Below are 115,343 nucleotides of genomic sequence, written 5' to 3'. Positions count from 1 at the left end.
GCCGAGGCGATGCTGCGCGCGCACCCGGTCTGGGTCGACGCCTGCGGACGTCTCGATCGCCTGGTGCCACTGCAGGCGGCACGCGACGCCCGCGCGCATGGCAGCTGGGCGGACAGCATCGTCCTGCCGGCCACGACGCTCGAGGTCCGGCTGTACTGGCTGGGGGCCGAAGCGGGCCGCTTTCTTCTGCTCCTGCGCAGCGACGCGCAGCCAGGCAACGGCGATGACGGCGAGCTCCAGCAGCGCCACGAGGAACTCAACGTCCGCTTCAATGCCGCGCAGGAACAACTGCTGCAGTCCGAGAAGCTCGCCTCGATCGGCCAGCTGGCCGCTGGCGTGGCGCACGAGATCAACAATCCGATCGGCTATGTCCACTCCAACCTGGGAAGCCTCCAGGAATACGTGGGCAATCTGTTCGCGCTGATCGACGTCTACGAACGCGCGATGCGCGCGCACGACCCGCTTTCGATGCGGGCCGAGATCGACGACACGCGCGAGCGTCTGGACGTCGATTTCATCAGCCGCGACCTGCCGCAGCTGCTGACCGAGTCGCGCCAGGGCATCGAGCGCGTGACCGCGATCGTCCGCGACCTGCGCGACTTCTCGCGCTCGGACCGCGAACACGCCTGGCGGCTGGCCGATCTGCATGCAGGGCTGGATTCGACGATCAACATCGTCTGGAACGAGTTGCGCTACAAGGCCAGGCTCGAGAAGGACTACGGCACGCTGCCGATGATCGAATGCCTGCAGTCGGAGTTGAACCAGGTCTTCATGAACCTGCTGCTCAATGCCGGCCAGGCCATCGATGGCGAGGGCGTGATCAGCGTGCGGACCGGGCACGAACCGGGGCAGGTGTGGGTGGAGATCGGCGACACCGGCAACGGCATTCCGCCCGAAGTCCTGCAGCGCATCTTCGACCCGTTCTTCACCACCAAACCGGTGGGCAAGGGCACCGGACTGGGCCTGTCGATCTCCTACGGGATCGTGGCCAAGCATCACGGGCGCATCGAGGTCGAGAGCACGCCGCAGGCCGGCAGCCGGTTCCGGGTGATCCTGCCGGTGCGCCAGCCGCAGCCGGTGGAGGGCTGACTTACTCCGGCTCGCGGACGCGCTGGGCTTCGTACGTGCGGAAGGCCTGGCGGATGTGTTCGCGCAGCTTGTTGTCGTCCCAGGGCTTGGTCAGGAACCGGTAGATGGCGCCGCGGTTGATGGCGTCGGTCACGGTGGCCAGGTCCGTATACCCCGACAGGACGAGGCGGATCGTGTCTGGATAGAGCATCTTGACCCGACCGAGGAACTCGGTGCCGTCCATCTCCTGCATCCGCTGGTCCGACAGGATGACCTGGACCTGGTTGGTGGCCAGCAGGCCGAAGGCATCGCGCACGTTGCCGGCTGCGAGAATGCGGTAGCCGTCGCGGCGGAACAGCCGCACCAGCGAACGCAGCACGTTCTGCTCGTCGTCGACCAGCAACAGCGTGCGGTCGGACTGGGTGGCGGTGAAGAGTTCGGGCCTCAGGTACCGGCGACGAAGTGCCTGGCCCGCGGCGTCGGCGCTCATCGGCTCGCCGAACAGGTAGCCCTGGAAGTAGTCGCAGTCCGCGCGGCGCAGGAATCCCAGCTGTGCCTCGCTCTCCACGCCATTGGCGATGACCTTCATGCCGAGCTGGTGGCCCATTGCGATGAGCGCGCGCACGATGGCCGTCTCGCGGCTGCCGGCGGGTGCGGCGCTGATGAAGCTGCGGTCGATCTTGAGGATGTCGGCGGGGTAGCGCACGAGCGCGCCGAGACTGGCGTCACCGGTCCCGAAGTTGTCGAGGGTGACGGCGATGCCCTCGTGGCGCAGCGCCGACACGGTGCGATAGACCACGTCGGTGCTGTTCTGGGTGAGCACGCGTTCGTTGAGTTCCAGCACGATCGACGACATCGGCAGGCCGGCATGCTGCATGCGCGCAAGCAAGCGGTCGACGAAATCCGGCTGCAGCAGCTGCTGGGTCGTCACGTTGACGCCGACGAAGAAGTCGTCGAAGCCCTGTTCGCGCCAGGCGCGCACCTGCACGATGACCCGCTCGAGCATCCAGTCGCCGATCTTCAGGATCAGCCCGATACGTTCGGCGGTGGGCAGGAAGCGTTCGGGCAGCAGCGGGCCCAGCACCGGCGACTGCCAGCGGACCAGTGCCTCCATGCCGATCACGCGTCCGTCGCGGGCGCTGATCTTGGGCTGGTAGCGCAGCCGGAACTCGCCGTTGGGCAGGGCGTCGACGATCTGCCTGGCGATCGTGCTTTCGCTCTGCGTGCGTTCGTGGACGCCGGTGGCGTGCAGTTGCACCGGCTCGTCGACGGTTTCCGATGCCCGGCGCACGGCCGTTTCCGCCAGTTGCAGCAACATCGAGGGGTCGTCGCCATGGTGCGGGCAGAGACTGATGCCGATCCTGGCCTCGAGGAACAGCGTGTAGGGCAGCACTTCCAGCGGGCGCTCGATCTCGGCGATCAGTTCGAGGGCCAGCGTCTGTGCCGCCTGGGCATCGGCGCCGGCCTGGGAGACAGCCACGATGAACTCGTCGCTGCCATGCCGCCACGCCTGGCCGCGGCCCGCCACCCGGTCCTGCAGCCGCTGGCCCACCGCGTCGAGTGCCGCGTCGCCCACGTCCACGCCCATGTTCTGGTTGACCGAAGCGAAGTGTTCGATGTCGACGTGCAGCAGGACCAGCGGGACGCCGGAATCCAGGGCGTCCCGGATCATCCCCACCAGTACGGGATGCGCTGCGCCGAGCCGGGGTGTCGGAGGGGTGGGAACGGCATCGGGCATGTGCATCGATCGATTCTAGCCGCCGGCATGCGGATCGGGCGGCGTTGTCGATGCCCCGGCATAGGGGAGCCAGGCTTCGATCCGCGTGCCGTTGCCCGGCCGCGACTCCACGTCGAACCGGCCCCCGATCATGTGCGCACGCTCGCGCATGATCACCAGGCCGAGGCCACGCGCCGCGCCGGGGAGGAATCCCGCGCCGTCGTCCTCCACGCACAGGTGCAGGCCTTCGCCGTCGTCACGCAGCGACAGGGCGACCCGGCTGGCGCCGGCATGGCGCATGATGTTCGTCAGGGCCTCCTGGGCGATGCGGAAGCAGGCCTGTTCGACCGCAGCGTCGGGTCGGCGGGGCAGGGGCTCGATCTGCAGCGCGGGTACCAGGCCCGCGCCGCGCAGCAGGCGCTCGGCATGCCAGCGAAGCGCGGCCTCCAGGCCCAGCGCATCGAGTTGCGGCGGGCGCAGCAGGATCGAGATATCGCGCAGCCGCTCTAGGGTCGCGTCGGCCAGCACGAGAATGTCGCCAAGGTCGTCGCGCCGACGATGCTCGTCGGATTCGTCGAGCGCGCTGAGCGCCGCCATCTTCATCGCCGTGACGGACTGTCCGATGTCGTCATGCAGCTCGCGCGAGATCGCACGGCGCTCGTCCTCCTGCACCGTGAACACGCGCGCGGCCAGTGCCTGCAGCTCGCGGTTGCCACGGGCCAGTTCGTCGCGCATGCGCTCCACCTCTGTCAGGTCGCGCACGACGAGCAGCGTGCACGGGCGACCGTCCAGGCCGACCTGCGCACACGTGAGTGCGGCCTCGAACCGCGAGCCGTCGCGGCGACACATGCGCAGCGATGGTGGCGGTGCGTCCCCCGCGCCGGCCGGGGTCGTCAGCCAGCCCAGGAATGCTTCGCGTGTGCCGTCGCTCACCAGGCAACCGGCATGCATGCCGCACAGCCCGCCGGGGGGATGGCCGAAGATCGCCTCTGCGGCCGGATTGGCGTGGACGATCCGGTCCTCTACCAGCAGCAAGATCCCATCGGGAAGCAGGCGCATGAGTTCGCGAAATTCGCCTGCTGCCGTGTGCACGGCGGTCAGGGGGTCGGCCATGCGCTCGACAGCGCGGCCACGATGGATCGGATCGGGGGCAGTGGGTCCGGACGCCATTTCCGGCGCATCTCCTTCCATGCATGTGGCCCCGGAGTCTAACGCCCGCGCGCGCAGTGGCGGCTCAACTTCAGTGCGCCGGCGCCGCTAACACTCGGGACGCCCCGCCGCTTCCGCGGACGAGGCCACAGACGGAGCGACCGCAGCGCGATGGAACCCGGCCTCATTTCCAGCCTCCTCGACCATCCGGTCTCGGATGGCGTGCTGCTGCTCGACCGGGGCGGGCGCTGCATTGCGGCCAACCCCGCGGCTCGCCGGCGCGGCCTGGACCGGCTGGTCGAGCGGCATGCGGCGTCGCTGGCGGGGCTGTACGCACGCCTGCTCGACGGTGTGGACGAGCTGCCCTGCGAGCTGCCCGATACCGGCATGCCGCTGCGCGGCCTGCTGCGGGCGGTGCAGGTCGACGACAGCGGGCCGCTGGCGTTCTCGCTGAGCGTGCGCCTGTCGGAGGATCTGGATGACTGGCTGGAAGCCGCCGAGTCGGGCGGGCACGCGTTGTGGGTGTGGGAGCTGCGGCATGACCAGATGCGCGGGTCGGCGGCCTGGATCCAATGGGTGGGTCGCGCGGGACACGATGCGCCTCTGCCGTTCGACGCGGTGGAGCAGCGCATCCATCCCGACGACCGCGGCCCCAGGCGTACTGCCCTGGGCGCCTATCTCGAAGGCGCCGTCGCGCAGTATCTGTGCGAGTACCGCTGCGTCCGCGAGGACGGTGACTGGCGCTGGGTGCGCGACAGCGGACAGGTCACCGCACGCGATGCGCAGGGCCGTCCATCGAAGGTCGCCGGAACGCTGACCTGCATCGATCACCAGAAGCGTCTCGAGCACACGCTGCGCGAGCAACGCGGCCTGGTCGAGGACACCCAGCGCCTGGCGGGCATGGGCAGCTGGCAATGGGCCATCGATGACGATCGCGTCTCCTGCGCGCCGCAACTGCGCGCCCTGCTCGACATCGAGGAGGGCGCCGGGCTGCGCAACTGGCTGCGGCGCTGTCGACGGGCGGAGTTCCCCGTGCTGCGCCGCGCGTGGCGCGAACTGCGCGACCGCACCGAGCCCGCGCACTTCGAGCTCACCCTGTCCGGCAAGGGCGCGGCCAACGTCCTGCAGATATGGGCTTCGCCGCAATGCGACGGGAATGGCCGGCCGCTTACGGTACTGGCCCAGGTGCAGGATGTGACCCGCCAGCGCCAGAGTGATGCCGAAGCCCGTCGGCGCGGCGCGCTGCTGCGCCGAGTTGCCGAGCTCGGCCGGATCGGCGGCTGCGAGATCGACGCAGAGACACGCACGCTGCACTGGACCGGAGAGTGTGCCGGGCTGCACGGGCGGGAAGGGCAGTCGCTTCCGCTCGACGATCTGCTGAGGCACTACACCACCGAATCCCGCGAGGCCCTGCAGGCGGCGATGAGCCGGGTCGCATCGGGCGCGCCCGCGGCATCGATCGAACTATGTTTCTACCGCCCGGACGGGGCGCAGGTCTGGACCCAGGCGGTGGTCGATTTCGTCCGCGAGCCGGGTCTACCGCCGCGTTACCTGGTGCTGTTCCGGGATATCTCGGGCGAACGTGCGGCCAGCGAGCGCATCGAGCAGCTGGCCCACTACGATGCGCTCACCGGACTGCCCAACCGCACCCGTCTGCGTCAGGACGTGGATTCGGCACTGAGCCAGGGCGGATCGCTGTGCCAGGCGCTGCTGCTCCTCGATATCTCCGGCTTCGGCGGAATCAACGAGGCCCATGGCCATGCCGCCGGTGATCTCGTGCTCAAGGCGGTCGCGGCCCGGCTGCACATGCTGGTGGACGCCGGCGACGTGTTCGGGCGCATCGGCGCCGACGAGTTCGTGGTGCTGCTGCAGCAGGGCGCCAGTCGTCAGGAGGTGACGCTTGCCGCCCAACGCATCGTCAACGGCCTGTCCGACCCCGTGCCCGCTGCCGGCGAGCTGCTGCGCTTCGGGATCAGCGCCGGGATCGCGGTGCGTCCGCCGGGCGTGGGCTTCGATGAGCTGCTGCGCGCCGCCGGCGTGGCCCTGCACGGTGCCCGCCGCGAAGGGCGCAACCACATCGAGTTCTACAGCCCCACGGCGTGGCTGCAGGCCCGGCGCCGCCTGGAGATCGAGCATGCGCTGCGCGGCGCGCTCGAGCAGGAGGAGTTCTCGCTGGCTTACCAGCCGCTGATCGATCTGGCCGACGGCGGCGTCTGCGGCATGGAGGCGCTTCTGCGCTGGCACCATCCGGAGCTTGGACCCTGCGCGCCGGGCGAGTTCATCGAAATCGCCGAGGCGACGGGCGACATCGTCGCGATCGGCGAATGGGTCCTGCGCGAGGCCTGCCGGCAGGCCGCCGCATGGGATGCGTCGGGCCTGCGCTTTGGCCGCATGTCGGTCAATGTCTCGGCCGTGCAACTGCGCGATCCCGGGTTCACCCAGCGCGTCCTGCTGGCGTGCGCCGACACGGGATGGTCGACCGCCCGGCTCGAACTGGAGATCACCGAGTCCGCCTTGCTGCTCGATACCGACGCCTTGTGGGAGTGCTTCGGCGCATTGCAGAGCGCTGGCGTTGCCCTGGCCGTGGACGATTTCGGCACCGGATTCTCGAGCCTCAGCTACCTGAGCCGTTTTCCGGTAGGGCGGCTGAAGATCGACCGGAGCTTCATTGCCGGCCTGGCGGCATCCGACGGGACGGGGCGGGCGGTGGAAGTGACGCGCGCGATCATCCAGCTCGGCAAGGCGCTGCGCATGCAGGTGCTGGCCGAAGGGGTCGAGTCGAACGAGGACGAACGGCTGCTGCGCGAATACGGGTGCGACGAGGTGCAGGGCTATCTGCATTCCAGGCCGCTGGCTCCGCGGGAGATGGTGCGCTGGCTGCAGGCTCGCGCGCTGAGCGCCGATCATGTCGAGCCGGTCCACGCGTCCATGGGCTGAACCGCGGCGGCTGGTGCTCGGGCTGCTGCATCGATGAAGCTGCAGCGCCGGACATGCGCGCTGCAGGACACGACCGTTCCGTAGCGGCCTCGCCGCCCAGACCGCGCGCCACGCGTGGTGAGTCCGGCTCCTGCCAGCTGCGATCGCACGCCCGCATTCCCGGCGCCGCGATGGGGCACATCTTGGACAATCAAACGGACTTGAACGCTCGCGTGGTCGCCCCCGCTGCACGGATCCGCCGCGCGCTGCCCAGCGCGGCGCGGCGGGCGTAAGGCTGCGTCTCAGCCCCGCAGAACCCGCCGGCATCGGCATGCGCGTCGTGGACAGGGGGGCGTGTTGCACAGCGCGCCGCGCCTGTATGGCGAGCGTCGGCGTCGTTGCGTAACCGACGCAGGCCGTCGGAAACGGCGAGCGGGGTCCCGCCCAGAAAGCGCGGCCGGGTCGGCAAGCGCCCTGCTGCGACGGACAAGTCCCGATCCTCCGTGGGCGATGCACCGTCATCGAGGCAGGAACTGGGCACGAGCGGCGACGAGGCGGCCGCGCCTTCCTGGCCCGTTGGCTGAGTCCTGCCCGGTTCTCCCGGATGTGCGGCGGTCATGTGGCGCGCGCACCCCACGACCCGATCGGTCGAGCGCAGGCGCATCAATGCACTGCGGAGGTCTGCCAGAACGTATATGCGCGCAACTGCTGTCGCGGTGCAGGGACCTGATCGACCATCGCCCGCGTGCATCCCCGCGTGCGACTACGTACTCCGCCGCTCAGAACCCGGCGGCGAGATCCCAGGCAATCACCGACTCGACCGGGTCGAGTGCGGACGCGTGATGCCCGTCCGGCGCTGCCGGGCCGAGCAGCGTCTGCAGTTCCTGGCGGCCCGCGAGTTCCAGCTGCTCGAGCAGGTCGCCGCCTATCCGCTGCACGTTATCGGGCCCGGACGGCGGCAACGCGCATGCCCCGGACAGGGCCGGGGCGTGCGGGTCGATCCAGCCGGGGCTCGGAAGGTCCAAGTTCGGGCTTCGGTCAGAACAGCTCGACCGTACCGGCACCCAGCGAATCCTGAGTCACCGGCTTGTGCGGCGGTCGCTCCCAGGTCGTGCGCAGTTCGCGCAGGCGCTGTCCGATCCGCTGCAGGGCCTTGGTGAGCTCCTCGTCGAAGACGCCGCCGTTACGGCGCAGCAGGTCCTGCAGCTCGATGGCCTCGCGGTTGATCGCGTTGAGGCGTTCGAGGTGGGTGTGCACGCCGCCCAGCGCCTGCGTGGCGATGTCCTCGAACTGCAGTGCGCGTACGGCCTCGCTGACGCTCGCGTCGATCGCGCGACCGCACTCGGAGATCTCGCGCATGCCGTCGCCGAGCGAGCGGTTGATGGTGGCGACCTGTTCCAGCATGCCGGCTGCTTCGGTCCTAGCTTCGCGTGAGCGGTCGAGGTCGCGCGAGGCCATGCCCGATACCGTGTCACGGACCTTGGCGATCGATTCCTTCGAGGAATGCGCCAGCTTGCGGATCTGCTCGTTGAACGCAGTGGAGCGTTCGGACAGGTTGCGGACCTCATCGGCGACCACGGCGAAGCCGCGACCCGCCTCGCCTGCGCGCGCCGCTTCGATCGCCGCGTTGAGGGCCAGCAGGTTGGTCTGGTCGGCGATCGACTTCACGTCCTCGAGCAGGGCGAAGATGCCGTCCAGATGTCCGGCCATCTCGTCGATGTGGGTAACGGTCACGCCGCTCTGGCCGCTGACCTGCTCCAGCGCCTCGACCAGCTGCTCCATGCGCTGGCTGGCGTGCTGGGCAAAGCGCGCGACGTCCGCCCCGCCCATGCCGTCCTGGTCACCGGCTCGGTCGAGCAGCCGGCTCATCGCCTGGGCCTGCTGGCGCGACTTGCGGTTCATCGCATCGAAGCTGCTGCCAAGGCCGCTGACCGCTTGGCGGATCAGCTCGCGGGCGCGTTCGACCTCCACGCGGGAGCCCTCGATTTCCGCGCCGACGAACTGGCGCAGTTCACCGAGCAGGTCGTCCTGCTCCTTCATCGCGCGGGAGTGCTCGGCAGTCGGGCGGGCGTCACGGAGCGCCAGCCAGCCGGCGGTCACCAGCCAGCTGGCGGTCAGGGTGATCAGGACCGCCCAGCGCACCGGCGCCGCCCAATCGAGGACGAACGCAAGCGGCAGCAGCAGGGTCAGGGCTAGGGGCGCGGCGAGGCGGATCAGGATGCGTGCGTACATGGGCGGTCTCAGGGGGTTCCTACATCCCCGGTATCGGCACCCATGTGCGCGGCTTTAGCTTGGTCAGCGAGATCGCGCGCCCTTGGTGATGTATCCGCGTCGCGGCTTCAGATCGCCGCGAGCATCTGCTGACGGCGCAGCAGGAAGTCCCACAGGCTGCCGCCCATCTGCCTCCAGAGGACTGCGGAGCGCAACGAGGCCAGCAGCACCGCCCGGATCTCGGCGACGACATTGGCTTGCCCCAGGTAATGCGGGTTGCCCTGGACCATCACTTTCGGGCGCAGGTGGCTGACGGTGTCGGCATACAGCGCGCCGAGCGCGGCCAGCACCTCGGGGTGCGTGTGCCCCAGTTGCTCGGCCTTGGGCTTGATCTCGAGAATGCCGTGATGGACCTCGCCGCTGACCGTCGCGTCCTGCATGAAGCGGCGTTCGAGCTGCACCACCGCCAGGCCGAGCTTGGGCAGCACCGGATCGCTGCCCTGGTTGCTGAAATAGTCGCGCAGCAGTACCAGGCCCGGCACCACCGCATCGCGGCCGCCATAGACGGCTTCAGGCGATTCGGCATCGATGCGGAACACGCTGTCGAGCGCGGTCGAAAGCACCGCGGCGTCGGCCTGGCCGGTTTCGGCGATGCGCCGGACCTGCTTGAGCGCCTGGGCCATGCCGGCGAGCGCAAGCACACGTTGTTCCATCATGCCGCCACCTCGCGGGCGCGCAGTTCCAGCGGCGCGTCGGTACGCGCGATGATCGCGCCGCCCAGGCACACGTCGCCGTCATAGAGCACCACGGACTGGCCGGGTGTAACCGCGCGTTGAGGGCGGTCGAACCGCACGTCGAGCCGGCCGGTGTTCTCGTCGATGGTCACTTCGCAGGATTCCTCGTGTTGCCGGTAGCGGGTCTGGGCGGTGCAGCGGAAACGCTGCGCCGGCGGATCGCCACCGATCCAGTGTGCGGGTTCGCTGGTCAGGTGCGACGACAGCAGGTACGGCGTGTCGGCGCCCTGGGCGACGTAGAGCACATTGTCGCCCACATCCTTGCCGACGACGTACCAGGGCGCCGCCTCGAAGCCGCGAACGCCGCCGATCTGCAGGCCTTCGCGCTGGCCAAGGGTGAAATAGAACACGCCCGGATGCGTGCCCACCGTGCGGCCGTCGGGTGTGCGCATCTCGCCTTCGCGGGCCGGCAGGTACTGGCCAAGAAACGTACGGAAATCGCGTTCGCCGATGAAGCAGATACCGGTCGAGTCCTTCTTCTCCGCCGTCGGCAGGCCTGCCGCACGGGCGAGGGCACGCACGTCGGTCTTGGGCAGTCCCCCGAGCGGGAACAGGGTCGCCGCGAGCTGCCGCTGGCCGAGCTGGTGCAGGAAGTAGCTCTGGTCCTTGTTGCGATCGAGCGCTCTCAGCAACCGCCAGCGGCCTCCCTCGTGGTCGACGCGCGCGTAATGGCCGGTCGCGATCCGCGCCGCGCCCAGCGCATGCGCCGCATCCAGGAAGTGCTTGAACTTGATCTCGCGGTTGCACAGCACGTCGGGATTGGGCGTGCGGCCGGCGGCATATTCGGCGATGAAATGCTCGAACACGCCGCCCCAGTACTCGCCGGAGAAATCACGGAAATGGATCGGAATGCCCAGACGACCCGACACCGCGACCGCATCGCGACGGTCCGCCTCGGCCCGGCATTCGCCACTGCCGTCGTCGGCCCAGTTCTGCATGAACAGCCCGGCGAGCGGCGTGCCGGCGTCGCGCAGCAGCAACGCCGCCACCGACGAGTCCACGCCGCCGGACATGCCGACGATGATGTCGGGTGTGCTCATGTGATGTGGCGGACCAGCGACAGCGGATGGCGCTGGCCACCGAGACAGTCCGCCACCGCCTGCCAGACCAGCGGGCTGCGGTGCCGGTGACGCTCGGCCTGCAGCGCGGCCGGCGTGAACCAGGTTGCCTTCTCGATGCCCTCGTCGAGCGTGCGTGCCGGATCGTGCGCGAGCGGACGCGCGGCGAAGGCGAAACGCAGGAAGTGCCGGCCCTCCGGTTCACCAGGACGCGGAGCGGACGTCCACAGATAACTGCCGACGAAAGCGGTCAGTTCCACAGTCCAGCCCGACTCTTCGAGCGTCTCGCGCACCGCGGCCTCGAGCAGGGATTCGCCCGGCTCCAGGTGGCCGGCCGGCTGGTTGATGACCAGGCGCCCGTCCACGCGCTCCTCGACGCAAAGCACGCGGCCGCCATCCATGACCACGGTGGCGACCGTGACATCGGGTTGCCAGAAACGCGGATCGGCGGACACTGCCATCACATCGCGTCCCCGCCGGTGAGCTGCAGTTCCATATCGTCGGCGAGCTGCGCCGCGATCTCCAGCGCCTGCTCGATCCGGGTGCCGTCTGCATCGTCGTGCAGCTTGATGACGTAGAACAGCGTCTCGCCCGCGATCTCCCAACCCCCGAGGATGTTGCGCTGGCTTTCGCGCAGCAGCATGTCCGCCTGGCTGGCGCTGAAGCCGCCAGGCGGAACCGGCGCGGCCGGCGAGAACACCTCGCGCACCGACGTGTCGCCGAGCGCGTGGGCGCTGCCGCTGACGAAGGCGATCTGCGAGCGGTCCTCCTGCTGCCAGGCGAACACGACCCGGAAATCTCCGTCCTCGTCGCGCTCGTAGCGCACGCCCTGTGCATCGAGTCGCTGGGCCAAGGTGTCACCTGGCGCTGCGGGCGGCGTTTCGGCAGCGGCCAGCGGCGACAGGGCCAGCAGGCAGGCGAGCGAGGCCGGGCGGGAGGCCCGCAACAGGCGGCTGGGATGCATCGAGGCACCGGTATCGGGGGGAGTGCCGGCCATTCTGACGGTCGGGGTCCGGGGCGTCCATCGCCGCCCCGGCGGTATAATCGGCGCATGAGTCGCAGACCCGAACACGAAGAAGCGCACGGCACGGCCGTCGCCGCAAGTCGCCCCGATGTGGCGCCGCCGCCGCTCTATTCAGTGCTGCTGCTTAACGACGACTACACGCCGATGGACTTCGTTGTCGAGATCCTGGTGCGGTTCTTCGCCCTGGATCTCGAGCGGGCGACCCAGGTGATGCTGCATGTCCACACGCGCGGCCGCGGCGTCTGCGGTGTGTACAGCCGCGAGGTGGCCGAGTCCAAGGTCGCCCAGGTGAACGAATACGCGCGCCTCAATCTTCATCCCTTGCTCTGCACAATGGAAAAGGCCTAATAAGGCCTACGGGGGGCAGGGTTTGATTGCCGGATTCGGGCCCCATCTAGGGTGTCAGTGAAGCCGGAGGCGTCCGCCCCATGTTCAGCAAAGATCTCGAATTCACCATCGGCCAGTGCTACAAGCGCGCCCGCGAGGCCCGCGACGAGTACATGACGGTCGAACACCTGTTGCTGGCGCTGCTCGAGAACCCGTCCGCGGAGGCCGTGCTCAAGGCCACCGGCGCCGATTTCGAGCGCCTGCGCAGCGACCTGGAACAGGCCATCCTGACGTCGGTCACCAAGCTGGCCGAGGACGACACGCGCGACACCCAGCCCACGCTGGGGTTCCAGCGAGTGCTCCAGCGGGCTGTCTACCACGTGCAGTCCTCGGGCAAGAAGGAAGTCAGCGGCGCGAACGTGCTGGTGGCGATCTTCGGCGAGAAGGACTCGCACGCGGTCTACTACCTCAACCAGCAGGACGTCACCCGTCTGGATGTCGTCAACTACCTCTCGCACGGCATCGCCAAGACCGGCGGCGACGAGCCGGAGGGCACCCCTGACGACGCCGCCCAGGGACGCGACTCCGACGGCGAGGGCAAGGGCGATGCGCTGGCCGAGTTCGCGAGCGATCTCAACGCCGCCGCGCGCGAGGGCCGCATCGATCCGCTGGTCGGCCGCGCCGAGGAAGTCGAGCGGACGATCCAGGTCCTGTGCCGCCGCCGCAAGAACAATCCGCTCTATGTCGGCGAGGCGGGCGTGGGCAAGACCGCGATTGCCGAGGGGCTGGCCAAGCGCATCGTCGATGGCGAGGTGCCCGAGGTGCTCAGCGAGGCGACGATCTACGCGCTCGATCTGGGCGCGCTGGTCGCGGGGACCAAGTACCGCGGTGATTTCGAGAAGCGCCTCAAGGCGGTACTCGCGGCGATCAAGAAACATCCCGGCGCGATCCTGTTCATCGACGAGATCCACACCATCATCGGTGCCGGTTCGGCGTCGGGCGGCACCATGGACGCGTCCAATCTGATCAAGCCGGCACTGTCGGCGGGCGAGCTGCGCTGCATCGGCTCGACGACGTTCCAGGAATACCGCGGCATCTTCGAGAAGGATCGCGCGCTCGCGCGGCGTTTCCAGAAGATCGACATCGTCGAGCCGACCGTCAGCGAGACCTTCCAGATCCTGCAGGGACTCAAGCCCCGCTACGAGGCGCATCACGACGTGACCTACGCCGACGAGGCGCTGCAGGCTGCGGTCGACCTGTCGGTCAAGCACATTGCCGACCGGTTGCTGCCGGACAAGGCCATCGACGTCATCGACGAGGCGGGGGCGCGTCAGCGCCTGCTGCCGGAGGGCGTGCGCAAGGCGTTGATCGACGTCGAGGAAGTCGAGACGATCGTCGCGAAGATGGCGCGCATTCCCGCCAAGCAGGTCAGCGCCACCGACAAGGACGTGCTCGAGCATCTCGAGCGCAACCTCAAGATGGTGATCTTCGGCCAGGATCCTGCGATCGAACTGATGACCTCGGCCATCAAGCTCGCACGCTCCGGTCTGGGCAGTCCCGACAAGCCGATCGGCAACTTCCTCTTCGCCGGCCCCACCGGCGTCGGCAAGACCGAGGTCACACGCCAGCTCGCCCTGCAGCTGGGCATCGAACTGGTGCGCTTCGACATGTCCGAGTACATGGAAGCGCATTCGGTCAGCCGGCTGATCGGCGCGCCTCCCGGCTACGTCGGCTTCGACCAGGGCGGTCTGCTGACCGAGAAGATCGTCAAGACGCCGCACTGCGTGCTGCTGCTCGACGAGGTCGAAAAGGCGCATCCGGACATCTTCAACATCCTGCTGCAGGTGATGGACCGCGGCGTGCTCACCGACACCAACGGGCGCGAGGCGAACTTCCGCAACGTGATCCTGGTGATGACGACCAATGCCGGCGCCACCCAGGCGTCGCGGCGGTCGATCGGTTTCATGCAGCAGGACCACAGCAGCGATGCGATGGAAGTGATCCGCAAGAGCTTCTCGCCGGAATTCCGCAACCGTCTCGATGCGGTGGTGCAGTTCCAGTCGCTGGGCTTCGACCACATCCTGCGCGTCGTCGACAAGTTCATGATCGAACTGGAGTCGCAGCTACACGACAAGAATGTCTCGGTCTCGGCGACGCCGGCCGCGCGCGACTGGCTGGCCCAGCACGGCTTCGACCCGCAGATGGGTGCCCGTCCGATGGCCCGCGTGATCCAGGACAAGATCAAGCGCCGGCTGGCCGACGAGCTGCTGTTCGGCAAGCTGGCGGGGGGCGGCCGGGTCGCGATCGACGTCAAGGACGGCGAGCTGACCGTCGAGACCTGGGCCGAACCCGAGCGTCTTCTGACCGTGGCCGTGGACTGAGCGTGCTGACGCAGTGTCACCCGGAAGGCGCCTGCGGGCGCCTTCTTCTTGCCTGCGGACGATCGTAGCCGGCTCAGGACGTGTCGTGACGCTGCGGGCGGCCACGACTCATAGCATCCACGCATCCACCAGCATCGGCAGGGTGCGATCGTCAGCGATGAGCGGATCCGCCCGGGCATTGACAGCGCCATCGCCAGTGCCAAGGAAGGGCAGCGCGACATGCTCTCCCGTGAGCAATCACAAGGCGCGTGCCGCATGACGCTCAGGACACCTGTGCCGCGCGCTGCGGCCACCCAAACGAAAGAAGGCAGCCAAGGCTGCCTTCCAACACGCATCGCAATGCCTGCGCTTACTTCATGCGGTAAGTGATGCGGCCTTTGGTGAGATCGTAGGGCGTCATCTCGACCTTGACCCGGTCGCCGGTCAGGATCCGAATGTAGTTCTTGCGCATGCGGCCGGAGATGTGCGCAATGATTTCGTGGCCGTTCTCGAGCTTCACCCGGAACATGGTGTTCGGGAGGGTCTCGGAGACCGCGCCTTCGAACTCGATGACGTCATCTTTCGCCATTCGTCTGGAATATCCGTTGTTGAGGGATGCGGCGGGCGGCCAGGTCACGACCGGGCTCTCGCCAGCAAAGCGAGGTATTCTCGCACGCGGCGGCAGACGATGCAAAAGATCCTGCGGCTCGGATCAGTCGGGTTCAGCCAGCCGGGCTGCTTCGAGCCGGCCGAACGCTCCGTGCCAACTCCCTTCGACTGCGGCGGGGCGCGTGACCAGTGCAGCAAGCGCCGCGACGAAGCGTTCGCGCGGCCAGGATGTCGCCCCCAGCATCTGCAGATGCGGGTTGTCGAGCTGAGCGTCGATCAACGGCATCTCCCAGCGGCGCATCTGCCGGGCCAGCCCCATCAGCGCCGCCTTGGAACCGCCGGATCGCGCGCTGAACATGCTTTCGCCGAAGAACATCCGGCCGATCGCCACTCCGTAGATGCCGCCGACCAGCTCGTCGCCGTCGAATACCTCGACACTGTGGGCGAGGCCTGCCGCATGCAGTCGCACATAGGCATCCTGCATCGCCCGGGTGATCCAGGTGCCGTCCTGACCGGGTCGCGGTGCGTTCGCGCATGCGGCCACGACGTGCTCGAAGGCGCTGTCGGCGCGCAGGGCCCAGCCGCTGTTGCGCAGTGCGCGTGCCAGCCGGCGGTTGGGCCGCAGCGTCGCGGTTTCGAATACGGTGCGCGGATCAGGCGACCACCAGAGGATCGGCTGGCCTTCGGAGAACCACGGAAAGATGCCGTGGCGGTAGGCATTGCACAGGCGTGTCACCGACAGATCGCCGCCGAACGCCAGCAGCCCATCGGGCCGCTGCAGCGCAGTCCCGACCGCCGGAAACGGTGCCTCCGGATCCAGCCCGAGGCGGGGCAGATGCTGACTCACGGTCGAGCGCCGCGGAACGGGCTGGCGGCGGCCAGCGTCGCTGCGTGCGCGCGGACGGCCTCGGCCTCCTGACCGCACCAGTTGCGCAGCGCCTCGCGGAACGCTGGATCGGCGACCCAGTGCCGGCTGTGCACCAGCGTGGGCAGGAATCCGCGCGCAAGCTTGTGTTCGCCCTGCGCGCCGGGTTCGAAGCGGCGCAGGCCCATCCGCAGACAGTAGTCGATGCCCTGGTAGTAGCAGGTTTCGAAGTGCAGGCCGGGCAGGGTGGCGATCGCGCCCCAGTAGCGGCCGTAGAGCGTGTCGGCACCGCGCAGACACAATGCACCGGCGATGGGCGTGTCGCCCAGATCGGCCAGAACCAGCACCAGCTGGCGCGGCATCGTCGCGGCGAGGTGGCGCAGGAAATCGAGCGTCAGCGCGGGCGAGTTGCCGTACTCGGCGAAGGTCTGCAGGTAGAAGCGGTACATCGTCGCGAGCTCGTCATCACTGGCTTCGTCGCCGTGCAGCACCCGGAAGGTCACGCCGGCGCGCGCGACCTTGGCCCGCTCCTGGCGGATGTTCTTGCGATGCTTGTGGTCCATCGCGCCGAGATAGTCGTCGAAGGTCGACCAGTCGCCCGGGTTGCGCCAGTGGTACTGCACGTCGATGCGGGCGAGCCAGTCCGCGTCGAAGGCGTCACCCTCGGCTGACGCGTGGAAGTTCACGTGGGCCGATGACCAACCGGCTGCGCGCGCCAGCGCCTGCAATGCGTCCGCCAGTGCCCGACGGTCATGCGTGTTGCTCGCGAGCAGGCGCGGGCCGGTGACCGGCGAATAGGGCACCGCGCACAGAAGCTTGGGGAAATAGTCCCGCCCGTACTGCGCGTAGGCGCGTGCCCAGGCATGGTCGAACACGAACTCGCCGTGGGAATTGGTCTTCGCGTACGCGGGCGCCGCCGCAACGAGCGTTCCATCGCGCCAGAGCGTCAGGTGCCTGGGCGTCCAGCCCCAGTCCTCGCGCAGGCACCCGTGAAGTTCCAGGCCGCTCAGGAATGCGTGGGCGACAAAGGGGTTGGCGCCATCGTGCAAGGCATCCCAGTCGCCCGCGGCAACGCCGGTCAGCGACGTTAATACCCGGATTTCGCCTGCGGCCTGCGTCACGGCCGAAGCTCTAGGGCCTGGATCATCCGAGGCGCCTCGAAGTGGGCCTGGCCGGCGCAAGGCGTGAGCAGCGATGCGGACGGCGGCGGAGCGATCCCGCCCGCCGAAGCCGCCATGTGAGCGGCGGCAACACCCGCCAGCTCACGGGGAAGAAGCCCTGCCGTAGCTCGTTGTCCATGCGCGTCGTCGACGCCGCCGGCTCAGCTCTGCTGGTCGAGGAAGCGTTCGGCGTCGAGCGCGGCCATGCAGCCGAACCCGGCCGAGGTGATCGCCTGCCGGTAGTGCTGGTCGGTCACGTCGCCGGCGGCGAACACGCCGGGCACGTTGGTCGCGGTCGCGTTGCCGTCGATGCCCGAGCGGATCTCGAGGTAGCCGTTGTTCATCGCCAGCTGGCCTTCGAACAGCGTGGTGTTGGGTGTATGGCCGATCGCGACGAAGAAACCGTGGACCGCGATCTCGCGTGTGCTGCCGTCCTGCACCGACTTCAGGCGCAGGCCGGTCACGCCGGCCTCGTTACCGAGCACTTCATCGACGGTGTGGTGCCAGACGGGGACGATCTTGCCGGCCTGGATCTTCGCGTTGAGCTTGTCCTGCATGATCTTCTCGGCGCGCAGCGTGTCGCGGCGATGGACCAGGTAGACGGTCCGCGCGATGTTCGACAGGTACAGCGCTTCCTCGACCGCGGTATTGCCGCCGCCAACCACGGCCACGTCCTGGTCCTTGTAGAAGAAGCCGTCACAGGTGGCGCACGCGGAGACGCCGCGACCCTTGTACGCCTCTTCCGACGGCAGGCCGAGGTACTTGGCGGTCGCACCGGTGGCGATGATGAGCGCGTCGGCGGTGTACTCGCCGCTGTCGCCCTTGAGGCGGAACGGGCGCTGCGACAGGTCGGCGGTGTGGATATGGTCGAAAATGGTCTCGGTATCGAAGCGCTCGGCATGCGCCTGCATGCGCGCCATCAGATCCGGACCCATCAGGCCGTGGGGGTCGCCCGGCCAGTTGTCGACCTCGGTGGTGGTCATCAGCTGCCCCCCCATCTGCATGCCGGTGATGACGACCGGCTTGAGGTTGGCACGGGCCGCATAGACGGCCGCGGTCCATCCGGCAGGACCCGATCCGAGGATCAGCAGACGGATGTGGCGGGGGCTGGTGCTGGAGACGCTCATGTATACTCGCGGGCTTGCGGCACTGCGGCCTGACGTGAGCCATAGCTTGGCGGTGCGCCCCCCGCAAAACAAGGTTCGGCCGTGTCAGCGGACCGGAACAATCCATTCGCGACACGCCGCCCCAAGCGGCGTTTTTTGTGCAGGAGTCGGCGACATGCGTATCGGGATTCCCAGTGAGACCAAGACCCTCGAAGGCCGCGTGGCCCTGGTACCTGCCGCGGCGGGCGATCTGGTCAACCGTGGTCACGAAGTGTGGGTGCAGCAGGGCGCAGGCCTGAAGTCCGGCTTCGCCGATGATGCCTACACCCGGCTGGGCGTGAAGATCGCGCCTGATGCCGCCGCGCTGTACGAAAAGGGCCAGTTGATCGTCAAGGTCAAGGAGCCGATCGAAGGCGACCTCGCCCTGCTGCGCCCTGACCACCTGCTGTTCTGCTACCTGCATCTGGCCCCGCTGCCGGAGCTGACCAGGCGTCTGCTCGACATCGGCCTGACCGGCGTTGCCTTCGAGACCGTGGAGCTCGACAACGGCGACCTGCCGCTACTGGCGCCGATGTCGGTGATCGCCGGCAAGATCGCCGTCCAGGTCGGCACGCATTACCTGCACCAGCCGCTCGGCGGCAAGGGCAAGCTGCTTGGCGGCCTGCCGTCGACCGAGCGCGGCAAGGTCGTGGTGTTCGGCGCAGGCGTGGCAGGCGGTGCCTCGGCGGCACTGGCCGCGGCCGGCGGTTCCAACGTCGTGGTGTTCGAGAAGCGCGCCGACCGCATGGACCAGATGATGCGCCTGGGCAACAACGTGACCGCCCTGTATCCGTATGACGAAGTGGTCGCGCGCGAGGTTGCATCGGCCGATCTGATCATCGGCGCGGTGCTGGTGACCGGTGCGGTCGCGCCGCATGTGGTGACCCGCGAGATGATGAAGTCGATGGAGAACGGCAGCGTGCTCGTCGACATCTCGATCGACCAGGGCGGCTGCTTCGAAAGTTCGCGCGCAACGACCTGGAAGGAGCCCACCTACGTCGAGGAGGGCCTCACCCACTTCTGCGTGACCAACATGCCCGGCGCCGTGCCGCAGACTTCGTCGCAGGCGATCTGCGCGGCGATCCTGCCGTGGGTCAACAAGCTGGCCTCGGGCCAGTGGCGCGACAACCAGGCATTGGTCCGGGGTATCAACGTCGAAGGCGGCAAGCTGGTACACCCTGCGCTGCAGGGCATGAAACTTTGACGTAAGATCAAAGGCCTGTACCGACTTTCTCAGGTAAAGACGCACGGTGGCACTCCCGCTTTCAGACCGCGCCAAGCGCCCGCGCCGCGCCGCCCAGGAGTCCGCTCCCGCGGCATCGGCCCATGTGGCGCCCAATCCGCGCCGGCAGCGCCTGGTCCGGGACATTGCGCTGATCCTGATCGCGCCATTGCTGCTGTATCTGCTGGCGTGCCTGGTCACCTACTCGCACACCGATCCGGGCTGGACCAACGCCGGCAACGTCAGCGTGCCGCTGAACAATGTCGGTGGGCCGGTCGGCGCATGGATCGCGGACGTGCTGCTGCACCTGTGCGGCTACGTTGCCTTCCTCTTGCCGCTGATCCTCGGCGCGGTCGCATGGATCGCATTGTTCGGCCTGGAGCGCGACCGCGAAGGCGTCGCCGATTTCGGGCCGGCGCTGCGGCTGGTGGGCATCGTGGGTTTTCTGGTCTCGGCGACCGGCCTGCTGTATCTGCGGCTGCCGGCGGTGGAGAACCTCTCGGCCGGTGGCGGCGGCATCCTCGGGCGGCTGGTCGGCAACTCGCTGTTCGGTGCGATCGGGCCGGTCGGCGGCAATCTGTTCCTGCTCGCGCTGTTTCTGGTGTCGGTCACGCTGGCGACCGGGCTGTCGTGGTTTGCCCTGATGGATCGCCTCGGCGGCTGGGCCCTGAAGCTGCCTGAGCTGTTCCGCCGCAGCAGCAAGCAGGCCACCGAGTGGAAGGAAGCGCGCGTCCATCGCGAGGAGCGCACCGAGGCGCGCAAGGTCGACAGCGAACTGCGGGCCAAACGCGCACCGGTCAGGATCGAGCCGCCCGCCACGCCGCCAGTGGTCGAGAAGAGCGAACGCGCCAAGCGCGAGCAGCAGATCCCGATGTTCCATGGCGTGGGCGCCAACGGTTCGGACCTGCCGCCGCTGTCGCTGCTCGATGATCCCAAGCCGCAGCCCAACGGCTACGACGAGGAGACGCTGGAAACCCTGTCGCGGCAGATCGAGTTCAAGCTCAAGGACTTCCGCATCGACGTGGAAGTCAAGGAAGCACAGCCCGGTCCCGTGATCACGCGCTTCGAGATGGAGCCCGCGCCCGGGGTCAAGGTCAGCCAGATCAGCTCGCTCGACAAGGACATCGCGCGCGGCCTGTCGGTCAAGGCGGTGCGCGTGGTCGACGTGATTCCGGGCAAGTCGGTGATCGGCCTGGAAATCCCGAACGTGCGCCGGGAGATGATCTATCTCTCCGAGCTGCTGCGCTCCAGGGAATACGACAAGTCGGCCAGTCCGCTCACCCTGGCGCTCGGCAAGGGCATCGGCGGACAGTCGGTCGTGGCCGATCTCGCGCGCATGCCGCATCTGCTGGTCGCTGGTACCACGGGCTCGGGCAAGTCGGTGGCGGTCAACGCGATGGTGCTGAGCCTGCTGTTCAAGGCCTCGCCGAAAGACCTGCGCATGCTGATGATCGACCCGAAGATGCTCGAGCTCAGCGTCTACGAGGGGATCCCGCACCTGCTGGCGCCGGTGGTCACCGACATGAAGGAGGCCGCGAACGGCCTGCGCTGGTGCGTGGCGGAAATGGAGCGCCGCTACAAGCTGATGAGCGCGGTGGGCGTGCGCAACCTGGCCGGTTTCAACAAGAAGGTCAGGGACGCTCAGGAGGCAGGGCAGCCCATGTCCGATCCGCTGTTCCGGCCGAACCCGGAATCGAGCGACGTCGCCGAACTGCTCGAGCCGCTGCCCTACATCGTCATCTTCATCGACGAATTCGCCGACATGATGATGATCGTCGGCAAGAAGGTCGAAGAACTGATCGCGCGCCTGGCGCAGAAGGCGCGCGCGGCCGGCATCCATCTGATCCTGGCCACCCAGCGCCCCTCGGTCGACGTCATCACCGGCCTGATCAAGGCCAACATCCCCACCCGCATCGCCTTCCAGGTCAGCTCCAAGATCGACTCGCGCACCATCCTCGACCAGTCGGGTGCGGAAACGCTGCTCGGCCACGGCGACATGCTCTACCTGCCGCCGGGCACCGCGCTGCCCGAGCGCGTGCACGGGGCATTCGTCTCCGACGAGGAAGTGCACCGCGTCGTCGAACACCTCAAGCAGAGCGGCAAGGCCGAGTACATCGAAGGCGTGCTCGACGAAGTGCAGACCATGGGCGACGGGACCGTGGTCGGTGCGACCGGCCTGCCGGAAAGCGGCGGCGGTGGTGGCGACGAGAGCGATCCGCTGTACGACGAGGCGGTCAAGATCGTCACCGAAACGCGCCGCGCATCGATCTCCGGCGTGCAGCGCCGGCTCAAGATCGGCTACAACCGCGCTGCGCGTCTGGTCGAGGCGATGGAAGCGGCGGGTGTGGTGACGCCGCCCGAGCACAATGGCGACCGCAGCGTGCTCGCGCCGCCGCCACCGCCGCGCTGAATCTCGGGCCCGCGGTGAATCGGTGCTGGACGGAACCGGCGCCGGGCTCCGTTGTCGTTGCCGCATTCAGGTGCTGATTCGCACACTCCGGTCCTACGTCCCAAGTACTTCGAGGCCCTTGCCATGCGCACGATGCTCCGCCACTCCCGCTGGTTCGTCGCGACCGCCGTGCTCACGGTCGCCGGCCTCGCCCAGGCCGCCGATGCGCGTCCGCAGCTCGATCAGTTCACCCGTGGGCTCAAGGGCCTGGAAGCGCAGTTCACCCAGCAGGTGGCCGATGGCAATGGCCGGACCAAGGAAAGCTCCAGCGGCTCGCTGGCCCTGTCGGCGCCGCGGCTGTTCCGCTGGGAATACGTGAAGCCGTATCCGCAGCTGATCGTCGCCGACGGACGGACCGTCTGGGTGTATGACCCCGACCTGCAGCAGGTCACGCGCCGCCCGCAGGGCAGCCAGGAACAGGACAGCCCGCTGGCTGCACTGATCGACCCGTCCCGGATCGACCGCGATTTCGTCGTGACCGAGGCCGGCACATCTGGTGGCCTGGACTGGCTCGAGCTGCGGCCCAAGCGCAGCGACAATGCCGCATTCGAACGCGCACGCATCGGCTTCGGCGGCGACGGCACGCCGACCCGGATGGAAATCCACGACACCCTCGGCCAGCGCACGACCATCGGCTTCAGCGGGTGGAAGCGCAATCCGACGTTCGCGGCGGACACCTTCCGCTACACGCCTGCCGCGGGCGTGGATGTGGTCGGCGAGGAATAACCACGCGCGCCCGCACACTACGAGCTGCATGCAAACGAGCGGCCACCTTCGGGTGGCCGTTTCTGTTTCTACCGTGGCAGGCAACGATTGCCGAAGCGCCTATCGATCCGTGTCGCCCACCTGACGGATCGGTGTGAATGCGGGCAGCACCAGTCGATAGTCGTAAGGCGCTCAGGCTGACGGCCACTGGGGCGCGCGCGGTTGATGGTCACCACGCCGCACGCGTCGACCTCCGGGCAGGCCCAGAACTGTCCGCGCTCGGCGGCGATGTCAATCGTGACGGGATCCAGATCATGGAGATACGCCGTCATCGGGTTTTTGCCGCCCGTGACTGCCGCGCGCAGTGCCGCATGCTCACGCACCGGAATTTCCAGTGCGAGCAGCACAGGTCCGGTCCTGCTCCAATGCTCGACCAGATCGCTGGCGAGCAACGGAACCTCGCGGGTGCCATGCATCTCGCCAAGGACCACGAGCCGGTGCTCGCCCGATTCGCGTAACAGTGTCTCCACCGCATCGCGGCGCCAATCCGCGGCCGCCGTCATCGATACGGCGAAAAGCAGCAGGCTGCCCGCCAGCTGCGCCAGCTGCGCCAGACGACGGCTTGTGGTTGTGATCACGTCCGCTTGCCGCAATATCGCCATGTCCGCATTCCGTTGCAGTGCACCGACAGGTTGAACCGCGTGCCCCGTTCCCGCCCATCCCGCGCCGATACCGGCGATCTGCTGCAGGTCGATCGCAGCGCCATGCGCCCGTTGGCGGAACGCATGCGGCCCGCAACGCTCGACGAGATGGTCGGGCAGCGACGCCTGCTGGCCGAGGGTACGGCGCTGCGCACGGCAGTGGAGGCGGGCAAGGTGCATTCGATGGTGCTGTGGGGGCCGCCGGGCTGCGGCAAGACCACCCTGGCGCTGCTGCTGGCCCATTACGCGGACGCAGAGTTCAAGGCGATTTCGGCGGTGCTGTCCGGCCTGCCCGAAGTGCGCCAGGTGCTGGCCGAAGCTGCGCACCGTTTCGATGGCGGGCGCCGCACGGTGCTGTTCGTCGACGAGGTACATCGCTTCAACAAGACCCAGCAGGATGCGTTCCTGCCGCATATCGAACGCGGCACGATCGTGTTCGTCGGCGCGACCACCGAGAACCCGTCGTTCGAACTGAACTCCGCGCTGCTGTCGCGTTGCCGCGTCCACGTCATGGAATCGGTGTCGCCCGACGACATCCTCCAATCCCTGCACCGCGCCCTGGACGATGCCCAGCGCGGTCTCGGCGATCGCGGGCTGCGGATCGCCGAGGACCTGCTGCGATTGATCGCGGTGGCCGCCGATGGCGATGTGCGCCGGGCGCTGACGCTGCTGGAGATTGCAGCGGAACTGGCGGGCGAGGGCGGGGAAGTGACGGCCGGCACCATCGAGCAGGTGCTGGCCGATCGCACGCGCCGCTTCGACAAGGGCGGCGAGCAGTTCTACGACCAGATCTCGGCCCTGCACAAATGCGTGCGCAGTTCGAATCCAGATGCCGCGCTGTACTGGCTGGCGCGGATGCTCGATGGCGGCTGCGATCCCGGTTATCTCGCACGGCGCATGACGCGCATGGCGGTCGAGGACGTCGGGCTGGCGGATCCGCGCGCCCTGCAGATGGCGATCGATGCCTGGGAAACCTATGACCGCCTCGGCAGTCCCGAGGGCGATCTCGCCCTCGCGCAACTGGTGATCTATCTCGCCAGCACCGCCAAATCCAACGCCGCCTACATGGCCTTCAACCAGGCCAAGCGCGACGTGCGCGAATACGGTACGCAGGACGTACCCATGCACATCCGCAATGCGCCGACCAAACTGATGAAAGAGCTGGGCTACGGCACCGGATACCAGTACGACCATGACGCGGAAGGCGGCATTGCCCTCGACCAGACGGGCTTTCCGGATGCGATGGGCGAGCGGATTTACTATCAGCCCGTCGCGCGTGGCATGGAACTCAAGCTCAAGGACAAGCTCGATGCCCTGCGCGCCGCGCGGGCGGATGCGGTCCGCAATGCGCAGTCCGCTGACGGCGATTGAGCCCACGCCGTTTCCTGACCGGTGGCCCCGAAACAGACCCGCATGGGATCGCGGCGATCGACGATGGCCCGCCGCAATGCCGGCCCGCAGGCTTGGCGGCTGTTCGAGCCTGAGGTGTGCCGATGCGGATGGCCTGTGTGCTGGTGCTGTGGTGGGGCGGGATGTCCGCGACGGATGCCCAATCGGTGTTCAAGTGCGCCGACGCCCGGGGTGGACACAGCTATCAGTCGGAACCCTGTAGCCAGGGCGCGCCCTTGCGGACCTGGACGGCGGACGGGCCGCCTGTGTTGGCGGAGGTGCTTGCCGCATCCAGCCCGGTCTCCCATGCGCCTGTACGGCGGACGCCCGGGGCCGGCGAACGCCGCGGAGTGTCCCCGCGGGTATCCCGCAGCCGTGGCGACGATCAGCAAGCACGCTGCACCGCGGCCCGTGCCAATCGCGAAGCCGTGTTGCACAAGCTCGGCACCCGCCGTCGCTATGACGATCTGCGTCGTCTGAACGATCGGGTCTCGGCGGTCTGCAACCATCGCGGGCAGTGACCGCGTGGCGCCTCATGGATCTCAGGGATTGCAGGGCCGGTTGCTGCCTTCCCAGCCATTGGGCAGGCGGCGGATGATCTGCCCACCAGCACATCGTTCGCCGGCCTCCAGCGGCGTGGCGCGGTAGGCCTCCTGCATGGGCGTGTTCGCGGAGCCTGCGGCGGGCCGTGGGTATTCATAGATCACGCGCTGGGGCACTGGCAGCTGGCGCGGATAGGCGCCCCTGTCGCTGCCGCTGCTGCTGGCGTGCAGCCAGGCGGCATTCGATGCGACAAGCAGCGCCAGCAGCACGATCGTGGCCGCCTGCCAGGCCGAGCGTGTCCATTGGGCGGGCGCCGGAAACAGGAGGCGTTGACGCTGCATGGGAGGTTCCGGTCCGGGACGCGCTGATGCTAGGAGCCGGGCATTGCCCTCGCCAGCTGGGGTCGCGCCCAGGGGGGGGGCTAAGCTGACAGCGGCAGCGGCAGCGGCAGCGGCAGCGGCAGCGGCCGGGCCGGAAGGTCCTGGCCTGCGAGGCGGAATCGATGGCGCCGCGACGGCGCAAGGTGTACAAATGTACACCATGATCAGCCTGTCCCCCCAGCGAGCGGCAATCCTTGAATTCCTGCGTGAACGCATCGCCGCCGGCGCGCCACCGAGCCTGGCGGAGATCGCCGAGGCCTTCGGTTTCGCTTCGCGCAATGCCGCCCAAAAGCATGTGCAGGCCTTGGTTGCCGCCGGCCTCATCGAACTGCAGACCGGCCAGAAGCGCGGCCTGCGGCTGCCGGGGCAGGGCGATCGGATGACGGCGTTGCCGGTGCTGGGGCGGGTCGCGGCAGGCGTGCCGATCGGCGCGGACATCGGCAGCGACCGGGTGCTGTGGCTGGACCGCAGCCTGTTCTCGCTGCGCCCGGATTACCTGCTGCGGGTCGAGGGCGACTCGATGATCGACGACGGCATCCTCGATGGCGATCTGGTTGGGGTGCACCGCAGCCGCGAGGCGCGCGATGGCCAGATCGTGGTTGCGCGGCTGGACGATGCGATCACGATCAAGCGGCTCGAACACCGCCCGGAAGGTGTGCGCCTGTTGCCCCGCAATCGGGCGCATGCACCGATCGTGGTCGCAGCTGATGCGGATTTTTCGATCGAAGGCCTGTACTGCGGCCTGCTGCGGCAGGGCTGAGATGGCCGCGATCCCGCAGACCCTGGACGCCCTGCTGGCCGGACGTACCGTGTGGCCAGCAGGGCGCGGTGCACCCCAGCTCGATGCGGGGCAGCCGACCGGGCATGCCGCACTCGATGCGGTGCTGCCCAGCGGCGGCTGGCCACCACGTGCGCTGACCGAGCTGCTGCTGCCGGCCGAGGGGGTCGGCGAGATCTCGCTGTTGTTCCCCGCGTTGGCGCGCATCACCGCCGCGGGCGGACGGGTGGTGCTGATCGCGCCCCCCTGCATTCCCTATGCGCCGGCCTGGCAGGCGGCCGGGGTGCGGCTGGATGTACTGGATGTCGTCGAGGCGACGCAGGACGAAGCGCTCTGGGCCTTCGAGCAATGCCTGCGCAGCGGCGCCTGCGCTGCGGTGCTGGGGTGGCCGGACACCGGCGATGCCCGGCTGATGCGACGGCTGCAGGTGGCGGCCGACAGTGGCGATTGCCATGCCTTCGCAATCCGCGACCGGCTGCATGCGGCCAATCCCTCGCCGGCCGCGTTGCGCATGGAATTCCTGCCCGAGGTGCAGGCCTGGCAGGTGCGCAAATGTCGCGGCGGACGGATTCCGTCGCAGCCGCTGCGACTGGCGGGCTGATGATCCCGCCATGCTCTGGGCCTGCATTCTCCTGCCGCAGCTGGCGCTCGACGCCGTTCTCCGTCGTCAGCCGGAATCCGACGCGCCGTTCGTCCTGGTCGACGGGCCCGCGCAGTTGCGCCGCCTGCACAGCGTCAATGCCGCGGCTGCCGACCACGGGCTGAAACCCGGCATGCGGCTGTCCGCTGCCCATGCACTGCTGGCCGATGTCCGTACCCAGGCCTACGACCCGCAGGACGAATCGCGCTGGCATCGTTTCCTCGCGGCGTGGGCCTACCGCCACAGCTCGCTGGTCAGCCAGCAATGGCCGCGCGCGATCGTGCTCGAGGTCCAGGCGAGTTTTCGCCTGTTCGGACCCTGGTCGCGGTTCGAACCGCGGCTGCGCGAGGAACTCGCGGCCCAGGGCTTCGGCCATCGCATCGCCTTGGCGCCCACGCCCACCGCCGCGCGCGTGCTGGTCGGGCTGCGCGATGGACTGGCGGTGTGGAAGACCGACGAACTGGCAGTACTGCTCGACCGCACCCCGGTGCGCCGGGCGGCACTGCCCGGCGAGGCCGGCGAGCACCTGTACCGCATGGGCGTGCGCACGCTCGGCGCCCTGCGCGCCTTGCCTACCGCCTCGGTGCAACGGCGTTTCGGCATCGAGGTGCTGTCGCACCTGCGCCGGCTCTATGGCGAGGCCGACGATCCGGTGGCCTGCTACACGCCGCCGGACCATTTCGACATGCGCGTCGAACTCGGCTACGAGGTGGAAGCGCATCCACCGCTGCTGTTTCCGTTGCGCCGGCTGGTCAACGACCTGTGCACTTATCTGTCAGCGCGAGACGGCGGGGTGCAGCGCTTCGTCGTGCGCCTGGAGCACGACGAAGGCCTGACCGATGTCGAGGTCGGTCTGCTCGCGGCCGAACGTTCGCCGGCGATGCTGTTCGAACTTGCGCGCAACCGGCTCGAGCGCACGGCGATCGCGCGGCCGGTGGTCGCGATGCGCCTGCTCGCGCGCGAGTTGCCGCCGTTCGTGCCGGCGGCGCGCGACCTGTTCGACAGCCGGCCGCAGCAGGCGCTGGACTGGCCGCACCTGCGCGAACGCCTGCGCGCCCGGCTCGGCGACGATGCCGTATACCGGGTCGTGCCGGCCGACGATCCTCGCCCGGAACGCGCCTGGGCACGCGTGATCGGCGACTGCAGCGGCCCGGTTCCCGAAGCGCCGGTGCGCCCGGAGCGCCCGGCCTGGCTGTTACCGCAGCCGCTGCCGCTGCGCGACGCCGGCCTGCGCATCCTCTCCGGTCCGGAACGCCTGGAGAGCGGCTGGTGGGACGACGGCGACGCCCGCCGTGACTACTACGTCGTCGAAACCGGCAACGGCCAGCGCGGCTGGGCATTCGTGCCGCCCGGCCGGTTCGATGGCTGGATGCTGCACGGCTGGTTCGCATGAGCTGGGACGATACGACCGACGGGGTCGGCCGCGACACACCGGGGGCGCATGTTCCGCGCGCCCTGCGCGTGGCCTCGCGCCTGCGCGCTGCCGCCAACGACGACGTCGCGCACGATACCGCCGACGATCTGCCCGCCTATGCGGAACTGCATTGTCTGTCGGACTTCTCGTTCCTGCGCGGCGCCTCCAGCGCCGAGCAGTTGTTCGCACGCGCCGTGCAGTGCGGCTACAGCGCACTCGCGATCACCGACGAATGCTCGCTCGCCGGCATCGTGCGCGGGCTCGAGGCCTCGGAGGAAACCGGCCTGAAGCTGATCGTCGGCAGCGAGTTCCGCCTGCTCGACGACACCCGATTCGTATTGCTGGTCGAGACCCGCGCGGGTTACGCGCAGCTGTGCGCGCTGATCACCCGTGGGCGCCGCGCCGGTACCAAGGGCGGTTACCGGCTGTCGCGGACGGATGTCGAAGCCGAATTCCGCGGAAAGACGCCCGGCGTGTTCGCGGTATGGCTACCCGGCGCGGCGCCCGAGGCGGGGCAGGGCGCCTGGCTGCAGGACGTGTTCCCAAAGCGCACGCATCTGGCCGTGGAACTGCACCGCGAATGCGACGACACCGGACGTCTCGCATTGTTGCAGGCGCTTGCGCGCACGCTCGACATGCCCGCGCTCGCCAGTGGGGATGTGCACATGGCGACACGGCGCGAACGCATCCTGCAGGACACGCTGACCGCGATCCGCCACACCACGCCGATCGCCGATTGCGGCGCACACCTGTTCCGCAACGGCGAACGGCATCTGCGTGGCCGGCGCGCACTGGGCAACATCTACGGCCGTGAGCTGATGCAGGCCGCCGCCGATCTCGCGGCGCGCTGCAGCTTCGGCATGCGCGAGCTGCATTACGACTATCCGGTGGAACTGGTGCCCGACGGACATACGCCGGCGAGCTGGCTGCGCGAGCTGACGGAACGGGGCATCCGGATCCGCTGGCCGCAGGGTCCCACCGCCAAGGTGCGCGCACTGATCGAGGACGAACTGAAGTTGATCGCGCGCAAGGGCTATGAAGCGTTCTTCCTGACGGTAGCCGATATCGTCCGCTTCGCCCGCAGCCAGGACATCCTGTGCCAGGGTCGCGGCTCGTCGGCCAATTCCGCGGTCTGCTACGCGCTCGGCATTACCGCGGTCAATCCCGACGAGACCCGCCTGCTGATGGCGCGCTTCCTGTCGGACAACCGCGACGAGCCGCCGGACATCGACGTCGACTTCGAGCACGAACGGCGCGAGGAGGTCATCCAGTACGTCTATGCCAAGTACGGTCGCGAGCGCGCCGCACTGGCGGCCACGGTGATCGCCTATCGCGGCAAGAGCGCGGTGCGTGATGTGGCCAAGGCCTTCGGCCTGCCGCCCGACCATATTGCGCTGCTGGCCAACTGCTACGGATGGGGCAACGGCGAAACGCCGATGGAACAGCGCATCACCGAGGCCGGCTTCGATCTCGACAATCCGCTGATCACGAAGATCCTGGTGATCACCGAGATGCTGCGGGGCCATCCGCGGCACCTGTCGCAGCATGTGGGCGGCTTCGTGATCTCCAACGAACCGCTTTCGCATCTGGTGCCGGTGGAGAACGCGGCAATGGACGGCCGCACCATCATCCAGTGGGACAAGGACGATCTGGAGACGATGAAGCTGCTCAAGGTCGACTGCCTGGCACTTGGCATGCTGACCTGCATCCGCAAGACGCTGGACCTGGTGCGCGGACATCGCGGGCGCGACTTCGAGATCGCGACCTTGCCGACCGAAGACCAGCCGACCTACGAGATGATCCAGATTGCCGACACCGTCGGTGTGTTCCAGATCGAGTCGCGCGCGCAGATGGCGATGCTGCCCAGGCTCAAGCCGAAGGTGTTCTACGACCTGGTGATCGAGGTCGCGATCGTACGCCCCGGCCCGATCCAGGGCGACATGGTGCATCCCTATCTGCGCCGCCGGCAGGGTCACGAAGCGGTCACGTACCCGTCGGAGGGGGTGCGCGAGATCCTCGGTCCGACGCTCGGCGTGCCGCTGTTCCAGGAGCAGGTCATGGAGCTGGTGATCCATGCCGGCTACTCCCATGCGGAAGCCGACCAGCTGCGGCGCTCGATGGCCGCCTGGCGACGCGGCGGCGACATGGAGCCGCATCGTGCGCGGATCCGGCAACTGATGGCCGCAAAGGATTACTCGCCGGAATTCATCGACCAGATCTTCGAACAGATCAAGGGCTTCGGCTCCTACGGGTTCCCACAGAGTCATGCCGCCTCGTTCGCCAAACTGGTCTATGCCAGTTGCTGGCTCAAGCGCCATGAGCCAGCCGCGTTCGCCTGCGGCCTGCTCAATTCGCAGCCGATGGGCTTCTATTCGCCGAGCCAGATCGTGCAGGACGCCCGCCGCGGCAGTGCCCATCGCGCACCGGTCACCGTGTTGCCGGTCGACGTGATGCACAGCGAACACGACTGCACCCTGGTCGGCGGGCGCATCGCGCAAGGGCAGGGCGATGCCGGCATCCAGCCCGACATCCGGCTCGGCCTGCGGATGGTCGCCGGCCTGTCCATGGCCATGGCCGACGCCGTGGTGGCGGCGCGGCGACAGCGGCCCTTTTCCAGTGTGGAGGATCTGTGCCTGCGTGCGCGCCTCGACGAGAAGGCCCGCAGCGTGCTGGCCGAATCCGGCGCCCTGGCGTCTCTGGCCGGTCATCGCAATGCGGCGCGCTGGGCCGTCGCCGGCATCGAGCGGCAGCGGCCGCTGTTGCCGGGCAGTCCGGAGGAAGTGCCGGTGGAACTGCCCAGGCCGCGTGCCGGCGAGGAGATCCTCGCCGATTACCGCAGCACCGGCCTGACCCTGGGGCCGCATCCGATGGCCCTGCTGCGCCCGCGCATGGCCGAACGCCGGATCATCGGCCTGCGCGAGTTGCAGCAGCGCAGGCACGGCAGCGGCGTGCATGTCGCCGGGCTGGTGACCCAGCGGCAGCGACCGGGCACGGCCAAGGGCACGATCTTCGTCACCCTCGAGGACGAGACCGGCATGATCAACGTGATCGTCTGGCCGCATCTGGCGCTGCGCCGCCGCCGGGCCTTGCTGGAATCGCGATTGATGGCGGTGCGCGGACGCTGGGAGCGCGTGGACGGCGTGGCCCACCTGATCGCCGGCGATCTCGAAGACCTCAGCGGCATGCTCGGCGGCATGCAGCTGCCCTCACGGGATTTCCACTGATCCTGCGGCGCCGGTTGGGGCGATGCGATCACCGCGCGCCTGCTCCGTCGCTGTCGCAGTGACGGAGCGCTTGTGGATTCCGCCGGGGGTCGTCCGCCTCGAGTGAAGCACCGCGCTCAAGCGCCGTATGGCAGCAGGCCAGGTCAGCGCCGCGCCAATGCCCCGGTGAGACGGATGCGTCCGATGCATCTGCGCATGTGCGGAGTCCCTCCGGCAGACACGACACGGGGCCCGAAGGCCCCGTGCGTCAGATCATGCAGCAAATGTGCGATCAGCGACCGCCGCCGCGCGGGCCGCGGTTGCCGCCGCCCGGCGGGCGTCCGCCCGGAGCGCGGTTGCCGCCACCGGGGCCGCCCGGGCCGCGACCGCCCGGACCACCGGGACCCTTCGGTCCGCGATTGCCGCCCGGACGCGGGCCGCGCGGCGCGGCGTTGGGATTGAAGCTGCCGGGGTTGGCGTGATCGGACGGGAAGTTCGGCGCGCTGTCGGGATGGCCGTAGGGTGCACGCGGCCGGCCGGGACCACCGCCACCGCCACCACCACCGCCGCCACCGGCTGGCCGGGACGCCCATGGCGCCGGTCCGCCGCCGCCCCGCGGACCACCGCCGCCGGCGCCGCGCGGACCCTGTCCGCCACCGCCCGGACCGCCGGGTCCACGCTTCTTGCCTGCACCGGGACCACCGGCGCCGCCATAGGGCTTCTTGGGGCCGCGGCCGTCGGCATTGCGGTGGCCACTGGGGCCGGTCTCCACGCCATCGGGCACATACCAGGTGCGGAACGCGGCGGGATTGCCTTCGGGCAGGCCGCGCGCACCCTTGTCGGCGCGCTGCTTGAACGGGCGCTGCGACTGCTTGGCCGCGGCGTCGCCCGTGACGGTCAGGCCGCCGTGCGGCTTGCGGGGGCCGCCACGGCCACGGCCGCGGTCCTCGCGCACGTTGTCGAAGCGCCGCAGCTCGCGACCTTCGTCGGCGCCGCTGTTCTGGCCGTTGACATAGGCCTTGCCCGCACCGCCCTTGCCCAGGTGTACGGTCGACTTGGTGGCCTTGCGCTGGCCGATGACCGGCTGCAGCGTCAGTGCCGGCGGCGGGCCTTCCTCGAGCTTGAGCTCCTTGCGCAAGGCCTCGACCTGGGCGTCGGGAAGTTCCTGCGACTGTCCGCGCAACAACGGCTGGGGCAACGTGACATTGCCGTAGCGCACGCGCTTGAGGCGACTGACCTGGCAGCCTTGCGATTCCCACAGGCGGCGCACCTCGCGGTTGCGACCCTCCTTGAGCAGAACCTGGAACCAGTCATGTGAATCGGTGCCGCCGATGCGTTCGATCGCGTCGAACTTAGCCGGGCCGTCCTCCAGCGCAACGCCGCGCTTGAGGCGGTCGACGATCTTGTCAGACACGGTGTCCTCGCCCTCGGGCGCCCGCACGCGGCATACGTACTCGCGCTCGACCTCGTAGGAGGGATGCATCATCGCGTTGGCGAGTTCGCCATCGGTGGTGAGCAGCAGCAGGCCGGTGGTGTTGATGTCGAGGCGGCCGATCGCGATCCAGCGTGCGCCCTTGAGCGCGGGGAGGGCATCGAAAATCGTCGGGCGGCCCTCGGGATCCTCGCGCGTGGTGACCTCGCCTTCGGGCTTGTTGTAGATCAGCACGCGCGCAGGCTCGGTCAGCGCGCTGGCCACGAACACCTTGCCGTCGAGCTCGATGCGGTCGCCGCCCTTGATCGACATGCCGGTCTGGGCGGTTTCGCCGTTGACCTTGACCAGGCCATCGGCGATGCGCTGCTCGAGCGCGCGGCGTGAGCCCAGGCCCGCCTGCGCGAGCACCTTGTGCAGGCGCTCCTCGAGCTTGGGGGCGGCATCGGCGGTCGCGGCTTCACCGCGCTTGAGCGAAAGCGGTGAGCGGGTGGGTTTGTCGGTATTGCGTTGCTGCGTCATGTATGGCTCCGATCGCTGTCGCCGTCTACGGCGAGGGCGTTGTCTTCGTCTGTCGAGGTGTCGTCGCCGGACGTATCGTCCGGCGGGATGGCGTCGGGACCGGCGTCGGCAGTCGTGCCGCCATCGTCCCGTTGAGGGGCTTGAACATCGGTATCGTCGGATACGGCGCTACCGGCATCGGAAATGGAGCCGGCGTCGATATCAGCGTCGTCTTCGCCAGCGGACTCATCTGTGCCGACCGCGCCGGTTTCCTGGTCGGGGTCGGACGGATGTGCGCCCCGTGTATCTGCATCGTCGTCGGTGTCGGTGTCGGTGTCGGCGTCCGCTTCCGCAGTGTCCGACGACCCGATGCCGCCGACCGTGCGGTCGGTCTCGGTATCGGTGCCGGCGAAGCGAAGCTGCGGATCGAGCTCGGCGAAATCCTTGAGCTCCGAGAGCGGCGGCAGATCGTCGAGCCGCCGCAGGCCGAAGTAATCGAGAAAGGCCTTGGTGGTGCCGAGCAGTTCCGGGCGGCCGGGCATGTCGCGGTGGCCGACGACGCGGATCCACTCGCGCTCCTCGAGCGCCTTGATGATGTTGCTGTTGGTCGCCACGCCGCGCACCTGCTCGATCTCGCCGCGGGTGATCGGCTGGCGATAGGCGATCAGCGCCAGGGTTTCCAGCGTGGCACGGGTGTACCTGGTCTGGCGCTCGGTCCACAGCCGAGACACCCAGGCATGCACGTCGCTGCGTACCTGGTAGCGCCAGCCCGAGGCCAGCTCCACCAGTTCCACGCCGCGATCGACGCACGCGGCCTGCAGCTCGACGAGCGCCTGCTTGAGGCTGCCCTCGGGCGCGGGTTCGTCGAGCGTGAACAGCGTCTCGAGCTGCGACAGGCTCAGCGGCTGCGAGGAGGCGAGCAGGGCGGCCTCGACGACGCGATTGATGAAAGTCTGGTCCATCGGATCTCTTGGGATCGAATTCGGCGGTCAGGGCTGGTCGGGTTCGGGCACGTCGTCGTCGAACTCGCTGGAGAACATCGTCGGCGGCGCTGCGCCGTCGGCGTCGGCAAGCGACTTGACGTAGATCGGCGCCAGCGGCGCCTCCTGCACGATGTCGAGCAGGCGTTCCTTGGTCAGCTCGAGGATGGACAGGAACGTCACGACGACGCCCAGCCGGCCTTCCTCGGGTTCGAACAGCGACTCGAAGCGGTGGAAGTGTCCGCCCGCGAGTCGGGTCAGCACTTCGCCCATGCGCTGGCGCACGCTCAGCGCGTCCCGGCGGATCGCGTGGCCGGTGAACAGCTCGGCGCGCTTGAGCACGTCGTGCAGCGCCAGCAGCATCTCGCGCAGATCGACCGGCGGCGGATCGCGGTTGATCGTGCGCTCGGGCAGCATCGCCTGCGCCGGCGCGGTGTCGCGGTCCTGGCGCGGCAACCGGTCGAGATCCTCGGCCGCCTGCTTGAAGCGTTCGTACTCCTGCAGCCGGCGCACGAGCTCGGCGCGCGGGTCGCCTTCCTCGGTTTCGTCCACCGGCGGCCGCGGCAGCAGCATCCGCGATTTGATCTCCGCCAGGATCGCGGCCATCACCAGGTACTCGGCGGCGAGCTCGAAGCGCAGCTCCTGCATCACGCCGATGTAGGCGACGTACTGCCTGGTGATGTCGGCCACCGGGATGTCGAGGATGTCGAGGTTCTGGCGACGGATCAGGTACAGCAGCAGGTCCAGCGGACCCTCGAACGCGTCGAGAATGACTTCCAGCGCATCCGGCGGGATGTAGAGATCCTGCGGGATCTGCAGCACCGGCTGCCCATGCACCAGCGCCAGCGGGAATTCCTGCTGCTGGGGCGAGGCGGCGGCGATGACGGACGCCGGGGCGTCGGATGCGGGTTGGGTCATTCGGTGCGCAACCGCGGCGGGTTGCTCGGGAGCTGGTTCACTGTCGGTGGATCGCAGGCAGGGCTGGCGACGGATCGGCGGGCCGCAGGTGCGGTTCCGGTCGGTAGCGCGGCTCGGGCCGGCGCGGAAACAACGGTGCTGCGGAACATCTTCGTAAACGTCGGTCGGCGCCAATCGCGGTGCGCGTCTGCATGCAGGGCAGGCGAGGGATCGTGAGGGCGTTGGACCGGGCCGGTCGGATGACCGCGTGCGGCAGACCCTGTGCGGGCGCCGGGCGGCGGACTGGCCGATGTGCTGGCGACAAGGGTACGCGGTGCCGGCAGGCACTGTCCAGCCGGCGAGGTCGCTACACTGCGCGCCTCTGCAGATCGGGGTTCATGCATGTGGTACGCAATCGAAGGGTATGACGGGCAGGACGTCCTCGGGCGGCGTGGTGAAGCACGGCCCGCGCACCTCGCGCGCCTGGTCGAACTGCGGGATGCGGGGCGCCTCCTGCTGGCCGGGCCGTGCCCGGCCATCGACAGCGAGGACCCGGGTCCGGCCGGCTTCAGCGGCAGCATCGTGATTGCCGAGTTCGAGTCGCTCGATGCCGCGCGCGCCTGGGCGGACGCCGACCCGTACGTGGCGGCCGGCGTCTACGCGCGGGTGGAGGTGCGGCCGTTCCGCAAGGTGCTGCCCTGATCGCCGCAGGGCGCATGAAATCGGCCTCCCGCTTCGGCGTGCAATGCCGGGAGCGGGGCTCACCACCGGGACTCGTCGGATTTACACCGCTTTCTGAAAGCGCTTACTGTCGGTCCATCAACAGTCCGGAGGAGTCTGCTTGGGCGTCACGATCAAGGATGTAGCCAAGGCCGCGAACGTATCGGTGGCGACCGTGTCGCGGGCCCTCAACGGACATCAGAACGTGGCCGAACCGGTGCGGGAACGGGTGGTCGCGGTCGCCGCGGAGCTCCGCTACAGCCCTCACCATGCGGCCCGCAGCCTAAGCAGTCGCCGCACCCAGACCGTCGGTGTCGTGCTTCCGGACCTGCATGGGGAGTTCTTCTCCGAACTGATGCGCGGGATCGACCAGGTCGCCCGCACCCGCGGCCAGCATCTTCTGGTGTCGAGCTATCACGGTGACCCCGAGGCCCAGGGCGCCGCGCTGCGCGCGATGCGCGGACGCGTCGATGGCCTCCTGCTGATGTCGCCCTATGTCCACGACGCCGATTTCCTTTCGCGCAATGTCGATGCCAGCCTGCCGGTGGTGCTGATGAACGCGGCAGGGCCGGTGGAGAGGCTTTCGATCGGTATCGACAACTACAACGGTGCGCGCGAGATGGTGCAGCACCTTCTCGGGCTGGGCTACCGGCGGATCGCATTCGTCGGTGGCCCGGCGGACAACGACGATGCGCGCGAACGTCTGCGTGGCTACCGCGATGCGCTGGCGGACGCTGATGCAGGGGTGGCGCCGTGGGAATTGCCGGGCAGCTTCGACGAGGCGTCCGGGCATCTCGCCGGACAGACCCTGCTGGCGATGGAAGCGCGGCCCGACGCGGTATTCGCCGCCAACGACACCATGGCCATCGGATGCATCTATGCGCTCGGCCGCGGCGGCGTCCATTCGCCTGCAGAAATCGCCGTGGTCGGGTTCGACGATATTCCGCTTGCACGCTACGTTCACCCTCCGCTAACGACCATGCGCGTCGACATCGCTGAACTCGGTGCGCGCGCGCTACGGGCGCTGCTCGACCCGGATGGTTCCCCACCTGCGGGCAATGCCTCGCGCGGCTTGCAGCCGGTGCTGGTGGTCCGGGAATCGTGCGGAACGCGGGCGCTCGGGGGACCGCCCGTCGTCTGAGACTGGAAGCATGTATGCCCTGGGAGGGGTCGGGATGAAAATCGACGCGGCTGACAGCCCGGGTGCGCCCGGCAGCGGACGCAGCCGTATGCACGGCCTTGCGTTCAATCACGCGCCTCGCGCGTCCGCGTGTCGCGGCCGACTTCGCCGACATCGCATCCGGTCCTGCGCCGCCACGGCCAATTCCTTCACACACTGACTCACCTGCATCCGGACGGGGCGGGGCGGCGTTGCAGGGGGCGACGCAGACTCACCGGCCGGCATTCCCCGCGACACTCTCAACGAGCGAAAACACCATGACGCCAACCCCTGTGCGCTTCCGTCCCCTGTCGCGATCGCTGTTGAGCATCGCCCTTGCCGGTTGCATGGCAGTTGCCGCGCCGGCAGCGCTGGCCCAGTCCACCGCTGCAACCATCCGCGGCCAGGTAATGGTCGACTCCGCTCCGGCCACCGAAGCGCGTGTCACCGCCACCAATACCGCCACCGGCCTCACCCGCAGCGTCGGGGTCGGCGCCAGCGGCAGCTATACGCTGGCGGGCCTGCCGCCGGGCACCTATCGCCTGCAGGTCGAAGCTGGCGGACAGTCTGCTTCGCAGACAGTCACCGTCGCGGTCGGCCAGACCGCCACGCTCGACCTCGGGGTGGGCGGACTCGCCGAGAACGCGACCGCCGGTGAAGCGACCGATATGGCGACCGTGCAGGTCACCGCGGCTGCCGTCGAACCCCGGACCTCGGAAGTCGCCACCTACATCTCGCGCAAGCAGATCGAATCGCTGCCCCAGGGCACGCGCAACTTCCTGGCGTTCGCCGATACCGTGCCGGGCATGCTGTTCCAGCAGGACGGCAACGGAAACACCAAGCTGCGTTCGGGCGGTCAGTCGGCCAACGCCATCAACATCTTCATCGATGGTATCGGGCAGAAGAGCTACACGCTGCCCGGCGGCGTGCCGGGGCAGGACACCAGTCGCGGCAACCCCTTCCCGCAGTCGGCGATCGGCGAATACAAGGTCATCACTTCGAACTACAAGGCCGAGTACGACCAGGTCAGCAGCGCGGCGATCGTCGCGGCAACGCGCAGCGGGACCAACGAGTTCGAAGGCGGCTTCTTCTGGGACCGCACCGGCTCGGACTGGCGGGCGAGGACGCCGGCCGAAGAGCGCAGCGGCGAGAAGGTCGATTCCAAGGAGGAGCAGTACGGCGTCTCCTTCGGCGGACCGCTGCTCCAGGACCGGCTGCATTTCTTCGCGGCCTACGAGGCCAAGGAATACGTCACGCCGAAGACGCTCGAACTGGGTGCGCCGAGCCGCTACGACGTGTCGGCCGTGCCGCCGGATCTGCTCGCCGGGCTCGGAGCCGCCAACTCGCCGTTCAAGCAGGATCTGTTTTTCGGCAAGCTGAGCTGGTCGGTCAACGACTACAACCTGGTCGAGCTGTCGGCGCAGGTCCGGGACGAGGAGGAGACCATCCGCAACGATGGCGCGTTCACCCGCGACCGTGCCAGCAACATCAAGAACGAGGTCGCCCGTTACGACCTGCGCTGGCAGTACAGCGGTGAGCGCTGGCTCAACGATCTGCATGTCACCTACGAGGACACCTCGTGGAGCCCGCAGCCCCTGATCGGCGGCAACGGCTATGTGCTGACCGTCTCCGATCTCGGCACGCCCGGTGAGCGCAGCAACACCCAGACGGTGGTCAGCGCCGGCGCGGGCTCGAACAACCAGGACAAGGGCCAGAAAGGCTATTCGATCCAGAACGACCTGAGCTTCACCGGCTGGGAAGGCCACAACCTGAAGATGGGCGTGAAGTTCAAGCAGGTCGACGTCAATGCGACCGAGCGCAACTTCTCGAACCCGCAGTTCTACTACGACATCGACCTCAGCACGGTGCAGCCGTACCGGGTGGAGTTCGGCCAGGGCATCCCCGGCACCTCGCAGGGGTTCACCACGTCGGACAACAAGCAGTTCGGCATCTACGTGCAGGACGACTGGAACGTCAACGACCGGCTGACGCTGAACCTGGGCGTGCGCTGGGATTACGAGACCACCCCTGCCTACGAGGACCATGTCACGCCTGCGGATCTGGCGGAAAGCATGCGCGCGTGGCCGAACTGGCAGAACTCGGACATCGACATCGAGAACTACATCAGCACCGGCAACAACCGGGACGCCTACCAGGGCGCCTGGCAGCCGCGACTGGGTTTTTCGTATGACTTCGGCGCCGACCAGCGGCACGTGCTGTTCGGCGGCGCCGGCCGGTCCTACGACCGCAACCTGTTCGACTCGCTGCAGAAGGAGCAGCAGACCATCTCGTATGCGGCGCCGTACCGGGTGAACTTCGTCGACGCCGACGGCGTCTGCCGCAATGCCAGCGGCTGCCTGCCGTGGGATCCGGCGTACCTGCAGCCCGGGGGCACCGACGCCCTGTCGGGCCTCGCGACCCGCGAGTACTACGTCATCAACAACGATCTGAAGGTGCCGTACTCCGACCAGTTCAGTCTCGGCTTCCGCAAGGCATGGGAATTCGGCGAGACCGTCTGGAACAGCGAGATCGCGGTGGCGCATATCCGCAGCCAGGACGGTGTCGCGATCCGTCTCGCCAACCGTCGCCCGGACGGCAGTTTCTTCCCGCCGGGCGCGCAGTGGGGCACGCCCTGGGACTTCGATCCGCCGTTCGGCCGTCTGATCCTGGTCGACAACGCCCTCGAGACCAGGACCAACACCGTGCTTGCCAAGATGGACAAGCCCTACACCAACAGTTCGGGCTGGGGGGTGACGCTGGCCTATACCTACACCGATGCCAAGCGCAATTCGGCCGAAGAGGGTGCCGCCGCGTTCGAATACCCGGATGTGACCTACTACGGCTGGCTGCCGGTTGCCCCCGTTCCCAGGCACCGGCTGGTCGGCACTGCAATCTGGGATGGCCCGGGCGGCATCACCTGGTCGGGCAAGGTCGTCCTGGAGAGCATGAAGAACCGGATCGGGACCAACTGCCTGTCCGATCGCCTCCCGGGCGACGGCGACTGCTTCATCGACAGCTACCGGCCGGACGGCTCGGTCGGCCTGTTCCAGCTGGATCTCGCAGCGGCCAAGGTGTGGCATCCCTCCGACGACATCAGCTTCCGTGTGCGCGCGGACGTGCTGAACGTGACCGACCGGCGCAACTGGAACGCCTATGACGACTGGTGGGGCTCGGACGGCGTCGCCAATGCCAACTGGGGCACTCACTCCGATGGCATCCAGCTGCCGACCCGCACATTCAAACTGTCGTTCGGCATCGACTGGTAAGCGAGTCCCGCTGCCGGTCCCTTTCCGGGGGCCGGCAGTTTTATACTGGTAACTGAAAACGATTTCAGCGCGAGGTTCCTGTTCCGATGCAATTCCGTCTGCGTGCGATCCAAAGCCTGCTTCTCGTCGCGCTTGCCGCATTGTTGCTGGCCGGCTGCGGCAAGCAGGAGCCCGCCGAGCCGGCGGTGCCGCCGCCCAAGCCGGGACCGATCGACCAGGTGCCGGAGCCCGAGCCGGTCGTGGAGGCGCAGCAGGGGCCGCCCGAGCTGCCACCGTTGTTTGCCGATATCGAGCGCCGCACGTTCCAGTACTTCTGGGACACCACCAACGAGGTCAACGGCCTCACGCCGGACCGTTTTCCGTCGCGGCCGTTCTCCAGCGTGGCAGCGGTGGGTTACGCGCTCACCGCCTATCCGATCGGCATCGAACGCGGCTGGGTGAGCCGCACCCAGGCAGTGGATCGCACGCTGACCACGCTGCGCTTCTTCCGCAACGTCAAGATGGGCCCCCAGGCGAGCGGCACGGGCGGCCACCAGGGGTTCTTCTACCACTTCGTCGACATGGACAACGGCCACCGGTTCGCCCCATGGGTGGAGCTGTCGAGCGTGGATACCGGCCTGATGATGATGGGCGTGCTGTTCGCGCAGTCGTATTTCGACCGTGACGATCCGCGCGAAGTCGAGATCCGCGAACTCGCCGACCGGCTGTACCGCAACGTGCGCTGGCCGTTCCTGCAGCAGCGCAAGCCGTTGATCTCGATGGGCTGGTATCCCGAGAGCGGCTTCATCGAGCACGACTGGACCGGCTATGACGAAGCGATGCTGGTCTACATCCTGGCGCTGGGGTCGCCGACGCATTCCATCGCACCGGAAGCCTGGGAAGTGTGGACGCGGACCTACGACCGCTCCTGGGGCGTGTTCCGCGGCCAGGAGTACCTGAGTTTCGCGCCGCATTTCGGGCACCAGTACACGCATGTCTGGGTGGATTTCCGCGGTATCCGCGACGACTACATGCGTCGCCGCGGCATCGACTACTTCGAGAACAGCCGCCGCGCGACCTACGCCCAGCGTCAGTACGCCATGGACAACCCGATGGGCTGGAAGGACTACGGTGAGAACGTCTGGGGCCTCACCGCCAGCGACGGGCCGCAGCGTACCGACCAGGACTTCAACGGCGAGCAGCGCGAGTTCCGCCATTACAGTGCCCGCGGCGCCGGCCTCGATGTCGCATTCGACGACGGCACGATCGCGCCGACCGCTGCCGTGGCCTCGGTGGCGTTCGCCCCCGAAATCGTGATCCCGGCCACCGAGGAGCTGCACCGCCGCTACGGCGACTATCTGTATTCGAGCTATGGCTTCCTCGACGCGTTCAACCCCAGCTTCAGCTACGAGGACGTGCCGCTGAAGACGGGGCGCATCGTGCCGGGCAAGGGCTGGGTGGCCAGCGACTACATCGCGATCGACCAGGGCCCGATCCTGGCGATGATCGCGAACTACCGGAACGACTTTGTCTGGAATGTGATGAAGCGCAACCCCTACATCCGCGCCGGACTGGAGCGGGCCGGCTTCACCGGCGGCTGGCTGGCCGGGGAAGACGAGCCCAAGGACTCGGGCCCGCCCGATGCCGAGGCTGCGACGGCGCGTTCGATCGGCATCGCCGAATCGCGCAGCACAAGCCGGGGTGCGGACCGGAATGGACCGGCACCGGCGCCTGCACCCGCGCGCGCCTCCGAGCCGGTGCCGGCGGAGTAGGCGAGTGCAAGCACCGGCCCGGGGTCTGCCGGCTTGGCGCGTCCTTGCGACGCGCCTGGGTTGCCTGCTGCTCTCGCTGCTGGTGCTCGCCGCCTGCATGCCGCGCGACGAACGCACCGTGGTGCGCTTCTGGGCGATGGGTCGTGAGGCGGAGGTGGTCTCGGAACTGGTACGGGAGTTCGAGCGCGAGCATCCGGACATCCGCGTGCAGATCCAGCAGATTCCCTGGACGTCGGCGCACGAGAAGCTGCTGACCGCTTTCGCAGCCGACGCGCTGCCCGACATCTGCCAGCTCGGTAATACCTGGGTGCCGGAATTCGCGGTGCTCGGCGCGCTGGAGCCGCTGCAGTCGCGTGTCGATGCGTCCGAGGTCATCGACGAATCCGACTATTTCCCTGGCATCTGGCACACCAACGTCATCGACGACACGCTGCTCGGTGTGCCGTGGTATGTCGATACGCGGCTGATCTTCTACCGCAAGGACATCCTGGCGGCGGCGGGCGTGGACACGCTGCCACGCACCTGGCAGGAGTGGGAGGCGGCGATGGTGGCGGTGAAGGCCCATGTCGGGCCGGATCGCTATGCCGTGATGCTGCCGCTCAACGAGTTCGAACAGCTGCTTTCGTTCGGCCTGCAGCAGGACGACCCGCTGCTGCGCGACGACGAGAGTCGCGGCAATTTCTCCAGCCCGGGCTTCACTCGCGCCCTGGCCTTCTACACCAACATGTTCGAACAGGGCTGGGCGCCGCGGATGTCGGAGACCCAGATCTCCAATGTCTGGGACGAGTTCGGCCGCGGCTTCTTCTCGTTCTACGTGTCCGGTCCCTGGAACATCCGCGAGTTCCGCAACCGCATGCCGGCCGAACTGCAGGACCAGTGGGGGACCGCGCCGCTCCCCGGGCCGGATGGCCCGGGTGCCGGCATCGCCGGTGGCACCTCGCTGGTGATGTTCCGCGACTCGCCGAACAAGGAAGCGAGCTGGAAGCTGATGGAGTTTCTCTCCCGGCCGGAGATACAGCAGCGCTTCCACGCGATGATCGGCAACCTGCCGCCGCGCCGCAGCACCTGGGAGTTCCCGCAGCTGCGCGAGGATCCGTATGCGCAGGCATTCCGCGACCAGCTCGAGCGGGTCAAGCCCACACCGAAGGTGCTGGAGTGGGAACGGATCGTGCAGGAGATGCGGCTGATGAGCGAGCGCGTGGTGCGCGGTGGCATGGCGCAGCAGCAGGCACTGCGCGAGCTCGATGCGCGCGTGGACGCGCTGCTCGAGAAGCGGCGCTGGGTACGCGAGCGGGAAGTGGACGAGGGCAGCGCCATCGGCCTGCCCGGCAGGCCGCAGTCCAGCACCGATCGGGGAGCCGCCGATGCGCGCTAGTACCGCAGGCTGGATCTTCGCCGGGCCGGCGTTGATCGTGCTCGGCATCTTCTTCGGCATCCCGGTGGTCTCGGCCCTGCTGCTGAGCCTGACCGACTTCGATCTCTACGCGCTGTCGGACATGTCGAACCTGCGGTTCGTCGCGCTCGGCAACTATCTCGAGCTTCTGCAGACGCCGCTGTTCTGGAAGTCGCTCGGCAACACCGCCTACTTCGTCGTCATCGGCGTGCCGTTGTCGATCGCCGTGTCGCTCGGCGCCGCGCTGCTGCTCAACGCAAAGGCTGCGCGCTTCAAGGGCCTGTTCCGCACGGCGCTGTTCGCGCCGGTGGTGACCACGCTGGTGGCCGTGGCTGTCATCTGGCGCTACCTGTTCCATACCAGCTACGGACTGGTGAACTGGGCGCTGGGCCATATCGGCATCGCGCCGGTGGACTGGCTGGGCGATCCCACCTGGGCGATGCCGACGATCATCCTCTTCGCGGTGTGGAAGAACTTCGGCTACAACATGGTGATCTTCATCGCGGGCCTCGCCGCGATCCCCGAAGACCTCTACGAAGCCGCGCGCATCGACGGCGCGTCGCGCTGGAAGCAGTTCGTGCACGTCACCCTGCCGATGCTCGGGCCGGTGCTGCTGGTGGTCGCGGTGATCACCGTATCGGGCTACTTCCAGTTGTTCGCCGAGCCCTATGTGATGACCCGCGGCGATCCGCTGCAGAGCACGGTCAGCGTGCTGTACTTCATGTACGAGGAAGGCTTCATGTGGTGGAACCTCGGCCGCGCGTCGGCGGTGGCATTCCTGCTGTTCCTGATCATCCTCGGCGTCACCACGTTGCTGTTGCGCTTCGGACGCAGGCGGGAGCTGGTATGAGCCGGATTGCGGCCCATCGCGAAGTCGGCGCGACGCGCTGGTCGGCCTGGGCGGTCAACGGTGCCCTGGTCGCGCTGGCAGTCGTGGCGCTGGCGCCACTGCTGTGGATGTTGTCGGTGTCCTTCATGCCGACCGGCGAGGCCAGCGGCTTTCCGCCGCCGCTGCTGCCGTCGGCGATCACGTTCGACAACTACCAGGAGCTGTTCGCGCGCGCCGGCATGGGGCGTTACTTCGCCAATAGCCTGATGATCTCGGCGGCGATCACGGCCGGCGCGCTGCTGGTCAACACGATGGCAGGCTATGCCTTCGCCAAGCTGCGCTTCAGGGGCCGCGAGCGCCTGTTCCAGCTCCTGCTCGCGGCGCTGGTGGTCCCGGCCCAGGTGGCGATGCTGCCACTGTTTCTGATGATGAAGGGCATGGGTCTGGTCAACAGCTTCGGCGCCGTGATCATTCCGGCGTTGGCGACGGTGTTCGGCATCTTCCTCGTGCGCCAGTACGCGCGCTCGATCCCCGACGAACTGCTCGAGGCCGCGCGCATCGATGGCGCCGGCGAGATGCGGATCTTCTTCCAGATCGTGTTGCCGATGCTCAAGCCGGTGCTGGTGACCCTGACCATCTTTACCTTCATGGCCGCCTGGAACGACTTCATGTGGCCGCTGATCGTGCTGACCGACCAGACCAACTACACGCTGCCGGTGGCCCTGGCTGCGCTGTCGCGCGAACACATCCAGGATGTCGAGATGATGATGGCCGGAGCCGTGGTCACCGTGATTCCGGTGCTGCTGCTGTTCCTCGCGCTGCAGCGCTACTACATCCAGGGCCTGTTGCTCGGCAGCGTGAAGGGGTGATCCGAAGCGCGTGCCCACCCATGTTCGCGCGTCTGCGACGACCGGCCACGGATGGAAGCACGGGGCCATCCGCAGGGGGGACCGCCGCGGCAGTGCTGGCAGGCTTCAACACGCGGCGTCGGATCGATCCGCGCACTGACGCGATCATCCCAGGGGCCGGCGATCGCTGGCCGGGTCGTATCGCCGGCAGCCGTGCAGTAGCGCCATCGCCGGCTGAAGCAACTTCTGGTGATGCGTTCCCAAGCGCATTCGGAGCGACGTCGACCCGCGCCTGCAGATCAACCGCAATCGTCGAACCACGGAGCCACCGTACCGCATGAAGATTCTCGACACCCGCGCCGCGCGCGCGCCTGCCGACACCGACATGACCCCGGCCGAGCCGACTACCGTGCCGTTCGAACCGTTCCGCTGCGCTCGCGCGGCCGGCATTGCCGCGCTCGCGCTCGCATTGGCGGCCTGCAACGTGTCGTCGACGCCGACCGGCAGTACTGCGGCGCCTGCGGCCGGTGGCGACGTCCGCATCCTCGACGACTTCGACGACCCGTCGGCATGGACCGTCGTGACCTCGAACCAGGTCACCGGCAGCCTGCGCGAGGTCGATGTCGACGGCGCCAGCGCACTGTGCCTGGACTACGACTACAACGGTGTGTCCGGATACGTCGGCATCCAGCGCAAGTTGCCGATGGACTATCCGGACAACTACCGCTTCGCCTTCCGCATGCGCGGACAATCGCCATCGAACGATCTGCAGTTCAAGCTGATCGATGCCAGCGGCGACAACGTCTGGTGGGTCAATCGCCCGAAGTACGACTTCCCGGCCGACTGGACCGAGGTCCGCTACCGCAAGCGCCATATCGACAAGGCCTGGGGCCCGGAGCCGGACAAGACCTTGCGCGCCAGCGACAAGCTCGAGTTCACGATCTACAACAACGCAGGCGGCAAGGGCACGGTGTGCTTCGATCAGCTGACGTTCGAAGCGCTGCCCCCCGATGACACCTCGCCGCTGACCGCCACCGCCGCGTCGACCACGACGCCGGACGGGGTCGGCAAGGTGGTCGACGGCGACGCGGCCAGTGCCTGGGTGACGGGCGCGGCGCCGCAGAACCTGGTGCTCGACCTCGGCTCGCTGCGCGAGTTCGGTGGCCTTCGCCTGCAGTGGCTGCCGGAGCGGCATGCGTCGGACTATGCGGTCTCGCTGTCGGCTGACGGCGAGCAGTGGCGCGAGGTCCGCGTGGTGACGCAGGGCAACGGCGGCATCGACTGGCTGGCGCTGCCCGAAGCGGAGGCGCGCTACATCGGCCTCGACCTGCGTGACGGACCGGGCCATGGCTTCGCACTGGCCGATGTGACGGTGCAACCACTGGCGATGTCCGAGCATCCCAACGAGGTGCTCGAGGCCGTCGCCGCCGACGCCCCGAAGGGGCATTTCCCGCGCGGCTTCAGTGGAGAGCAGGCGTACTGGACCATCCTCGGGCTCGATGGTGGCCTGCAGCAGGGTCTGATCAACGAGGACGGCGCGATCGAGGTCGCCGCCGGTGGTTTCTCGATCGAGCCTTTCGTGCGCATCGGCGAAACGCTGGTGAGCTGGGCGGACGTGACGGTCGCGCAATCGCTGCAGGACGACTACCTGCCGATTCCCAGCGTCGACTGGACCCACGACGCGCTTGCGCTGCGGGTGACCGGTTTCGCCCACGGCACGCCGCAGGATTCGCAGCTGGTCGCACGTTACCGTCTCGGCAACCCTGGCAGCGAGACGCGCGACTACCAGCTGGCGCTCGCAGTGCGGCCGATGCAGGTCAATCCGCCGACCCAGTTCCTCAACATCACGGGCGGCGTCAGCCCGCTGCGCCAGCTCGGCGTCACCGCCGATGGCGTGCGCGTCGACGGCAGGCGGCGCGTGTTCGCGCGTCAACCGGCGCAGGCCGCGTTCGCGACCACGTTCGACGCCGGCATGGCGGTCGAACACCTGGCAGCCGGCACCTGGCCGACGACGACCGAAGTCGACGATCCGCAGGCCATGGCCTCCGGCGCGCTGGTCTATACCGTGCGCCTGGCGCCGGGCGAATCGCGCGACTTCGATCTGCTGATTCCGATGACCGGCGAGATGGCGGGTGCGCCTGCGAACTGGGACGCGCAGTCGATGCAGGACGCGACCGCGCAGGCGTGGCGCGGCAAGCTCGATGCCGTGGGCTTCGAAGTGCCCGCCGCGGGCAAGGCGCTGGCCGACACGCTGCGCACCTCGCTCGCCCACATGCTGATCTCGCGGATCGGCCCGCGACTGCAACCGGGCACGCGCTCGTACGCGCGCAGCTGGATCCGCGACGGCGCGATGATCTCCGAGGGCCTGCTGCGCATGGGCCGGCCAGAAGTCGTCAGGGAATATGTGGAGTGGTATGCGCCCTACCAGTTCGAGAACGGCAAGGTGCCGTGCTGCGTCGATGATCGCGGCAGTGATCCGGTGCCGGAGAACGACAGCCACGGCGAGCTGATCTTCAACATCGCCGAATACTGGCGCTACACCGGCGATGACGCCTTCCTGGGGAAGATGTGGCCGCACGTGCTGGGTGCGTACACCTATATGGAAGAACTGCGCGCCAGCGAACGCACCGAGGAGAATCGCAAGCTCAACGCGGCCTTCTACGGGATGATGCCGGCCTCGATCAGCCACGAAGGCTATTCGGCCAAGCCGATGCATTCGTACTGGGACAATTTCTGGGCGCTGCGTGGCTACAAGGACGCGGTGGCGATCGCCGAGGCGCTGGGCAAGCCCGATGACGCCAGGCGCATGGCGGCGGCGCGCGACGAGTTCCGCGTGGATCTGGACGCGTCCCTGCGCAGCGCCGCCGAGCAGCACGGCATCGATTTCCTGCCGGGCGCGGCCGAGCTTGGTGATTTCGATGCCACCTCGACCACGATCGCACTCGCGCCCGGCGGCGAGCAGGGCCGCCTGCCCGAACCGCTGCTGACCAACACCTTCGAGCATTACTGGACCAGGTTCACCGATCGTCGCGACGGCCGTGAGCCATGGAAGGACTACACGCCCTACGAGTGGCGCAATGTCGCCGCATTCGTGCGGCTGGGCTGGCGCGAGCGCGCCAACGAGGCGCGCGAGTGGTTCTTCGGCCATCGCGCGCCGCTCGCCTGGAACCAGTGGGGCGAGGTGGTGACGCCGACGCCGCGTACGCCGTTCTTCCTCGGGGACCTGCCGCATGCCTGGGTGGGTTCCGACTTCGTGCGCTCGGCGCTCGACATGTTTGCCTACGTGCGCGAAATTGACGACAGCCTGGTGCTGGCCGCCGGTGTGCCGGCCGACTGGTTGAACGAGGGTGTGGCGCTGCGCGGCATGCGCACGCCGCAGGGCACGGTGGGGTATTCGCTGCGCCGTGATGGCGATGCACTGCTGCTCGACATCGCAGCCGGCAGCGGCCTGCCCGAGGGCGGTCTGGTGCTGCAATGGCCCTACGAAAGCGTGCCCGGCGTGACGACGATCGACGGGCAGGTGGCGCAGTGGGAGGGAAATGAATTGCGGATCACCCGCGCGGGCGCGAAGGTGCGGATCGTGGGCGCGGACTGACCGACGACACCCTGTGGACGCAGGTGTTCGCAGGCACTTGCCGCAGGCGCGCAACGGGCATTCCGGGCGAGGCCCGTTGCGCGCCGGCGGACACATTTAGAGGCAAGCGCAGTTCGATGGAGCAGGACGTCGATGCACATGCGGGCGTTGCTGACCGGCAAGCCGCATTCGCGCATGATGCGACGGGTTCGCAGCCGGGGAGGGGCGTTACCATGTCACCTGGCGCGCGCCGCGCTGCCGGTCGCGGTGATGAGCCCGACGGGAAGTCCGCGCTGATCCGCGGCGGTTTCGCGATCGGCGAGGCCCAGAGCCCCGAAGTCTCACTGCTGCCGGCTGCGTGGTCCCGATCCTGCGCCTGGGCATTCCGGCGCAGGGATTGGTCGACGCCGGACCGGGCCTGACCGATCCCGGCGCACGCGAAGGCGACCATGCGACAAGGCCCTGATCCTGCACGACGGCCAGGAGCTGTCCAATACCGGGGGCGCCGACGCCATGCAACTGGGCATCCACGCCCTGGCTTGCGGAGCCGGGCACGGCCCAATCTGCGCGCCGGGACCGGCCGCATCGATGGAGACACGACATGCCGACTGATTCGCTGATGCGCTGGCTCGAACCCTGCGGTGCCGATGTGCGTCGCTGGCCGCGCGAGGTCCTGGACCAGTTGCAGGTCTGGCCTCCGAATCGCGCGGCGATCGCCGCGGCCCTGCAGTGCACACGCGATGCCGATCCCGACGCACGCGCGCACATCGCATCGAGCGTGGTGGCGCAAGCGCAAGCGCCGGACCAGCGACATGCGCTGGCAGGCGGTCAGTCACGACAGGGGACGTTCCATGTCCCGCCACCAGCCGCAGCGGCGCCAACACAGTTGCAGCCATGAATACACCCCGCAACGTCGATCCGCACGTCGCGATCGCGATCAACCGGTTCGGTCTCGGCGCCGCTGCCGGTGCCGCGCTGCCGGCCGATCCCCGGCGCTGGCTGCTGCGGCAGCTGGACACCTACGAAGCACTGCCGCCCGCCTGGGCGGCGACGCCCGGGACCCTGCAGTCGCTGCGCGCGCAGGCGCAGCTACAGGCGCTCGGCGGGGAGGGCAACGAGGCTGCCGCGCGGACGGCCGAGCACAAGCGCGTCCGCGACCGGATACGCGAGGGCCATGGCGTCGATGTCCGCGCGCGGTTCGCCTCCGCGCTGGACACGTCCACGCCGTTCATCGAGCGGCTGGTGCATTTCTGGGCCAACCATTTCGCCGTCTCGGTCGAAAAGCCCGCGGTCGAGGCGCTGGCTGGCGCCTTCGAGCGTGACGCGATCCGTCCCCACGTGCTCGGCCGCTTCGAGGATCTGCTGGTGGCTGCGGAACGGCATCCGGCGATGCTGCTGTACCTCGACCAGCCGCAGTCGGCCGGACCGGACAGCCTGGCCGCGCGGCGGGCGGCGCGCCGCGATGGGCGGGCGCGCGGACTCAACGAGAACCTCGCGCGCGAGATCCTGGAACTGCACACGCTGGGCGTGCGCGGCGGCTACGACCAGGACGATGTCACCGAGCTCGCCCGTGCGCTGACCGGATGGAGCGTCGTCACCGCTGGGGCGGCCGGGCAGGCGGGCGCCGCACCGACGTGGCCGGATGCGCCCGGGTTCGTGTTCCGCGCCGTGCTGCACGAGCCCGGCTCCCGCCGCGTGCTGGGCCGTGATTACCCGCAGGCGGACGAGGGCCAGGCGCTGGCGATCCTGCACGACCTGGCCACGTCCGAGGCGACGGCGCGATACCTGGCTGGCAAGCTCGCGCGCCATTTCGTCTCCGACACACCGCCCCGGGCACTGGTCGATCGTCTTGCGGGGGCGTTCCTCCGGAGTGGCGGCCAGCTCACCGATGTCTACCGCGCCCTGGTGGAATCGCCGGAGGCCTGGGCGCCGGCGCCGGCCAAGTTCAAGACGCCGTGGGACTGGCTGCTGTCGGCAATGCGTGGCACGGGCCTGGCCGAGCGTTCGGCCCTGCAGCCCGACCGCCTGCTGGTGCAGCTGGGACAGCCGGTGTGGCGGCCGGGTTCGCCCGCCGGCTTCGAAGATACCGCCGCGGCCTGGGCGGCGCCCGACGCACTGATGCGCCGGGTCGAAATGGCGCAGCGGCTGGCGAGGCACGCCGCCGCTGACGTCGATGCACGCGCGCTCGGGCCGGTCCTGCTGCCCGGCGTGCTGTCGCAGGCAACGGCGGATGAAGTGGCGCGCGCGGAAAGTCCGACATCGGCGCTGGCGCTGCTGCTGATGTCACCGGAATTCATGAGGAGGTGAGCATGACGTCGACCCCGACCCGAGGTTGCACACGACGCGGATTCCTGCGCGCGGCGGGCATGACGGGTGGCCTGGCGCTGCTCGCGCCGCGGCTGCTGCTGGCGAACGCCGCGACCGAGCGTCGCTTCGTGTTCGTGATCCAGCGTGGCGCAGCCGACGGTCTCGACACCCTGGTGCCGTACGCCGACCCGGCGTACGCCGCGCTGCGTGGTGGGCTGGCAATCGATGCCTCGGCCGCGCACCGGCTCGACGGCAGCTTCGCGCTGCATCCTGCGTTGAACGAGGCGGCCAACCTGTTCGCTGCGAAGCAGGCGCTGTTCGTGCACGCGGTGGCGTCGCCCTATCGAGAACGATCGCATTTCGATGGCCAGAACGTGCTGGAAACCGGCGGCGCGGCACCGCACCGGCTCAAGGACGGCTGGCTCAACCGGCTGGCGGCGCTGCTGCCCTCCGACGGCCGGGAGCCGCTTGCGCTGGCCTCCACCGTGCCGACCGCCCTGCGCGGCGACGCGAAGGTCGCGTCCTACGCGCCGTCGGCCTTGCCCGATGCCAGCGACGACCTGCTGTTGCGGGTTGGCCAGCTGTACGCGTCGGACCCGCTGCTGGGCAGCCTGTGGGAATCGGCCCTGCGCACGCGGGGCATCGCCGGCGAGGCGGTTGGCGGTCCCGGCACTGCACGCCGGGACGCGGAGGCGATCGGCACGCTCGCGGCGGGGTTCCTGGCGCGCCCGGACGGTCCGCGCATCGCGATGATCGAAACCCAGGGTTGGGACACGCACAGCCGGCAGCAGGCGCGCCTGGCGACCCACCTGGGCGCACTCGACCGGCTGCTCGGGGCGCTGCGCGATGGCCTCGGCCCGGCCTGGGCACAGACGGTGGTCCTGGTCGCCACCGAGTTCGGGCGCACCGCCGCGATCAACGGCACCGGCGGCACCGACCACGGCACCGGCTCGGCGGCGATGCTGGTCGGTGGCGCGGTCAGGGGCGGGCGGGTACTGGCCGACTGGCCGGGTCTCGCCCCGGGTGATCTCTACGAGGGACGCGACCTGCGGCCGACGATGGATCTCGATGCGCTGATCGCGTCCGCCGTCGGCGAATGTTTCTCGCTGGAACCCGGCATGGTGGCGCGCACCCTGTTTCCGCGCTCGGGCAGGAGAGCGACCCTGCCATCTCTGCTGCGCAGCTGACGCGGATCAGCGCTGCGCGCGCGCCTCGCGGACGATCGCGGCGGCACGCGCCGCGGTCTCGCGGACGCGGGCGTAGTCGCCGGCTTCGATCCATGCCTTGTCCAGCATCCACGAGCCGCCGATGCACAGCACGTTCGGCTGCGACAGGAACTCCGCCGCGTTGGCTTCGGAAATCCCGCCGGTGGGGCAGAAGCGCATGTCGTGCAACGGCCCGGCCAGGCCCTTGAGCATCGCCAGCCCGCCTACGGCGCTCGCCGGAAACAGCTTGCAGTTGCGGAACCCGCGTTCGCGCAGGGACATGAACTCGGTCGGCGTCGCGGCACCGGGCACGACCGGGATGTCGGCCGCGGCCAGCGCATCGGCCAGGCCGGGCGGCGTACCGGGCGTGACCAGGAAGTCCGCGCCCGCATCGATCGAGGCGCGGATGTTGTTGGCGTCGAGCACGGTGCCGGCGCCGATGACGATGCCGGGACGCTCGCGCTTGAGCATGGCGAGTGCATCGATCGCGATCGGCGTGCGCAGGGTCAGCTCCAGCGTGCTCAGGCCGCCTTCGAGCAGGGCATCGGCGAGGGCGCGTGCCTCGTCGAGAGTGTTGACGGTGATCACCGGCAGCACGCCGGCATGACGCAGGAGATCGGCAGCGCGCTGCTGGCGTTCGGGCATCGAAGAAACGTCGGGCATCAGGTCAATTGTCCTTTTCGTCATGCGGCGCATCGGCGGCCGCGGCATCGGCGCCGAGATCGTATTCGGCATCGTAGTCCCACAGGCTGCCTTTGCTGGTCGCGGGACCGCAGCTGATCGACAGCGCGCCCTGGTCGGCGGGCGACACATTCGCACGATTGAAGCCGAACAGGTTGCGGCCGTAGTCGGTCGCGGCTGGCGCCGTGTCGGATGCAGGTTCGCGCGCGCGCCATTCGTCGGCGTCCACCAGTGCTTCGAGCGTGCCCGCTTCGCCGTCGAGGCGGATCATGTCGCCTTCGCGCAGGTAGGCGAGCGGGCCGCCGCGTGCGGCCTCGGGCGTCATGTGGATCGCGGCGGGTATCTTGCCGGACGCGCCGGACAGGCGGCCGTCGGTGACCAGGGCCACGCGCCGTCCCTGGTTCTGCAGCATGCCCAGCAGCGGTGCCAGCGAATGCAGCTCCGGCATGCCGTTTGCCCTCGGGCCCTGATAGCGCACGACGGCGACGAAATCGTGCGGCAGTGCGCCCGCGGCGTGCAGGCGGTTGAGCGCCTGCGGCGTGTCGACGACGACGGCGGGCGCTTCGATGGTGCGGAATTCCGGCTTCACCGCCGAGAGCTTGATCAGCGAGCGCCCGAGGTTGCCGCGCAGCAGGCGCAGGCCGCCCTGGGCTTCGAACGGCGCCGAGACCGGTCGCAGCACGCCCTCGTCGGCGCTGACCCGTGGCCCCGGCTCGTAGCGCACGCGCGCACCGTCGAGCTTGGGCTCCTCGGCGTAGCGGGCCATGCCGCCTTCGACGATGGTCGGGATGTCGCCGTGCATCAGGCCGGCTTCGAGCAGTTCGCGGAAGACGTAGGCATTGCCGCCGGCGGCGTGATAACGATTCACGTCGGCCTCGCCGTTCGGGTACACGCGGGCCAGCAGTGGCACGACCTGCGACAGGCGGTCCATGTCGTCCCAGGTCAGCACGATTCCGGCGGCGCGAGCGACGGCGATCCAGTGGATGGTGTGGTTGGTGGAACCACCCGTCGCCATCAGCATCGCGACCGCGTTGACGATCGCGCGCTCGTCGATCAGTTCGCCGATGGGACGATAGTCACCGCCCAGCGCGGTGATCGCCAGTGCACGTTCCACCGCCTCGCGGGTGAAGGCTTCGCGCAGCGGCGTGCCCGGATTGATGAAGGCCGCGCTCGGCAGCTGCACGCCCATCGCCTCGAGCATGGTCTGGTTGGAATTGGCAGTGCCGTAGAAGGTGCAGGTGCCGGCCGAGTGATAGGACTGCGCTTCGACTTCCAGCAGTTCCTCGCGCGTCGCCTCACCGGCGGCGTAGCGCTCGCGCACTTCGGCCTTGGTCTTGTTCGGAATGCCCGGCGTCATCGGTCCGCCCGGGATGAAGATCGCCGGCAGATGGCCGTAGGCGAGCGCGCCGATCAGCAGGCCGGGGACGATCTTGTCGCAGATGCCCAGATAGACGCTGGAATCGAACATGTCATGCGACAGCGCGATCGCGGTGGCCTGGGCGATGACGTCGCGGGAGAACAGCGACAGCTCCATGCCGGCGCGTCCCTGGGTGACGCCGTCGCACATCGCCGGTACCCCGCCTGCAACCTGGGCGGTATGCCCCAGATCGCGGGCGATCTCGCGGATGAACTCCGGGTACACCTCGTAGGGCTGGTGCGCGGAGAGCATGTCGTTGTAGGCGGTGACGATGCCGAGGTTGGCGGTCGGCGCGCCGCGCAGGCGCTGCTTGTCGACCGGACCGGACGCGGCGAAGCCATGGGCGAGGTTCGCGCAGCTCAGGCGTCCGCGGAGCGGCCCTTCGTCGCGCATGCGCGCGATGCCTTCGAGGTAGGCACGCCGCGACGGCGCACTGCGCTCGCGGATGCGTTCGGTCACGGAATGAAGAACGGGATGCAGGCTCATGGGCGTCGGCAATGGAATCCAGTGGCCCCGACAGGCGCGGGACGGGCAGGGAGGCGGGACGACCGTCCCGATGCGCGCCGGGTGCGCGCGATGCTGTGCCGGCTCGGCAAGTTCGACGGCATCATTCGCCGGTCACGGGCACCAGTGGACGTGCAGTGTGGCGCCGGGCGTGGTGAACGCGATGCGAGCCGGAAACTCGGTGGCATCGTCGCTCTGCAGCAGCCGGTCCAGCAGTGCGCGCTTCTTTTCGCCGCGGATCAGCAGGATGCGCGTGTGCGCGGGCGCCAGGCCCGCCGGCGTCAGGCTGATGCGCCGCTGCCAGATACCGGCGCCGGGGCTGCCGCCGGCATCGACGCCGACATAGGGCGACGGCGATGCAAGCGCGCCTTCCAGATCGATCATGCCGGGGAACAGCGATGCGGTATGGCCGTCGTCACCCATGCCCAGGACCACCACGCCGGCCGGCTGGCGCGCGTGCAGGTTGGCTGTGGCGATGGCCTCGTCGAAGGGACGGCCGGCACGGGTGATCGTCTCGAGCCGCGCCTTCTGCGCCTTGTTCTGGATCAGCGTCTCGCGCAGCAGGCGGGCATTGCTGTCGGGGTCGTCGGGCAGCAGCCAGCGCTCGTCGACCAGGGCCACGTCGACGCGATCCCAGGCCAGCGGCGATTTCGACAGCGCTTCGTAGACCGGGCCGGGCGTCTTGCCGCCCGACAGCAGCAGGCGCGCGCGCGGCCTGTGTTCCAGATCGCGGGCGATGGCGGACGAGATGGCGATCGCGGCGCCCCAGGTCCACTGGGTCGCCGATTCGTAGGCATGCAATTGCATGCGCCCATCGTCGCCGATTCCGCCGGCAATGCCAAAGGCCGGGGCGCCTTGCGCCGTCATGCCGCGGCCCTGCGCGCGGCGATCGCTGCGGCGCCAAGCAGGCCGGCATGCGGATGCAGCATCGCGATGGTCGGCACGCGCCCCATGTTCGGCGAGAACCGGCCCTTGTGTTCGAAGCGCTGGCGGAAGCCGGAATGGCGGATCGAGTCGAGCATTTTCGGTACCAGGCCGCCGGTGAGGAAGACGCCATCCCAGGCGCCAAGGGTCAGCACCAGATCGCCGGCGATCGCGCCGAAGACTGCGCAGAACACGTCCACGGCGCGCCCGCACAGGGCGTCGCCGGCGGCTGCGCGCGCGGTGATGTCGGCCGGTTGCATCGGACCGGGATCGACGCCGGCGATCTCGCTGAGCGCGCGATGGATGTTGACCAGGCCCGGGCCGCAGATCAGCCGTTCGTTCGACACCCGGCCGAACTGCGCCGACAGGCGCTCGAGGATCATGGTTTCCTCCGGTGTGCCTGGCGGAAAACTGACGTGGCCGCCTTCAGTCTCGAGCGGATGATGGCGGCCATCGCGGATCATCAGGCCACCGACGCCCAGGCCCGTGCCCGGCCCGATCACGGCGTAGGTACACGGGCCGTCGGGATCCTTGGGCACCGACCATTGCACGCCGCCGACGAGCGCGTAGTCGCCGGGCTGCAGCAACGGGATGGCCATCGCCTGGGCGGCGAAATCGTTGGTCAGGACGACATCGTCGATGCCGAGCCGCTGACGGGTACGCGTGCGCGAGATGACCCAGGGATGGTTGGTGATGCGTGCATCGTCGCCGTCCACGCGCCCGGCCACGGCGAACACGGCGCGCGGCAACGAGGCGTGCGTGCCTTCGCCGGGCCTGCCGTCGTGGCCGATCTGCGCCAGGTAGTGCAGGGCCGCGTCGGCCAGCGAAGGAAAGTCCGCCACCGGGAAACCGCGCACGGTATCGAGCTGCAGCGGCGTCGGGCTGGTGGTGTCGGCCAGCGCGAATCGTGCGTTGGTGCCGCCGATGTCGGCGAGCAGGGCAAGGTTGGCGGCGGTCACGGCTTGCGGCCTGCTGTCGTGGTGAGCGTACGCGGCAGGAACGGCTGCGCTTCGGCCGGTCCCCAGCTGCCGGCCGGATAGTCGTGCACCGGCGTGCCGGCCTCGCGCCACGCAGCGCTGACGCTGTCGATCCAGCGCCAGGCCGCCTCGACCTCGTCGTCGCGGACGAACAGGGTCTGGTCGCCCTTGAGCGCATCGATCATCAGGCGTTCGTAGGCGATGCGGCGCTTGGGGGGCAGCATCGCCAGGTCCAGCGACATCGGCTGCAGCTCGTTCGCGCTCCACTCCGACGCGGCCAGGCTGCCCATCAGACCCAGCTCGATCGTCTCTTCGGGCTGCAGCCGCACGCGCAGCTGGTTGGCGCGGGCGCGCCTGCGCTCGTCGGCACCGAACAGCCAGTGGGTCACCGGCTTGAACGTGATCACCACTTCGGTCGTGCGCGAGGGCATGCGCTTGCCCGTCACCAGGCGGAACGGCACGCCGGCCCAGCGCCAGTTGTCGATCCATGCGCGCAGCCCGACGAAGGTCTCGACATCCTCGTGGCCGCGATGATCGAAACCCTTGGCTGCCTGGCCATCGACGACCCCGGTGACGTAGCGGCCACGCACGCTGTCGACGTCGGCAGTGGCCGCCGTCATCGGACGGAGCGCGCGCAACACCTTGCGCTTCTCCTCGCGGATGCTGTTGGTGTCCATTGCTGCGGGCGGCTCCATCGCGATCAGCGCCAGCAGTTGCAGCATGTGGTTCTGGACCATGTCGCGCAGCGCGCCGTAGTCGGCGTAGTAGCCTTCGCGGCCATCCACGCCCGCGGTTTCGGCGACGATGATGTCCACCGACTCGATCCAGCGGCGCTCCCAGGTCGCTTCGAGCAAGGTGTTGCCCAGGCGCAACGCGAGCAGGTTCTGCACCGGCGCCTTGCCCAGGTAATGGTCGATGCGGAAGATGCGTGATTCGTCGAGCGCTGCCTTCAGGGTCGCGTCGATTTCCTGCGCGCTGGCAAGGTCGTGGCCGATGGGCTTCTCGAGCACCAGGCGCGACGGCGCCTCCAGCAGACCGGCCGCCTTGAGGCCGCGGCATGCGGAGGCGAACAGGTTGGGCGGAGTGGACAGATAGCTGACCGACGGACGGTCGGCGAATTTCGACAGCGCGACGGCCATCGAGTCGGCGTCGGCGAGATCGACCGATACGTACTGGACGCGCCGCAACAGCTCGTCGAGCGCGGCGGGATCATAGTCCTCGCACAGACGCTCGCGCAGCCACGCGCGGAAACTTTCGTCATCGTGTTCGCTGCGCGCGATCGCGATCACGCGGAACTGCGCCGGCAACAGTCGATCGCGCAGCAGGTGCACGAGTGACGGGAACAGGTAGCGTTGAGCCAGGTCGCCGGTGGCGCCGAACAACAGCAGGGAATCGTGCATGGGCGCCGCAACTGCCTTGGTTCAGGTGGGAGATCACGAAGTGTGTCGTCGGAAGCGCTCGAACCGCAACGGTGGCGATGCTCGACTGCAGGATCGCGGCGGTGTGTCCGGCGCCGAACTGCCTGCGTGTCGAGCACGCCGCCGCAGCATCGTGCGTCACGGTTGCGGGGGCGACGCGCCACCACGGTCATGTCTGGAACCGCTTACATGCGAGAATAGCGCAACAGCGCGATGGCGCTCCACGCTTGCATCGTGCGCGGGCGGGGTGGACACGGCAGCAGACGGGAGCTTGCATGGCACAGGTGCGGTTCGACGCGGTACGGAAGGTCTATCCCAATGGCTTCGTCGGCGTGGCCGGCGCGAGTTTCGAGGTGGTCGATGGCGAACTGCTGGTGCTGGTGGGGCCCTCGGGCTGCGGCAAGTCGACATTGCTGCGCATGGTCGCGGGGCTGGAGGCGATCAGCGACGGCACGCTGACGATCGGCGATCGCGTGGTCAACGACGTGGCGCCCAAGGACCGCGACATCGCGATGGTGTTCCAGAGTTACGCGCTGTATCCGCACATGAGCGTGGCCGAGAACCTCGCGTTCGGCCTGAAGCTGCGCGGACAGTCCAAGTCCGAGATCGCCGCGCGGGTGACCGAAGCGGCGCAGATGCTCGAACTCGACCAGGTGCTCGACCGCAAGCCGGGTCAGCTCTCCGGCGGACAACGCCAGCGCGTCGCCCTGGGCCGCGCCCTGGTCCGGCAGCCGCAGGTGTTCCTGCTCGACGAACCGTTGTCCAATCTAGACGCCAAGCTGCGCAGCGGCATGCGGGTCGAGATCGCCCGGCTGCACCGCAAGCTCGGCACGACGATGATCTATGTCACCCACGACCAGATCGAGGCGATGACACTGGGCCAGCGCATCGTCGTGCTCAAGGATGGGCGGATCCAGCAGATCGACACGCCGATGGCGCTGTACGAGCGCCCCGCCAATCTGTTCGTCGCCACCTTCCTCGGCAGTCCGGCAATGAACGTGCTGCGCGGGCGCCTCGAGCGTGACGGTCGGAGTTGGACGCTGGAGGCTGGCGATGAGGTGTCGCTGGCGCTGGGCGAGGCGGAGTTTCCGCCAGACTGGGCCGGGCGCGAAGTCGATCTCGGTATCCGCCCCGAGCACCTGTTGCCGGCCGCTGCCGGCGCCGCCTCGCTTGCGCCGGTGGTGGAGGTGGTGGAGCCGGTCGGCAGCGAGGTCTTCGCCAACCTGCGGCTGGGCAGGCATGCGCTGATCGCGCGGCTGCCCCCCGACCGTGTGCCCGTGCCGGGGGAGACGCTGCCGCTGTCGATCCCGAGCGGGCGCGTGCACGCCTTCGATGTCGGGACGGGTGAGCGGCTGGTGCCGCGCGCCTGAGCCTGGGTCCGGGGGATATGGTTCCTCGGCCGGCGCCCCCGTGTTGCGCGCCTGACGGCCTTCTTGCGCAGTCGGCTGTTCCGCCGTCAGCGTCGCCTGGTCTCTGCCCTGGCCGTGGCCAGGGCTGCCCGCAGGGGCGCTGTATCCGGATCCGGCCACACGACACCCCGGCGCGAGCGGTGGCCTGCGGCCCGCGGCAGCCCCGCGCGTCGGTATACTGGCTGCTTGTGCGCGCGAAGGCCGGTCTGGGCTTTTGGAATCAACTGGTTACAGCGGGGATTTCGCGTAGCGCCTGACACGCTTCCGTCATCCATCGCGCCTTCGCAGGCGCCAAGAGGCCACCAAAGCCCGCATGCGCCTGTCCACGATCAAGCTCGCCGGTTTCAAATCCTTCGTCGATCCGACCACGCTGCACCTGCCGACCAACATGACCGGCGTGGTGGGGCCCAATGGCTGCGGCAAGTCGAACATCATCGATGCCGTGCGCTGGGTCATGGGCGAATCCTCGGCGAGCCGCCTGCGTGGCGACTCGCTGACCGACGTGATCTTCGCCGGCTCCACCGCGCGCAAGCCGGTGTCGCAGGCGATGGTCGAACTCGTCTTCGACAACTCCGATCACACGATTGCCGGCGAGTTCGCGGCGTTCAACGAGATTTCGGTCAAGCGCACGGTCAGCCGCGACGGGCAGAGCGGCTACTACCTCAACGGCACCAAGTGCCGGCGGCGGGACATTACCGACCTGTTCCTCGGCACCGGCCTCGGGCCGCGCAGCTACTCGATCATCGAGCAGGGCATGATCTCGCAGGTCATCGATGCCAAGCCCGAAGAGCTGCGTGTGTATCTGGAGGAGGCGGCCGGCATCTCCAAGTACAAGGAGCGCCGCAAGGAAACCGAGACCCGGATCCGGCATACCCGCGAGAACCTCGACCGCCTCAGCGACCTGCGCGAGGAAGTCGGAAAGCAGCTGCAGCATCTCGCGCGGCAGGCCAAGCAGGCCGAGCAGTACACCGCGATCCAGGCCGAGCGCCGGATCCGCGATGCCGAGTGGAAGGCCCTGGAATGGCGCACGCTCGATTCGCGTCTGCGCGCACTGCGCGAGGGTCTGGCGCAGGAAGAAACCAGGCTCGAGCAGATTATCGCCGAGCAGCGCGAAGCGGAGCGCGAACTGGAAACCGGACGCGAGCGGCGGCACGAGGCCAGCGAGGGACTCAACCGCGCCCAGGCCGAGAGCTACGAAGTCAGCGGCATGCTCGCGCGGGTCGAGCAGCAGATCCAGCACCAGCGCGAACTGTCGGCGCGGCTGCTCAAGGCCCGCGACGAGGCCCAGGCGCAGCTCGCCGAGATCGGCGCGCATATCGACCAGGACCAGCTGCGGCTCGACACCCTGCACGAGAGCATTGCCGACGCCGAGCCGCGCCTGGCGCAGCTGCAGGACGACGATGCGGTGCGCCAGGACATGCTGCGGGACGCTGAAACCGCGCTCGCCGACTGGCAGACGCGCTGGGAGACCCACAACCGCGAGCAGGGCGAGTCCGCCCGCGCGGGCGATGTCGAACGGACCCGCGTCGATTACCTGGACAGGCAGGCGCTGGAAGCCGAGCGCCGGCGCGAGCAGCTGCAGGCCGAGCGCGCAGGCATTGATCTGGACGCGCTCAGCGAAACCTTCGCCGATCTGCAGATCCGCCACGACGAGCAGAAGGCCGCGCTCGACACGCTCGGCGACGATCTGGAAACCCGCAAGGCGGCCGCGGTCGAGCTGGAGGACGCCCAGCGGCGCGCGCAGGAGGAGATCTCCGGCGTGCGCAAGCAGGCGCAGGAGGCCCGTGGCCGGCTATCGTCGCTGGAGACCCTGCAGAACGCAGCGCTCGGCCAGGAGCAGGGCGCCGCGGTGGAATGGCTGCGCCAGCGCGGGCTCGATTCCGCCGCGCGCGTGGGCGAGCGGTTGCGGGTCGAGTCTGGCTGGGAGTTCGCGGTCGAGAGTGCGCTCGGGCAGTTGATCGAAGGCGTGCTGGTCGATGGCGACGGAGTGCCGGCCGAACTGGTCGATGCGCTCGGCGAACTCGGCGAGAGCCGGTTGGCGCTGGTGTCGTCGGACATGGGCGACGATGTCTTCGCGCCGACGTCGCTGGCCGCGAAGGTGCAGGGCCCGCTGGCGATCCGTCGCCTGCTGGCGCGCCTGCACGTATCGGAAACGCTGGCAGAAGCACGCGCCTTGCAGGCCCGCCTGGGCGATGGCGATTCCGTGATCACCCGCGGCGGGGAGCGACTCGGCGCGGGCTGGGTGCGGGTGTCCCGCTCGGGCGCCGCCAAGCAGGGTGCACTGCTGCGCGAGCGGGAGATCCAGTCGCTGCGCGAACAGATCGCCACGCTGCAGGACCAGGAGCAGGCGCTGGAGGCGCGGATCGCGCAGGGCCGCGAGCAGCTGCTCGGCGTCGAACAGCAACGCGAGGAAGCGCAACGTGCGCTGTACGTCGCGCATCGCGGCGTGTCCGAGCTTGCCGGCCAGGTGCAGAGCCAGCAGGGCCGGGTGGAAGCGGCGCGCAACCGGATCGAGCGTATCGATGCCGATCTCGCCCAGCTGCACGAAACGCTCGACACCGCCGCCCAGCAGGCGCGGGATGCGCGCGGCCGGCTCGAGGACGCGGTCGAACGGATGGCCGAGTTCGAGGCCGCGCGCAGCGCGCTGGAGCTCGAGCGTCGCAGCCTGGTCGAAGCACGTGACCAGGCCCGCGCGGCGGCGCGGGAATCGCGCGATGCTGCGCACGCCCTCGCGCTGACGCTGGAATCGCAACGCGCCCAGATCACCTCGCTGACCCAGGCCCTGGCGCGCATGGGTGGACAGCGCGGTCAGATCGACAGCCGCCTGGGCGAACTGTCCGAACAGCTCGCGCATGGCGACTCGCCGGTCGAGACGCTGGAGCAGCAGCGCCAGGTCGCACTGGAGGCGCGCGTGCGCACTGAACGCGCGCTCGGCGAGGCACGTTCGCTGCTCGAAGGCATCGACAACGAACTGCGCGCCTTCGAGCAGGTCCGCCAGCAGCGCGATGCGCAGGCGCTGACCCAGCGCGAGGCGATCGGCCAGCGCCGGCTTGACCAGCAGGCGCTGGTGATCGCCGCCGACCAGCTGGCAGCGCAGGTCGTCGAATCCGGCTTCGTCGTCGAGGAGGTGTTGAACGGGCTCGATGACTCGGCCAATGCCAGGGACTGGGAGAAGATCGTCACCGACTTCGACGCACGGCTGCGTCGTCTCGAACCGGTGAACCTTGCGGCGATCGCCGAGCACGCCGAAGCCGCGCAGCGCAAGGAGTACCTCGACGCGCAGGACGCAGACCTCAACTCGGCGCTCGAAACGCTGGAGGAAGCCATCCGCAAGATCGACCGCGAGACCCGCGGCCGCTTCAAGGACACTTTCGACAAGGTGAATGCCGGCGTGCAGGCGCTGTATCCGCGGCTGTTCGGCGGCGGCCATGCGTATCTGGAGCTCACCGGCGAGGACCTGCTCGACACGGGCGTGGCGATCATGGCGCGTCCGCCGGGCAAGCGGGTCTCGAACATCTCGCTGCTGTCGGGCGGCGAGAAGGCGATGACCGCGGTCGCGCTGGTGTTCTCGATCTTCCAGCTCAATCCCGCGCCTTTCTGCCTGCTCGACGAGGTGGATGCGCCGCTCGACGAGGCCAACGTCGGCCGCTTCACCGCGATGGTCAAGGAGATGAGCGAGCAGGTGCAGTTCCTGTTCGTCAGCCACAACAAGGCGACGATGGAGGCCGCATCGCAGCTCAGCGGCGTTACCATGCGCGAGCCCGGCGTCAGCCGCCTGGTGTCTGTTGACCTTGCCGAAGCCGCGCGACTCGCCGGCGCCGCCTGACTGGAGAATTTTGCCAATGACCGATGACTGGATGATGCGGATCGGGATCCTGGTCGCGGGCCTGCTGCTGATGGGTGCGATCTGGTACTTCGGGACACGTCCGCGTAGCGGCCAGGGGCGGCGCATCGCCCCGGCCGACGAGCGCGAGCAGCGCCTGGAACCCACACTCGGCGCCCAGCTCGAACAGGATCTCGGCAGCGCCGGGGTGCCGCGCGCCGCGGGCGATACCGAGGCAGTGCAGGCGGAGATGGACCTGCTCGACGAAACCGTCGGCAGCGTTTCGCCCAACAGCGAGCTGGGCAAGCGCAATACCGACGACTTCGACAAGATCATCACCCTCTACATCGCGGCGCGCGCCGGCAGCGTGCTGCGCGGTCCGGACATCGTGGTCGCCGCCGAGAAGACCGGGCTGACCTACGGCCACATGAACGTGTTCCACCGCCTGGTCGACGGCCATCCCGAGCGCGGCCCGATCTTCAGCGTTGCCAACATCCGCAGTCCCGGCAGCTTCGACATGGCGGAGATCCAGTCGCTGGAGACGCCGGCGATCGCGTTCTTCCTGACCCTGCCGGCGCCAACCCGTGCACTCGATGCCTGGGATGCGATGCTGCCGACCGCCGAGCGCATGGCAGAACTGCTCGATGGTGTGCTGCTCGACGAGCAGCGCAATGCCCTGGGTCGCCAGCGTATCGGCGGCCTGCGGGAAGAACTGCGCACCTGGGATCGCGAGCACGAAGCCCCGCCGGTGACCCGCAGCCCGCGCTGGTAGGAGCGGGCAGGGTGGCGATCTCGGGCATCAGCCACCTGACCTTCGTCGTCCGCGACCTCGACCGGACGACCCGGCTGTTCGTCGAAGGGCTCGGCGCGCAGGAGGTCTATGCCAGTGGTGCCGACAGCCGTTCGCTGTCGCCCGAGAAGTTCTTCCTGCTCGGTGGCATCTGGATCGCGACGATGCAGGGTGAGCCGCTGCCCGCGCGTTCCTACCGCCATGTCGCCTTCGCTGTCGCGGCGGCCGAGCTGCCGGGCTATCGCGTCCGGCTCGAAGCGCTGGGTGTCGAGTTCGGGCCGTCGAGGCCGCGTATCGAAGGCGAGGGCGAGTCCCTGTACTTTCACGACTTCGACAACCACCTGTTCGAACTGCACGCAGGGACGCTCGAAGCCAGATTGCAGGTCTACCGCGCGGCCGTGACCGCGGCTCGGCTTGGAGCGGGCGAGGGGCCTCTGGGACGCAACGCGCGATCGGTCGAGGCGCGTATCCGGTCGACAGAGGACTTGCCGTGAGCGCAGCGACTCGGCGGAGCGCCATGCAGCCCTGATCCTGGCGCTTGCGCGTGTCCAAGGCCCGGTCATGGAGGCATCTCACACGCGCGTTTTCACTCCATGCCTGCCGCTTTGCGAACGCGGCAGGCCTACAATTCCCGCATGCCGACTCCATCCCCCGCCGACCGCGCCGCCGAGTTGCGCGCGCGCATCGAAGCCGCCAATCACCGGTATTACGTGCTCGACGACCCGTCGATCCCCGACGCCGAATACGACGCGCTGCTGCGCGAGCTCGAAGCCCTTGAGACGGCCCATCCCGAGCTGGCCAGTGACGATTCGCCTACGCGCACGGTCGGCGCCAGACCCGATGGCGGCTTCCCGGAAGTGCGGCATGCGATCCCGATGCTGTCGCTGGCCAACGCCTTCGAGACGCCCGGCGTAGGCGAGGACGCGGACGATCGCACGCGCTATGCCGAGGTCGCCGATTTCGAGCGCCGTATCGAACAGAAACTGGGCATCTCCGCACCGGTGTTCTCGGTCGAACCCAAACTCGATGGCCTGGCGATCAGCCTGCGCTACGAGAACGGAATCTTCGTGCAGGGTGCGACGCGCGGCGACGGCGCCACCGGCGAGAACGTCACCGCCAACCTGCGTCAGGTGCGCGCAGTGCCGTTGAAGCTGCGCACCGCCGACAGCCCGCCGCCCGCGGTGCTCGAGGTGCGCGGTGAGATCTACATGCCGCGCAAGGCCTTCGAGGCCTGGAATGCGAGGGCGCTCGAACACAACGAGAAGTTGCTGGCCAATCCGCGCAACGGCGCCGCCGGCTCGCTGCGCCAGCTCGATCCGGCGGTGACCCGCCGGCGTCCGCTCGCGTTCTTCGCCTACGCGGTTGGCGAGGTGCGCGGGCTGGAACTGCCCGAGACCCATTCGGCGACGCTGGCACTGCTGCGCCAGTTCGGCTTTCCGGTGGCGCCGGAGGTGGATACCGCCACCGGTTTCGACGGGTTGATCGCGTACTTCCGCCGTATCGGCAAGATGCGCGACAGCTTGCCCTACGACATCGATGGCGTGGTCTACAAGCTCGACGACTTCGATCAGCAGGCGACGATGGGTTTCGTCTCGCGGGCACCGCGCTGGGCGTTGGCGCACAAGTTCCCGGCGCAGGAACAGTCCACCGTGCTGCGCGCGATCGAGGTGCAGGTGGGCCGGACCGGCGCGATCACGCCCGTTGCGCGACTGGAGCCGGTCCAGGTCGCCGGGGTCACGGTCACCAATGCGACCCTGCACAACGAGGACCAGATCCGCCGTCTCGACGCCCGTGAAGGCGACACCGTGATCGTGCGCCGCGCAGGCGACGTGATTCCCGAGATCGTGCGCGTGATCGAGGAGCGGCGGCCGGCGGAAGCGGTGCAGTGGTCGATGCCGACGACATGCCCGGTCTGCGGCTCGTCGCTCGTGCGCGAGGAGGGCGCCGCAGCCTGGCGCTGTACGGGCGGGCTCACCTGTTCGGCGCAGCGCAAGGAAGCCGTGCGCCATTTCGCCTCGCGCCGCGCCATGGACATCGAAGGCCTCGGCGACAGGCAGGCCGAAGCCCTGGTGGAGTTCGGCTTCGTCCATTCCCCGGCCGATCTCTATGTGCTCACGGTCGAGGACCTGGTACGCATGAAGACTGCGCTCGATGCCGCGACGGCTGCCGACTTCGCGCAGGCGGTACGTGACAGCAGAGGCGCGCTGGTGCTCGATGCCGAGGGCGAGGCGGTGCTCGCGGAGGAGGCGCCGGTGTGGAAGGAGGCCGGCTTCCTGCGCCAGCACCTCGCACTCGGCACTGACGGCAAGCTCGCGACGCGGTGGGCCGAGAACCTCGTGGCCGGTATCGACGCCAGTCGCACCACGACGCTGCCGCGCTTCCTGTTCGCCCTGGGCATTCCGCACCTGGGCGAGACCACGGCCAAGTCGCTGGCGCACTGGCTGGGCTCGCTCGAGTTCGTGCGCTCGACCCCGGCCGCGCTGCTCCAGGCGCTGCCGGATATCGGTGGCGAAGTGGCACGTTCGATCGCGACGTTCTTCGAGCAGCCGGGCAACATCGCGGTCGTCGACGCACTGCTCGCGGCCGGCATCACGTTCACTGACGAGGCGGCGCCTGCCGCCGAGCTGCGCGAACGGCTTGGACTTGCGCACCTGCTGGCCTCACTGCCGGTCGACAAGCTCGGCGGCAAGAGTGCCGAGCGCCTCGCCGACACCTACGGCAGCCTTGACGCATTGCTCCGCGCGAACGCCAGCGGCTGGACGGGCGCCGGGCTTTCCAGCGCGGGCGCGGACAATCTTTCCGCGTATCTCGCCAATGCCGACGCGCTCGCCGCGCTGCGGGCAGAGGACGCCGCGATGAGGCGTCTGCTCGATGCCGCGCCGGTGCGGGCGTCGAAGGCGGCTGGCCCGTTGGCGGGCAAGACCGTCGTGTTGACCGGCACCCTGTCGGCGATGACCCGCGACGAGGCAGGTGAGCGTCTGGAAGCACTGGGCGCGAAGATCGCGGGCAGCGTCTCCAGGAAAACCTCGCTGGTGGTCGCCGGGGAGACCGCGGGGTCCAAGCTCACCAAAGCCCAGGAGCTCGGGATCGAGATCTGGGACGAGGCCGCGCTGCTCGCTTTCCTCCGGACGCAGGCATGAGCGATCCACGGCTGCCTTCGGCGAGCTTCGAGACCCTCCGGCTGCGCGCACGCCTCAATGAGGCCCTGCGTGCATTCTTCGCCGTGCGTGGCGTGATCGAGGTCGAGACCCCGATGCTGTCGCAGGCGGGCAATACCGATCCCAACGTCGCGAGCTTCCGCACGGAATTCGGCGGCCATGTCTCGGCCGGTCCGCGGACGCGCTGGCTGCGTACCTCGCCGGAGTTTCCGCTCAAGCGCCTGCTGGCGGCCGGCTTCGGCGACTGTTACGAGCTCGGCCGCGTATTTCGCGACGGCGAGGCCGGCGGCCGCCACAACCCCGAGTTCACCATGCTCGAGTGGTATCGCGTGGGTTGGGATCAGCGGGCACTTGCCGACGAGACCGTCGCGCTGGTGCAGACCGCGCTCGCGCTGGTGGAGCGGCGCGCGCATGTCGTGCAGACGAGCTTCCGCGCACTCTATCTCGACCAGCTCGGCCTTGACCCGATGACGGCGCCGGAGGCCGAACTGCAGGCGGCCCTGGGGGACATCCGGATTGATCCGCAGGGGCTTACCCGCGACGACTGGCTCGACCTGTTGATGACCCACCGCATCCAGCCGGCCAATCCAGCCGACCGCATTCTCGTGGTGCACGACTATCCGGCCTCGCAGTGCATGCTCGCACGCGTTACAGAACGCGACGGCGTGCAGGTGGCCGAACGCTTCGAGTTGTACCTGGGCGCCTTGGAGCTGGCCAACGGCTACCACGAGCTGGCCGATGGCTTCGAACAGCGCCTCCGCTTCGAGCGCGATCATGCGGTCCGCGCCTCGCGCGGCGCGCCGCTGCCGCCGCTCGACGAGGCCCTGCTCGGCGCACTCGATGCCGGCTTCCCCGACTGCGCCGGCGTGGCGCTGGGTGTCGACCGTCTGATGATGGCGATGCTCGGCACCGGAAGCATCGCGGACGTGATCGCCTTCGATTTCGCGCGGGCGTAGCGCGACGCGACTTCCGCACGCTTCATGCCGGCATCGTCCGTGGATCGTGCCCGAAGCGCGGAAAACGCCAGTGCAATCGAAGTCCGGGCCGCAACGGCAATCCGGCATCCCCGAATTACAATTGCCCCATGAACACATCCCTGCTCGATTTCGATCGCTACGACCATATCCGCCCGATCCTGTGGACCGGCGACACGCTGGAACTGCTGGACCAGCGCAAGCTTCCCTTCGTGGTCGAGCACGTCAGCTGCAGGACCAGCGACGACGTGGCCCAGGCAATCCATGCGCTGACCGTGCGTGGCGCGCCGGCCATCGGCATTGCTGCCGCGTGGGGCGCGGTGCTCGGCGCACGCGAGGTGGAAGCCGAGGACGGCGCTGCGGCGCAGGCGAAGCTTGAGCCCGCACTGCAACGACTCAATGCGGCGCGTCCGACGGCCGTCAATCTTGCCTGGGCACTGGCCCGCATGCGCCGCGTACTTGCGACCGCTGGCGCCGATTGGCGGGAAGTGCTCGAGCGTGAAGCGCGGGCGATCGCCGAGGAAGACCTCGCCGCCAACCGTCGCATGGGCGCGCTCGGCGCCGAGCTGATCGCACCCGGCAGCGGCGTGCTGACCCATTGCAATACCGGATCGCTTGCGACGGCGGGTTTCGGCACCGCGCTGGGGGTGATTCGCGCCGGCATGGCGCAGGGGCGCATCGGCAAGGTGTTCGCCGGCGAGACGCGGCCGTGGCTGCAGGGCGCGCGGCTGACGGTATGGGAGCTGCAGCAGGACGGCATCGACGCGACCCTGATCGCCGATTCCGCGGCGTCGCATCTGATGAAGAGCGGCCTGGTGCAGTGGATCATCGTCGGCGCCGACCGCATCTGCGCCAATGGCGATACCGCGAACAAGATCGGCACCTACCAGCTGGCGATCGCCGCGCGCCACCACGGCGTGAAGTTCATGGTGGTCGCGCCCTCGTCGACCGTCGACATGGATACCGCGACCGGTGACCTGATCGAGATCGAGCAACGCGATCCGGGCGAACTGTTCGGCATCGGCGGCAGCCGCACCGTGGCCGAGGGTATCCAGGCGTGGAACCCGGTTTTCGATGTGACTCCCGGGGAACTGATCGATGCCATCGTGACCGAGCAGGGCGTGGTGGAACGTCCGACCACCGCAGCGATGCGCGCATTGTTCGGCGGCTAGAGCGGCGCCCTTTGGCCGGCGCTGACTGCATCGTCTGTTTCGTCCCGTCGCGTGCGATTCGTGGGAGCGCGGCGGCACGGGGCGCTCGACGCGAGATCGGCGGCAACGTCAACGGCAGGAACCGCCGGCGATCCCGGATGCAGGTTGTGCACGCCGCTTCGTTCGCATGCGCGCCCTCCCGCTGCACCGGCAGCGGGAAAACCCCGCGCACCGGTACTGATCGCGGGCGTCGCCGAAAGATGTCGATGCGGGGCAGGTGCCGGCCGAGTGCCGCCGCCGCCCGTGCCGCGCACAAGCCAGCCGCCAAGTCCTTGTTTTTACGTTGGAAAAATTGGGGCTGCGGTGGGTTTTGTGCTATGATTTCCTGTCGTTTTCAACGCGTCGCCGGCGGCCGGTACGCGCAGCGCCGGTGAATGCCGCCGGCGTCTGAAAACCGGGCCGCGCAGCCAGGATGCAAGCACCCTCGATGGTCGAATCCGCGAAAGAAATCATTCCCGTCAATCTCGAAGACGAGATGCGGCGCAGTTACCTCGATTACGCGATGAGCGTGATCGTGGGACGCGCGCTTCCCGATGTCCGGGATGGACTCAAGCCGGTGCACCGGCGCGTGCTGTTCGCGATGCACGAGCTCGGCGCCCACAGCAACAAGGCCTATTTCAAGTCGGCGCGTATCGTCGGTGACGTCATCGGTAAGTACCACCCGCACGGCGACCAGTCGGTCTACGACACGCTGGTGCGCATGGCCCAGCCGTTCTCGTTGCGCTACATGCTGGTCGACGGGCAGGGCAACTTCGGTTCGGTCGACGGCGACTCGGCCGCTGCGATGCGTTACACCGAATCGCGCATGGCCCGCCTCAGCCACGAGCTGATGGCCGACATCGACAAGGAAACCGTCGATTTCCAGCTCAACTACGACGAGAAGGAAAGCGAGCCGACGGTCATGCCGACCCGGTTTCCGAACCTGCTGGTCAACGGTTCGGCCGGTATCGCGGTGGGCATGGCGACCAACATCCCGCCGCACAACCTGGGCGAGGTCATCGATGCGCTGATCGCATTGATCGACACCCCGGACATCGACATCGACGGTCTGATGGAATACATCCCGGGGCCGGATTTCCCGACCGCGGGGATCATCAACGGCGTCGGCGGCATCCACCTGGCGTATCGCACCGGCCGTGGCCGTGTGCGCATGCGTGCGCGCGCCGACGTGGAAGTGGCCGACAACGGCCGCGAGTCGATCATCGTCACCGAGATTCCCTACCAGGTGAACAAGGCGCGGCTGATCGAGAAGATCGCCGAGCTGGTGAAGGAAAAGAAGCTCGAGGGCATCAGCGAGCTGCGCGACGAGTCCGACAAGGACGGCATGCGCATCTACATCGAGATCAAGCGCGGCGATTCGGCCGAAGTGGTGCTCAACAACCTCTATTCGCAGACGCAGATGGAGTCGGTGTTCGGCATCAACATGGTGGCGCTGGTCGACGGCCGCCCGCAGTTGCTGAACCTCAAGCAGATCCTCGAAGCCTTCGTGCGCCACCGTCGCGAAGTGGTCACGCGCCGGACGATCTTCGAACTGCGCAAGGCGCGCAACCGTGCGCACATCCTCGAAGGCCTGACCGTCGCGCTCGCCAACATCGACGAGATGATCGAGCTGATCAAGACGTCCGAGAACCCGCAGGTCGCCAAGGAAAGGATGCTCGGCCGGCGCTGGGAAGCGGGCCTGGTCGGCGCGCTGCTCGCGGCGACCGGCTCGGAGGCCTCGCGTCCGGAAGATCTGCCCGACGGCGTGGGCCTGATCGATGGCGGCTACCAGCTGACCGAGGCCCAGGCCCAGCAGATTCTCGAAATGCGCCTGCACCGCCTGACCGGGCTGGAGCAGGACCGCCTGACCGACGAGTACAAGCTGCTGCTCGAAACCATTCGCGGCCTGATCGAGATCCTCGAAGATCCCGAAGTGCTGCTCGAGCTCATCCGCACCGAGCTGCGCAACGTCAAGGAAGAATTTGGCGATGCACGCCGCAGCGAGATCCGCGCCAGCGAGGAGGATCTCGACATCCTCGACCTGATTGCGCCGGAAGACGTCGTTGTCACGCTGTCGCACTCGGGCTATGCCAAGCGCCAGCCGGTCAGTGCCTACCGCGCGCAGAAGCGCGGCGGCCGGGGCCGCAACGCGGCGTCGACCAAGGACGAGGATTTCATCGAGCAGTTGTGGCTGGTCAACACCCACGACACCCTGCTGACCTTCACCAGTGCCGGCCGCGTGTTCTGGCTGCCGGTGCACCAGTTGCCCGATGCCGGCCCGAACGCACGCGGGCGGCCGATCATCAACTGGATCCCGCTGGAAGCCGGCGAGCGGGTACAGGCCGTGGTGCCGGTGCGCGAGTACGTGCAGGGCCAGTACGTGTTCTTCGCCACGCGTTTCGGCACGGTCAAGAAGACGCCACTGACCGAGTTCGCCTATCGCCTGGCGCGCGGCAAGATCGCGATCCGCCTGGACGAGGGCGACGCCCTGGTCGGCGTTGCGCTGACCGACGGCGAGCGTGACGTGCTGCTGTTCGCATCCAACGGCAAGACCGTGCGTTTCTCCGAGGACAGCGTGCGTTCGATGGGTCGCACTGCCGGTGGCGTGCGGGGCATCCGTTTGACGAAGGGCGAGCAGGTGGTGAGCCTGATCGTTGCCGAGCCGGCGGGCGGCATCGAGGACGACAGCGAGGACTCGATCGAAGAGGCCGTGGTCGACGCAGCGGAGACGCCGATTGCCGAGGTCGGCGCCGGCGACGACATCCCCTACATCCTCACCGCCACCGAGAACGGCTACGGCAAGCGCACGCCGCTGTCGGAGTACCCGCGCAAGGGCCGCGGCACGCAGGGCGTCATCGGTATCCAGACCACCGAGCGCAACGGTCCGCTGGTCGGCGCAGTGCTGCTGCGCAACCACGACGAGGTGCTGCTGATCTCCAACGGCGGCACCCTGGTGCGCACGCGTGCCTCGGAGATCGCGCGCGTCGGCCGCAACACCCAGGGCGTGACCCTGATGCGCGTGTCCAAGGACGAGCGCCTGCAGGGCATCGAGCGCGTCGATGGATCGATCGTCGAGACCGAGACCGAGGACGATGTGGAGATGCTGCCGCCGACTGATTCGCCCGCGACGGATGCGCCGACCGCCTCGCACTGAGGCATCGCGTCTGCATATGGAAAGGGCCGGCATTGCCGGCCCTTTTTTTTTGGTTTCGCAGCGGGATCGCATCACCGCGGCGTCCGCGGGCGGGCGCGTGGTTCACGCCCGATGAGCACCACGCGAAGTTCGCCGCCAGCGCGTGGCGTGGCCACCGCGCGGTCGTGCCAGGAGGATCAGTTCAGATGCGCGAGCACATGCTCCGCCGACGAGACCTTGTATTCGCCCGGCGCTTCGACAAAGAGCTGGCGGACAACGCCATCATCGGCGTACAGCGCGAAGCGCCGCGCGCGCAGGCCCATGCCGTAGGCGCTGGCGTCCATCTCCAGACCCATGGCCCGGATCAGCTCGCCATTACCGTCGGAAATCATGTGCAGGCCCTCCGGAACACCGGCGCTTTCGCCCCAGGCCTGCATCACGAAGGGGTCATTGACCGCCACGCAGATGACCTCGATGCCGCGTTGGCGGAAGGCATCGAAATGCTCGACGAAGCCGGGCAGGTGGCGCTCCGAACAGGTCGGGGTGAATGCGCCGGGCACCGCGAACAGCACGACCTTCTTGCCGGCGAACAGGGTGGGGGTGTCGACGACACGCACGCCGTCGTGGATGTGCTTGAGGGTGACTTCCGGGATGCTGTCACCGATCTGGATGGACATGGTTGCGCTCGTTTTCGTGAGGGTGAACAGAGTCTATCCGGAGCCGCATGACTGCGTGCGACACGCTTGAAACCGTCGCGACGATTCCTACATCGCAGGCATCGCGGCCACTGCGCCGCCCCCCATTACGGAGACATGCCATGCGTCAAGACACCTTGCGACCTGTCGTCCTTCATCCTGGCCGCCTGGAGCGGACGAGCTTGCAGGACGAGATGCGCCAGTTGCTCAACCAGTTCGTCCAGGGCGATGCCACCGACGGCTCGTCGGTCGTCACCAGCCAGTGGACGCCCCGGGTCGACATCCGCGAGGAGCGAGACCGCTTCGTGATCCTGGCCGACCTGCCGGGTATCGATCCGGCCGATGTCGAAGTCTGGATGGACAAGGGCGTGCTGAGCCTCAAGGGCGAGCGCAAGCCCGCCGTCGGCGAGACCCAGGAGCGCGACCCGGGCTCCAACGAAGTGCGGTTCTCGCGCATCGAGCGCAGCGTCGGGCGCTTCCATCGCCGCTTCACGCTGCCCGACAGCGCCGATCCCGATGGGATCACCGCGGTTGGCCACAACGGCGTGCTGGAGATCGGCATCCCCAAGCGTCCGGAAACCACGCCTCGCCGCATCCAGGTGGGCACGGCCGGGGCGGATACCCGCCAGTAAGCCCCATTGCGTCGAAGGCCGGGCCTTCGCGCGATCACGGTACGCGACGGCGGCCTGCAGGTATCCTGTGGGCCGTCGTCGTTCGCGGCGTTCCCCCTCGTGGCGGGCGACTGCCCGCATCGGATGTGCGCAGATGCAATTCAAGGATTACTACGAAATTCTCGGCGTCGAGCCGAACGCTGGCGATGCGGAAATCAAGACCGCATACCGTCGGCTCGCCCGCAAGTACCATCCGGACGTCAGCAAGGAGCCGGATGCGGAAAACCACTTCAAGTCGGTCAACGAGGCTTACGAGGCCCTCCGCGATCCCGAGAAGCGCAAGGCCTACGACAGCCTGCGTGCGCGCGGCTATCGGCCGGGCGATGACGTACAGCCACCGCCTGGCGGTTTCGGCGCAGGCCAGGACGGCTTCGACTTCGACGAGATATTCGCCGGCGGCGCGGGCGCCGGCTTCAGCGATTTCTTCGAACAGATGTTCGGGCGTCGCGCAGGCGCAGGTGCTGGCTATACCGGCCGCGGGCCCGCGCAACCGCGCGGTGACACGCGCGCGCGACTGGCGGTGCCCCTGGAGACCATCTACCGCGGCGACAGCGTCCGCGTGCCGGTGCTGGGAAAGACGTTCGACGTCAGGATTCCCCGTGGCATCCGCCAGGGACAGGTCGTGCGCCTGCCGCGCCAGGGACAGCACGGTGGCGACCTGCTGCTGGAGATCGAGTACGCAGCGCACCCGGAATTCGAAGTCGATGGTCGCAACGTGATCCACACCCTGCCGATCGCGCCGTGGGACGCCGCGCTGGGCGCGACGGTCAGCGTGGCGACGCTCGGCGGGCGCGTCGAGCTGAAGATTCCGGCCGGCTCCGAAGCGGGGCGCAAACTGCGTTTGCGTGGGCGTGGCCTGCCTGGCACCGGTGGTGCGCCGGCCGGCGACCAGATCGTCGAGCTGGAGATCCAGGCGCCGCTGGCACGCGACGAGCGCCAGATCGCGGCCTACGAGGCCTTGCGCGACGCGTTCGCCGCCACGGTGGACTGAAGCAATGCGAGCGTGCAGCCGCGCGATGCCCGGGTTCAGGCCTGCGGCGTCGCGCGGCTGCCGATGGTTTCGAGGATGGCTTCCGACAGTTCCACTTCACTGAAAGGCTTGGTCAGATAGGCCTTGGCACCTTGGCGCATCCCCCAGACGCGATCGGTGTCCTGGTCCTTCGTCGTCACCAGGATCACCGGGATATGCGCCGTTGTCGGCTCGCGGGTGATCGAGCGGGTGGCCTGGAAGCCGTTGAGGTTCGGCATCACCACGTCCATCAGGATCAGATCCGGGAGTTCGCGTTTCGCAGCTTCCACGCCAGCCTGACCGTCCTCGGCGGTCAACGCGACATGGCCGAGCTTCTCGACGATCCGCCGGATGCCCATCAGCTGGGACGGCGAGTCGTCCACGATCAGAATGCGTGCCATCGATTTCCCCCACGTGTGAGGCGTGATTCTAGCTGCGCATTCAGCTCGCGGGTGGGCGTTTCGCGTCAAAGCGTGACGAGTGTCCGCCCGAGCGAGCCGCCCGCAAGCATGGTCGCGAACACCTGCGGCAATCCGTCGAGTGTCACCTCTCGGGTGCGGATCGTCTCCAGGTGCCGGGGTTTCCAGTCGCTGGCGAGGTGCTGCCAGACCCGATCGCGGATATCGCGTGGGGTTCCGGCCGAGGCGATGCCGAGCAGCGAGACGCCCCGGATGATGAAAGGCATCACGGTCGCTGGGAGATCGGCGCTGGCCGCGAGTCCGGCGCTGGCGACATTGCCGTAGGGCGTGGTCTGCGCCAGTAGGCTGACGAGCATGTCGCCGCCCACGTTATCGAGACCACCACCGAAGCGCGCCGACTCCATCGGACGCGTCGTCGCCAGGGCGTCGCGCCCCAGCACCTCGGACGCGCCGATCTCGCGCAGATACGCGGCGTGCTCGGGCTTGCCGCTGATCGCATGGACCTCGAAGCCGGCGCTGCTGAAGATGTCGACGGCCAGCGAGCCCACGCCGCCGGTGGCGCCGGTCACCGCCAGCGGGCCGAGTTCCGGCGTCTGCCTGTTCTCCCGCATGCGCAGCAACGCGAGCGCTGCGGTGAATCCCGCCGTTCCCAGGATCATGCTTTCGCGCAGCGTCAGGCCGGCGGGCAGGGGGACCGCCCACTTCGATTCGACGCGTGCGTACCGCGCATAGCCGCCATCGCGCGTTTCCGACAGTCCGCAGCCGGTGACGAGGATCGCGTCGCCCTCCTTGAACGCCGGGTCACGCGAGGCCACCACGTGACCTGCGACGTCGATCCCGCCGACCAGCGGAAAGCGCCGCAGGATCTTGCCCTTGCCGGTACCCGCCAGTGCGTCCTTGAAGTTCACCGACGAATGCACGACCGCGATGTCGAGCTCACCATCGGCCAGGTCGCCGATCGCGATCTGCTCGATGCCGCTGCGATAACCGGCGTCGTCGTTGTGGATGCGGAAAGCGTCGAAGCGGGCGGGGATAGGCATGCGCGAGCTCGTCTGACAGAGGGTTTCAGGATACAGGTCGCGCCAGGACGGATCCGCATTCCCGGGCCGCACGGGGCCGCGATTCCATTCCTGCGCCGGCACGCGCGAGCTGCGGGTTCTTCGACTGGCCTGGTGCGCGCCATCCCGTGGAGGCGGGGATCCAGCCACGATGCGGTCGCGCGATTGCCCGGGTACATCGCGTGCGAATGCATCGCGATGCGCGGCAACCGTTACCTCACTTCATCACGCTGCGCCGCTTCTCGTCGATCCACTTGCTCGCCTGCGCGGGCTTGTAGGCGCGCATCCACGCGAGCATTTCGTCGATATCGCTGCCGTACCAGAGGTCGGCGCGCTGGTCCGGATGCAGGAAGCGCTCTTCGACCATGCGGTCGATCATCCCGATCAGCGGCGCATAGAAGCCGTCGATGTCGAGAAACGCGCAGGGCTTGCTGCCGATGCCGAGCTGGCGCCAAGTGAGCATCTCGAAGATCTCCTCCATGGTGCCGAAGCCGCCGGGCAGGGCGACGAAGGCATCCGACAGTTCGAACATGCGCATCTTGCGCGCATGCATCGAATCGACGACTTCCAGCTCGGTCAGGCCGCGATGCGCGACTTCCCAATCGGCAAGCTGTTTGGGAATCACGCCGGTGACGGCGCCGCCGGCTTCGAGCACGGCGTTGGCCACCGTGCCCATCAGGCCGACGTTGCCACCGCCATAGACCAGGCGCAGACCGTCGCGGGCAAGGCGATCGCCCAGCGCTGTCGCGCGTTCGGCGTAGACGGGCTTGCTGCCCGCATTGGAACCACAGTAGACGCAGATCGATTGCATGGCAGGCAACTCCGGCAACAGGGGGAGAATCGAATGGATGCAAGCGCGTCGCGGACGGTGCGCGAATGCCGCAAACGACGAAGGCTCCGCCGGAGCGGAGCCTTCGCGGCGCGGCCGGTCAGTTGGCCTTGTGGATCGCGCGTTTCTCGACCGCCATCGCGGCGTCGTGGATCACTTCCGACAGCGACGGATGCGCGTGGCAGATGCGGGCCAGATCGTCGGCCGAACCGCTGAACTCCATCGTCAGCACGCCTTCGTGCACCAGCTCGGACACGTTCGCGCCGACCAGGTGCATGCCCAGCACGCGATCGGTCTCGGCGTGCGCGAGAACCTTGACGAAGCCCGCCGGCTCGCTCATCGCAACCGCGCGGCCGTTGGCGGCGAACGGGAAGCTGCCGGCCTTGTACGGGATGCCTTCGTCCTTGAGCTGCTGTTCGGTCTTGCCGACCCAGGCGATCTCGGGCTCGGTATAGATCACCCACGGGATGGTGTCGAAGTTGACGTGGCCGGGCAGGCCGGCGATCAGTTCGGCAACCGCCACGCCTTCCTCGAAGCCCTTGTGCGCCAGCATCGGGCCGCGCACGCAGTCGCCGATCGCCCAGACGCCCTCGACGCCGGTGTGGCAGTGCGCGTCCACTTCGATCTGGCCGCGGTCTGTCAGCTTCACGCCGGAACCCTCGGCAAGCAGCCCCTTGCTCGCGGCCTTGCGGCCCACGGCGACCAGCAGCTTGTCGACGGTGATCGTCTGTTCGCCGTCCTTGTCGGCGAAGCTCAGCACCACTTCCTTCTTCTTGCCCTTGCCGGTGACTTCGGCCTTGGAGACCTTGGCGCCCAGGCGGATGTCGAGGCCCTGCTTCTTGAATTCCTTCAGCGCGGTCTTGCTCGCCTCGGCATCGGCCGCGGCAAGGAAGTCGGGCAGGGCTTCGAGGATCACGACCTCGGCGCCGAGACGCTTCCAGACGCTGCCCAGTTCCAGGCCGATCACACCGGCGCCGATCACCGCCAGGCGCTTGGGCACCTCGGTGAAGTCGAGCGCGCCGACGTTGTCGACGATGGTCTCGCCGTCGAACTTGGCGAACGGCAGTTCAATCGAATCCGAACCGGCGGCGATGATGACGTTGGTGCCGGTCAGCTCGACCTCGCTGCCGTCGTGCTGCTTGACCTTCACCAGGCGGTCGGCGTGCAGGGTGGCGAAGCCGTAGTAGGCCGTGACCTTGTTCGCCTTGAACAGCATCGCGATGCCGCCGGTGAACTGCTTCACGATCTTGTCCTTGCGGCCGATCATCGCCTCGACGTCGATCTTCGCGTCCTTGAAGCTGATGCCGTGGTCGCCAAAGATGTGGCCCATGTTCCAGAACTGGCGCGAGGAGTCGAGCAGCGCCTTGGAGGGGATGCAGCCGACGCGGAGGCAGGTGCCGCCGAGCGCGGGCTTGCCGTCCTTGCCCAGCGCAGCGTCGATGCAGGCGACCTTCATGCCCAGCTGCGCGGCGCGGATCGCGGCGTGATAGCCGGCCGGGCCGGCACCGATGACGACGACGTCGAATTGTTCTGCCATGGGGAAATCCTTCTTTCGATGCCTGCCCGCGGGCAGGGTGCCTGTTCGGCGAATTTGGGAAACGCGGCGCCTGGCGCCACAAGCGCAAACCCCCTCCGGCGGAGGGGGCTGCGCGGGCATCACATGCCGAGCAGCATGCGGTGCGGGTTTTCCAGCTGGTTCTTGATGTCGACCAGGAACAGCACCGCATCCTTGCCGTCGATGATGCGGTGGTCGTAGGACAGCGCGATGTACATCATCGGCGCGGCGACGATCTGGCCGTTCTCGACGATCGGACGTTCCTTGATCGAATGCATGCCGAGGATCGCCGACTGCGGCGGGTTGACGATCGGCGTGGACATCAGCGAGCCGAAGGTGCCGCCGTTGGTGATCGTGAACGTGCCGCCCTGGAGGTCGTCGAGGCCGAGCTTGCCGTCGCGCGCCTTCTTGGCGTAGTCCGCGATGCCCTGTTCGATCTCGGCGAAGCCCTGACGCTCGACATTGCGCAGCACCGGCGTCACCAGGCCACGATCGGTGGAGATCGCGACCGAGATGTCCGCGTAGCCGTGATAGATGATGTCGTCACCGTCGACCGAGGCGTTGACCACCGGGTACTTGGCCAGCGCGTTGGCGGCGGCCTTGGCGAAGAAGCTCATGAAGCCCAGCTTGATGCCGTGGTCCTTCTGGAACTGCTCGCCGAGTTCCTTGCGCAGCGCCATCACCTTGCCCAGGTTGACCTCGTTGAACGAGGTCAGCATCGCGATCGATTCCTTCGACTGCATCAGGCGCGCGGCGATCGTCTTGCGGATGCGGGTCATCGGCACGCGCTCTTCGGGACGCGCGCCGCCGGACACGCCCGGGGTCTTGCCCGAGGCGTAGTTGATCAGGTCTTCCTTGGTCACCGCGCCACGGCGGCCAGTGCCTTCGACCTGCGAGGCATCGATGCCCTTGGTCTCGGCGGTGAAGCGCGCGCCCGGCGGCAGCGCGTCATTCCTGCCCGACGACTGCGGCTTGGCATCGGCCTTGCCCGCATCCGGCTTCGGCTGCACGGTCTCGGCACCGGCGGCAGGCGCCGACGCCTTTGCACCGGCTTCGGCGGCCGGCGCTTCTGCGACGGCGCCTTCCTCGATGATGGCGATGACCTGCGCGCTGTTGACCGTCGCGCCTTCTTCGAACTTGATCTCCTTCAGCACGCCGTCAACCGTCGACGGCACTTCGAGGACGACCTTGTCGGTCTCCAGGTCGACGAGGTTCTCGTCGCGCTTGACCGCATCGCCGGCCTTCTTGTGCCAGGTGGCGATGGTCGCGTCGGAAACGGATTCGGGCAGGACCGGGACTTTGATTTCAGTGGCCATGTGGCTTCCTGGGAAAAGCGTGGAATGTGGAAAGTGCGATCGGGGTTTATTCGGCCGCGACCTTGCCGGCCAGATCGTTGACCAGTGCATCCGCGATCAGCTGCTGCTGCTCGGCGACGTGATCGTTGAAATGGCCGACGGCAGGCGACGGCGAGCGGGCACGGCCAGCGTAGTGCAACGACTGGGTTGCGCCGCTGCACGCCTCGAGGTGGTGCTTGATCTGGTACCACGCGCCCTGGTTCTGCGGCTCTTCCTGGCACCAGACCACCTCGGTGGCCTCGGGGAAACGCGCGAGTTCGGCGCTGAGCTGCTGGCGCGGGAACGGATAGAGCTGCTCCACGCGGACCAGCGCAACGGAATCGAGTTCCCGCTTGCGGGCTTCTTCCAGCAGGTCGTAGTAGACCTTGCCCGAGCACAAGACGACGCGCTTGACACGCTTCGGGTCGGCGTCCCGGTCGCCGATCAGGTGCTGGAACTCGCCATTGGCCAGCTCTTCGAGCGTCGAGACCGCCAGCTTGTGGCGCAGCAGCGACTTCGGCGTCATCACCACCAGCGGCTTGCGGGTGGTCATGCACAGCTGACGGCGGATCATGTGGAAAGCCTGCGCCGGGGTCGTCGGTACGCAGACCATCATGTTGTCGAGCGCGCACAGCTGCAGGAAACGCTCAAGGCGCGCCGAACTGTGCTCGGGGCCCTGGCCCTCGTAGCCGTGCGGCAGGAACAGTGCCAGTCCGCACAGACGCTGCCACTTGGCTTCGCCGGAGGACAGGAACTGGTCGATGACGACCTGGGCGCCGTTGGCGAAGTCGCCGAACTGCGCTTCCCAGATGCACAGCGTGCCCGGTTCGGAAGACGCGTAGCCGTATTCGAAGGCCATCACCGCTTCTTCGCTGAGCAGCGAATCGATGATCGTCGCGTCTTCCGGATTCTTGACCAGCTCGCGCAGTGGCATGTAGTTCTGACCGGTCTTCTGGTCGTGCAGCACCGCGTGGCGATGGAAGAACGTGCCGCGGCCCGAGTCCTGTCCGACCAGGCGCAGCCGGTGGCCGGCGTCGAGCAGGGTGGCGTAGGCGAGGTTCTCGGCAAAGCCCCAGTCACCAGCCACTTCGCCGGCCGCCATCTTGCGGCGGTCCTCGTAGATCTTGGCGACACGCGCCTGCAGCGAGATCGACTCCGGGATCGTGGTGATCTGCTTGGCCAGTGCCTTGAGCTTGTCCACCGACACCGTGGTGTCGAGGGTGTCGCTGAGGCGGCCGGCCAGATAGGGATCCCAATCGATCGTCAGGTCGTAGTCGCTCGGCTTGGCATCAGCGAGTTCGACCGTGACTTCACCCGCGTCGAGCTTGTTGCGGTAGCTGTCGACGATCTGCTTGGCCTCGTCCTCGGTCACCACGCCTTCGGCCACCAGCTGCGCGGTGTAGAGCTCGCGCGGGGTCTTGTGCTTGCGGATCACCTGGTACATCAGCGGCTGCGTCGCCGCCGGCTCGTCGGCTTCATTGTGTCCGTGACGGCGATAGCAGACGAGGTCGATGACGACGTCCTTGCCGAACTGCTGGCGGAAGTCGTATGCGAGTTCGGCGCAGAACACCACCGCTTCCGGATCGTCCGCGTTCACGTGCAGGATCGGCGCGCCGACCATCTTGGCCACGTCGGTGCAGTACAGCGTGGAACGCGAGTCCTGCAGGTTGCTGGTGGTGAAGCCGACCTGGTTGTTGATGACCACATGGACCGTGCCGCCAACCGCGAAACCGCGGGCCTGCGACATCTGGAACAGCTCCATGTTGACGCCCTGGCCGGCGAACGCGGCGTCGCCGTGCAGCAGCACGGGCACCACCACCTTGCGCGCGGTGTCCCTGCGACGGTGCTGGCGCGAACGCACACTGCCGGCGACCACCGGGTTGACGATCTCCAGATGCGACGGGTTGAACGCCAGCGCGAGGTGCACCGCGCCGCCGGGCGTCGCCAGATCGGCCGAGAAGCCCATGTGGTACTTCACGTCGCCGGTGTGGGCACGGTCGTCATCGTGATGATCGAACTTGCCTTCGAACTCGTCGAAGAGCTTGCGCGGGTTCTTGCCGAGCGTATTGACCAGCACATTGAGGCGGCCGCGGTGGGCCATGCCGACGACGATGTCCTTGACGCCTTCCTTGCCGGCGCGCTGGATCACGCTGTCGAGCAGGGGGATCAGCGCATCGCCGCCTTCGAGCGAGAAGCGCTTCTGGCCGACGTACTTGGTGTGCAGATAGCGCTCGAGGCCTTCGGCGGCGGTCAGCCGCTCGAGGATGCGCTTCTTCTCCGCTGCGCTGCGCGCGAAACGGCCGCCCGCCTTCTCCAGGCGCTGGTAGAGCCAGCTGCGCTGTTCGAAGTCGGGGATGTGCATGAACTCCGCGCCGATCTGGCTGGAGTAGGTGGTCTTGAGCAGCGCGAGCAGGTCGCGCAGCTTCATCCGCGGCTGGCCGGCCACGCCCCCGGTGCTGAACTCGTCGTCGAGATCGGCTTCGGTGAGCTGATGGAAGGGCAGGCCGAGATCCGGCGGGTTGAGCGGCGGCGAGAGATCCAGCGGATCCAGCCGCGCGCCGAGATGGCCGCGCGAGCGGTAGGCCGTGATCAGGCGACCGACATGGCGCTCGCGCTCGTCACCACCGCCGGCCTGGGCCGACTGGGCAACCACGACACCGCGCGCCGCGTCGCGACCCGCCTGTGCAACCGCCGAGACCACCGCCGAGTGCGGCACATCGCCGGCCTCGCGGCCCTTGAACGAGTCGAACCATCGTTTCCAGTCCGTCCCGACGCTGTCGGGATCGACAAGATACTGCTCGTACAGATCTTCGATAAAGGCGGCATTGGCGCCGAACTGGGAGGACTGCGCAAACTGCTTCAGGAGACTGTCCACGTCGGGTGATTCGGGCTCGTCGAGAAGGGAAGTGGGCCAGAGCCGGCACGATGACCGGAAAAACAGGCGGATCTGGCGCGAAATGACGCCCGACAGTATACGCGCGTCGTTCACCCCGGTGCATCATCGATCCGGGGTCCGCCGCTGCCGACACGGTGCAGTCGGAAGCGCAGCGAAGGACGCCAAACGGCGTCGGGCTCAGATCCCGAGAGCCCGGAACTCGCTACACGCGCGTGAACGTTCCCATACCGGCGCGAACTGCTGGGCCAGCTGCCGGGCACGGCCCGACAGGGCGGTCGCCGCCTCGCCATCGATGCGGTTGCCCAAGGTGCGTACGTGAAAACCCCCGGCGTCGTTGACCAGGAACGCACCGGCGAACTCGCGGTCCACCGGATCCACCGCGGCGCGCAGCTCGAAGACGCTGGGCAGCCGCTGCGCGAGCGCAAGGAGCGGCGTGCCGCGCCGCTGCACGGTTGCCGGATCCTGCAGCAGGATCCGGACGCTGGCGCCGCGCGCGGATGTCGAGAATCCGCGCAGCGCCGCGAGCACATCGGGATGATCGAACAGGCCGGGATCGAGATCGCGAGTGCGCAGCCACAATCTGCGGCGCGCGGACGCGATCAGGGTCACTGTGGTGTCCACAGCGGCTTCCATGTCGTCGACCGCGAAGGCGGACCCGGCATGTCGGCGCATGGTGCGATGGAGGATGCCGGCTTCCTCGAAGCGCGGACCTTCGGCGACGAAGCCGGCCCGCGCATACAACTGCATCGCCTGCAGTTGCGCGTGCAGGTAGGTCGTCGCCAGACCGGCATCGCGCGCGGCGTCGAGCAGCGCACGCAGCATGGCCTCGCCGATGCCACGCCCGCGCCGGTCGGCACGCACCGCCAGGCGGCCGATGCGCCCGTCCGGGGCAATGCGGCCCGTGCCCACCGCGTCTCCCTCGGCGTCGACTGCCAGCACATGCCGGCTCAGCGCATCGAAAGCGTCGCGCTCGAGCTCGGCGGGCACGCCCTGTTCCTCGACGAAGACGCGCGTGCGCAGCGCGTACGCGGCCGCCAGATCCTGGGCATCGGCCACGAGGCGCACTGCGAACGGCGCGGATGCGCTCACCCGGCGTCGCTCTCCAGCACGGTGTAATGGCCCTGCGCCAGCAGTTCGAGCACGGCTTCGCGACCGGCATCCGACAGCGCCGCATAGCTGCGACCGTCGAGCTGCGCTTGCGCGGCGAGAAGGCGCGCGTCGCGTACCGGCATCGGCCAGGCCGTGCCGGAGACGTACAGGCGGGCGCCGCCCTTCGCGCGGCGCCACGCCACGCGGCTGAAGGGGTTGCGCAGCAGCGTGGCCTGGCCCTGCGACAGCAGCCACTCGAGTTCGATGCGCGGCGGCGGCATCTCCCCGGAGACGACCTGCTGCGCATTGCGGTATCCGGTGATGAAGCTGCCGAACCAGTCGCCGAGGCGGTCGGGGTCCTTCATGCGCATGACGTTCAGCGCTTCCACCACGCGCACCATCGCCGCGCCATCGATCTCGTTGGGATCGGCCGGCGGAACAAGTGCCTCGTCGTGATAGCGCATCGATTCGTCGGCCTCCGCGGCCAGCGTATCGATGTAGTCGCCCATCAGCTCGGCGACCGACGGCGCGCGCATGCCCACCGAGAATGTCAGGCACGGATCCTCGGCCACGCCGTGGTGCGGCACCATCGGCGGCAGGTACAGCATGTCGCCGGGGCCGAGCACCCACTCGTGTGTCGGAGTGAAGCTGCGCAGGAGCTTGAGCTCGACATCGTCGCGGAAGTCCTGCGGCGGCAGGCCATGCCCCATCGCCTCACCGGCGTCGATCTGCCAGCGGCGATGGCCCTGGCCCTGCAGCAGGAACACATCGTACTGGTCGACGTGCGCCCCGACCGAGCCTCCGGTCGCGGCGAAGCTGACCATGATGTCGTCGATGCGCCAGCGCGGCAGGAAGCTGAAATGCGGCAGCAGCGCCGCGACATCGGCGTCCCATTTGTCGACGTCCTGCACCAGCAGGGTCCAGTCGCGGTCGCCGAGACCCGGAAACACGGCCTCGTCGAACGGGCCCGTCTCGACCTGCCAGCTGTCGCGTTCACGGTCATGGCGGATCAGCCGGGACAGCGCGAATTCCTCGCAGGCGAGGCCGGCGAGATCCTCGGGTTGCAGCGGGCTGCCGAGATCCGGAAACGCGTTGCGGATCAACAGCGGGCGCTTTTGCCAGTAATCGCGCAGAAAGCGCTCGGCGGGCATGCCCAGGGGGCCGCCGTCGGCAGACTGGCGGGCGTCGATTTCGAAGGGGAGGGGGGCTCGGCTCATGGGCGCGAGCCTACGCGAAAACATGGGCGGGCTCGACGGGCGGAGGCGGCGTGGGCAGGCCCCGGCATCGCCACAAGGCGCACCGGGCGTTCTGAGAAGGGCGGTGCCGCGACCGCGCTGCGCGCGGGACCCGCCCCCCGGGCCGCGGGCCGGTTCAGGGGCCCGTCTGGCCGGCGGCGGTCGCACCGGCGCGGGTGGCGGTGGCGATGGCGATGGCGTCGTAGCCTCGATCGCCGAACTCCAGCAGGCACCAGCCATGACCGAACGGATCAGCCAGCTGGACGATCCGTCCGAAGGATTCGTCACGCACCTCGCCTTCGCGCGCGAAGCCCGCACGCTCGGCGCGCGCCAGTGCGGTATCGAGATCGGCGACCACGACGTCCAGATGCACCGGGCACCAGTGGCGGGAGTAATCGCGCGGTGCGTTGCCGGCGCCGATGCTGCCGGCAGGCTTGTGCAGCAGGTACAGCCTTGCCGGCAGGCCGCACAGTTCGGTGGCGGCAGTGCCGAAACGACGGCCGACGCTCAGGCCGAAGGCGTGTGTATACAGCGCCTCGGCACGCGCGAGATCCGGGACGTCGAGATTGACGAGCAGATTCATCGCGCGCGCCCCTGGCGGGTCAGATCCCGCGGGCCAGCTGTTCCGCCAGACCGGTGTAGCTGCCCGGCACCAGCTCGCGCAGGCGCGCCTTGTCCTCGGCCGGCAGGTCGAGGCCGTCGACGAAAGCGCGCATCGACTCGGCAGTGATGCCCTGGCCGCGGGTCAGCGCCTTGAGCTGCTCGTAGGGATTGGGCAGGCCATGACGGCGCATGACCGTCTGCACGGCCTCGGCCAGCACTTCCCAGGATCCATCGAGATCAGCGGCCAGACGTTCGGGGTTGGCGCTGAGCTTGCCCAGGCCACGCAGCAGCGCGTCGAGTGCGATCTGGGTGTGCCCGAACGCGGTGCCGAGGGCGCGCAGCACGGTGGAATCGGTCAGGTCGCGCTGCCAGCGGCTGATCGGCAGCTTGGCGGCGAAATGTTCGAACAGCGCGTTGGCGATGCCGAAGTTGCCCTCGGCGTTCTCGAAGTCGATCGGGTTGACCTTGTGCGGCATCGTCGAGCTGCCGACCTCGCCTTCCTTGAGGGCCTGCTTGAAATAGCCCAGCGAGATATAGCCCCAGATGTCGCGGCACAGGTCGATGCCGATCGTGTTGATGCGCTTGTGCACATCGCTGATCTCGGCGACGCAGTCGTGCGGTTCGATCTGGGTGGTGTAGGGGTTGAACGTGATGCCCAGCGACTCGACGAAGCGCTGCGAGAAGGCGGGCCAGTCGACATCCGGGTAAGCGACGACGTGCGCGTTGTAGTTGCCGACCGCGCCGTTGATCTTGCCGGTCAGCGCGACGTCCCACAGCAGCTCGCCCTGGCGCTGCAGGCGCGCGACCACGTTGGCGAGCTCCTTGCCGACCGTCGACGGCGACGCCGTCTGTCCGTGCGTGCGCGACAGCAGCGGCAGCGCGGCGTGCGCGTGCGCCATCGTGCGCAGGGTTCCGATCAGCGTATCGAGCGTGGGCAGCAGCACCTCCGAGCGCGCCCGGCTGAGCATCAGCGCGTAGGCGAGGTTGTTGATGTCCTCGCTGGTACAGGCGAAATGCACGAACTCCAGCGCCGGCGCGAGCGCGGCATCGTCCTGCAGGCGCTCCTTGATGAAGTATTCGACTGCCTTGACGTCGTGGTTGGTGGTGCGCTCGATCTCCTTGACCCGCGCGGCATCGGCGACCGAGAAGTCGGCTGCCAGCGCCTTGAGCGCCCGCCGGTGGGTGTCGTCGAATGCGGGCAGCTCGACGATGCCCGGCTCGTCACCCAGCGCCAGCAGCCACTCGATCTCCACGTGCACGCGCGCACGGATCAGCCCGTACTCGGAGAAGATCGGCCGCAGCGCATCGACCTTGGCGGCATAACGACCGTCGAGCGGCGACAGGGCGAGCAGGGCGGCTTCGGTCTTCTGGGAGTCGGACATGGGGGCATCGGGAGCGGGCGAGGCCGTCATTTTAGCCTGCACGCGCGGTGCGTATGCTGCGAGCTGGAGGCCGACGCATATGTGCACCGCGCGCCGTACCGTTATCCGCTGGCAACAGCGCCGCGGCGATAGGCGGGGAGGGCGCAGCGCGGCCTCGTCGCCCGAGGTGTGCGCTCACCGCCGGCGGTCGCCGATACAGCCAAGCGCGACCCCGTTTCCCTGGAGGTGAAGTGATGAGCAAGACCATCAACCCGGGTGCATCGCGCACCGAGCACGACAGCATGGGCGAGCTGCAGGTGCCTGCCGCTGCCCTGTGGGGCGCGCAGACGCAGCGCGCCGTGCAGAATTTCCCGATTTCCGGCCGGCCGATGCCGCGCGGCTTCATTCGCGCACTGGGGCTGATCAAGGCGGCCGCGGCCGACGTCAATGCCGATCTGGGCCTGTTGCCGCCCAAGGTCGGCAAGGCCATTCGCGCCGCGGCGATGGAAGTCGCCGAGGGTACCCACGACGCGCAATTCCCGGTCGACATCTACCAGACCGGCTCGGGCACCTCGTCGAACATGAATGCCAACGAGGTCATCGCCATGCTCGCCTCGAACGCCTCGCGGCAGGTGCACCCCAACGACCACGTCAATCTCGGCCAGAGTTCCAACGACGTAGTGCCGACGGCGATCCGCGTATCGGCGCAGCTCGCGGTGATCGAGGACCTCCTGCCCGCGCTCAAGCATCTGCGCCGCACGATCGACAAGCGCGGCAAGGCGCTGGGCAAGGTGGTCAAGACCGGCCGCACCCACCTGATGGATGCGATGCCGCTCACTTTCGCCCAGGAGTTCGGCGCCTGGTCTTCGCAGATCGCCTCGGCGGAGGCGCGCCTGGGCGACACGCTCAAGCGCCTGCGCCGTCTGCCCATCGGCGGCACCGCGATCGGCACCGGCATCAACGCCCATCCGCAGTTCGGCAAGAAGGTCTCGAAGACGCTGTCGACGCTGACGGGCGCACCATTCGAGTCGGCCGAGGACAAGTTCGAGGGCATCGCCACCCAGGACGACGCGGTGGAACTCTCCGGTCAGCTCAATGCGCTCGCCGTGGCACTGATCAAGATCGCCAACGATCTGCGCTGGATGAATTCCGGCCCGCTGGGCGGTCTGGGCGAGATCGAACTGCCGGCGCTGCAACCGGGAAGTTCGATCATGCCGGGCAAGGTCAACCCGGTGATTCCCGAGGCGACAGTGATGGTCGCCGCACAGGTCATCGGCCAGCACACCGCGATCACCGTCGCCGGGCAGACCGGCAACTTCCAGCTCAACGTCGCGCTGCCGCTGATCGCGGCCAACCTGCTCGAATCGATCGAGCTGCTGTCGAACGTCACCCGGCTGCTGGCCGACGGGGCAATCGCCGGCCTCAAGGTGCGCCGAGAGAATGTCGAGGCCGCGCTCGCCCGCAATCCGATCCTGGTCACTTCGCTCAACCCGATCATCGGCTACGAGAAGGCCGCCGCGATCGCCAAGCGCGCCTACAAGGAACAGCGGCCCGTACTCGATGTCGCCCGCGAGGACAGCGGCCTGTCGGACGCGGAACTCGAAAGCCTGCTCGATCCGGCCGAACTGACAAAGGGCGGGATTTCCGCGGTCGCCAGCGGCGGCGGCTGAGCGCACATCCAAGAAGACCGGCCATGGCCGGTCTTTGCGCTCGCGGAGACGCGGGCGGTCGGGCTCAGTTGGTCGCCGTCTCCGCCGCGGCATCCGCAGCCGCTTCGCCGCGATGGACCACCGTGTCCTTGCCGCACTCTTCGACGTCGTTCGCGTCCATCGTCGCGTAGGGCTGGAAGGCGGGCAGTGCGGCGGCCAGTGCCTGCTGCGAGGCGAGCAGCGCCGGCAGCCTGTCGCAGAGCCGCTCCGCCTCGGCCTCGATCTTCGCGCCCTCCGCTTCCATGCGCTTCTCGAACTCGGCGAACTGGCCCGACAGCGCACTCGTGATCGCGCCCTTGGCGGCTTCGGTGCCAAGGCGCGCGCCCTGGATGCCGATCGTGATGCCGACATCGGCGATCGCGATGATGTTGGCGCGATGGGCCAGCAGCAGTTCGCGTTGCGCGTCGTCGATCCGGACCGGCTTGCCGTCGACCAGGAAATCGCCAGCCGGGCTGATCTCGGCCTTCGGCAGGCCGGACGTGCGGGTGTCGTCCCCGCCGAGGCGGAATCCGTTGATGTTCAGTCCGCCGCCACCGCCACCGCTGCCGCCGACGCTGATGTTCTTCTCGACCAGATCCTTGCGCGCCGTTTCCAGTGCGCGGCGGGTGGTGCGGGCGACGAAGCCTTCCTCCGCCGTCGCCGTGGTGGCGTCGCCGTTCGCGGGTGCGGGTGCTTCGTTACTGCCGCAGGCGGTCAGCGTGCCCGCGCAGGCGAGCAGCAGGGCCAGGGGGAGGGCGCGGGACGGAAAAGTCTTCATGGTCGGGTTCCGGATCTGGGGAAATTCAACGCCTGCGGGGCACGCTGACGGTGCCGCGCACATCGCGGTGCGAGACATCACCACTCCCCTGCGAGGCGACCTCGAGATTGCCGCCGATGCCGCGGGCATCGACATCACCCGAACCGATCGAACCGACATGCACATTGCCCTGCACGTCGCGCAGATCGATGTCGCCCGAGCCCAGGCTGCCGATGCGGACATCGCCGCCGGCGCCTTCGAGCCTGAAATCCCCCGAGCCGACGCTGCCGACCTCGACTGCGCCGCGGATATTGCGGGCCTCGACATCGCCCGAGCCGATCGACAGCACCTTGAGTTCGCCGGCCTCCTCGACGGTGACATCGCCCGAACCGACCTTTGCGGTTGCGCGGCCGCCGATGCGCCGCAGTTGCGCATCGCCCGAACCCACGTCGGCGCTCGCCGCCGCGACACCGTTCACCCAGGCGTCCCCGGAGCCGACGACGGCCAGCACCAGCACGTTCGCGGGCACCTGGCCGGCGAGATCCATGTAGGCGTACTGTTTGCCCAGCCAGCCGGTCGGATTCGAGGTGCGGCGCAGGGTCACCGTCAGCGTCTCGCCCGAGCGCTGCTGCTCCAGCACCAGCGATGCCAGCATCGCCTCGCTCGACGCACAGGCGCGCCCCCGGAGATTGGCGTCCGGGCGTTCGGCGCCATCGACACGTAGCCGGCTGTTGCCGATCTCGAACCGCACCGTCCGCACGCCGTCGAGCTGCAGGGCCAGCTCGCGCGGCTGGCTGTGCCGGCACGGCGGCTTGTCCTGGCCCTGCGCCGCGAACGGCAATGCGAGCGATGCGGCGATGAGCGTGGCGAGCAACGGGCGAGCGGTAAAGGCATGGGCCATGAAGGGACTTCCTGCGAGGTTCCGGCCTGCGTCAGTGCAAAGCCGGGCGTGCGTCGTGGCTGACTTCTGAATCGAACGGGTTCGCGTGGGCCATGCCCACCGGGCTCAGCGCCCTGCGAACTCGCGGCGCACGTCCTTGCGACAGGTGTCGGCGTCCTGGGCTTCAAGACGCGCGTAGGGCTGGAAGGCCGGCAGGTCGCTGGCCAGTTGCTGCTGCGCCTCGCGCAGATCGGGCACGCGGTTGCAGATGAGCAGGACGGCCGGCTCGACCGTGTCGCGCACGCTGCGCTTGATGCGGCGTTCCAGACTGCCGGTCATCGCGCCGACCATCAGCGAGAACACGCCCCGGTCCACCGAATCCACCGCCGCCAGCGCGCTCACCTCGCCGATATCGATGCCGGCCTTGGCGACCTCGATGACCAGGCCACGATAGGCCAGGAGTTGCTGGCGCTGCGCCGGATCGAGGGCGACCGCTTCGCCCTCGATCAGGAAATCCCCCTGCGGGGTGATCTCGGCCTTCGGCAGTTGCGCGGCCGCCTCGGTCTTCCGGCTGCCACGATCGCCGATATTCAGGCTGTTGCCGACGTCGAGGTTCCCGGTTTCGAGGTCCGAACGCGCCCTGGCGAGATCGATGCGGATTTCGCGCCGGGCGTCCTCCAGATCGCGGCGGATCTCCTCCCGGATGCCGCCGCTCCCGGGCGGCACCGACCAGGCGACCAACGGCAGACACGAGGCAAGCAGGAACGCGGTGACGGCTGCAGCTTTCATCGGAGACTCCGGAGTGCGGTGGCAGGAGGGCGGGTGGGATCAGCCTTCTTCGCGCCAGCGGCGCAGGCGGATGGCAATGGCGATCATCACGGCGCCGGCGAGGATGCCGATCCACATCGAAGGCGCGAGGAAATTGCCGTAGATGCCGGGGATGGAGAACAGTTCCCTGGCGGAGCCAGCGCCGTCCTGGATGTAGGCCAGATCGCGATGGGTCACCGGCACCGTGCCCAGCAGCATCCGCGAGATCACATTGCCCCAGAGCCAGTGGCGCTCCAGCCCGATCACCTGCAGCAGGCCGGTCATGGAGCTCGCGACCCCGAGGGCCAGCGGCACCAGCAGCGCCCACAGGAAGGGCTTGCTCTTGGCCCAGGCCGAGCACAGCAGCAGCCAGCCGACGGTCGGCAGCATCCAGGCCGCGTACACCGGGATTGCGGCGAGGAACTGCGCCGACAGCAGGAATACCGCGCCGTTGCCCCACAGAAGCGGGAAGGGATTGGCGCCGTGCGCGGCCGCGGCGATGCTCAGCGCGATCAGGAAGGCGAACATGATGACGATCGCGAACAGCGTGGCGAACAAAGGGATCACCAGCGTGGCGGTCGCCACTTTCGACAGCACCGTCGCCGTATCCGAGACCGGCAGCGACTTCCAGAACAGCACGCTGCGGTCGCGGCGGTCGTCGTACAACGCGCCGAGGCAGTAGAAGAAGATGACGAAGATCATCACCAGGAAAGGCCAGGTCGCCGACAGTGCCAGCGTGATCGTGAGACCTTCCGACAGCTGGTGAAGATCATCGCTGGTGAGTTGCTGGGCGAGCGTGCCCAGGTCCAGGCCATTGACGGTCACGCCGTTGGCCTGCACCACGCCACCCTCCGCGACCGCCTTGTGGGCGACCACGATGCCGGCGATCAGCAGGCCGACCGACAGCAACAGCGACACGGCGCCGGCGATCATCGGCGCCCAGAGGATCCCGCCGCGATGCTCCCAGTATTCGCGCCGCAGCAGCAGGCGGAAGCGGTGGGTCGGGTGCGTGGGCGCGAACGCCCGGGGCGGAACCGGGGTGGCCACGGTATCGGCGATGGCATTCATGCGTAGGCTCCTTTCATCGTGGCCACGAACAGATCGGCCAGGCCCGGGGTGCGGGTTTCGCCGTAGGCCGACAGCGTGGAAGCGGGGACGCTGTCGAACAGCATCACGGTCTTGCCGAAGGGCAGGGCGCGTTCGTCGATCGGGCGGAGGGCACGGGCGGCGTCGAGCTGCTCGGCATTGACCAGTACCTCGACGAAGCGGTCGCCGATATCGTCCATCGGGGCGTCCAGCACGATCTTTCCGTTCTGGATGAACAGCACGTCGGTGAGGATGTGCTCGATTTCCTCCACCTGGTGCGTGGTGACGATGATCGTCTTCTGCTCGTCGAAGTAGTCCTCCAGCAGGCGCTGGTAGAACTGCTTGCGGTAGAGGATGTCCAGGCCCAGCGTGGGCTCGTCGAGCACCAGCAGCTTGGCGTCGATCGCCATCACCAGCGCCAGGTGCAGCTGCACGATCATGCCCTTGGACATCTCGCGCACGCGCTGCTTGGGCGAAAGCTTGGTGTTGGCCAGGAATCGCTCGCAGCGGGCGCGATCGAAACGGGGATGGACGCCCTCGACGAATGCGATGGCGTCGCGGACGCGCATCCAGCGCGGCAGCACCGCGACATCGGCGATGAAGCAGACATCGTTCATCAGCGCGTCGCGCTCGGTGCGCGGGTCGCGGCCAAGGACGGTCATTTCGCCGTCGAAGCGGATCAGGCCCAGCAGCGCCTTGAGCGCGGTGGTCTTGCCGGCCCCGTTGGGACCGATCAGACCGACGATGCGGCCGGCCGGGATCTGGAAACTGGTGCCGTCGAGCGCCCGGGCACCCTTGTAGCGCTTGCTGAGATTGCGCGCGGTGATCACCGGCGTATCGAGGACGGCGTTCATTCATTGGCTCCATGGCCGGTGGACTGCAGCAGGTCCCGGGCGGACAGCCCCAGGCGTTCGATCCTTTCCAGCACCAGCGGCCACTCTTCCTGCAGGAAGCGCTCGCGCTCGCTGGTGCGCAGCTTCTTGGCGGCCTCCTCGGTGACGAACATGCCCAGGCCGCGACGCTTTTCCACCAGCGCTTCGTCGGCGAGCTCCTGATAGGCGCGTGAGACGGTGATGGGGTTGAGTTGGTAGTCGGCCGCAACCTGGCGGACGGAGGGCAGTGCGTCGCCGGGTTTGAGGACCCCGTCGAGCATCATCGCGATGACGCGTTCCTTCAGCTGGCGGTAGATGGGAGCGCCATCACTCCATTCGATATTGGCCATGGGCTCAGCTCCTTCCACCCGCGCCCCGCGCGAAGGAAAAATAGGGGAGGGCTAGACTGCTGCGGGCCCGGCGGGCACGTGGACGCGACGTGTCGGCGGCCGCTTCCGAGGCCACCCGGTCGATCCGTACCGGCGTGAATGCGTCTCCGGCCGGAGTCGCCGCGGTCGCGCCATCGGGCAGCGAAGCCGGGCCGGCAGCAAGCAGACTCGCGGAAAGTGCCAGCGCGAACGCCGTGCATGCGATGATCGGGGTGTGGAGCCTGCGGTTCATGGGGACCGTCCTGCTCTAGTGGGTAGGTGTTGTAGGTGACTATAACACCACAGCAGACCGTGTCAACGCACCCGTATCGAATTTCCACCCAACTGATGGCACGGCCGACCCGCCATCGAGGACTCCGCGATGCCTGGCAAGCGACTGATCGGACGCATGACCCTGATGCTGGCTTTCACCGCGCTCGCGGGCCTCGCGATCGCGCAGGCCCCCACCGCGCCGCCCCGGGTGCTGGATCACGAGTTCCGCCAGCTCGCGGTACGCGAGTCGGTGAACCTGCAGGACGCCTATGGCGGTGACGTGGTGCTGATCGTCAATACCGCGAGCAAGTGCGGGTTCACTCCGCAATACGAGGCGCTCGAAGCGATGCACGCGCGACTGCGTCCGCGCGGATTCGCGGTCCTGGGCTTTCCCTCCGGCGACTTCAGGGAGCAGGAGTTCGAGGACGAAGCCGCGATCCAGGAGTTCTGCACGCTGACCTATGGGGTGAAGTTCCCGATGTTCCAGAAGGTGCGGGTGACTGGCCCGGACGCCACGCCGATGTACAAGCAGCTCACCGAAATCACCGGCGAGGCGCCGGGCTGGAATTTCCACAAGTATCTGGTCGGTCGCGACGGCCGGGTGCTGGGGCAGTGGGGCAGCCGCACGAAGCCGGATGACCCGCAGATCCTCGCGGCGATCGAGCGGGCGCTCGACGCGCCGAGGCCGGCCGCCCGCTGAAGCCGCCCCGCTGCCGTGATTGCCGCGCCGCCGTATGGCCGCGACAATAGCCGGCTGCATCGCCCGGACCCGGGCAGGAGAACCATGCGGATGTTGAAACAGATGCGTCACGCCGCGCTGGCACTGTTGCTTGCGCCCCTCGCGCCGGTCGCGTTCGCGCAGAACGGCGATCCGGCCGCGAGCAGCTACGTCGTCGGCTTCGACGTGGCGACCCAGCTGGCGCAGGTGGGTCCGGACATGGATCTGGCCGCGTTCGAGAATGCGCTGTCTGCAGCGCTCGCCGGCAAGGCGCCCTCGCTCGACCAGGCCGAAACCCAGCGCATCGGCCAGGCGCTGGGACAGCGCGTCGCCGCGCGCGGCGGTCGTCCGGTGCCGGGGCTGCCGCCCGGCAGCGAGCCGCCAGCCGTGGACCGCGCCAAGGTCGGGCAGATGCTCGGCGCCGATGTGGGCCGCTCGCTGGCCGCGATGGATGAGGCGCTCAACTTGGCCGCGGTGATGCGCGGCGTTCGCGACCGCCTCGACGGCAAGACGCCGTCGATGTCGGAGGACGAGATCACACAGGCGCGCCAGGCCATGATCGCGCGGGGCCAGCAGCGCGCCGCGCGCGTCGCCGACGACAACCGCCAGGCGGGCATCGCCTTCATGGCCGCCAATCGCGGCAAGCCGGGCGTGTTCGCGACGCAATCGGGCATCCAGTACAGCGTGGAGAAGCAGGGCACGGGCCCGCGTCCGCGCGCCAGCGACCAGGTACGCGTGCACTACCGGGGCACGCTGCTCGACGGCACCGAGTTCGACAGCTCCTATTCGCGCGGCGCGCCCGCGGTGTTCGGCCTTGGGCAGGTCATCGCCGGCTGGACCGAAGGGCTGCAGCTGATGCCGATCGGCGGCAAGTACAGATTCTGGATTCCCGGTGAACTGGCCTACGGTATGCGTGGCAGCCCCCCGACTATCCCGCCCAACGCCACCCTCGTCTTCGATGTCGAGCTCATCGACATCCTGTAACCCCATCGCTCCAATCCATGTTGTCCGCGTCCGATGCGGATGTTCCGACACCCTTTATCCCGGAGTTTTGCCCGCATGAAGAACACCAAGCGCCTCGCCATCGTCGGCCTCGCCGCCGTTCTGCCACTGGCCATGATCGCCTGCAAGCCGATCGACAAGGAGACCGGCAAGCCGGTCGAAGGCGCCGCGGCCGAGAGCACCGCCGAAGGTGGCGAGATCGCCGGCCTCAAGAGCGAGCGCGAGCAGATCAGCTACATCATCGGCAACCAGATGGGCGAGCAGCTCAAGCCGATCAAGGACGAGATCGACGTCAAGACCCTGCAGCGGGCGATCAGCGAAACGCTCGACGACAAGGCGATCGAGATCTCGGACGAGCAGGCCATGGGCGTGATGCAGAAGTTCGGCGAGCGCATGCAGGCCAAGCAGATGGCCGAGATGCAGGAGAAGGCGAAGACGAATGCCGCCGAGGCCGAGAAGTTCCTCGCCGAGAACGGCAAGCGCGAAGGCGTGCAGACCACGGCATCGGGCCTGCAGTACCGCGTGATCACCGAAGGAACCGGCCCCAAGCCGGGCCCGAACGACACCGTGCGCGTGCACTACAAGGGCACGCTGCTCAACGGCGAGACCTTCGACAGCTCCTACGACCGTGGTGAGCCGGCCCAGTTCGCGCTCAACCAGGTCGTCCCGGGCTGGCAGGAAGGCCTGCAGCTGATGCCGGTCGGCAGCAAGTACGAGCTGTGGATTCCGGCCGCGCTGGGTTACGGCGAGATGGGTTCCGGCCCGATCGGTCCGAACCAGGCACTGGTGTTCGAGGTCGAGCTGCAGGACATCGTCAAGTAAGCATCGAACCGGCGCGCCCTGCGTGGCGCGCCGGCTGTTCCACCGTGTCCCCGCAGAGATCGCCATGCAACACACCGGAGCCGACGTGCTCGAAGCGCGCGTCACTGAACTGGAAATGCGACTCGCGTTCCAGGAGCAGACCATCGGCGAGCTCAACGACGCGCTGAGCCAGGCGCGGCTCGAGCTCAGCGCCCAGAGCGGGCTGCTGCGCCGGATGATGGACGACCTGCGTCAGGCGCGCACCGTGCAGTTCCCCGATGCGTCGGAAGAACCGCCACCCCCGCATTACTGAGTACGACCGATGACCGATTCCCTCCGCGACCAGTTGCTCGGCCTCGGGTTCAAGGCGCCAGCGCCGGCTGCGCCCAAGCCTCGGCGTGACGAGCGCCGTCCGCGCCAGGACGAACGTCGCGGGCCACGACCGGCCGGACGCAAGCCCGACGACAGGACGGGCGCGCCGCGTGGCGATACCGGCAAACAGCCACAGGGCCGCAACAGCGGCGCACCCCGCAACGACGGCCCGTCGCGTCCGCATGCCCGCAAGGGTGGGCCGCAGGGCAAGCGTCCGCCGCGTGACGACATCGACCTGGCCAAGGCATTCGCCATCCGCGCCCAGCGCGAGAAGGAAGAGCGCATCGAGGCCGAGCGCGTCAAGCAGGAAGAGGCGCGCCTGCGCCGCGAGGCCCGTGCCAGGCTCGAGGCCTTCCTGGCCGACAAGTCACTCAACAGGCCCGAAGCCGACATCGCCCGCCATTTCGAGTACGGCGGCAAGATCAAGCGCATCCATGTCGACGAGGCCCAGCTCAAGGCACTCAACGCGGGTGAGCTCGGCGTCGTGCAGCTCAACGGCCGGTATCTGCTGGTGACCGCGGCAGTGCTGGAAGAGGCCGGGTCGATTTTCGCGCCGTCGGTGGCGCTGCGGATCGATCCCGATGCGCCAGCTTCGGACGACCCCTACAGCGATCCGAAGTACCAGGTCCCCGACGATCTGGTCTGGTGATCCGCTTCTTGCCCGCGCGCTCCGCCGTGCGGGCGCTGGCGATGGTCCTGTGCGCGCTTGCCTGTGCAACGGCCCAGGCGCAGGACGCGGCGGACGTGGAATTCGACCGCCCCGGCATCGGCTTTTCGCCCTCGGTGCTGGCGCCCGCCCGACCACAGCGGTGGCGTCCGCACCACGCGCTATGCCGCCGCAAGTCTGCTGCGCGTGGGCCTGGGCGCGAATCTCGAGCTTCAACTCGGCAGCGACAGCCGCGTATGGGAGCGCACGCGCAGCGCCGATGCGCATGAGCACGTGCAAGGCAGCGGCGACAGCAGCGTCGCGCTGAAGTGGCTGTTGCCCGGATCGAACGACGACATGCAGTGGGCGCTGCTCGCGCGGCAGGGCGTGCTGACCGGTGCGTCCGACATCCGCGCCGGACGGGCCCAGCAGGATCTGGGCATCAGCGTCGCCACCGGCGATCTCGCGGTCTACGTCAACGCGACCCGCGACGAGGACGGCACGGGCTGGACCGCGTCACCGAGCTGGACGTTCCTGTCCACCGATACCGTCGCCGCCTATGTCGAAGCGGCCCTTGGCACCGGCGCGCAGCGCTCGCACGCACTCGGCACCGGCATCACATGGCGCGTTGCCCCGGCGATGCAACTGGATCTTTCGGTGCTGCGTGGCTTCGCCGACGCCGAGGACGACTGGACCGGCGGCTTCGGCGTGTCGTTCCTGTTGCCCTGACGTTGGCGTCGGATCCCGGGCCGCGCTGAGGGGCCGGATCTGATGGTGCGCATCAATTCCGCGCCCGTGCCGACGCTCCTGGCCGGCGACCTGTCCGGAGATCTTGCAGCCGGGCCTGCGATGCCGGTTCGATGCACCTGGTCGCTACCCACCAGTTGGAGCGGCCGGCACGAGGTGGCCCGCACGCTTGCCTGCCTGTCTGCAGCCGATCAAGACCATTGGGCCGCAGCAGCCCCCCCGCGCCTGCGTTGCCGGCCGACGGGCCGAGCCCCGGCACAGTGCGTAGCAATGCGCCGGGAAAGGGCGAGACGGCCTGAGGACCGCTGGAGGCGATCCTGCGACTGCGGCCATGGACGCCGGCGCCGCTACTCGGGGTCGTAATCGAGGTTCGACGCGAGCCAGCGTTCGACCTGCGAAAGCGGCACCTGCTTGCGCCGCGCATAGTCCTGCGCCTGTTCTCTCGAGACCCGGCCGACGACGAAGTACTGGCTCTTCGGGTGACTGAAGTAGTAGCCCGACACCGCCGCGGTCGGCAGCATCGCGAAGCTCTCGGTCAGGGTCATGCCGGTATTCGCGGTGGCGTCCAGCAGTTCGAAGATCCGTTCCTTCTCGCTGTGTTCCGGGCAGGCGGGGTAGCCGGGGGCCGGGCGAATGCCCTGGTACTTCTCGGCGATCAGCGCTTCGTTGTCGAGCGTCTCTTCGCTGGCGTAACCCCAGTAGTCGGTGCGCACGCGCTGGTGCAGGCGCTCGGCCAGTGCTTCGGCCAGGCGATCGGCCAGCGCCTTGAGCAGGATCGCGTTGTAGTCGTCGTGCGCGGCTTCGAAGCGCGCGACGTGCGGCTCGATGCCGATGCCGGCGGTGACGGCGAACGCACCGATCCAGTCGTCGACACCGCTGTCCTGCGGCGCGATGAAATCGGCGAGGCAGAAATCCGGGCGTTCCACCGGCTTGTCGACCTGCTGGCGCAGGAAGTGCAGGGTGGCCTCGCCGCCATCATGGCGCAGCACCACGTCGTCGCCGACGCTGCGCGCCGGCCACAGACCGAACACGGCCTTCGCGGTGAGCCACTTCTCCTCGACGATCCTGCGCAGCATCGCCTGGGCATCGCGGAACAGTTCGCTGGCCTGCGGCCCGACGACTTCGTCGCTCAGGATCGCCGGGTACCGGCCGAACAGTTCCCAGGCATTGAAGAATGGCGTCCAGTCGATGAGGTCGATCAGTTCCTGCAGCGGGTAGTCGTCGAAGACGTGCACACCGGGCCTGTTGGGCGCGGGCGGGGTGTACGTGCTCCAGCCCCCGTCGAAGCGTTGCGCGCGGGCCTTCGCCAATGGGACGAGACGCTTCGCATCGCCGCGGCCGGCATGGCGCGCACGGATCTCGGCGTAGTCGGCATCGTTGGCGGCGACGAACGCCGGGCGCAGCTCCGGGCTGATCAGCGACTGCACCACACCGACCGCACGCGAGGCGTCCTTGACCCAGACGGTGGGCGAGGCGTAGTGCGGCGCGATCTTCAGCGCCGTATGCGCGCGCGACGTCGTCGCGCCGCCGATCAGCAGGGGCGTCTCGAAGCCCTGGCGCTTCATCTCGCGCGCGACGTGACTCATCTCCTCGAGCGACGGCGTGATCAGGCCCGACAGGCCGATGACGTCGGCCTGTACCTCGCGCGCTTTGTCGAGGATGGTCTGGGCGGCGACCATGACGCCAAGGTCGACCACCTCGAAGTTGTTGCAGGCCAGCACCACACCGACGATGTTCTTGCCGATGTCGTGCACGTCGCCCTTCACGGTCGCCATCAGCACGCGACCATTGTTCTTGCCGACGTCGCCGGTGCGCAGTTTCTCGGCCTCGATGTAGGGCAGCAGGTACGCGACCGCCTTCTTCATCACGCGGGCGGACTTGACCACCTGCGGCAGGAACATCTTGCCGGCGCCGAAGAGATCGCCGACGACGTTCATGCCGGCCATCAGCGGCCCTTCTATGACATCCAGCGGCCGGGTGAACGACTGTCTGGCTTCCTCGGTGTCCTCGACCACGTACTGGTCGATGCCGTGGACCAGCGCATGGGTCAGGCGTTGCTGCACCGGCGCCTCGCGCCAGGCGGTGTTCTCGACGTGCGCCGCGCCCTTCTTGCCCTTGTAGCGTTCGGCCAGCTCGAGCAGGCGCTCGGTGGCGTCGCTGCGGCGGTTGAGCACCACGTCCTCCACGCGCTCGCGGAGTTCCGGATCGAGATCGTCGACAATCGGCATGGCGCCGGCATTGACGATGCCGAAGTCCATGCCAGCCCGGATCGCGTGCAGCAGGAAGACTGCGTGGATCGCCTGACGGACAACCTCGTTGCCACGGAACGAGAACGACACGTTGGAGACACCGCCCGACACATGGCAATGCGGCAGCGTGGCCTTGATCTCGCGCGTGGCCTCGATGAAATCGACAGCGTAGTTGTCGTGCTCGGGGATGCCGGTGGCGATGGCGAAGATGTTCGGGTCGAAAATGATGTCCTCGGGCGGAAACCCGACGACTTTCGTCAGCAATTCATAGGCGCGCGTGCAGATCTCGACCTTGCGGTCCTTGGTATCGGCCTGGCCGGCCTCGTCGAAGGCCATCACCACGACTGCCGCGCCGTAGCGCAGCACCTTGCGCGCCTGTTCGAGGAAGACCGCTTCGCCTTCCTTGAGCGAGATCGAGTTGACCACGCCCTTGCCCTGCAGGCACTTGAGCCCCGCCTCGATGACGCTCCACCTGGAAGAGTCGACCATCACCGGGATGCGGGCGATGTCGGGCTCGGCGGCGATCAGGTTGAGGAACGTCGTCATCGCATGCTCCGAATCGAGCATGCCTTCGTCCATGTTGACGTCGAGGATCTGCGCGCCGCCTTCGACCTGCTGGCGCGCCACCTCGACCGCCTCGGGATAGCGGTTTTCCTTGATCAGCTTGCGGAATGCCGCCGAACCGGTGACGTTGGTGCGCTCGCCGACGTTGACGAAGAGCAGCTCGGGAGTCACCACCAGCGGTTCGAGGCCCGACAGGCACATGTGGCGCGGCAGCGTCATGCGGCAAAGTCCAGCGTGGGGGGAAGGCGTCGCGGCGCCACGTCGGCGACCGCTTCGGCGATCGCGCGGATGTGGTCGGGCGAGGTGCCGCAGCAGCCGCCGACGATGTTGAGCAGGCCGGCAGTCGCGAACTCGTGCAGCACCGCGGCCATGTCTTCGGGTGTTTCGTCGTAGCCACCGAAGGCATTCGGAAGGCCGGCGTTGGGATGGCAGGAGACGTGCGTCCGGGCGATCTGCGCCAGCGTTTCGATGTGCGGCCGCAGGTCCTTCGCACCGAGCGCGCAGTTGAGCCCGATCGCGTGCGGGCGCGCGTGCTGCAGCGAGTACCAGAAGGCCTCGGCGGTCTGGCCCGACAGCGTGCGGCCGGAGGCATCGGTGATCGTGCCGGAGATCATCACCGGCAGGCGGCCACCGCGATCGTCGAACACCGTCTCGATGGCGTACAGCGCGGCCTTGGCGTTGAGCGTGTCGAATACGGTCTCGACCATGAGGATGTCGGCGCCGCCGTCGATCAGGCCATGCGCCGCGTCCCGGTAGATCGCGACGAGTTCGTCGAACGTCACCGCCCGATAGCCGGGATCGTTGACGTCGGGACTGATCGATGCGGTGCGACTGGTCGGGCCGAGGATGCCGGCGACGAAACGCGGCCGGTCCGGCGCCTGCGCCTCGGCTGCATCGCAGGCGGCGCGCGCGAGCGCGGCGCCCTCGCGATTGAGTTCGTGGACCAGGTGCTCGAGGTGGTAATCGGCCAGCGAGACCGCGGTCGAATTGAAGGTATTGGTCTCGATGATGTCGGCGCCGGCGGCGAGGTAGTCCGCGTGGATGCTGCGGATGATGTCCGGGCGCGTCAGGGTCAGCAGGTCGTTGTTGCCACGCTGGTCATGGCCCTGGCACCCGCAACCGGCGGCGTGCGCATGGCCTTGGGCCGCATGCAGCGAGTCGTAGCCCTCGGCGAACCGCTCGCCACGATAGTCCGCTTCGGCCAGACCGAAGCGCTGGATCATCGTGCCCATCGCGCCGTCGAGCACGAGGATGCGGTCCGCCAGCGCCGCGTCCAGCGCTGCGACGCGCTCGGGCTGCAGCCAGCCGCTCATGGCTTCCTCGCGATGATCGAGATCACCTGGAAATGCGGCGGTCGCTTTTCGCGGGTGACGGTTTCCGCGCTGTGGATCTCCAGGCCGGCCTTGGTGACGAAGCGGCGCAGCTCTTTGTCCGGAAACCCGAGATTGGCATGGCCGTAGGCCTGCACCGTGCTCTCGTGGCCATGGCGATCGAGGCTCGACAGCAACAGGCGACCCCCCGGGCGCAGCACCCTGGCGGCCTCGGTGACGGCCTGCGCCGGTCGGGTGGCATAGGTCAGTGCGTGCATCAGCACCACGAGGTCGAAGCTCGCCTCGTCGAAGGGCAGGGCATGCATGTCGCCCTCGCGGACCTCGACATTGGAGAACCGCTTGAGCCGTTCGGCCGAAGCGGCCACCACGCGCCGGCTGGCATCGAGGCAGACGTAGCGGTGCGCATGTGGTGCCAGCAGTTCGGCGAGCACGCCGTCACCCGACGCGATATCGAGCACGTCGCCGGTTTCCAGCAGGGGCAGGGCCGAGCGGGCCAGGGCTTCCCAGGTGCGCCCGGGCGAGTAGTGCCGCTCCATGTCGCCGGCCACGGTGTCGGCCCAGCTCTGGTCGGCGGCGCGCATTGCCAGCACCGCCGGCGTGCGCTCGGCGTCCTGCCGCAGCAGGGGATCGTCGCTGCCGGTCGACAGCGCCTGCCAGAGCGCGCGTTGCGCAGGATCAAGCGCCGCATGATCGAAGCGGTAATAGGCGGATACCCCGGCGCGCCGGTCCCGGACGAGGTTCGCTTCCTTCAGGCGCGCCAGATGGGTCGAAACGCGCGGCTGGGCGAGGCGGGTGATCGACGAGAGCTCGGCGACCGTCAGCTCCTCGACCTCGAGCAGTGCCAGCAGGCGGACGCGCGTGGGGTCGGCAAGCACCTTCAGGCGCGCGGACCAGGCCTCGAGATCCATCAATATCTCCATATCGCGATACAGAGATGATTCTCTGCGCCACCGCCGACGCGGTCAATAGCGGCCGTGCTGCAGAAGACGGCCGCAGCACGCAAGCGTGATGATCGAGATCGGGAGGATCGCACCGGCATTCGCGCCTTTCGACATGACTCATGCTGCAGTGCGCAAGTGCGATAACGGGTGTTCCCCCGGCGGGACGGCTACAATCTGCGGATTGTTTTCGACCAGGAGTTGTATCCGTGGAGTTCGGTTTCAGCGAAGAGCAGTTGATGATCCAGGACATCGCGCGCCGGATCGCACAGGAGAAGATCGCGCCCAGCGCCGAACACCACGACCGCACGGGTGAGTTCCCGATCGAGAACATGCGCGTGCTGGGCGAGAACGGGCTGATGGGCATCGAAGTGTCCGACGCCTACGGCGGCGCGGGCATGGATCCGATCTCCTACGTGCTGGCGATGATCGAGGTTGCCGCCGCCGATGCTGCGCACTCGACGATCATGTCGGTCAACAACTCCCTGTTCTGCAACGGCATCCTCACTCACGGCACCGAGGAGCAGAAGCAGACCTATGTCCGCGCGATCGCCGAGGGCCGCGAGATTGGCGCGTTCGCACTCACCGAGCCGCAGTCGGGCTCCGATGCGACGGCGATGAAGTGCCGCGCGGTCAAGCAGGCCGATGGCAGTTATGTCATCAACGGCAAGAAGAGCTGGATCACCTCCGGGCCCGTCGCCAAGTATTTCGTCCTCTTCGCGATGACCGAGCCGGACAAGGGCGCACGCGGGATCACCGCCTTCCTCGTCGATGGCACCCGCGAGGGCTTTCTCCGCGGCAAGACCGAGCCCAAGCTCGGCATCCGCGCCTCGGCGACCTGCGAGATCGAGTTCGAGAATTACGTCGCCCAGGCGTCCGACGTGCTCGGCGAAGAAGGCCAGGGCTTCAAGATCGCGATGGGCGTACTCGATGCCGGCCGCATCGGCATCGCCTCCCAGGCCATCGGTATCGCCCGTGCCGCGTACGAGGCGACGATCGCCTACGTCAAGGAGCGCAAGGCCTTCGGCCAGCCGATCGGCGCATTCCAGATGACCCAGGCCAAGATCGCCGACATGAAGTGCAAGCTCGACGCGGCCCTGCTGCTGACGCTGCGCGCAGCCTGGCTCAAGGGCCAGGGCAAGCGCTTCAGCAACGAGGCGGCGATCGCCAAGCTCACCGCATCCGAAGCGGCCATGTGGATCACCCACCAGGCGCTGCAGATCCATGGCGGCATGGGCTATTCGAAGGAGATGCCGATCGAGCGCTATTTCCGCGACGCCAAGATCACCGAGATCTATGAAGGCACCAGCGAGATCCAGCGGCTGGTCATCGCCCGCAACGAGACGGGCCTGCGCTGATCCCATGTTGTTGTTCCGTGTCAGTTCCGTGCGTATCCGCCGTCCGCGTCGCCCCTTCGGGCGCGCGGCGGCATCCGTTCCCGACCCGGCCGCCCGTGCGGCCGCGTCTGCGTGCATTTCCTTTCCCGTTGGCCCGCGTGAGAACGCGGGCCTCATTGCATCGGACCGTTTGTCGTCATGACCTCATCCCGCAAGACAGCTGACGCCGCTTCCAAGGCCACCGCCAAGGCTGCGACCCCGAAAAAATCCGCAACCGCCGGAAAGAAGGCCGACACTGCCTCGCGTCGCGCCGGCAGCGGCCTGCTCGATCCGATCTTCGATGCCGTGCGCCGCCTCGCCGGCAAGGATGCGCACAAGGACGCCAGCGCATTCGCCCAGGCCTTCTACCGGCGCATGACCGAAGAAGAGGTGGCCCTGCACAGCGCCGACGGCTGGGCGGCCCTGGCGGCCGATCTCTACGCCTTCGCGAGCAAGCGCAAGCCTGGCGCCGCGAACGTGCGCCTGTTCAACCCGGCGATGCAGACCCACGGCTGGGAGTCGCCGCATACGGTCCTGCAGATCGTCAATGACGACATGCCGTTCCTGGTCGACTCGGTGACGATGACGTTGGCCGAGCAGGGCATCGGTGTCCATGTGCTCGGCCACCCGGTGGTGTCGATCAAGCGCGACCGCGGCGGCCGCCTGACCGCGGTGGGCGAGGGCGAAGTCGAATCGGTGATGCATCTGGAGATCGACCGGCAGACGCCGGAAGACAACAAGCGCATCGAAGCGCTGGTGCGACGGGTGCTCGACGACGTGCGCGTGATCGTTGCCGACTGGCCGCAGATGCGCGAGCGGATGCTCGAGGTCGCCGGCGATCTGCCTGCGCGTTCCATTCCGGTGGCGGATGCCAACCGCGCCGAGGCGCAGGAATTCCTGCGCTGGGCTGCCAATGACCATTTCACCTTCTTCGGCTACCGCGAGTACAAGGTGCGCCGCAAGGGTGGCGACGCGCGCCTCGAGCCCGTCGAGGGCAGCGGACTGGGCCTGCTGCGTACGCCGGGCGCGGTGAAGTCGCGACCGCTCAGCGAGCTGGGCGCGGACGCGCTGCGCCGCGAAGGCCTGATCGACGCCCTGATCCTCACCAAGACCAGTGCGCGATCGACCGTCCACCGTCCGGGCTACATGGATTACATCGGCGTCCTGCGCTACGACGCCAATGGCAATGTGACCGGCGAACAGCGCTTCGTCGGCCTCTACACCTCGAGCGCCTACACGCGCCGGCCCTGGGACATCCCGCTGGTGCGCGAACGCTTCGAGCACGTCATGAACGCGTCGGGGCTCAAGCCGACCGGCCACAGCGGCAAGGCGCTGCGGCACCTGCTCGAGACGCTGCCACGCGACGAGCTGTTCCAGTCGACGCCCGAGGAGCTGTATCGCCTGGGCACGGGCATCCTCGGCCTGCAGGAGCGCGTGCGCAGCCGCCTGTTCCTGCGCAAGGACCGTTACGGTCGCTTCTACTCGGTCCTGGCCTACATCCCGCGCGACCGCTTCAACACCGACGTGCGCCACCGCATCGAGCAGCTGCTGCGCGATGTGCTGCAGGCCGACCACGTCGACGCCAGCGTGGTGCTGGGCGAATCGCCACTGGCGCAGGTACACCTGATCGTGCGCCCGCGTTCGGGCGTCGCCACCGACATCGACCAGGCTGCGCTCGAGCAGGCGCTGCAGGGAATCGTGCGCAACTGGCAGGACGATCTGCGCGACGAGCTGGTGCGCCGTCATGGCGAAGCCGAAGGCCTGCGCCTGTCGAACCGCATCGGCCGGGCGCTGACGCCGGCGTACATCGAGTTCGCGTCGCCTGCGGCAGCGGCGACCGATGTCGAAAAGCTCGCCGCGACCGCCGTATCGGACGCGCTGCAGCTGAGCTTCTACACCCACCCGCTACCGACCAGCGCCGAGTCGGTGCTGCACTTCAAGCTCTATCGGCGCGATGCGCATATTCCGCTGTCGGACGTGTTGCCGGTGATGGAGAACCTGGGTCTGCGGGTGATCGCCGAGCATCCGACCCGGATCGAACTCGATGGCGCCGCGCTGTTCCTGCAGGACTTCTATGTCGAGGCGATCGCCGGCGACATCGATGTCGAAGCGCGCGCGCAGGCTTTCACCGAAGCCTTCGACCGGGTCTGGAGTGGCGACGCCGAGAACGACGGCTTCAACCGCCTGGTCCTGGGCGCCGACCTGGACTGGCGCCAGGTCGCGATGCTGCGCGGCTACAGCAAGTATCTGCAGCAGGTCGGCGTGCCGTTCTCGCAGGCCTATGTCGAGGACACGCTCAACCGTTATCCGCTGCTGGCGCGGCTGCTGGTCGAGGTGTTCGAGGCACGCTTCGACCCGGCCACCGGCCAGGAAAGCGGCGAGCAGATCGCCGCCGGCGTTGAGGGCTTCACCGCGCAGCTGCAGGCGCTCTCCAAGGGCGACGACGCGACCCTGGCGATCCTGCGTCCGCTGATCGACGCCCGCGGCAACGACCGTGCGACCCAGTACGAAGCTGCCCGCGCCGCACTCAAGGGGCTGCTGGACCGTGTGTCCAGCCTCGACGAGGATCGCATCCTGCGCAGCTACCTGGGCGTCATCGATGCGACCCTGCGCACGAGCTACTACCAGCGCAGCCGCGACGGCGGCCTGCTCGAGACGATCAGCTTCAAGTTCGATTCGGCGCGCGTGCCGGAACTGCCCAAGCCGCGTCCCTACCGCGAGATCTTCGTCTATGGGCCGCGCGTGGAAGGCGTGCACCTGCGCTTCGGCCCGGTCGCACGTGGCGGCCTGCGCTGGTCGGATCGACGCGAGGACTTCCGCACCGAAGTGCTGGGCCTGGTCAAGGCGCAGATGGTCAAGAACACCGTCATCGTGCCGGTGGGTTCGAAGGGCGGCTTCATCGTCAAGCGTCCGCCGGTCGGCGGCGATCGCGACGCGCAGTTCGCCGAAGGCGTCGCCTGCTACAAGATGTTCATCAACGGCCTGCTGCAGATCACCGACAACATCGTCGACGGCAAGATCGTGCCGCCGCGCGACGTCGTCCGTCATGACGATAACGACCCCTACCTGGTGGTCGCAGCCGACAAGGGCACCGCGACGTTCTCCGACATCGCCAACGGCATCGCCCGCGAGCACGGCTTCTGGCTCGACGACGCGTTCGCCTCGGGCGGTTCGGTCGGCTACGACCACAAGGGCATGGGCATTACCGCACGCGGCGCCTGGGAATCGGTCAAGCGCCACTTCCGCGCGATGGGCCGCAATTCGCAGACCGAGGACTTCACCTGCGTGGGCATCGGCGACATGTCCGGCGACGTGTTCGGCAACGGCATGCTGTTGTCGCAACACATCCGCCTGGTCGCTGCGTTCGATCACCGGCACATCTTCATTGACCCGGATCCTGACGCGGCGCGTTCGTTCGCCGAGCGGCAGCGGCTGTTCGCGCTGCCGCGTTCGAGCTGGGAGGACTACGACAAGGCGTTGATCGCCAAGGGCGGCGGGGTATGGCCACGTACGGCCAAGTCGATCCCGCTGTCGGCGCAGGCGCGCGAGGTGCTGGGCATCGGCAGCGAGGTCGAGGCACTCAGCCCGAACGAGCTGATGTCGGCAATCCTGCGTGCGCCGGTCGACCTGCTGTGGAACGGCGGCATCGGTACCTACGTCAAGGCATCCAGCGAGCAGCACGCCGATGTCGGCGATCGCGCCAACAATGCGCTGCGCGTGGACGGCCGTGACCTGCGCTGCAAGGTAGTGGGCGAGGGCGGCAACCTGGGCATGACCCAGCTCGGCCGGATCGAAGCTGCGATGCACGGCGTGCTGCTCAATACCGACTTCATCGACAACTCGGCGGGCGTGGACACGTCCGACCACGAGGTCAACATCAAGATCCTGCTCAATGCGGTGGTGCAGTCGAAGAAGCTGACGGTACCCGCCCGCAACAAGCTGCTGGCCTCGATGACCGACGAGGTTGCCGGCCTGGTGCTGTGGGACAACTACCGCCAGAACCAGGCGCTGAGCCTGATGGAGCGGATGAGCGTCTCCCGCCTGGGCTCCAAGCGCCACTTCATCCGCACCCTGGAAGCGCAGGGTCTGCTCGACCGGCAGATCGAATACCTGCCGTCGGATGCGGAGATGTCCGAGCGCAAGGTCAAGGGCATGGGCCTGACGCGCCCCGAACTGGCGGTGCTCCTGTCGTACTCCAAGCTCGTCGCCTTCGACCAGATGCTCGATTCCGACATCCCGGAAGATCCCTACCTGTCGCGCGAGTTGCAGCGCTACTTCCCGATGCCGCTGCAGAAGAAGTACGCGGACGTGATGGAAGGCCACCGGCTCAAGCGCGAGATCATCGCGACCGCGGTGACCAACACCATGATCAACCGCATGGGCGCGACGTTCCTGATGCGCATGCAGGAAGACAGCGGCCGCTCGCCGGGCGAGATCGCCAAGGCGTTCACGATCACCCGCGAGACGATCGAGGCGCGGACGCTGTGGGGCAAGATCGACGCGCTCGACAGCCTGGTGCCGGAATCGGTGCAGGTCGACGCACTGGAAGTGATCTGGAACCTGCAGCGTGCGTTCACCCGCTGGCTGCTGGCGCGCCCGGGCGCGATCCCGGACATCACCACCGCGGTCAAGCGCTATCACGACGGATTCCACGCGATCCGCGACGGCAGCCAGATCATTGCCGAAGGCCAGCGCGCCGAGCATGACGCGAGCCTGCAGGCGTGGCGCGAGAAGGGCGTACCCGGCGATCTCGCCGTGGAGCTGGCAGCGCTTCCGTACCTGGAGGCGGCCTGGGACATCATCGAGGTCGCGAGCGAGCGCAAGCAGAAGCCGGTCGAGGTCGCCCGTCTGCACTTCCGCCTTGGCGAGGCGCTCAACCTGCCCTGGCTGACGGCGCAGATCGACGCGCTGGAGGTCGACGGCCGCTGGCACGCGGTTGCCCGCGGCGTGCTGCGCGAGGAACTCGGCCAGCAGCACCGCGCGCTCGTTTCGCAGGTGCTGTCGATGCCCGGGGCCACGCCGGAAGCCAAGGTGCAGGCATGGCTGGATCGCGACGATTCCGCGCTGCGGTTCACCCTCGCCATGCTTGGCGAGCTGGCGGCGCAGAAGTCGCTCGACTATCCGACCGCGTCGGTGGCGGTGCAGCGCGTTTCGCAGCTGGTGCAGCGCAGCTGACCGGTGGGCGGAAGGCGCGCTGCTGCGCCTTCCGCTGTCGGCGGATCTCCAAGCGGAACCGCTCCGCTTCGGGAAATCATCGAAGGCCCTCGCTCGCGAGGGCCTTCTTCGTTGTGGTCGCCGCGTACGCGAGATTGCCGTGGGAAACGCGCCCGGACGACAGCTGCGCTAAGCTGCGCGCCGACGTTCAAGCACCGGCCCGCCGATGACCGCAACGCCCCGTATCGCTTTCGTTGCCAGCCAGACCGACGTCGCCCAGAGCGCGCTCGCCACGCTGACGGCGCTGCACGGCCAGTGCGAACCGGAGGCAGCCGACGTGCTGGTGCCGCTCGGCGGCGACGGCTTCATGCTGCAGACGCTGCATCGATACGGGCATCTCGGCAAGCCGGTCTACGGCATGAAGCTGGGCACGGTCGGTTTCCTGATGAACCAGCATCGCGAGGACGATCTGCTCGCGCGGATCGCGCGCGCGGAGCCGGCGGTGCTGCGCCCGCTGGAGATGCAGGCCGAAACCGAGGCCGGCTCGACGGTCACTTCGCTGGCCTACAACGAGGTGTCACTGCTGCGCCAGACGCGCCAGGCCGCGCACCTGCGCATCGATCTCAACGGCACCACCCGGCTCGAGGAACTGGTCGCCGACGGGGTGATCCTTTCGACCGCCGCCGGCAGTACCGCCTACAACTTCTCCGCGCATGGCCCGATCCTGCCGCTGGGTGCCGGCGTGGTCGCACTGACCCCCATCGCGCCGTTCCGGCCGCGGCGCTGGCGCGGGGCGATTTTGCGCGCCGAGACCCGGGTGCGCTTCCGTGTCCTCGATCCCTACAAGCGCCCGGTCAGCGTGACGGCGGACTCGCATGAAGTGCGCGATGTCGTCGAAGTGACCATCCACGAATCCCGCGAACGCACGGTCACCCTGCTGTTCGACCCGGAACACAATCTCGAAGAGCGCATCCTCAGCGAACAGTTCGTGGTCTGAACGTCAGGCCTCGCCGATCACGGCGCAGCGCTGCCATCGCGCATAATTCGCATATGCCCGACCTGTCCGTTCCAACCCTGACCGTCGCGATTTCCTCGCGCGCCCTGTTCGATCTTGAGGACAGCCACGCGCTGTTCGAGGCCGAAGGCATTGACGCCTATGCCGAGCACCAGCGCGCCCACGAGGACGACATCCTCGAGCCGGGCATCGCGTTCCCGCTAGTGCGCAAGCTGCTGGCCCTGAACGTGGACGCCGCCGCGGAAGCGCCGCATGTCGAGGTGATCCTGCTGTCGCGCAACTCGGCCGACACGGGCCTGCGCATCTTCAATTCGATCCAGCACCACGGGCTGACGATCAGCCGCGCCACGTTCACCTCGGGCGAGCCGGTCTGGCCCTACATCAAGCCATTCGGCACCCAGCTGTTCCTGTCGGCGAATCCGGATTCGGTGCGCCGTGCTTTGGAGCACGGCATCGCCGCGGCCACGATCATCCCCGCGCGCGCGGCGGCACACCGCTCCGACCAGCTGCGCATCGCCTTCGATGGCGATGCGGTGATCTTTGGCGACGAAGGCGAGCGTGTCTCGCAGGAAGGCGGCATCGAGGCCTTCCACAAACACGAGCGCGAGCGCGCACGCGAAGAGATGACCGGCGGCCCGTTCCGCGGTTTCCTCGCCGCGCTCCACGACCTGCAGGCGGCATATCCGCCCGGCAAGGACGCGCCGATCCGCACCGCGCTCGTGACCGCACGTTCGGCCCCGGCGCACGAGCGGGTGATCCGTACGTTGCGGGCCTGGGGCGTGCGCCTTGATGAAGCGCTGTTCCTCGGCGGACGGCCGAAGGGACCGTTCCTCGACGCATTCGGTGCGGACATCTTCTTCGACGACTCGCAGCACAACATCGATTCGGCGCGTCCGCACGTTGCCGCCGGACATGTGCCGCACGGCTGGTCGAATCGCTGAGCCATGGCGGACAAGGACGCGCGCAGCCGGATCGGCCGCTGGCTCGACCGCTTGCGGGGCAGGGCGGCAGAGCCGCGCAAGCCCTATGTCAGGCGCCATGACGGGCTGGTCTCGCTGCAGTTCGTGCGTCGACAGACCCAGAGCCGCATGGTCGATGGCGATGCCGATCGCCTGTTGATCGACTACACCCGCACCATGTTCGCGACGCTGCTGTGGCAGCCCGCACCCGCGGTGCTGGGCCTGGTGGGGCTGGGCGGCGGCTCGCAGGCGAAATTCGCCTACCGGCACCTTCCCGATACACGCATCGTCGCGGTCGAGAACAATCCGCACGTGGTCGCGCTGCGCGGCGAATTCGGCATCCCCGACGATGACGAGCGGTTGGCGGTCGTCGTCGACGACGGGTTCCGCTTCCTCGAGGCACGCCCCGACAGCTTCGACATTCTGCTGGTGGACGGCTACGACGCGCAGGGCATTCCCGCCGAACTGTCCAAGCAGGCGTTCTATGACGCCTGCCGCGACGCGCTGACCGGCACCGGGGTGATGGCCTGCAACCTGTACGTGCGCGATCCCGAGACCCATGTCGCCAAGCTGCGCCGAGCCTTCGGCGAAGACCGCGTACTGGTGTTCGACGAGCCCAAGATGAGCAACCGGGTTGCGTTCGCTTGGCGCGGGCCGCTGCCGGCGCTAGACGCGCAGGCGCTGACCGAGCGCGTTCCGCTGACGATCCGCTCGTTGTTGCCCGAGGTGTTCCACCGCATGGCGGTGCGCATCGTGCGGCAGCGCACGCTGATCGGGCGGTAGCCGTCTTCCCGGCGCGCGTGGTGCTTGCCGGCCAGTGGTCGTGGGTGCACCGCAGTCGTGTGTGCACCGCAGCGGCCAGATGGCCAATCCGTCGCCCCTGCAGTTCCAGGGGCCCGGATTCATCGGGACGCCCTGGGTCGCGCAGTCTTCCCGTCGAGACCCAGGCCCGTCCGGGGCTCGATCACGGCGCAGGCCCCGGAACTTCCGCCATGAAGCGCCGCGCAGCCTGGACATTGCGTGGCGGTCACATGCGCCCGCGGTAGAGTGCCGAAGGTGCCGCGGCCCCGCCCAGAAGGCCGGAACGCGACCTCGTTGGAAGCCCACCTCGGAGCGGAGTGCGCGATGTCCCGGATCCTGCCTGGCCTGCTGCTCTTGTTTTTGTTGTCCGGCCCAGCGATGGCGGTGCCGCACTGGGGGGCGGCGAAGTCCAGCCCCGCAGGCACGCCACCTGCCGCATTGCGCCCGGGCGAATGGGTGTGGGGCGGGGATGCGAAGGACATGGGGCCGATGGCGGTCGTGGTCAGCCTCACCGAACAGCGCGCCTACGTGTATCGCAACGGGCTCCTCATCGGGGTGTCGTCGATCAGCAGCGGCAAGCCCGGCTACGCGACGCCCACCGGCGTGTTCACCATCCTGCAGAAGGACAAGGACCACCGCTCCAACGTGTACAACAATGCACCCATGCCTTACCAGCAGCGGCTGACATGGGAGGGCGTGGCATTGCATGCGGGCGGCTTGCCCGGCTATCCCGAATCGCACGGCTGCATCCATCTGCCCACGGAGTTCGCACGCCTGCTGTTCGAGTCCAGCCACCTCGGCATGGTGGTGGTCATCGCCAAGGACCGGGCTTCGCCGTCGGACCTGGTCCATCCGCTCGTGACCAGTCCGATCGATCCCGCCACGGGGGCGCTGGCCGTGATGCCGCCACTCGGACCCGGGACCCAATACCGGTGGGAGCCGGAGAAGTCGCCCCAGGGCCCGTTGTCCATGGTCCTGAGCACCATCGATCGGCGCCTGGTCGTGCTGCGCAACGGCATCGAGATCGGGCGCGCCCAGGTCGAGTTCCGGGATGGGGCACCGCCGGCGGGCACCCATGCCTACCAGGTCGCGAGCACTGATCCCGGAGGGCTGCCGACCTGGCGCCGGATCGGAATCCCCGGACACGAGCGCGAGGCAGGCGAGATTCTGCCCGCTGACCAGGTGAAGCGCGTCAGCCTGCCGCCGCAGTTCACGGCTCAGGTGCTTCCGCTGCTGCAGCCGGGTGTGGTGCTGTTGCTGACCGATCTGCATCTGCTTGCAGAGAGCACCGGGCCGAGCCTGCAACTGATCAACGCGGATCCGCCGGATCTGTGAACGTCGCATCGCGCCCATCGGATCGCTGTCTGGGGCCGAAGCATCATCTGCGTGGAGAACGGGCAGGTGGCCGGGAACAGAACCCCGCCCTGCGAGTGACGCCGGCCGCAATGTCCAGGGAGCCGATGTCTTCGAACACGATGTCCGGGCCCGCATGGTGGACTGGCGCAAACGGCAGCACGCGGCCGAACTCAATGGCGCTAGCGGGGCTGCGGCGCCGGTGCTCGATGATCATCTCAACCGTGCCCTGTCCCGCCGCTCGCTCCAGCCACCATGGCGTCAGCGCAGACGCGCGCCCTCATCCTTGTCGAACATCGCAATACCGGCCCGCGCCGCTGCCACCGGGATCTCCTGCTGCAGCACGTCCCAGTGCTCGGCGAGCCTGCCGTTCTTGATCCGGAACAGGTCCACGACCACCCGTGGCGTCGCCGCCCAGCCGCGGATACGCCCATGGATGGCGACCAGGTCGCCTTCGGCGACGACCAGGCCCGGCTCGTAGTGGACAGCGTCGGACAGCCCCGCCACGAGTTCCTGCAGCGCATCGCGCCCCTGGGCGATTTCCGGGTTGTGCTGCATGTAATCCCGCGCGTAGAGCTGCCCGACAGCGGGCGCATCACGCTGCTGGAACAGGCGGGTCATCGCCTCGAGCACCAGGGCCTTGTTGCGTCGGGGGCGGTGATCCTGGGCGACGGCGGAAGGCGCGTTGATCGCGATCGACCCGGTCATCCGTAGCAGACGACCATCGGGCAGGGTCGCGCATGAGTAC

89 protein-coding genes (2 of these 89 only partly in view) are annotated in these 115,343 nt (G+C 68.2%); 46 read left to right on the top strand and 43 right to left on the bottom strand.

All coding sequences use genetic code 11. The features are described 5' to 3' along the window. On the top strand, positions 1 to 1,089 hold the 3' portion of the coding sequence (locus EGK76_RS05800; protein WP_233580171.1) for an ATP-binding protein. It extends 84 nt beyond the left edge of the window; only the last 1,089 of its 1,173 coding nucleotides appear in the window; its start codon lies off the left edge, out of view; its stop codon occupies positions 1,087 to 1,089. 1 nt (position 1,090) lies between these two features. Here EGK76_RS05800 and EGK76_RS05795 read toward each other — a convergent pair whose 3' ends face one another. Next, a complete protein-coding gene (locus EGK76_RS05795) occupies positions 1,091 to 2,806 on the bottom strand; it encodes an EAL domain-containing protein (protein WP_123831937.1) in 1,716 nt (571 codons plus the stop codon). A gap of 15 nt (positions 2,807 to 2,821) precedes the next feature. Beyond that, positions 2,822 to 3,955, bottom strand: a complete 1,134-nt coding sequence (locus EGK76_RS05790) for an ATP-binding protein (protein WP_158613456.1) — start codon at positions 3,953 to 3,955, stop codon at positions 2,822 to 2,824. Positions 3,956 to 4,105: 150 nt separating this feature from the next. Here EGK76_RS05790 and EGK76_RS05785 point away from each other — a divergent pair, with 150 nt between their 5' ends. Beyond that, positions 4,106 to 6,871, top strand: a complete 2,766-nt coding sequence (locus EGK76_RS05785) for an EAL domain-containing protein (RefSeq protein ID WP_123831935.1) — start codon at positions 4,106 to 4,108, stop codon at positions 6,869 to 6,871. 758 nt (positions 6,872 to 7,629) lie between these two features. Here the strand turns inward: EGK76_RS05785 and EGK76_RS05780 are convergent. The 6 genes from EGK76_RS05780 to EGK76_RS05755 all read right to left on the bottom strand — a co-directional run bounded on the left by EGK76_RS05780 (position 7,630) and on the right by EGK76_RS05755 (position 11,910). Beyond that, positions 7,630 to 7,875, bottom strand: a complete 246-nt coding sequence (locus EGK76_RS05780) for a hypothetical protein (RefSeq protein ID WP_123831934.1) — start codon at positions 7,873 to 7,875, stop codon at positions 7,630 to 7,632. A 13-nt stretch (positions 7,876 to 7,888) separates the two neighbouring features. Beyond that, entirely contained in the window at positions 7,889 to 9,082 is a 1,194-nt protein-coding gene (locus EGK76_RS05775) for a methyl-accepting chemotaxis protein (RefSeq protein WP_123831933.1), read from the bottom strand. Positions 9,083 to 9,189: 107 nt separating this feature from the next. After that, positions 9,190 to 9,774 (bottom strand): high frequency lysogenization protein HflD, encoded by a 585-nt coding sequence (gene hflD / locus EGK76_RS05770; protein ID WP_096298374.1) that lies wholly within the window; start codon positions 9,772 to 9,774, stop codon positions 9,190 to 9,192. Beyond that, positions 9,774 to 10,895: a tRNA 2-thiouridine(34) synthase MnmA gene (gene mnmA / locus EGK76_RS05765; RefSeq protein ID WP_096298376.1), complete on the bottom strand. Its 1,122-nt coding sequence runs from the start codon at positions 10,893 to 10,895 to the stop codon at positions 9,774 to 9,776. Before mnmA ends, hflD begins: the two co-directional genes overlap by 1 nt. Further along, the gene (locus EGK76_RS05760; protein ID WP_096298377.1) at positions 10,892 to 11,374 is read right to left on the bottom strand and encodes an NUDIX hydrolase; all 483 of its coding nucleotides are present in this window, start codon (positions 11,372 to 11,374) and stop codon (positions 10,892 to 10,894) included. The genes mnmA and EGK76_RS05760 overlap by 4 nt, the downstream gene beginning before the upstream one ends. Next, entirely contained in the window at positions 11,374 to 11,910 is a 537-nt protein-coding gene (locus EGK76_RS05755; RefSeq protein ID WP_123831932.1) for a hypothetical protein, read from the bottom strand. Before EGK76_RS05755 ends, EGK76_RS05760 begins: the two co-directional genes overlap by 1 nt. Before the next feature lie 54 nt (positions 11,911 to 11,964). On the opposite strand from EGK76_RS05755, the gene clpS reads away from it, so the two are divergent. Then, on the top strand, positions 11,965 to 12,285 hold the full coding sequence (gene clpS, locus EGK76_RS05750) for an ATP-dependent Clp protease adapter ClpS (protein WP_123831931.1): 321 nt from the start codon (positions 11,965 to 11,967) through the stop codon (positions 12,283 to 12,285). A gap of 80 nt (positions 12,286 to 12,365) precedes the next feature. Continuing rightward, positions 12,366 to 14,645 (top strand): ATP-dependent Clp protease ATP-binding subunit ClpA, encoded by a 2,280-nt coding sequence (clpA, locus tag EGK76_RS05745; protein ID WP_123831930.1) that lies wholly within the window; start codon positions 12,366 to 12,368, stop codon positions 14,643 to 14,645. A gap of 349 nt (positions 14,646 to 14,994) precedes the next feature. Here clpA and infA read toward each other — a convergent pair whose 3' ends face one another. From infA to trxB, 4 genes are all read right to left on the bottom strand, one after another. Further along, positions 14,995 to 15,213 (bottom strand): translation initiation factor IF-1, encoded by a 219-nt coding sequence (infA, locus tag EGK76_RS05740; RefSeq protein ID WP_055248081.1) that lies wholly within the window; start codon positions 15,211 to 15,213, stop codon positions 14,995 to 14,997. Between the two features lie 123 nt (positions 15,214 to 15,336). Then, positions 15,337 to 16,080 (bottom strand): leucyl/phenylalanyl-tRNA--protein transferase, encoded by a 744-nt coding sequence (gene aat / locus EGK76_RS05735; protein ID WP_123831929.1) that lies wholly within the window; start codon positions 16,078 to 16,080, stop codon positions 15,337 to 15,339. Beyond that, positions 16,077 to 17,219, bottom strand: a complete 1,143-nt coding sequence (locus EGK76_RS05730; RefSeq protein ID WP_233580170.1) for a GNAT family N-acetyltransferase — start codon at positions 17,217 to 17,219, stop codon at positions 16,077 to 16,079. Before EGK76_RS05730 ends, aat begins: the two co-directional genes overlap by 4 nt. Before the next feature lie 200 nt (positions 17,220 to 17,419). Beyond that, a complete protein-coding gene (trxB, locus tag EGK76_RS05725; RefSeq protein ID WP_096298387.1) occupies positions 17,420 to 18,385 on the bottom strand; it encodes a thioredoxin-disulfide reductase in 966 nt (321 codons plus the stop codon). Between the two features lie 154 nt (positions 18,386 to 18,539). Between trxB and EGK76_RS05720 the strand changes: the two genes are divergently transcribed. The 3 genes from EGK76_RS05720 (at position 18,540) to lolA (ending at position 22,800) form a co-directional block, all read left to right on the top strand. After that, on the top strand, positions 18,540 to 19,607 hold the full coding sequence (locus EGK76_RS05720) for an alanine dehydrogenase (protein WP_096298389.1): 1,068 nt from the start codon (positions 18,540 to 18,542) through the stop codon (positions 19,605 to 19,607). Positions 19,608 to 19,731: 124 nt separating this feature from the next. Continuing rightward, a complete protein-coding gene (locus EGK76_RS05715; protein ID WP_233580200.1) occupies positions 19,732 to 22,035 on the top strand; it encodes a DNA translocase FtsK in 2,304 nt (767 codons plus the stop codon). A 123-nt stretch (positions 22,036 to 22,158) separates the two neighbouring features. Next, positions 22,159 to 22,800 (top strand): outer membrane lipoprotein chaperone LolA, encoded by a 642-nt coding sequence (gene lolA, locus EGK76_RS05710; protein ID WP_096298393.1) that lies wholly within the window; start codon positions 22,159 to 22,161, stop codon positions 22,798 to 22,800. A gap of 68 nt (positions 22,801 to 22,868) precedes the next feature. Here lolA and EGK76_RS05705 read toward each other — a convergent pair whose 3' ends face one another. Continuing rightward, the gene (locus EGK76_RS05705) at positions 22,869 to 23,441 is read right to left on the bottom strand and encodes a hypothetical protein (protein ID WP_123831927.1); all 573 of its coding nucleotides are present in this window, start codon (positions 23,439 to 23,441) and stop codon (positions 22,869 to 22,871) included. Between the two features lie 102 nt (positions 23,442 to 23,543). Here EGK76_RS05705 and EGK76_RS05700 point away from each other — a divergent pair, with 102 nt between their 5' ends. Then, positions 23,544 to 24,851: a replication-associated recombination protein A gene (locus tag EGK76_RS05700; protein WP_096300531.1), complete on the top strand. Its 1,308-nt coding sequence runs from the start codon at positions 23,544 to 23,546 to the stop codon at positions 24,849 to 24,851. A 560-nt stretch (positions 24,852 to 25,411) separates the two neighbouring features. On the opposite strand, the gene EGK76_RS05695 is transcribed toward EGK76_RS05700, so the two are convergent. Next, a complete protein-coding gene (locus EGK76_RS05695) occupies positions 25,412 to 25,753 on the bottom strand; it encodes a hypothetical protein (protein ID WP_123831926.1) in 342 nt (113 codons plus the stop codon). Positions 25,754 to 25,952: 199 nt separating this feature from the next. Here EGK76_RS05695 and lexA point away from each other — a divergent pair, with 199 nt between their 5' ends. From lexA to EGK76_RS05675, 4 genes are read left to right on the top strand one after another with little or no spacing between them, the layout of a single operon-like run. Continuing rightward, on the top strand, positions 25,953 to 26,552 hold the full coding sequence (gene lexA / locus EGK76_RS05690) for a transcriptional repressor LexA (protein WP_123831925.1): 600 nt from the start codon (positions 25,953 to 25,955) through the stop codon (positions 26,550 to 26,552). A gap of 1 nt (position 26,553) precedes the next feature. Beyond that, positions 26,554 to 27,171: a translesion DNA synthesis-associated protein ImuA gene (imuA, locus tag EGK76_RS05685; RefSeq protein WP_123831924.1), complete on the top strand. Its 618-nt coding sequence runs from the start codon at positions 26,554 to 26,556 to the stop codon at positions 27,169 to 27,171. Between the two features lie 10 nt (positions 27,172 to 27,181). Next, positions 27,182 to 28,603 (top strand): DNA polymerase Y family protein, encoded by a 1,422-nt coding sequence (locus EGK76_RS05680; RefSeq protein WP_123831923.1) that lies wholly within the window; start codon positions 27,182 to 27,184, stop codon positions 28,601 to 28,603. Further along, entirely contained in the window at positions 28,600 to 31,848 is a 3,249-nt protein-coding gene (locus tag EGK76_RS05675; protein ID WP_123831922.1) for an error-prone DNA polymerase, read from the top strand. The genes EGK76_RS05680 and EGK76_RS05675 overlap by 4 nt, the downstream gene beginning before the upstream one ends. A gap of 271 nt (positions 31,849 to 32,119) precedes the next feature. Here the strand turns inward: EGK76_RS05675 and EGK76_RS05670 are convergent, their stop codons facing one another. The 3 genes from EGK76_RS05670 to EGK76_RS05660 are packed head-to-tail and all read right to left on the bottom strand — an operon-like array spanning position 32,120 to position 35,655. Beyond that, a complete protein-coding gene (locus EGK76_RS05670) occupies positions 32,120 to 33,778 on the bottom strand; it encodes a pseudouridine synthase (protein WP_096298405.1) in 1,659 nt (552 codons plus the stop codon). Then, positions 33,775 to 34,719 carry an SMC-Scp complex subunit ScpB gene (gene scpB, locus EGK76_RS15780; RefSeq protein WP_123831921.1) on the bottom strand — a complete coding sequence of 315 codons (945 nt, stop codon included), beginning with the start codon at positions 34,717 to 34,719 and terminating at the stop codon, positions 33,775 to 33,777. The genes EGK76_RS05670 and scpB overlap by 4 nt, the downstream gene beginning before the upstream one ends. A 27-nt stretch (positions 34,720 to 34,746) precedes the next feature. Further along, positions 34,747 to 35,655 carry a ScpA family protein gene (locus EGK76_RS05660; RefSeq protein WP_096298409.1) on the bottom strand — a complete coding sequence of 303 codons (909 nt, stop codon included), beginning with the start codon at positions 35,653 to 35,655 and terminating at the stop codon, positions 34,747 to 34,749. Between the two features lie 381 nt (positions 35,656 to 36,036). Here EGK76_RS05660 and EGK76_RS05655 point away from each other — a divergent pair, with 381 nt between their 5' ends. The 11 genes from EGK76_RS05655 (at position 36,037) to EGK76_RS05605 (ending at position 52,668) form a co-directional block, all read left to right on the top strand. Then, a complete protein-coding gene (locus EGK76_RS05655) occupies positions 36,037 to 36,336 on the top strand; it encodes a YciI family protein (protein ID WP_096298411.1) in 300 nt (99 codons plus the stop codon). 139 nt (positions 36,337 to 36,475) lie between these two features. After that, positions 36,476 to 37,495 carry a LacI family DNA-binding transcriptional regulator gene (locus tag EGK76_RS05650; protein WP_123831920.1) on the top strand — a complete coding sequence of 340 codons (1,020 nt, stop codon included), beginning with the start codon at positions 36,476 to 36,478 and terminating at the stop codon, positions 37,493 to 37,495. Between the two features lie 296 nt (positions 37,496 to 37,791). After that, positions 37,792 to 40,779 carry a TonB-dependent receptor gene (locus EGK76_RS05645; protein ID WP_123831919.1) on the top strand — a complete coding sequence of 996 codons (2,988 nt, stop codon included), beginning with the start codon at positions 37,792 to 37,794 and terminating at the stop codon, positions 40,777 to 40,779. Positions 40,780 to 40,865: 86 nt separating this feature from the next. After that, a complete protein-coding gene (locus EGK76_RS05640) occupies positions 40,866 to 42,530 on the top strand; it encodes a glucoamylase family protein (protein WP_123831918.1) in 1,665 nt (554 codons plus the stop codon). Positions 42,531 to 42,627: 97 nt separating this feature from the next. Continuing rightward, positions 42,628 to 43,905: a sugar ABC transporter substrate-binding protein gene (locus EGK76_RS05635; protein WP_123832076.1), complete on the top strand. Its 1,278-nt coding sequence runs from the start codon at positions 42,628 to 42,630 to the stop codon at positions 43,903 to 43,905. After that, the gene (locus EGK76_RS05630) at positions 43,895 to 44,773 is read left to right on the top strand and encodes a sugar ABC transporter permease (protein ID WP_096298418.1); all 879 of its coding nucleotides are present in this window, start codon (positions 43,895 to 43,897) and stop codon (positions 44,771 to 44,773) included. The genes EGK76_RS05635 and EGK76_RS05630 overlap by 11 nt, the downstream gene beginning before the upstream one ends. Continuing rightward, complete coding sequence (locus EGK76_RS05625) at positions 44,770 to 45,621, top strand: carbohydrate ABC transporter permease (RefSeq protein ID WP_123831917.1); 852 nt, start codon at positions 44,770 to 44,772, stop codon at positions 45,619 to 45,621. The genes EGK76_RS05630 and EGK76_RS05625 overlap by 4 nt, the downstream gene beginning before the upstream one ends. Before the next feature lie 316 nt (positions 45,622 to 45,937). Next, positions 45,938 to 49,195 (top strand): discoidin domain-containing protein, encoded by a 3,258-nt coding sequence (locus tag EGK76_RS05620; RefSeq protein WP_233580169.1) that lies wholly within the window; start codon positions 45,938 to 45,940, stop codon positions 49,193 to 49,195. Positions 49,196 to 49,775: 580 nt separating this feature from the next. Then, positions 49,776 to 50,072: a hypothetical protein gene (locus EGK76_RS05615; protein ID WP_123831916.1), complete on the top strand. Its 297-nt coding sequence runs from the start codon at positions 49,776 to 49,778 to the stop codon at positions 50,070 to 50,072. Next, entirely contained in the window at positions 50,069 to 51,481 is a 1,413-nt protein-coding gene (locus EGK76_RS05610; protein ID WP_123831915.1) for a DUF1800 domain-containing protein, read from the top strand. Before EGK76_RS05615 ends, EGK76_RS05610 begins: the two co-directional genes overlap by 4 nt. A 2-nt stretch (positions 51,482 to 51,483) precedes the next feature. After that, positions 51,484 to 52,668, top strand: a complete 1,185-nt coding sequence (locus EGK76_RS05605) for a DUF1501 domain-containing protein (RefSeq protein ID WP_123831914.1) — start codon at positions 51,484 to 51,486, stop codon at positions 52,666 to 52,668. A 6-nt stretch (positions 52,669 to 52,674) separates the two neighbouring features. Here the strand turns inward: EGK76_RS05605 and EGK76_RS05600 are convergent, their stop codons facing one another. From EGK76_RS05600 to zwf, 5 genes are all read right to left on the bottom strand, one after another. Beyond that, entirely contained in the window at positions 52,675 to 53,331 is a 657-nt protein-coding gene (locus EGK76_RS05600; RefSeq protein ID WP_096298430.1) for a bifunctional 4-hydroxy-2-oxoglutarate aldolase/2-dehydro-3-deoxy-phosphogluconate aldolase, read from the bottom strand. 22 nt (positions 53,332 to 53,353) lie between these two features. Beyond that, entirely contained in the window at positions 53,354 to 55,270 is a 1,917-nt protein-coding gene (edd, locus tag EGK76_RS05595) for a phosphogluconate dehydratase (protein ID WP_096298432.1), read from the bottom strand. A 132-nt stretch (positions 55,271 to 55,402) separates the two neighbouring features. Beyond that, on the bottom strand, positions 55,403 to 56,095 hold the full coding sequence (gene pgl, locus EGK76_RS05590) for a 6-phosphogluconolactonase (RefSeq protein WP_157745403.1): 693 nt from the start codon (positions 56,093 to 56,095) through the stop codon (positions 55,403 to 55,405). Between the two features lie 56 nt (positions 56,096 to 56,151). Continuing rightward, positions 56,152 to 57,171 (bottom strand): glucokinase, encoded by a 1,020-nt coding sequence (gene glk / locus EGK76_RS05585; protein ID WP_096298435.1) that lies wholly within the window; start codon positions 57,169 to 57,171, stop codon positions 56,152 to 56,154. Next, positions 57,168 to 58,589: a glucose-6-phosphate dehydrogenase gene (gene zwf / locus EGK76_RS05580; protein WP_096298437.1), complete on the bottom strand. Its 1,422-nt coding sequence runs from the start codon at positions 58,587 to 58,589 to the stop codon at positions 57,168 to 57,170. The genes glk and zwf overlap by 4 nt, the downstream gene beginning before the upstream one ends. Before the next feature lie 293 nt (positions 58,590 to 58,882). Between zwf and ugpC the strand changes: the two genes are divergently transcribed. The 8 genes from ugpC (at position 58,883) to gyrA (ending at position 73,105) form a co-directional block, all read left to right on the top strand. Further along, on the top strand, positions 58,883 to 59,977 hold the full coding sequence (gene ugpC, locus EGK76_RS05575) for a sn-glycerol-3-phosphate ABC transporter ATP-binding protein UgpC (RefSeq protein WP_096298439.1): 1,095 nt from the start codon (positions 58,883 to 58,885) through the stop codon (positions 59,975 to 59,977). Between the two features lie 352 nt (positions 59,978 to 60,329). Next, positions 60,330 to 63,842 carry a chromosome segregation protein SMC gene (gene smc, locus EGK76_RS05570; protein WP_123831913.1) on the top strand — a complete coding sequence of 1,171 codons (3,513 nt, stop codon included), beginning with the start codon at positions 60,330 to 60,332 and terminating at the stop codon, positions 63,840 to 63,842. Positions 63,843 to 63,858: 16 nt separating this feature from the next. Beyond that, positions 63,859 to 64,611, top strand: a complete 753-nt coding sequence (gene zipA / locus EGK76_RS05565) for a cell division protein ZipA (protein ID WP_096298443.1) — start codon at positions 63,859 to 63,861, stop codon at positions 64,609 to 64,611. Positions 64,612 to 64,622: 11 nt separating this feature from the next. Beyond that, the gene (gene fosX, locus EGK76_RS05560; RefSeq protein WP_123831912.1) at positions 64,623 to 65,123 is read left to right on the top strand and encodes a FosX/FosE/FosI family fosfomycin resistance hydrolase; all 501 of its coding nucleotides are present in this window, start codon (positions 64,623 to 64,625) and stop codon (positions 65,121 to 65,123) included. Between the two features lie 141 nt (positions 65,124 to 65,264). Continuing rightward, entirely contained in the window at positions 65,265 to 67,769 is a 2,505-nt protein-coding gene (gene ligA, locus EGK76_RS05555; RefSeq protein WP_123831911.1) for an NAD-dependent DNA ligase LigA, read from the top strand. Further along, on the top strand, positions 67,766 to 68,743 hold the full coding sequence (gene epmA / locus EGK76_RS05550) for an EF-P lysine aminoacylase EpmA (protein ID WP_096298449.1): 978 nt from the start codon (positions 67,766 to 67,768) through the stop codon (positions 68,741 to 68,743). The genes ligA and epmA overlap by 4 nt, the downstream gene beginning before the upstream one ends. A gap of 128 nt (positions 68,744 to 68,871) precedes the next feature. Continuing rightward, positions 68,872 to 69,933 (top strand): S-methyl-5-thioribose-1-phosphate isomerase, encoded by a 1,062-nt coding sequence (gene mtnA, locus EGK76_RS05545; RefSeq protein WP_123831910.1) that lies wholly within the window; start codon positions 68,872 to 68,874, stop codon positions 69,931 to 69,933. A 466-nt stretch (positions 69,934 to 70,399) separates the two neighbouring features. Further along, a complete protein-coding gene (gyrA, locus tag EGK76_RS05540; protein WP_123832074.1) occupies positions 70,400 to 73,105 on the top strand; it encodes a DNA gyrase subunit A in 2,706 nt (901 codons plus the stop codon). A 176-nt stretch (positions 73,106 to 73,281) separates the two neighbouring features. Here the strand turns inward: gyrA and EGK76_RS05535 are convergent, their stop codons facing one another. Further along, positions 73,282 to 73,761 (bottom strand): peroxiredoxin, encoded by a 480-nt coding sequence (locus tag EGK76_RS05535; RefSeq protein WP_096298455.1) that lies wholly within the window; start codon positions 73,759 to 73,761, stop codon positions 73,282 to 73,284. A 140-nt stretch (positions 73,762 to 73,901) separates the two neighbouring features. Between EGK76_RS05535 and EGK76_RS05530 the strand changes: the two genes are divergently transcribed. Beyond that, positions 73,902 to 74,411, top strand: coding sequence for an Hsp20/alpha crystallin family protein (locus tag EGK76_RS05530; protein ID WP_096298457.1), 510 nt, complete (start codon positions 73,902 to 73,904; stop codon positions 74,409 to 74,411). 133 nt (positions 74,412 to 74,544) lie between these two features. Beyond that, complete coding sequence (locus tag EGK76_RS05525) at positions 74,545 to 75,441, top strand: DnaJ C-terminal domain-containing protein (RefSeq protein ID WP_096298459.1); 897 nt, start codon at positions 74,545 to 74,547, stop codon at positions 75,439 to 75,441. A 35-nt stretch (positions 75,442 to 75,476) separates the two neighbouring features. On the opposite strand, the gene pilH is transcribed toward EGK76_RS05525, so the two are convergent. The 10 genes from pilH to purB all read right to left on the bottom strand — a co-directional run bounded on the left by pilH (position 75,477) and on the right by purB (position 87,859). Further along, complete coding sequence (gene pilH, locus EGK76_RS05520) at positions 75,477 to 75,860, bottom strand: twitching motility response regulator PilH (RefSeq protein ID WP_096298462.1); 384 nt, start codon at positions 75,858 to 75,860, stop codon at positions 75,477 to 75,479. 65 nt (positions 75,861 to 75,925) lie between these two features. Beyond that, positions 75,926 to 76,918 carry an acryloyl-CoA reductase gene (locus tag EGK76_RS05515; protein WP_096298464.1) on the bottom strand — a complete coding sequence of 331 codons (993 nt, stop codon included), beginning with the start codon at positions 76,916 to 76,918 and terminating at the stop codon, positions 75,926 to 75,928. A 235-nt stretch (positions 76,919 to 77,153) separates the two neighbouring features. After that, a complete protein-coding gene (locus tag EGK76_RS05510) occupies positions 77,154 to 77,747 on the bottom strand; it encodes a TIGR00730 family Rossman fold protein (protein WP_123831909.1) in 594 nt (197 codons plus the stop codon). Positions 77,748 to 77,865: 118 nt separating this feature from the next. Continuing rightward, the gene (gene lpdA / locus EGK76_RS05505; protein ID WP_123831908.1) at positions 77,866 to 79,302 is read right to left on the bottom strand and encodes a dihydrolipoyl dehydrogenase; all 1,437 of its coding nucleotides are present in this window, start codon (positions 79,300 to 79,302) and stop codon (positions 77,866 to 77,868) included. 119 nt (positions 79,303 to 79,421) lie between these two features. Then, positions 79,422 to 80,636: a dihydrolipoyllysine-residue succinyltransferase gene (gene sucB / locus EGK76_RS05500; protein WP_123831907.1), complete on the bottom strand. Its 1,215-nt coding sequence runs from the start codon at positions 80,634 to 80,636 to the stop codon at positions 79,422 to 79,424. Positions 80,637 to 80,682: 46 nt separating this feature from the next. Next, entirely contained in the window at positions 80,683 to 83,529 is a 2,847-nt protein-coding gene (locus tag EGK76_RS05495) for a 2-oxoglutarate dehydrogenase E1 component (RefSeq protein WP_096300539.1), read from the bottom strand. Between the two features lie 198 nt (positions 83,530 to 83,727). After that, a complete protein-coding gene (locus EGK76_RS05490; RefSeq protein WP_233580168.1) occupies positions 83,728 to 84,639 on the bottom strand; it encodes a GNAT family N-acetyltransferase in 912 nt (303 codons plus the stop codon). Continuing rightward, the gene (locus tag EGK76_RS05485; RefSeq protein ID WP_096298471.1) at positions 84,636 to 85,856 is read right to left on the bottom strand and encodes a cupin domain-containing protein; all 1,221 of its coding nucleotides are present in this window, start codon (positions 85,854 to 85,856) and stop codon (positions 84,636 to 84,638) included. Before EGK76_RS05485 ends, EGK76_RS05490 begins: the two co-directional genes overlap by 4 nt. A gap of 154 nt (positions 85,857 to 86,010) precedes the next feature. Further along, positions 86,011 to 86,457: a VOC family protein gene (locus tag EGK76_RS05480; RefSeq protein WP_123831906.1), complete on the bottom strand. Its 447-nt coding sequence runs from the start codon at positions 86,455 to 86,457 to the stop codon at positions 86,011 to 86,013. 19 nt (positions 86,458 to 86,476) lie between these two features. After that, positions 86,477 to 87,859, bottom strand: coding sequence for an adenylosuccinate lyase (gene purB, locus EGK76_RS05475; protein ID WP_123831905.1), 1,383 nt, complete (start codon positions 87,857 to 87,859; stop codon positions 86,477 to 86,479). 233 nt (positions 87,860 to 88,092) lie between these two features. Between purB and EGK76_RS05470 the strand changes: the two genes are divergently transcribed. Further along, positions 88,093 to 89,508: a class II fumarate hydratase gene (locus EGK76_RS05470; protein WP_123831904.1), complete on the top strand. Its 1,416-nt coding sequence runs from the start codon at positions 88,093 to 88,095 to the stop codon at positions 89,506 to 89,508. Between the two features lie 64 nt (positions 89,509 to 89,572). Here EGK76_RS05470 and EGK76_RS05465 read toward each other — a convergent pair whose 3' ends face one another. The 6 genes from EGK76_RS05465 to EGK76_RS05440 form a co-directional block, all read right to left on the bottom strand. Next, complete coding sequence (locus tag EGK76_RS05465) at positions 89,573 to 90,304, bottom strand: hypothetical protein (protein ID WP_123831903.1); 732 nt, start codon at positions 90,302 to 90,304, stop codon at positions 89,573 to 89,575. A 25-nt stretch (positions 90,305 to 90,329) separates the two neighbouring features. After that, complete coding sequence (locus EGK76_RS05460) at positions 90,330 to 91,184, bottom strand: DUF2807 domain-containing protein (RefSeq protein ID WP_123831902.1); 855 nt, start codon at positions 91,182 to 91,184, stop codon at positions 90,330 to 90,332. Positions 91,185 to 91,289: 105 nt separating this feature from the next. Further along, positions 91,290 to 91,952 carry a hypothetical protein gene (locus tag EGK76_RS05455; protein ID WP_096298483.1) on the bottom strand — a complete coding sequence of 221 codons (663 nt, stop codon included), beginning with the start codon at positions 91,950 to 91,952 and terminating at the stop codon, positions 91,290 to 91,292. A 39-nt stretch (positions 91,953 to 91,991) separates the two neighbouring features. Next, a complete protein-coding gene (locus EGK76_RS05450) occupies positions 91,992 to 93,038 on the bottom strand; it encodes a hypothetical protein (RefSeq protein WP_233580167.1) in 1,047 nt (348 codons plus the stop codon). Then, the gene (locus EGK76_RS05445; RefSeq protein ID WP_096298485.1) at positions 93,035 to 93,910 is read right to left on the bottom strand and encodes an ABC transporter ATP-binding protein; all 876 of its coding nucleotides are present in this window, start codon (positions 93,908 to 93,910) and stop codon (positions 93,035 to 93,037) included. The genes EGK76_RS05450 and EGK76_RS05445 overlap by 4 nt, the downstream gene beginning before the upstream one ends. Then, complete coding sequence (locus EGK76_RS05440) at positions 93,907 to 94,278, bottom strand: GntR family transcriptional regulator (protein WP_096298487.1); 372 nt, start codon at positions 94,276 to 94,278, stop codon at positions 93,907 to 93,909. Before EGK76_RS05440 ends, EGK76_RS05445 begins: the two co-directional genes overlap by 4 nt. A gap of 400 nt (positions 94,279 to 94,678) precedes the next feature. Between EGK76_RS05440 and EGK76_RS05435 the strand changes: the two genes are divergently transcribed. The 6 genes from EGK76_RS05435 to EGK76_RS05410 all read left to right on the top strand — a co-directional run bounded on the left by EGK76_RS05435 (position 94,679) and on the right by EGK76_RS05410 (position 98,837). Further along, complete coding sequence (locus EGK76_RS05435) at positions 94,679 to 95,269, top strand: glutathione peroxidase (protein ID WP_233580166.1); 591 nt, start codon at positions 94,679 to 94,681, stop codon at positions 95,267 to 95,269. A 90-nt stretch (positions 95,270 to 95,359) separates the two neighbouring features. Further along, positions 95,360 to 96,271, top strand: a complete 912-nt coding sequence (locus tag EGK76_RS05430; RefSeq protein WP_158613455.1) for an FKBP-type peptidyl-prolyl cis-trans isomerase — start codon at positions 95,360 to 95,362, stop codon at positions 96,269 to 96,271. A gap of 75 nt (positions 96,272 to 96,346) precedes the next feature. Continuing rightward, on the top strand, positions 96,347 to 97,111 hold the full coding sequence (locus EGK76_RS05425) for an FKBP-type peptidyl-prolyl cis-trans isomerase (protein WP_158613454.1): 765 nt from the start codon (positions 96,347 to 96,349) through the stop codon (positions 97,109 to 97,111). A 64-nt stretch (positions 97,112 to 97,175) separates the two neighbouring features. Beyond that, positions 97,176 to 97,403, top strand: coding sequence for a SlyX family protein (locus tag EGK76_RS05420; RefSeq protein WP_096298493.1), 228 nt, complete (start codon positions 97,176 to 97,178; stop codon positions 97,401 to 97,403). 9 nt (positions 97,404 to 97,412) lie between these two features. Further along, positions 97,413 to 98,111, top strand: coding sequence for a DUF2058 family protein (locus tag EGK76_RS05415; protein WP_096298495.1), 699 nt, complete (start codon positions 97,413 to 97,415; stop codon positions 98,109 to 98,111). Between the two features lie 204 nt (positions 98,112 to 98,315). Next, entirely contained in the window at positions 98,316 to 98,837 is a 522-nt protein-coding gene (locus tag EGK76_RS05410; protein WP_158613453.1) for a transporter, read from the top strand. Between the two features lie 365 nt (positions 98,838 to 99,202). Here EGK76_RS05410 and metH read toward each other — a convergent pair whose 3' ends face one another. The 3 genes from metH to EGK76_RS05395 are packed head-to-tail and all read right to left on the bottom strand — an operon-like array spanning position 99,203 to position 103,907. Beyond that, positions 99,203 to 101,887 carry a methionine synthase gene (gene metH, locus EGK76_RS05405; protein ID WP_123831898.1) on the bottom strand — a complete coding sequence of 895 codons (2,685 nt, stop codon included), beginning with the start codon at positions 101,885 to 101,887 and terminating at the stop codon, positions 99,203 to 99,205. Beyond that, a complete protein-coding gene (locus tag EGK76_RS05400) occupies positions 101,884 to 102,981 on the bottom strand; it encodes a homocysteine S-methyltransferase family protein (protein WP_096298501.1) in 1,098 nt (365 codons plus the stop codon). Before EGK76_RS05400 ends, metH begins: the two co-directional genes overlap by 4 nt. Continuing rightward, positions 102,978 to 103,907, bottom strand: coding sequence for a metalloregulator ArsR/SmtB family transcription factor (locus tag EGK76_RS05395; RefSeq protein ID WP_096298503.1), 930 nt, complete (start codon positions 103,905 to 103,907; stop codon positions 102,978 to 102,980). The genes EGK76_RS05400 and EGK76_RS05395 overlap by 4 nt, the downstream gene beginning before the upstream one ends. A gap of 239 nt (positions 103,908 to 104,146) precedes the next feature. Here EGK76_RS05395 and EGK76_RS05390 point away from each other — a divergent pair, with 239 nt between their 5' ends. From EGK76_RS05390 to EGK76_RS05365, 6 genes are all read left to right on the top strand, one after another. Further along, on the top strand, positions 104,147 to 105,295 hold the full coding sequence (locus tag EGK76_RS05390) for an acyl-CoA dehydrogenase family protein (protein ID WP_123831897.1): 1,149 nt from the start codon (positions 104,147 to 104,149) through the stop codon (positions 105,293 to 105,295). Between the two features lie 177 nt (positions 105,296 to 105,472). Continuing rightward, complete coding sequence (locus EGK76_RS05385; RefSeq protein ID WP_123831896.1) at positions 105,473 to 110,488, top strand: NAD-glutamate dehydrogenase domain-containing protein; 5,016 nt, start codon at positions 105,473 to 105,475, stop codon at positions 110,486 to 110,488. A 205-nt stretch (positions 110,489 to 110,693) separates the two neighbouring features. Next, the gene (locus tag EGK76_RS05380) at positions 110,694 to 111,464 is read left to right on the top strand and encodes an NAD kinase (protein WP_096298509.1); all 771 of its coding nucleotides are present in this window, start codon (positions 110,694 to 110,696) and stop codon (positions 111,462 to 111,464) included. A 53-nt stretch (positions 111,465 to 111,517) separates the two neighbouring features. Further along, a complete protein-coding gene (locus tag EGK76_RS05375) occupies positions 111,518 to 112,423 on the top strand; it encodes a 5'-nucleotidase (RefSeq protein WP_096298511.1) in 906 nt (301 codons plus the stop codon). A gap of 3 nt (positions 112,424 to 112,426) precedes the next feature. Continuing rightward, a complete protein-coding gene (locus EGK76_RS05370) occupies positions 112,427 to 113,224 on the top strand; it encodes a transferase (protein ID WP_123831895.1) in 798 nt (265 codons plus the stop codon). Between the two features lie 273 nt (positions 113,225 to 113,497). Continuing rightward, complete coding sequence (locus EGK76_RS05365; protein WP_233580165.1) at positions 113,498 to 114,577, top strand: L,D-transpeptidase; 1,080 nt, start codon at positions 113,498 to 113,500, stop codon at positions 114,575 to 114,577. A gap of 279 nt (positions 114,578 to 114,856) precedes the next feature. On the opposite strand, the gene EGK76_RS15520 is transcribed toward EGK76_RS05365, so the two are convergent. Next, positions 114,857 to 115,343 carry the 3' portion of a nuclear transport factor 2 family protein gene (locus tag EGK76_RS15520; RefSeq protein ID WP_199730854.1) on the bottom strand. It continues 209 nt past the right edge of the window, so the window shows 487 of its 696 coding nt (coding positions 210-696); the start codon falls outside the window, past its right edge — the gene reads right to left on this strand; it ends in the stop codon at positions 114,857 to 114,859.

This window comes from Luteimonas sp. 100069, from assembly GCF_003813845.1.
Lineage (GTDB): Bacteria > Pseudomonadota > Gammaproteobacteria > Xanthomonadales > Xanthomonadaceae > Luteimonas > Luteimonas chenhongjianii.
Note: the sequence above shows the minus strand (reverse complement) of the source record. Positions and strands in the feature narration are given on the sequence as shown.

Excerpts from the sequence above, each read along its gene's own strand:
- zipA (WP_096298443.1), top strand. The coding sequence starts at position 63,859 with ATGACCGATGACTGGATGATGCGGATCGGGATCCTGGTCGCGGGCCTG.
- EGK76_RS05655 (WP_096298411.1), top strand. The coding sequence starts at position 36,037 with ATGTGGTACGCAATCGAAGGGTATGACGGGCAGGACGTCCTCGGGCGG.
- EGK76_RS05635 (WP_123832076.1), top strand. The coding sequence starts at position 42,628 with ATGCCGCGCGACGAACGCACCGTGGTGCGCTTCTGGGCGATGGGTCGT.
- EGK76_RS05680 (WP_123831923.1), top strand. The coding sequence starts at position 27,182 with ATGCTCTGGGCCTGCATTCTCCTGCCGCAGCTGGCGCTCGACGCCGTT.
- smc (WP_123831913.1), top strand. The coding sequence starts at position 60,330 with ATGCGCCTGTCCACGATCAAGCTCGCCGGTTTCAAATCCTTCGTCGAT.
- EGK76_RS05430 (WP_158613455.1), top strand. The coding sequence starts at position 95,360 with ATGTTGAAACAGATGCGTCACGCCGCGCTGGCACTGTTGCTTGCGCCC.
- EGK76_RS05435 (WP_233580166.1), top strand. The coding sequence starts at position 94,679 with ATGCCTGGCAAGCGACTGATCGGACGCATGACCCTGATGCTGGCTTTC.
- trxB (WP_096298387.1), bottom strand. The coding sequence starts at position 18,385 with ATGAGCGTCTCCAGCACCAGCCCCCGCCACATCCGTCTGCTGATCCTC.
- pilH (WP_096298462.1), bottom strand. The coding sequence starts at position 75,860 with ATGGCACGCATTCTGATCGTGGACGACTCGCCGTCCCAGCTGATGGGC.
- EGK76_RS05370 (WP_123831895.1), top strand. The coding sequence starts at position 112,427 with ATGGCGGACAAGGACGCGCGCAGCCGGATCGGCCGCTGGCTCGACCGC.
- EGK76_RS05400 (WP_096298501.1), bottom strand. The coding sequence starts at position 102,981 with ATGAGCGGCTGGCTGCAGCCCGAGCGCGTCGCAGCGCTGGACGCGGCG.
- EGK76_RS05440 (WP_096298487.1), bottom strand. The coding sequence starts at position 94,278 with ATGGCCAATATCGAATGGAGTGATGGCGCTCCCATCTACCGCCAGCTG.
- EGK76_RS05660 (WP_096298409.1), bottom strand. The coding sequence starts at position 35,655 with ATGACCCAACCCGCATCCGACGCCCCGGCGTCCGTCATCGCCGCCGCC.
- EGK76_RS05700 (WP_096300531.1), top strand. The coding sequence starts at position 23,544 with ATGCGCCCGTTGGCGGAACGCATGCGGCCCGCAACGCTCGACGAGATG.
- EGK76_RS05510 (WP_123831909.1), bottom strand. The coding sequence starts at position 77,747 with ATGCAATCGATCTGCGTCTACTGTGGTTCCAATGCGGGCAGCAAGCCC.
- EGK76_RS05425 (WP_158613454.1), top strand. The coding sequence starts at position 96,347 with ATGAAGAACACCAAGCGCCTCGCCATCGTCGGCCTCGCCGCCGTTCTG.
- EGK76_RS05630 (WP_096298418.1), top strand. The coding sequence starts at position 43,895 with ATGCGCGCTAGTACCGCAGGCTGGATCTTCGCCGGGCCGGCGTTGATC.
- EGK76_RS05465 (WP_123831903.1), bottom strand. The coding sequence starts at position 90,304 with ATGAAGACTTTTCCGTCCCGCGCCCTCCCCCTGGCCCTGCTGCTCGCC.
- EGK76_RS05385 (WP_123831896.1), top strand. The coding sequence starts at position 105,473 with ATGACCTCATCCCGCAAGACAGCTGACGCCGCTTCCAAGGCCACCGCC.
- EGK76_RS05795 (WP_123831937.1), bottom strand. The coding sequence starts at position 2,806 with ATGCCCGATGCCGTTCCCACCCCTCCGACACCCCGGCTCGGCGCAGCG.
- gyrA (WP_123832074.1), top strand. The coding sequence starts at position 70,400 with ATGGTCGAATCCGCGAAAGAAATCATTCCCGTCAATCTCGAAGACGAG.
- ligA (WP_123831911.1), top strand. The coding sequence starts at position 65,265 with ATGCCGACTCCATCCCCCGCCGACCGCGCCGCCGAGTTGCGCGCGCGC.
- pgl (WP_157745403.1), bottom strand. The coding sequence starts at position 56,095 with ATGCAATTGCATGCCTACGAATCGGCGACCCAGTGGACCTGGGGCGCC.
- sucB (WP_123831907.1), bottom strand. The coding sequence starts at position 80,636 with ATGGCCACTGAAATCAAAGTCCCGGTCCTGCCCGAATCCGTTTCCGAC.
- EGK76_RS05610 (WP_123831915.1), top strand. The coding sequence starts at position 50,069 with ATGAATACACCCCGCAACGTCGATCCGCACGTCGCGATCGCGATCAAC.
- EGK76_RS05790 (WP_158613456.1), bottom strand. The coding sequence starts at position 3,955 with ATGGCGTCCGGACCCACTGCCCCCGATCCGATCCATCGTGGCCGCGCT.
- EGK76_RS05450 (WP_233580167.1), bottom strand. The coding sequence starts at position 93,038 with ATGAATGCCATCGCCGATACCGTGGCCACCCCGGTTCCGCCCCGGGCG.
- EGK76_RS05530 (WP_096298457.1), top strand. The coding sequence starts at position 73,902 with ATGCGTCAAGACACCTTGCGACCTGTCGTCCTTCATCCTGGCCGCCTG.
- EGK76_RS05625 (WP_123831917.1), top strand. The coding sequence starts at position 44,770 with ATGAGCCGGATTGCGGCCCATCGCGAAGTCGGCGCGACGCGCTGGTCG.
- EGK76_RS05535 (WP_096298455.1), bottom strand. The coding sequence starts at position 73,761 with ATGTCCATCCAGATCGGTGACAGCATCCCGGAAGTCACCCTCAAGCAC.
- EGK76_RS05705 (WP_123831927.1), bottom strand. The coding sequence starts at position 23,441 with ATGGCGATATTGCGGCAAGCGGACGTGATCACAACCACAAGCCGTCGT.
- EGK76_RS05375 (WP_096298511.1), top strand. The coding sequence starts at position 111,518 with ATGCCCGACCTGTCCGTTCCAACCCTGACCGTCGCGATTTCCTCGCGC.
- clpA (WP_123831930.1), top strand. The coding sequence starts at position 12,366 with ATGTTCAGCAAAGATCTCGAATTCACCATCGGCCAGTGCTACAAGCGC.
- EGK76_RS05445 (WP_096298485.1), bottom strand. The coding sequence starts at position 93,910 with ATGAACGCCGTCCTCGATACGCCGGTGATCACCGCGCGCAATCTCAGC.
- EGK76_RS05380 (WP_096298509.1), top strand. The coding sequence starts at position 110,694 with ATGACCGCAACGCCCCGTATCGCTTTCGTTGCCAGCCAGACCGACGTC.
- EGK76_RS05695 (WP_123831926.1), bottom strand. The coding sequence starts at position 25,753 with ATGCAGCGTCAACGCCTCCTGTTTCCGGCGCCCGCCCAATGGACACGC.
- infA (WP_055248081.1), bottom strand. The coding sequence starts at position 15,213 with ATGGCGAAAGATGACGTCATCGAGTTCGAAGGCGCGGTCTCCGAGACC.
- EGK76_RS05760 (WP_096298377.1), bottom strand. The coding sequence starts at position 11,374 with ATGGCAGTGTCCGCCGATCCGCGTTTCTGGCAACCCGATGTCACGGTC.
- EGK76_RS05480 (WP_123831906.1), bottom strand. The coding sequence starts at position 86,457 with ATGAATCTGCTCGTCAATCTCGACGTCCCGGATCTCGCGCGTGCCGAG.
- purB (WP_123831905.1), bottom strand. The coding sequence starts at position 87,859 with ATGTCCGACTCCCAGAAGACCGAAGCCGCCCTGCTCGCCCTGTCGCCG.
- EGK76_RS05645 (WP_123831919.1), top strand. The coding sequence starts at position 37,792 with ATGACGCCAACCCCTGTGCGCTTCCGTCCCCTGTCGCGATCGCTGTTG.
- EGK76_RS05605 (WP_123831914.1), top strand. The coding sequence starts at position 51,484 with ATGACGTCGACCCCGACCCGAGGTTGCACACGACGCGGATTCCTGCGC.
- EGK76_RS05415 (WP_096298495.1), top strand. The coding sequence starts at position 97,413 with ATGACCGATTCCCTCCGCGACCAGTTGCTCGGCCTCGGGTTCAAGGCG.
- lolA (WP_096298393.1), top strand. The coding sequence starts at position 22,159 with ATGCGCACGATGCTCCGCCACTCCCGCTGGTTCGTCGCGACCGCCGTG.
- EGK76_RS05615 (WP_123831916.1), top strand. The coding sequence starts at position 49,776 with ATGCCGACTGATTCGCTGATGCGCTGGCTCGAACCCTGCGGTGCCGAT.
- clpS (WP_123831931.1), top strand. The coding sequence starts at position 11,965 with ATGAGTCGCAGACCCGAACACGAAGAAGCGCACGGCACGGCCGTCGCC.
- metH (WP_123831898.1), bottom strand. The coding sequence starts at position 101,887 with ATGACGCTGCCGCGCCACATGTGCCTGTCGGGCCTCGAACCGCTGGTG.
- EGK76_RS05640 (WP_123831918.1), top strand. The coding sequence starts at position 40,866 with ATGCAATTCCGTCTGCGTGCGATCCAAAGCCTGCTTCTCGTCGCGCTT.
- EGK76_RS05460 (WP_123831902.1), bottom strand. The coding sequence starts at position 91,184 with ATGGCCCATGCCTTTACCGCTCGCCCGTTGCTCGCCACGCTCATCGCC.
- EGK76_RS05720 (WP_096298389.1), top strand. The coding sequence starts at position 18,540 with ATGCGTATCGGGATTCCCAGTGAGACCAAGACCCTCGAAGGCCGCGTG.
- mnmA (WP_096298376.1), bottom strand. The coding sequence starts at position 10,895 with ATGAGCACACCCGACATCATCGTCGGCATGTCCGGCGGCGTGGACTCG.
- edd (WP_096298432.1), bottom strand. The coding sequence starts at position 55,270 with ATGAGCCTGCATCCCGTTCTTCATTCCGTGACCGAACGCATCCGCGAG.
- hflD (WP_096298374.1), bottom strand. The coding sequence starts at position 9,774 with ATGGAACAACGTGTGCTTGCGCTCGCCGGCATGGCCCAGGCGCTCAAG.
- zwf (WP_096298437.1), bottom strand. The coding sequence starts at position 58,589 with ATGCACGATTCCCTGCTGTTGTTCGGCGCCACCGGCGACCTGGCTCAA.
- EGK76_RS05420 (WP_096298493.1), top strand. The coding sequence starts at position 97,176 with ATGCAACACACCGGAGCCGACGTGCTCGAAGCGCGCGTCACTGAACTG.
- scpB (WP_123831921.1), bottom strand. The coding sequence starts at position 34,719 with ATGGACCAGACTTTCATCAATCGCGTCGTCGAGGCCGCCCTGCTCGCC.
- EGK76_RS05470 (WP_123831904.1), top strand. The coding sequence starts at position 88,093 with ATGAGCAAGACCATCAACCCGGGTGCATCGCGCACCGAGCACGACAGC.
- EGK76_RS05525 (WP_096298459.1), top strand. The coding sequence starts at position 74,545 with ATGCAATTCAAGGATTACTACGAAATTCTCGGCGTCGAGCCGAACGCT.
- EGK76_RS05455 (WP_096298483.1), bottom strand. The coding sequence starts at position 91,952 with ATGAAAGCTGCAGCCGTCACCGCGTTCCTGCTTGCCTCGTGTCTGCCG.
- EGK76_RS05485 (WP_096298471.1), bottom strand. The coding sequence starts at position 85,856 with ATGAGCCGAGCCCCCCTCCCCTTCGAAATCGACGCCCGCCAGTCTGCC.
- ugpC (WP_096298439.1), top strand. The coding sequence starts at position 58,883 with ATGGCACAGGTGCGGTTCGACGCGGTACGGAAGGTCTATCCCAATGGC.
- EGK76_RS05600 (WP_096298430.1), bottom strand. The coding sequence starts at position 53,331 with ATGCCCGAACGCCAGCAGCGCGCTGCCGATCTCCTGCGTCATGCCGGC.
- EGK76_RS05785 (WP_123831935.1), top strand. The coding sequence starts at position 4,106 with ATGGAACCCGGCCTCATTTCCAGCCTCCTCGACCATCCGGTCTCGGAT.
- lexA (WP_123831925.1), top strand. The coding sequence starts at position 25,953 with ATGATCAGCCTGTCCCCCCAGCGAGCGGCAATCCTTGAATTCCTGCGT.
- EGK76_RS05755 (WP_123831932.1), bottom strand. The coding sequence starts at position 11,910 with ATGGCCGGCACTCCCCCCGATACCGGTGCCTCGATGCATCCCAGCCGC.
- EGK76_RS05620 (WP_233580169.1), top strand. The coding sequence starts at position 45,938 with ATGAAGATTCTCGACACCCGCGCCGCGCGCGCGCCTGCCGACACCGAC.
- EGK76_RS05515 (WP_096298464.1), bottom strand. The coding sequence starts at position 76,918 with ATGCCTATCCCCGCCCGCTTCGACGCTTTCCGCATCCACAACGACGAC.
- EGK76_RS05675 (WP_123831922.1), top strand. The coding sequence starts at position 28,600 with ATGAGCTGGGACGATACGACCGACGGGGTCGGCCGCGACACACCGGGG.
- imuA (WP_123831924.1), top strand. The coding sequence starts at position 26,554 with ATGGCCGCGATCCCGCAGACCCTGGACGCCCTGCTGGCCGGACGTACC.
- EGK76_RS05775 (WP_123831933.1), bottom strand. The coding sequence starts at position 9,082 with ATGTACGCACGCATCCTGATCCGCCTCGCCGCGCCCCTAGCCCTGACC.
- epmA (WP_096298449.1), top strand. The coding sequence starts at position 67,766 with ATGAGCGATCCACGGCTGCCTTCGGCGAGCTTCGAGACCCTCCGGCTG.
- lpdA (WP_123831908.1), bottom strand. The coding sequence starts at position 79,302 with ATGGCAGAACAATTCGACGTCGTCGTCATCGGTGCCGGCCCGGCCGGC.
- EGK76_RS05395 (WP_096298503.1), bottom strand. The coding sequence starts at position 103,907 with ATGGATCTCGAGGCCTGGTCCGCGCGCCTGAAGGTGCTTGCCGACCCC.
- EGK76_RS05670 (WP_096298405.1), bottom strand. The coding sequence starts at position 33,778 with ATGACGCAGCAACGCAATACCGACAAACCCACCCGCTCACCGCTTTCG.
- mtnA (WP_123831910.1), top strand. The coding sequence starts at position 68,872 with ATGAACACATCCCTGCTCGATTTCGATCGCTACGACCATATCCGCCCG.